General features: G+C 73.0%; 103 protein-coding genes and 2 pseudogenes (1 of these 105 cut by a window edge). 46 read left to right on the top strand and 59 right to left on the bottom strand.

Features of this window, described 5'->3' with window-relative positions; translation table 11 throughout:
* Nucleotides 1-943, top strand: partial view of an ABC transporter permease gene (locus tag AB0E14_RS04230; RefSeq protein WP_362411878.1) — the 3' portion only. It extends 242 nt beyond the left edge of the window; only the last 943 of its 1,185 coding nucleotides appear in the window; its start codon lies off the left edge, out of view; its stop codon occupies nt 941-943.
* Nucleotides 944-1,131: 188 nt separating this feature from the next.
* Here the strand turns inward: AB0E14_RS04230 and AB0E14_RS04225 are convergent, their stop codons facing one another.
* From AB0E14_RS04225 to AB0E14_RS04210, 4 genes are all read right to left on the bottom strand, one after another.
* Nucleotides 1,132-2,490, bottom strand: coding sequence for a PAS domain-containing protein (locus AB0E14_RS04225; protein ID WP_362411655.1), 1,359 nt, complete (start codon nt 2,488-2,490; stop codon nt 1,132-1,134).
* A 450-nt stretch (nt 2,491-2,940) separates the two neighbouring features.
* Entirely contained in the window at nt 2,941-3,954 is a 1,014-nt protein-coding gene (locus AB0E14_RS04220) for an ABC transporter permease (RefSeq protein ID WP_362411652.1), read from the bottom strand.
* Nucleotides 3,951-4,934, bottom strand: a complete 984-nt coding sequence (locus AB0E14_RS04215) for an ABC transporter ATP-binding protein (protein ID WP_362411649.1) — start codon at nt 4,932-4,934, stop codon at nt 3,951-3,953. Before AB0E14_RS04215 ends, AB0E14_RS04220 begins: the two co-directional genes overlap by 4 nt.
* 1 nt (nt 4,935) lies before the next feature.
* Nucleotides 4,936-5,739, bottom strand: a complete 804-nt coding sequence (locus AB0E14_RS04210) for an ABC transporter permease (RefSeq protein WP_362411646.1) — start codon at nt 5,737-5,739, stop codon at nt 4,936-4,938.
* A 143-nt stretch (nt 5,740-5,882) separates the two neighbouring features.
* Here AB0E14_RS04210 and AB0E14_RS04205 point away from each other — a divergent pair, with 143 nt between their 5' ends.
* Nucleotides 5,883-6,761, top strand: coding sequence for a winged helix-turn-helix transcriptional regulator (locus tag AB0E14_RS04205; protein WP_362411643.1), 879 nt, complete (start codon nt 5,883-5,885; stop codon nt 6,759-6,761).
* Here the strand turns inward: AB0E14_RS04205 and pdxH are convergent.
* The gene (gene pdxH / locus AB0E14_RS04200) at nt 6,753-7,400 is read right to left on the bottom strand and encodes a pyridoxamine 5'-phosphate oxidase (RefSeq protein WP_362411875.1); all 648 of its coding nucleotides are present in this window, start codon (nt 7,398-7,400) and stop codon (nt 6,753-6,755) included. The two genes, AB0E14_RS04205 and pdxH, sit on opposite strands and share 9 nt — an antisense overlap.
* A gap of 244 nt (nt 7,401-7,644) precedes the next feature.
* Between pdxH and AB0E14_RS04195 the strand changes: the two genes are divergently transcribed.
* Nucleotides 7,645-8,754: a citrate synthase 2 gene (locus AB0E14_RS04195; protein WP_362411640.1), complete on the top strand. Its 1,110-nt coding sequence runs from the start codon at nt 7,645-7,647 to the stop codon at nt 8,752-8,754.
* Between the two features lie 137 nt (nt 8,755-8,891).
* Here the strand turns inward: AB0E14_RS04195 and AB0E14_RS04190 are convergent, their stop codons facing one another.
* The gene (locus AB0E14_RS04190) at nt 8,892-9,932 is read right to left on the bottom strand and encodes a 2-oxoglutarate and iron-dependent oxygenase domain-containing protein (RefSeq protein WP_362411637.1); all 1,041 of its coding nucleotides are present in this window, start codon (nt 9,930-9,932) and stop codon (nt 8,892-8,894) included.
* Between the two features lie 277 nt (nt 9,933-10,209).
* Here AB0E14_RS04190 and AB0E14_RS04185 point away from each other — a divergent pair, with 277 nt between their 5' ends.
* Nucleotides 10,210-11,874, top strand: coding sequence for an FAD-dependent monooxygenase (locus AB0E14_RS04185; RefSeq protein WP_362411634.1), 1,665 nt, complete (start codon nt 10,210-10,212; stop codon nt 11,872-11,874).
* Here the strand turns inward: AB0E14_RS04185 and AB0E14_RS04180 are convergent.
* The 9 genes from AB0E14_RS04180 to AB0E14_RS04140 form a co-directional block, all read right to left on the bottom strand.
* A complete protein-coding gene (locus tag AB0E14_RS04180; protein ID WP_362411872.1) occupies nt 11,835-12,395 on the bottom strand; it encodes a TetR/AcrR family transcriptional regulator in 561 nt (186 codons plus the stop codon). The genes AB0E14_RS04185 and AB0E14_RS04180 overlap by 40 nt on opposite strands.
* Before the next feature lie 455 nt (nt 12,396-12,850).
* Nucleotides 12,851-13,558 carry an enoyl-CoA hydratase family protein gene (locus tag AB0E14_RS04175; RefSeq protein WP_362411631.1) on the bottom strand — a complete coding sequence of 236 codons (708 nt, stop codon included), beginning with the start codon at nt 13,556-13,558 and terminating at the stop codon, nt 12,851-12,853.
* A gap of 95 nt (nt 13,559-13,653) precedes the next feature.
* A complete protein-coding gene (locus AB0E14_RS04170; protein ID WP_362411628.1) occupies nt 13,654-15,237 on the bottom strand; it encodes a 4-coumarate--CoA ligase family protein in 1,584 nt (527 codons plus the stop codon).
* A gap of 44 nt (nt 15,238-15,281) precedes the next feature.
* Nucleotides 15,282-16,418 (bottom strand): acyl-CoA dehydrogenase, encoded by a 1,137-nt coding sequence (locus tag AB0E14_RS04165; RefSeq protein ID WP_362411625.1) that lies wholly within the window; start codon nt 16,416-16,418, stop codon nt 15,282-15,284.
* Between the two features lie 53 nt (nt 16,419-16,471).
* Complete coding sequence (locus tag AB0E14_RS04160) at nt 16,472-18,394, bottom strand: biotin carboxylase N-terminal domain-containing protein (protein WP_362411622.1); 1,923 nt, start codon at nt 18,392-18,394, stop codon at nt 16,472-16,474.
* Between the two features lie 7 nt (nt 18,395-18,401).
* On the bottom strand, nt 18,402-20,000 hold the full coding sequence (locus AB0E14_RS04155; RefSeq protein ID WP_362411619.1) for a carboxyl transferase domain-containing protein: 1,599 nt from the start codon (nt 19,998-20,000) through the stop codon (nt 18,402-18,404).
* 31 nt (nt 20,001-20,031) lie between these two features.
* On the bottom strand, nt 20,032-21,762 hold the full coding sequence (locus AB0E14_RS04150; RefSeq protein WP_362411616.1) for an acyclic terpene utilization AtuA family protein: 1,731 nt from the start codon (nt 21,760-21,762) through the stop codon (nt 20,032-20,034).
* Nucleotides 21,759-22,550, bottom strand: a complete 792-nt coding sequence (locus AB0E14_RS04145; RefSeq protein WP_362411612.1) for a TIGR03084 family metal-binding protein — start codon at nt 22,548-22,550, stop codon at nt 21,759-21,761. The genes AB0E14_RS04150 and AB0E14_RS04145 overlap by 4 nt, the downstream gene beginning before the upstream one ends.
* A 142-nt stretch (nt 22,551-22,692) precedes the next feature.
* Nucleotides 22,693-23,700, bottom strand: coding sequence for an EamA family transporter (locus AB0E14_RS04140; protein WP_362411609.1), 1,008 nt, complete (start codon nt 23,698-23,700; stop codon nt 22,693-22,695).
* Between the two features lie 124 nt (nt 23,701-23,824).
* Between AB0E14_RS04140 and AB0E14_RS04135 the strand changes: the two genes are divergently transcribed.
* Entirely contained in the window at nt 23,825-24,700 is an 876-nt protein-coding gene (locus tag AB0E14_RS04135; protein ID WP_362411606.1) for a LysR family transcriptional regulator, read from the top strand.
* Nucleotides 24,701-24,717: 17 nt separating this feature from the next.
* Here the strand turns inward: AB0E14_RS04135 and AB0E14_RS04130 are convergent, their stop codons facing one another.
* Nucleotides 24,718-25,311: an MBL fold metallo-hydrolase gene (locus tag AB0E14_RS04130; protein WP_362411603.1), complete on the bottom strand. Its 594-nt coding sequence runs from the start codon at nt 25,309-25,311 to the stop codon at nt 24,718-24,720.
* 115 nt (nt 25,312-25,426) lie between these two features.
* On the opposite strand from AB0E14_RS04130, the gene AB0E14_RS04125 reads away from it, so the two are divergent.
* Entirely contained in the window at nt 25,427-26,407 is a 981-nt protein-coding gene (locus AB0E14_RS04125) for a helix-turn-helix domain-containing protein (protein WP_362411600.1), read from the top strand.
* A 13-nt stretch (nt 26,408-26,420) separates the two neighbouring features.
* On the opposite strand, the gene AB0E14_RS04120 is transcribed toward AB0E14_RS04125, so the two are convergent.
* From AB0E14_RS04120 to AB0E14_RS04110, 3 genes are read right to left on the bottom strand one after another with little or no spacing between them, the layout of a single operon-like run.
* The gene (locus AB0E14_RS04120; RefSeq protein WP_362411597.1) at nt 26,421-27,002 is read right to left on the bottom strand and encodes a DUF2867 domain-containing protein; all 582 of its coding nucleotides are present in this window, start codon (nt 27,000-27,002) and stop codon (nt 26,421-26,423) included.
* On the bottom strand, nt 26,941-27,696 hold the full coding sequence (locus AB0E14_RS04115) for a TetR/AcrR family transcriptional regulator (protein WP_362411594.1): 756 nt from the start codon (nt 27,694-27,696) through the stop codon (nt 26,941-26,943). The genes AB0E14_RS04120 and AB0E14_RS04115 overlap by 62 nt, the downstream gene beginning before the upstream one ends.
* Nucleotides 27,697-27,705: 9 nt before the next feature.
* The gene (locus AB0E14_RS04110; RefSeq protein WP_362411591.1) at nt 27,706-30,453 is read right to left on the bottom strand and encodes an FAD-binding and (Fe-S)-binding domain-containing protein; all 2,748 of its coding nucleotides are present in this window, start codon (nt 30,451-30,453) and stop codon (nt 27,706-27,708) included.
* A gap of 50 nt (nt 30,454-30,503) precedes the next feature.
* On the opposite strand from AB0E14_RS04110, the gene serC reads away from it, so the two are divergent.
* The gene (serC, locus tag AB0E14_RS04105) at nt 30,504-31,622 is read left to right on the top strand and encodes a phosphoserine transaminase (protein ID WP_362411586.1); all 1,119 of its coding nucleotides are present in this window, start codon (nt 30,504-30,506) and stop codon (nt 31,620-31,622) included.
* An 84-nt stretch (nt 31,623-31,706) separates the two neighbouring features.
* Here serC and AB0E14_RS04100 read toward each other — a convergent pair whose 3' ends face one another.
* The 3 genes from AB0E14_RS04100 to AB0E14_RS04090 all read right to left on the bottom strand — a co-directional run bounded on the left by AB0E14_RS04100 (nt 31,707) and on the right by AB0E14_RS04090 (nt 34,033).
* Nucleotides 31,707-32,072, bottom strand: coding sequence for a hypothetical protein (locus AB0E14_RS04100; protein WP_362411583.1), 366 nt, complete (start codon nt 32,070-32,072; stop codon nt 31,707-31,709).
* A 69-nt stretch (nt 32,073-32,141) separates the two neighbouring features.
* The gene (locus AB0E14_RS04095) at nt 32,142-32,972 is read right to left on the bottom strand and encodes an ABC transporter permease (RefSeq protein ID WP_362411580.1); all 831 of its coding nucleotides are present in this window, start codon (nt 32,970-32,972) and stop codon (nt 32,142-32,144) included.
* Nucleotides 32,969-34,033, bottom strand: a complete 1,065-nt coding sequence (locus AB0E14_RS04090; RefSeq protein WP_362411577.1) for an ATP-binding cassette domain-containing protein — start codon at nt 34,031-34,033, stop codon at nt 32,969-32,971. Before AB0E14_RS04090 ends, AB0E14_RS04095 begins: the two co-directional genes overlap by 4 nt.
* Nucleotides 34,034-34,110: 77 nt before the next feature.
* Between AB0E14_RS04090 and AB0E14_RS04085 the strand changes: the two genes are divergently transcribed.
* Nucleotides 34,111-34,905, top strand: coding sequence for a TetR/AcrR family transcriptional regulator (locus tag AB0E14_RS04085; protein ID WP_362411574.1), 795 nt, complete (start codon nt 34,111-34,113; stop codon nt 34,903-34,905).
* Here AB0E14_RS04085 and AB0E14_RS04080 read toward each other — a convergent pair.
* Nucleotides 34,871-35,854, bottom strand: a complete 984-nt coding sequence (locus AB0E14_RS04080; protein WP_362411571.1) for a WD40 repeat domain-containing protein — start codon at nt 35,852-35,854, stop codon at nt 34,871-34,873. The two genes, AB0E14_RS04085 and AB0E14_RS04080, sit on opposite strands and share 35 nt — an antisense overlap.
* 89 nt (nt 35,855-35,943) lie before the next feature.
* Between AB0E14_RS04080 and AB0E14_RS04075 the strand changes: the two genes are divergently transcribed.
* The gene (locus AB0E14_RS04075; protein WP_362411568.1) at nt 35,944-36,639 is read left to right on the top strand and encodes a GDSL-type esterase/lipase family protein; all 696 of its coding nucleotides are present in this window, start codon (nt 35,944-35,946) and stop codon (nt 36,637-36,639) included.
* A 128-nt stretch (nt 36,640-36,767) separates the two neighbouring features.
* Entirely contained in the window at nt 36,768-37,289 is a 522-nt protein-coding gene (locus AB0E14_RS04070) for a hypothetical protein (protein ID WP_362411565.1), read from the top strand.
* Between the two features lie 3 nt (nt 37,290-37,292).
* Here the strand turns inward: AB0E14_RS04070 and AB0E14_RS04065 are convergent, their stop codons facing one another.
* Complete coding sequence (locus AB0E14_RS04065; protein WP_362411562.1) at nt 37,293-37,763, bottom strand: carboxymuconolactone decarboxylase family protein; 471 nt, start codon at nt 37,761-37,763, stop codon at nt 37,293-37,295.
* 25 nt (nt 37,764-37,788) lie between these two features.
* On the opposite strand from AB0E14_RS04065, the gene AB0E14_RS04060 reads away from it, so the two are divergent.
* Nucleotides 37,789-38,367 carry a MarR family winged helix-turn-helix transcriptional regulator gene (locus AB0E14_RS04060; RefSeq protein WP_362411559.1) on the top strand — a complete coding sequence of 193 codons (579 nt, stop codon included), beginning with the start codon at nt 37,789-37,791 and terminating at the stop codon, nt 38,365-38,367.
* A gap of 7 nt (nt 38,368-38,374) precedes the next feature.
* Here the strand turns inward: AB0E14_RS04060 and AB0E14_RS04055 are convergent, their stop codons facing one another.
* From AB0E14_RS04055 to AB0E14_RS04035, 5 genes are all read right to left on the bottom strand, one after another.
* On the bottom strand, nt 38,375-38,620 hold the full coding sequence (locus AB0E14_RS04055; RefSeq protein ID WP_362411556.1) for a hypothetical protein: 246 nt from the start codon (nt 38,618-38,620) through the stop codon (nt 38,375-38,377).
* A complete protein-coding gene (locus tag AB0E14_RS04050; RefSeq protein WP_362411553.1) occupies nt 38,620-38,823 on the bottom strand; it encodes a hypothetical protein in 204 nt (67 codons plus the stop codon). The genes AB0E14_RS04055 and AB0E14_RS04050 overlap by 1 nt, the downstream gene beginning before the upstream one ends.
* Before the next feature lie 62 nt (nt 38,824-38,885).
* Nucleotides 38,886-39,605, bottom strand: a complete 720-nt coding sequence (locus AB0E14_RS04045; RefSeq protein ID WP_362411550.1) for a helix-turn-helix transcriptional regulator — start codon at nt 39,603-39,605, stop codon at nt 38,886-38,888.
* Between the two features lie 111 nt (nt 39,606-39,716).
* The gene (locus AB0E14_RS04040; RefSeq protein WP_362411547.1) at nt 39,717-40,232 is read right to left on the bottom strand and encodes a DUF6879 family protein; all 516 of its coding nucleotides are present in this window, start codon (nt 40,230-40,232) and stop codon (nt 39,717-39,719) included.
* Nucleotides 40,216-40,422, bottom strand: coding sequence for a hypothetical protein (locus tag AB0E14_RS04035; RefSeq protein ID WP_362411544.1), 207 nt, complete (start codon nt 40,420-40,422; stop codon nt 40,216-40,218). The genes AB0E14_RS04040 and AB0E14_RS04035 overlap by 17 nt, the downstream gene beginning before the upstream one ends.
* Nucleotides 40,423-40,590: 168 nt before the next feature.
* Between AB0E14_RS04035 and AB0E14_RS04030 the strand changes: the two genes are divergently transcribed.
* The gene (locus AB0E14_RS04030) at nt 40,591-41,580 is read left to right on the top strand and encodes an aldo/keto reductase (protein ID WP_362411541.1); all 990 of its coding nucleotides are present in this window, start codon (nt 40,591-40,593) and stop codon (nt 41,578-41,580) included.
* A gap of 158 nt (nt 41,581-41,738) precedes the next feature.
* On the opposite strand, the gene thpR is transcribed toward AB0E14_RS04030, so the two are convergent.
* Both thpR and AB0E14_RS04020 read right to left on the bottom strand, forming a co-directional pair.
* Nucleotides 41,739-42,320, bottom strand: coding sequence for an RNA 2',3'-cyclic phosphodiesterase (thpR, locus tag AB0E14_RS04025; RefSeq protein WP_362411538.1), 582 nt, complete (start codon nt 42,318-42,320; stop codon nt 41,739-41,741).
* A gap of 71 nt (nt 42,321-42,391) precedes the next feature.
* Nucleotides 42,392-44,641, bottom strand: a complete 2,250-nt coding sequence (locus tag AB0E14_RS04020) for a VCBS repeat-containing protein (protein WP_362411535.1) — start codon at nt 44,639-44,641, stop codon at nt 42,392-42,394.
* Between the two features lie 82 nt (nt 44,642-44,723).
* Between AB0E14_RS04020 and AB0E14_RS04015 the strand changes: the two genes are divergently transcribed.
* Nucleotides 44,724-45,236: a GNAT family N-acetyltransferase gene (locus AB0E14_RS04015; RefSeq protein ID WP_362411532.1), complete on the top strand. Its 513-nt coding sequence runs from the start codon at nt 44,724-44,726 to the stop codon at nt 45,234-45,236.
* Nucleotides 45,237-45,444: 208 nt separating this feature from the next.
* Here AB0E14_RS04015 and AB0E14_RS04010 read toward each other — a convergent pair whose 3' ends face one another.
* Complete coding sequence (locus AB0E14_RS04010) at nt 45,445-46,782, bottom strand: MFS transporter (protein ID WP_362411529.1); 1,338 nt, start codon at nt 46,780-46,782, stop codon at nt 45,445-45,447.
* A 27-nt stretch (nt 46,783-46,809) separates the two neighbouring features.
* The gene (locus AB0E14_RS04005; RefSeq protein WP_362411526.1) at nt 46,810-47,250 is read right to left on the bottom strand and encodes a MarR family transcriptional regulator; all 441 of its coding nucleotides are present in this window, start codon (nt 47,248-47,250) and stop codon (nt 46,810-46,812) included.
* 132 nt (nt 47,251-47,382) lie between these two features.
* Here AB0E14_RS04005 and AB0E14_RS04000 point away from each other — a divergent pair, with 132 nt between their 5' ends.
* Nucleotides 47,383-47,592, top strand: a complete 210-nt coding sequence (locus tag AB0E14_RS04000) for a ribbon-helix-helix protein, CopG family (protein WP_362411523.1) — start codon at nt 47,383-47,385, stop codon at nt 47,590-47,592.
* 15 nt (nt 47,593-47,607) lie between these two features.
* Here the strand turns inward: AB0E14_RS04000 and AB0E14_RS03995 are convergent, their stop codons facing one another.
* Nucleotides 47,608-49,032, bottom strand: a complete 1,425-nt coding sequence (locus AB0E14_RS03995; protein WP_362411869.1) for an NCS2 family permease — start codon at nt 49,030-49,032, stop codon at nt 47,608-47,610.
* 167 nt (nt 49,033-49,199) lie between these two features.
* Between AB0E14_RS03995 and AB0E14_RS03990 the strand changes: the two genes are divergently transcribed.
* From AB0E14_RS03990 to AB0E14_RS03980, 3 genes and pseudogenes are all read left to right on the top strand, one after another.
* Nucleotides 49,200-49,493: a DUF2530 domain-containing protein gene (locus tag AB0E14_RS03990; RefSeq protein ID WP_362411520.1), complete on the top strand. Its 294-nt coding sequence runs from the start codon at nt 49,200-49,202 to the stop codon at nt 49,491-49,493.
* Between the two features lie 256 nt (nt 49,494-49,749).
* Nucleotides 49,750-52,164 (top strand): cation-translocating P-type ATPase, encoded by a 2,415-nt coding sequence (locus AB0E14_RS03985; protein WP_362411517.1) that lies wholly within the window; start codon nt 49,750-49,752, stop codon nt 52,162-52,164.
* Between the two features lie 71 nt (nt 52,165-52,235).
* Nucleotides 52,236-53,072, top strand: a pseudogene (locus AB0E14_RS03980) (hypothetical protein); the annotation flags it as partial.
* On the opposite strand, the gene AB0E14_RS03975 reads toward AB0E14_RS03980, so the two are convergent.
* The 3 genes from AB0E14_RS03975 to AB0E14_RS03965 form a co-directional block, all read right to left on the bottom strand.
* On the bottom strand, nt 52,974-54,227 hold the full coding sequence (locus tag AB0E14_RS03975; RefSeq protein ID WP_362411866.1) for a glycosyltransferase 87 family protein: 1,254 nt from the start codon (nt 54,225-54,227) through the stop codon (nt 52,974-52,976). The pseudogene AB0E14_RS03980 and the gene AB0E14_RS03975 overlap by 99 nt on opposite strands.
* A gap of 196 nt (nt 54,228-54,423) precedes the next feature.
* Entirely contained in the window at nt 54,424-54,756 is a 333-nt protein-coding gene (locus tag AB0E14_RS03970) for a hypothetical protein (RefSeq protein WP_362411514.1), read from the bottom strand.
* A 133-nt stretch (nt 54,757-54,889) separates the two neighbouring features.
* The gene (locus AB0E14_RS03965) at nt 54,890-56,044 is read right to left on the bottom strand and encodes a transposase (RefSeq protein ID WP_362411511.1); all 1,155 of its coding nucleotides are present in this window, start codon (nt 56,042-56,044) and stop codon (nt 54,890-54,892) included.
* Nucleotides 56,045-56,070: 26 nt separating this feature from the next.
* Between AB0E14_RS03965 and tnpA the strand changes: the two genes are divergently transcribed.
* The gene (gene tnpA / locus AB0E14_RS03960) at nt 56,071-56,487 is read left to right on the top strand and encodes an IS200/IS605 family transposase (RefSeq protein WP_362411508.1); all 417 of its coding nucleotides are present in this window, start codon (nt 56,071-56,073) and stop codon (nt 56,485-56,487) included.
* A gap of 709 nt (nt 56,488-57,196) precedes the next feature.
* Nucleotides 57,197-57,769 (top strand): dihydrofolate reductase family protein, encoded by a 573-nt coding sequence (locus AB0E14_RS03955; RefSeq protein ID WP_362411505.1) that lies wholly within the window; start codon nt 57,197-57,199, stop codon nt 57,767-57,769.
* Between the two features lie 46 nt (nt 57,770-57,815).
* Here AB0E14_RS03955 and AB0E14_RS03950 read toward each other — a convergent pair whose 3' ends face one another.
* Together AB0E14_RS03950 and AB0E14_RS03945 are read right to left on the bottom strand one after the other, a co-directional pair.
* Nucleotides 57,816-60,971, bottom strand: a complete 3,156-nt coding sequence (locus tag AB0E14_RS03950; protein WP_362411502.1) for a molecular chaperone Hsp90 — start codon at nt 60,969-60,971, stop codon at nt 57,816-57,818.
* 362 nt (nt 60,972-61,333) lie between these two features.
* Nucleotides 61,334-62,245, bottom strand: a complete 912-nt coding sequence (locus tag AB0E14_RS03945; RefSeq protein ID WP_362411499.1) for a DUF3027 domain-containing protein — start codon at nt 62,243-62,245, stop codon at nt 61,334-61,336.
* Between the two features lie 327 nt (nt 62,246-62,572).
* Here AB0E14_RS03945 and AB0E14_RS03940 point away from each other — a divergent pair, with 327 nt between their 5' ends.
* From AB0E14_RS03940 to AB0E14_RS03925, 4 genes are all read left to right on the top strand, one after another.
* Complete coding sequence (locus tag AB0E14_RS03940) at nt 62,573-64,000, top strand: MFS transporter (RefSeq protein WP_362411496.1); 1,428 nt, start codon at nt 62,573-62,575, stop codon at nt 63,998-64,000.
* Between the two features lie 202 nt (nt 64,001-64,202).
* Entirely contained in the window at nt 64,203-64,685 is a 483-nt protein-coding gene (locus tag AB0E14_RS03935; RefSeq protein ID WP_362411493.1) for a DUF2771 domain-containing protein, read from the top strand.
* Nucleotides 64,686-64,692: 7 nt separating this feature from the next.
* Nucleotides 64,693-65,502, top strand: coding sequence for a futalosine hydrolase (locus AB0E14_RS03930; protein WP_362411490.1), 810 nt, complete (start codon nt 64,693-64,695; stop codon nt 65,500-65,502).
* Nucleotides 65,499-66,350 carry a 1,4-dihydroxy-6-naphthoate synthase gene (locus AB0E14_RS03925; protein WP_362411487.1) on the top strand — a complete coding sequence of 284 codons (852 nt, stop codon included), beginning with the start codon at nt 65,499-65,501 and terminating at the stop codon, nt 66,348-66,350. Before AB0E14_RS03930 ends, AB0E14_RS03925 begins: the two co-directional genes overlap by 4 nt.
* A 38-nt stretch (nt 66,351-66,388) precedes the next feature.
* On the opposite strand, the gene AB0E14_RS03920 is transcribed toward AB0E14_RS03925, so the two are convergent.
* Nucleotides 66,389-66,772: a cold-shock protein gene (locus AB0E14_RS03920; RefSeq protein WP_308354918.1), complete on the bottom strand. Its 384-nt coding sequence runs from the start codon at nt 66,770-66,772 to the stop codon at nt 66,389-66,391.
* Between the two features lie 163 nt (nt 66,773-66,935).
* Between AB0E14_RS03920 and AB0E14_RS03915 the strand changes: the two genes are divergently transcribed.
* Nucleotides 66,936-67,205, top strand: a complete 270-nt coding sequence (locus AB0E14_RS03915; protein ID WP_362411484.1) for a hypothetical protein — start codon at nt 66,936-66,938, stop codon at nt 67,203-67,205.
* Between the two features lie 31 nt (nt 67,206-67,236).
* Here the strand turns inward: AB0E14_RS03915 and AB0E14_RS03910 are convergent, their stop codons facing one another.
* Nucleotides 67,237-67,863 carry a haloacid dehalogenase-like hydrolase gene (locus tag AB0E14_RS03910; protein WP_362411481.1) on the bottom strand — a complete coding sequence of 209 codons (627 nt, stop codon included), beginning with the start codon at nt 67,861-67,863 and terminating at the stop codon, nt 67,237-67,239.
* Nucleotides 67,864-68,051: 188 nt separating this feature from the next.
* Here AB0E14_RS03910 and AB0E14_RS03905 point away from each other — a divergent pair, with 188 nt between their 5' ends.
* Genes AB0E14_RS03905 through AB0E14_RS03895 form a run of 3 tightly spaced genes read left to right on the top strand, consistent with a single transcriptional unit; the run spans nt 68,052 to nt 70,917 of the window.
* Nucleotides 68,052-69,056, top strand: coding sequence for an iron chelate uptake ABC transporter family permease subunit (locus tag AB0E14_RS03905; RefSeq protein ID WP_362411478.1), 1,005 nt, complete (start codon nt 68,052-68,054; stop codon nt 69,054-69,056).
* Nucleotides 69,053-70,105, top strand: coding sequence for an iron chelate uptake ABC transporter family permease subunit (locus AB0E14_RS03900; protein WP_362411475.1), 1,053 nt, complete (start codon nt 69,053-69,055; stop codon nt 70,103-70,105). The genes AB0E14_RS03905 and AB0E14_RS03900 overlap by 4 nt, the downstream gene beginning before the upstream one ends.
* Nucleotides 70,102-70,917, top strand: coding sequence for an ABC transporter ATP-binding protein (locus tag AB0E14_RS03895; RefSeq protein ID WP_362411472.1), 816 nt, complete (start codon nt 70,102-70,104; stop codon nt 70,915-70,917). The genes AB0E14_RS03900 and AB0E14_RS03895 overlap by 4 nt, the downstream gene beginning before the upstream one ends.
* A 112-nt stretch (nt 70,918-71,029) precedes the next feature.
* On the opposite strand, the gene AB0E14_RS03890 is transcribed toward AB0E14_RS03895, so the two are convergent.
* On the bottom strand, nt 71,030-72,079 hold the full coding sequence (locus tag AB0E14_RS03890; RefSeq protein ID WP_362411469.1) for a hypothetical protein: 1,050 nt from the start codon (nt 72,077-72,079) through the stop codon (nt 71,030-71,032).
* A 62-nt stretch (nt 72,080-72,141) separates the two neighbouring features.
* On the opposite strand from AB0E14_RS03890, the gene AB0E14_RS03885 reads away from it, so the two are divergent.
* Nucleotides 72,142-74,718 (top strand): helicase C-terminal domain-containing protein, encoded by a 2,577-nt coding sequence (locus AB0E14_RS03885; RefSeq protein ID WP_362411467.1) that lies wholly within the window; start codon nt 72,142-72,144, stop codon nt 74,716-74,718.
* Here AB0E14_RS03885 and AB0E14_RS03880 read toward each other — a convergent pair.
* Nucleotides 74,715-75,293 (bottom strand): Uma2 family endonuclease, encoded by a 579-nt coding sequence (locus AB0E14_RS03880; RefSeq protein WP_362411464.1) that lies wholly within the window; start codon nt 75,291-75,293, stop codon nt 74,715-74,717. The genes AB0E14_RS03885 and AB0E14_RS03880 overlap by 4 nt on opposite strands.
* 113 nt (nt 75,294-75,406) lie before the next feature.
* Here AB0E14_RS03880 and AB0E14_RS03875 point away from each other — a divergent pair, with 113 nt between their 5' ends.
* Nucleotides 75,407-77,050, top strand: a complete 1,644-nt coding sequence (locus AB0E14_RS03875) for a DNA repair helicase XPB (RefSeq protein WP_362411461.1) — start codon at nt 75,407-75,409, stop codon at nt 77,048-77,050.
* A 140-nt stretch (nt 77,051-77,190) separates the two neighbouring features.
* Here AB0E14_RS03875 and AB0E14_RS03870 read toward each other — a convergent pair whose 3' ends face one another.
* The gene (locus AB0E14_RS03870; protein WP_362411458.1) at nt 77,191-78,531 is read right to left on the bottom strand and encodes a hypothetical protein; all 1,341 of its coding nucleotides are present in this window, start codon (nt 78,529-78,531) and stop codon (nt 77,191-77,193) included.
* Nucleotides 78,532-78,776: 245 nt separating this feature from the next.
* On the bottom strand, nt 78,777-78,968 hold the full coding sequence (locus AB0E14_RS03865) for a hypothetical protein (protein ID WP_362411455.1): 192 nt from the start codon (nt 78,966-78,968) through the stop codon (nt 78,777-78,779).
* Between the two features lie 236 nt (nt 78,969-79,204).
* Between AB0E14_RS03865 and AB0E14_RS03860 the strand changes: the two genes are divergently transcribed.
* Entirely contained in the window at nt 79,205-81,241 is a 2,037-nt protein-coding gene (locus tag AB0E14_RS03860) for a UvrD-helicase domain-containing protein (protein ID WP_362411452.1), read from the top strand.
* Nucleotides 81,242-81,246: 5 nt separating this feature from the next.
* Here AB0E14_RS03860 and AB0E14_RS03855 read toward each other — a convergent pair whose 3' ends face one another.
* Both AB0E14_RS03855 and AB0E14_RS03850 read right to left on the bottom strand, forming a co-directional pair.
* The gene (locus AB0E14_RS03855; RefSeq protein ID WP_362411449.1) at nt 81,247-81,936 is read right to left on the bottom strand and encodes an alpha/beta fold hydrolase; all 690 of its coding nucleotides are present in this window, start codon (nt 81,934-81,936) and stop codon (nt 81,247-81,249) included.
* Nucleotides 81,937-82,117: 181 nt separating this feature from the next.
* Nucleotides 82,118-83,053, bottom strand: a complete 936-nt coding sequence (locus tag AB0E14_RS03850) for an aminoglycoside phosphotransferase family protein (protein WP_362411446.1) — start codon at nt 83,051-83,053, stop codon at nt 82,118-82,120.
* Nucleotides 83,054-83,137: 84 nt separating this feature from the next.
* Here AB0E14_RS03850 and AB0E14_RS03845 point away from each other — a divergent pair, with 84 nt between their 5' ends.
* Complete coding sequence (locus tag AB0E14_RS03845; protein ID WP_362411443.1) at nt 83,138-83,887, top strand: SDR family oxidoreductase; 750 nt, start codon at nt 83,138-83,140, stop codon at nt 83,885-83,887.
* A gap of 73 nt (nt 83,888-83,960) precedes the next feature.
* Here AB0E14_RS03845 and AB0E14_RS03840 read toward each other — a convergent pair whose 3' ends face one another.
* From AB0E14_RS03840 to AB0E14_RS03830, 3 genes are all read right to left on the bottom strand, one after another.
* A complete protein-coding gene (locus AB0E14_RS03840; RefSeq protein ID WP_362411440.1) occupies nt 83,961-84,404 on the bottom strand; it encodes a hypothetical protein in 444 nt (147 codons plus the stop codon).
* A gap of 165 nt (nt 84,405-84,569) precedes the next feature.
* Nucleotides 84,570-85,259 (bottom strand): copper homeostasis protein CutC, encoded by a 690-nt coding sequence (locus AB0E14_RS03835; RefSeq protein ID WP_362411437.1) that lies wholly within the window; start codon nt 85,257-85,259, stop codon nt 84,570-84,572.
* Between the two features lie 59 nt (nt 85,260-85,318).
* Nucleotides 85,319-86,284, bottom strand: coding sequence for a hypothetical protein (locus tag AB0E14_RS03830; RefSeq protein ID WP_362411434.1), 966 nt, complete (start codon nt 86,282-86,284; stop codon nt 85,319-85,321).
* 176 nt (nt 86,285-86,460) lie between these two features.
* Between AB0E14_RS03830 and AB0E14_RS03825 the strand changes: the two genes are divergently transcribed.
* The 3 genes from AB0E14_RS03825 (at nt 86,461) to AB0E14_RS03815 (ending at nt 89,399) form a co-directional block, all read left to right on the top strand.
* Nucleotides 86,461-86,754 carry a heavy-metal-associated domain-containing protein gene (locus AB0E14_RS03825; protein ID WP_362411431.1) on the top strand — a complete coding sequence of 98 codons (294 nt, stop codon included), beginning with the start codon at nt 86,461-86,463 and terminating at the stop codon, nt 86,752-86,754.
* 88 nt (nt 86,755-86,842) lie between these two features.
* Nucleotides 86,843-89,107 carry a heavy metal translocating P-type ATPase gene (locus AB0E14_RS03820; protein ID WP_362411428.1) on the top strand — a complete coding sequence of 755 codons (2,265 nt, stop codon included), beginning with the start codon at nt 86,843-86,845 and terminating at the stop codon, nt 89,105-89,107.
* Entirely contained in the window at nt 89,025-89,399 is a 375-nt protein-coding gene (locus AB0E14_RS03815; RefSeq protein ID WP_362411425.1) for a metal-sensitive transcriptional regulator, read from the top strand. The genes AB0E14_RS03820 and AB0E14_RS03815 overlap by 83 nt, the downstream gene beginning before the upstream one ends.
* Nucleotides 89,400-89,420: 21 nt before the next feature.
* Here AB0E14_RS03815 and AB0E14_RS03810 read toward each other — a convergent pair whose 3' ends face one another.
* Nucleotides 89,421-89,576, bottom strand: coding sequence for a hypothetical protein (locus AB0E14_RS03810; RefSeq protein ID WP_362411422.1), 156 nt, complete (start codon nt 89,574-89,576; stop codon nt 89,421-89,423).
* A gap of 93 nt (nt 89,577-89,669) precedes the next feature.
* On the opposite strand from AB0E14_RS03810, the pseudogene AB0E14_RS03805 reads away from it, so the two are divergent.
* The 7 genes and pseudogenes from AB0E14_RS03805 to AB0E14_RS03775 all read left to right on the top strand — a co-directional run.
* Nucleotides 89,670-90,029, top strand: a pseudogene (locus tag AB0E14_RS03805) (BlaI/MecI/CopY family transcriptional regulator); the annotation flags it as partial.
* Nucleotides 90,030-90,277: 248 nt separating this feature from the next.
* A complete protein-coding gene (locus AB0E14_RS03800; protein ID WP_362411419.1) occupies nt 90,278-91,189 on the top strand; it encodes a M56 family metallopeptidase in 912 nt (303 codons plus the stop codon).
* A gap of 126 nt (nt 91,190-91,315) precedes the next feature.
* Nucleotides 91,316-91,810, top strand: a complete 495-nt coding sequence (locus AB0E14_RS03795) for a GNAT family N-acetyltransferase (RefSeq protein WP_362411416.1) — start codon at nt 91,316-91,318, stop codon at nt 91,808-91,810.
* 178 nt (nt 91,811-91,988) lie between these two features.
* Nucleotides 91,989-92,894, top strand: coding sequence for a class I SAM-dependent methyltransferase (locus AB0E14_RS03790; protein WP_362411414.1), 906 nt, complete (start codon nt 91,989-91,991; stop codon nt 92,892-92,894).
* A 42-nt stretch (nt 92,895-92,936) separates the two neighbouring features.
* Nucleotides 92,937-93,365: a transcriptional repressor gene (locus AB0E14_RS03785; RefSeq protein WP_362411411.1), complete on the top strand. Its 429-nt coding sequence runs from the start codon at nt 92,937-92,939 to the stop codon at nt 93,363-93,365.
* 88 nt (nt 93,366-93,453) lie between these two features.
* A complete protein-coding gene (locus AB0E14_RS03780) occupies nt 93,454-94,578 on the top strand; it encodes a helix-turn-helix transcriptional regulator (RefSeq protein ID WP_362411408.1) in 1,125 nt (374 codons plus the stop codon).
* Nucleotides 94,579-94,698: 120 nt separating this feature from the next.
* Complete coding sequence (locus AB0E14_RS03775; protein WP_362411405.1) at nt 94,699-95,811, top strand: helix-turn-helix domain-containing protein; 1,113 nt, start codon at nt 94,699-94,701, stop codon at nt 95,809-95,811.
* A gap of 158 nt (nt 95,812-95,969) precedes the next feature.
* Here AB0E14_RS03775 and AB0E14_RS03770 read toward each other — a convergent pair whose 3' ends face one another.
* The 6 genes from AB0E14_RS03770 to asnB all read right to left on the bottom strand — a co-directional run bounded on the left by AB0E14_RS03770 (nt 95,970) and on the right by asnB (nt 103,257).
* Nucleotides 95,970-96,173 carry a hypothetical protein gene (locus AB0E14_RS03770; RefSeq protein ID WP_362411402.1) on the bottom strand — a complete coding sequence of 68 codons (204 nt, stop codon included), beginning with the start codon at nt 96,171-96,173 and terminating at the stop codon, nt 95,970-95,972.
* A gap of 236 nt (nt 96,174-96,409) precedes the next feature.
* Nucleotides 96,410-97,681, bottom strand: a complete 1,272-nt coding sequence (mshA, locus tag AB0E14_RS03765; RefSeq protein ID WP_362411863.1) for a D-inositol-3-phosphate glycosyltransferase — start codon at nt 97,679-97,681, stop codon at nt 96,410-96,412.
* A gap of 138 nt (nt 97,682-97,819) precedes the next feature.
* Complete coding sequence (locus AB0E14_RS03760) at nt 97,820-99,385, bottom strand: class I tRNA ligase family protein (RefSeq protein WP_362411399.1); 1,566 nt, start codon at nt 99,383-99,385, stop codon at nt 97,820-97,822.
* Nucleotides 99,386-99,426: 41 nt separating this feature from the next.
* Entirely contained in the window at nt 99,427-100,173 is a 747-nt protein-coding gene (locus AB0E14_RS03755; RefSeq protein WP_362411396.1) for an SDR family oxidoreductase, read from the bottom strand.
* A 92-nt stretch (nt 100,174-100,265) separates the two neighbouring features.
* Nucleotides 100,266-101,234 (bottom strand): PrpF domain-containing protein, encoded by a 969-nt coding sequence (locus AB0E14_RS03750; RefSeq protein WP_362411393.1) that lies wholly within the window; start codon nt 101,232-101,234, stop codon nt 100,266-100,268.
* A gap of 151 nt (nt 101,235-101,385) precedes the next feature.
* The gene (asnB, locus tag AB0E14_RS03745; RefSeq protein ID WP_362411390.1) at nt 101,386-103,257 is read right to left on the bottom strand and encodes an asparagine synthase (glutamine-hydrolyzing); all 1,872 of its coding nucleotides are present in this window, start codon (nt 103,255-103,257) and stop codon (nt 101,386-101,388) included.
* Between the two features lie 130 nt (nt 103,258-103,387).
* On the opposite strand from asnB, the gene AB0E14_RS03740 reads away from it, so the two are divergent.
* Nucleotides 103,388-104,113 (top strand): PIG-L deacetylase family protein, encoded by a 726-nt coding sequence (locus AB0E14_RS03740; RefSeq protein WP_362411387.1) that lies wholly within the window; start codon nt 103,388-103,390, stop codon nt 104,111-104,113.
* Nucleotides 104,114-104,139: 26 nt separating this feature from the next.
* On the opposite strand, the gene AB0E14_RS03735 is transcribed toward AB0E14_RS03740, so the two are convergent.
* Entirely contained in the window at nt 104,140-107,055 is a 2,916-nt protein-coding gene (locus AB0E14_RS03735) for a hypothetical protein (RefSeq protein ID WP_362411384.1), read from the bottom strand.
* Between the two features lie 204 nt (nt 107,056-107,259).
* Between AB0E14_RS03735 and AB0E14_RS03730 the strand changes: the two genes are divergently transcribed.
* Nucleotides 107,260-108,093, top strand: a complete 834-nt coding sequence (locus AB0E14_RS03730; protein ID WP_362411381.1) for a hypothetical protein — start codon at nt 107,260-107,262, stop codon at nt 108,091-108,093.
* Nucleotides 108,094-108,198: 105 nt separating this feature from the next.
* On the top strand, nt 108,199-108,489 hold the full coding sequence (locus AB0E14_RS03725) for a hypothetical protein (RefSeq protein ID WP_362411378.1): 291 nt from the start codon (nt 108,199-108,201) through the stop codon (nt 108,487-108,489).
* Here the strand turns inward: AB0E14_RS03725 and eno are convergent.
* Nucleotides 108,475-109,800, bottom strand: a complete 1,326-nt coding sequence (gene eno, locus AB0E14_RS03720) for a phosphopyruvate hydratase (protein WP_362411375.1) — start codon at nt 109,798-109,800, stop codon at nt 108,475-108,477. The genes AB0E14_RS03725 and eno overlap by 15 nt on opposite strands.
* A 176-nt stretch (nt 109,801-109,976) precedes the next feature.
* On the opposite strand from eno, the gene AB0E14_RS03715 reads away from it, so the two are divergent.
* Nucleotides 109,977-110,399: a MarR family transcriptional regulator gene (locus tag AB0E14_RS03715; protein WP_362411372.1), complete on the top strand. Its 423-nt coding sequence runs from the start codon at nt 109,977-109,979 to the stop codon at nt 110,397-110,399.
* Nucleotides 110,400-110,701: 302 nt separating this feature from the next.
* Entirely contained in the window at nt 110,702-111,034 is a 333-nt protein-coding gene (locus AB0E14_RS03710) for a hypothetical protein (protein ID WP_362411369.1), read from the top strand.
* The last annotated feature ends 63 nt before the right edge of the window (nt 111,035-111,097 follow it).

Below are 111,097 nucleotides of genomic sequence, written 5' to 3'. Positions count from 1 at the left end.
ACTGCCCAAGGACGCGGTCGGGATGGTCGGCCGGATCGAGGGCGTCGAGGAGGTCGGCGCGACCGCCGACCTCGACCGCACGGTACGGCGCTCCGAGAAGATCCCCGAGGGCGAGACGGGAGGGATCGCCGTCAAGGCCGCCACGGAGCGGCTGCTCGCCGCCCTGCGCGGCGGCGTGGCGTCCGGCACCTGGCTGAACACCGCCAACGGCCGTTACCCGTCCGTGGTGTTGGGCCATGTGGCGGCCGAACGACTCGGCATCACCGAGCCCGGCCGGCAGGTCTGGATCGACGACCGGTACTTCACGGTCGTCGGCATCCTCGACCCGCTGCCGCTCGCGCCCGAGATCGAGCGCGCCGCGCTGGTCGGCTGGGAGGGCGCGCAGCAGCTGCTGGGCTTCGACGGGCATCCGACGGCGGTGTACGAGCGGTCCACCGACGCGTCCGTACGGGACGTGCAGCGGCTGCTCGCGCCGACGATCGACCCGGAGAACCCGCAGAACGTGTCGGTCGGCGACCCGTCGGCGGCGCTCCAGGCGAAGGCGGCGACCGAGGGCGCCTTCTCCACGCTGCTGCTCGGCCTCGGCGGGATCGCGCTGCTCGTGGGCGGGGTGGGCGTGGCGAACACCATGATCATCTCGGTTCTGGAGCGCCGCCACGAGATCGGTCTGCGCCGCTCGTTGGGGGCGACCAGGGGCCAGATCAGGATCCAGTTCGTCACGGAGTCCCTGATGCTGTCGGGCCTCGGCGGCCTGGCGGGCGTGGCGCTCGGCGGCGCGGCGACGGGCGTGTACGCGTACACGGGCGGCCTGCCGTGGGTGGTGCCCCCGTGGGCGGTGGGCGGCGGGTTCGGCGCGACGCTGGTGATCGGCACGGTGGCGGGCCTGTACCCGGCGGTCCGGGCGTCCCGGCTGTCGCCGACGCTGGCGCTGCACGCCGCCTAGGGCCTGTCCGGTGGATCAGGGCCGGACAGGCCGCGGCGTCTGGTGCGGTGCATCGCAAGGCGCCGGAGCGTCTCGATAGCGGAGCTATCGGGGCGTTTCGGCAACGCGGCGAGGTGCCGTGCCAGGCGCCGCGGCCCCGGTCATGATCCGCCGGACAGGCCCTAGCCAGGGGCAAAAGGGGGCGGCCCTCAGCGGGACGGGGCGCCGCCGCCCTTGCCCCCCGCCAGCGCCGCCGCGAGGTCGAGCGAGGCTGCGACCCGTACGGCCACCGCCTCCGCGAAGATCGCGTCCGGGCGCTCGAAGGGGGTACGGGACGCGGAGCGCAGGAACGTCACGGCGCCCACCGTCCTGCCCCTGCTGCGCAGCGGCAGGCACAGGGCGTGGCGGGCGTCGCACGGCCAGAGCCGCTCGGTCGCCCAGTCCTCGGCGGCCTGGGAACCGGCGGCCGCGGTCGCGGACGCCCGCACCGGTCCCGTACGGGAGAGGGCCTGGAGGACGGGGTGGCCCGACGGGTAGCGCAGCGGGATGCCCCCGCCCGCGACCGGCACCACCGGCCCCGGCTCGCCGGCCGGGGTCGTCGCCATCCGCACGAGCCGCCGCTCCCCGGCCGCGACGTCGACCAGGGCGTGGTCGGCGAAGCCCGCGAGGGCGAAGTCGAGGAGGACCGTCGCCGCCTCCCTCGGGTCCTCGCACTCGGCGGCGACCGCGCCCGCGCGGTGCAGCTGGCTGTACCGGAACCGCAGCCGGTCCGCCTCCTGCTCGGCGAGCCGCTCCTCGGTGACGTCCTGGAACAGCCAGCCCACGCCCAGCGGCACCGGCTCCTCCGCGAGCGGCGACGCGAGCCGCACGAACCCGCTGCGCCAGCACCGGCGGCGCGTACCGTCCGCCGTCCGCAGGGTCACCCACACCTCGGCGGGCGCCGTCGGCGCGCCCTCCGCGAGCACGTGCTCCAGGGCGGACTCCAGCTCCTCCAGGCCCTGCTCGACGACCTCGCCGAGCGGCCGGCCGAGCAGGGTCGTCCGCCCCGCGCGCATCGCCCGGGCCGCGTACCCGTTGACGACGGCCGGGCGCAGGTCCACGTCGACGAGGACGACACCCCAGGCCGCCTCCTCGAAGAGCGCCTCGCTCAGCGCGATCGAGCGCTCCAGGTCGATCTGCGCGTGCACCTCGCTGAACGCGCAGTACACCCCGGCGGGCTTGCCGTCCGCGCCGCGCACCCCGGCCGACTGCGTCCGTACGAGGACCCGCCCGCCGTCCTTGCGCACCAGCGCGAACTCGTGGACAAGACGGCCCGGCGCGTCCATCGCGGCCATCAGCCGCCCGAGCGCCTCGGCCGCGTCGGCGGGCCGCGCCGCCCACCCGTCGAACCCGCGCCGCCCGACGGCCTCCCCGGCCGACCAGCCGAGGATCCGCTCGGCCTCCTTGTTCCAGTGCGTGACGGTCCCCAGCGCGTCGAAGGCACAGAGCGCCGCGTCCATCCCGTCGAGGAGCGCGGCGAGCAGATCCTCCCCCGGCACGGACGTGGTCCCACCCCTGGCTGCACTCATCCCGGCACCCCCTGCAGGACGGTGTACGCGCGTGCACCCGCACGCCTCCGATCATTCAACTGGAACGTGACGCAGAACACACCCGGTTCCACGAAAACGTTGCGCCCCGGAAACGAACGGGCGGGGCGAGATAAATCGCTTGAGCCTCCGCGGCGGGGTTCCTAGTGTGGAGGTACACGCGAAAGGAGGTGATCCGAAAAAATGGTTTCTTTTCGGACTCGTGAGGTGACTGCGGGCTAAGGCCTGCCGTCGCACTCTGTGCGCCCCGGCAGGTCTTCTGCCGATTTCCAAGCAGTCACCCGACCCGTGGGCCGCCGGTAAGTCCGGCCGGCTCCCGTCCGAACTCGAGCGGACGGGACCAAGGCCCACGGGTCGCCTGCGTTTCCGGGGCTTCCCGAGGCTCCCCTGGGCTTCCCGGGGCCCCTTGGCTTCCCTTGGCTTCCCGGCTCCCTACGCCAGGGACAGCTTGCCCGTGCGCTGAGCGCGGGCCTCGCCCACGCGGAGGATCACCGCCGACACGGCGAGCAGCAACGCGCTCAGGGCGCCCAGACCCAGGAGCGTCGGGGTCAGCTCCGTCAGGGTGCGGTGCTCCAGGAGCGCGCCGCGGACCGCGATCAGGCTGCCGGTGAGCGGGAAGACCGCTCCCACCAGCTGGATCGCCACCGGGAGGGCGAAGTTCGGCAGGCGGACTCCCGACACGAACCAGAGCGGCTCGTCGAGGATCGTGTACAGGAAGGCCGAGTCCCGCGAGAAGACCAGCAGGCTGTTGAGGAACGTGCCCCACGCGACCGCCGGGATCAGCAGCGCCAGGAAGACGATCCCGTACATCCACCACGCCGACACCGACAGCGCCCCGAAGCCGGTGAGCGCGGCGACGGTGAAGCAGGTGAGCAGCCAGGCGTTCTGGAGCAGGGCCCCTGCGCCGTTGGCGACCATGAGGGTCAGACGGCCCGCCGGGGAGAGGAAGAGGAGCTCCAGGGTGCCGGTGGAGCGCTCGAAGGAGAAGTGCCAGGCGCTCTGGACGAGCGAGAAGAAGAAGGCGTACGCGAGCGTCCCGGTGGCCAGGAACGCGAGGAGGCGCTCCGGGTCGGCCGCCACCGGCCAGTTCGCGGCGGCCGGGGAGGCCGTGGCGAGCGGGCGCAAGGTGTAGTAGGTGGTGGCCAGTTGCAGGACGGGCCAGACCAGCATCGAGAAGACGACGAGCGGCTGGCCGAAGAGCCGCCGGTGCTGTTTCAGGGCCTCCGCGGCGAAGACACGGACGGCGTGGGCCGACGCACGACGCGCCGCGCCGGCTGCCCGCACGGTGACCGACGTGCGGGTCGGTGTGGTGGCCGGCGTGCGGGTCGGCGTGGGGCTCGACGTACGGGCCGGCATGGGGCTCGGCATCTGGGTCTGCGTGTCGGTCGGCGTGTCGGTCGGCGTGTGGGTCTGCGTGTCGGTCGGCGTGTGGGTCCGCTTGGTCATACGAGTGCCGCCTCCCCCGTCTCCGCCAGTGCCAGGATCGCGTCCTCCAGGCTCGCCTCCGCGATCTCCAGGCCGCCGATCGAGCCGCCCGCCCCGACGATCGCGGCCGCCAACGGGCCCGCCATGTCGTCCGGGTGGCGGAGCGTCAGCAGCTCGCCGCCGTCGGGCAGGGGTTCCCGGGTCGCGCCGAAGCGCGTCGCCACCGCGGCCGTCGCCTCCCCCGGGTTCGTGACCGTCAGGCGGATCGTGCGGTGGCTGCCGGTCGCCGCCTTCAGCTCCGCCGGGCTGCCGGCGGCGAGGTGGCGGCCGGCCGAGATCACGTACACATGGCCGCACAGCTCCTCGACCTCGGCGAGGTAGTGCGAGGTGAGGAGGACGCCCGTGCCCTCCGCCGCCAGCCGGGCGACGACTCGGCGCAGGTCGCGGGCGATGGGGGCGTCCAGGCCGAGGGTGGGCTCGTCGAGGAGCAGGTACGCGGGCCGGTTGATCAGGCCCCGGGCGATGGCGAGGCGCTGGGTCATGCCGCGCGAGTACCGCTCGACGACGGTGTCCGCCGCGTCCGTCAGTCCGACCGTGCTCAGCAACTCGTCGATGCGGGTGGACAGTTCGCGCTTCGGGACGTCGTAGAGCTGGCCGAAGTACCAGAGGTTCTCCCGGCCGGTCATCCGGGTGTAGACCATGCGCTCGCCGCCCGCGATGAGGTTGATCCGGCGGCGTACGGCGCGGGCGTCGGCGACGGTGTCGAGGCCGTCGACCGTGACCGTGCCGGAGGTCGGGCGCAGCAGGGTGGCGAGGATCTTGATGGTGGTGGTCTTGCCGGCGCCGTTGAGGCCGAGGAGGCCGGTGATCCGGCCGGGCGGGATGTCGAGGTCGAGGCCGGCGACCGCCCGCTTGACGTCCCTGGCGCCGAAGATCCCCTTGGTGCGTACGGGGAAGTCCTTGTGCAGGGAGCGGACCTGGATGCCCGTCGTACCCGTCATGTCAGTAGTTCCTCTCGATCGCGCGGGCCTCGGCCCGCGGCAGGTACATCAGGCCCAGGAGCAGGTACGCGCCGCTCAGCAGCGCGCTCACCGCGAGCCGCGGCACCAGCTCGGGCAGCGAGCCGGCCCCGGTGGTCGCCGCGTGCAGGACGTCCGTCGCCGCGGTCGTCGGCAGCAGTTCGGCGAACCACTGGAGCGGCTCCGGCAGGTAGGCGCGCGGGAAGGTGAAGCCGCCGACCAGGCCGAGCACGATGAAGACGGTGTTCTGCGAGATGTGCGCCTCCCCGGCGGCGATCATCAGCCCGCCGAGCCCGACCGAGAGGGCGAAGACCGCGCCGATCAGCGCGAGGGCGCCGGCCAGCACGCCCGCCGCCGAGGCCACCGGCACGGAGATGCCGAGCAGGGCGACGACGACGCCCAGCGCGAGAAACTCCACCAGGCTGCTGAGGACCGCGAAGGCGGTGAAGCCGGCGAGGTACGGGAAGCGGCGCGCGGGGGCGATGAGGAGGGCGCCGAGGGTGCCCTGCCGCTGCTCGGTGATGAGCGCCTTCGCGGACCAGAGGATGAGCCGGACGGTGAACTGGAAGGCCGTCGCGCCGACGACGATGTAGGCGAGATAGGCGGTGGTCCCGCTGCCCTCGGTGAAGTCCTCGGCGACGGCTCCGCCGCCGATGGCGTGGTAGCCGAGGTACGCGAGCCCGATGGCGAGCGCGGCCGGCAGGACCGTACCGACGGCGTACGTCCACGGATAGGCGCGACGGGTCGTCTGCCAGGTGCGCCATGCGGTCGCCCAGGCTGTGGACATGCGGGTTCCCCCTCCCCGAGACCCCCGCGCCAACGACACGGAGTGGGTCTCTTTTGGAAACTTACAATGAGTTTCTATCGGGAACTCACTCGGTGCCGCAAGATGGACCGGGTCCGCGTCCGAAAGATCCCAAGGAGGAGCACATGGCCCGAGCCGTGCCCGAGCGGGACGCCGCCTGCGCGATCGCCCACGCCGCCGCCGTCGTCGGCGACTGGTGGAGCCTGCTGCTCGTCCGGGAGACCGCGCGCGGCCGGCACCGCTTCGACGAGCTCCAGGCCGAGCTGGGCATCTCCCGCAAGGTCCTCACCGAGCGCCTCGGCCAGCTCGTCGACAGCGGCGTGCTCGACCGCGTCCCGTACCAGGAGGGGCCGGTGCGCCACGAGTACCGGCTCAGCGCCTCGGGGCGCGCCCTGCTCCCCGTCCTGGTCGCCCTCCAGGACTGGTCCGACCGCTGGCTGCTCGGCGACGGGAGCCTCACCGCCTCCGCCGACGGCCACAGCGCCGAGGCGCTCCGCGTCCACGAGCTGCCCGGCACCCGACTGCCGCGGCTGACCCTGCCGGCGCACACCGGCACCGAGCGGGACCCGGTGGACCCGGACGCCGCCGCCACCGTGCTCTTCTGCTACCCCGCGACCGGGCGGCCCGGCCCACTGCCCGAGGGCTGGAACGACATCCCCGGCACGGTCGGCTGCACCCTGGAGAACCGGCTGTTCAGGGACGCGTACGGCGCGTTCACGGCCGCCGGGATCGCCGTCCACGGCGTCTCGACCCAGCGCCCCGACGAACAGCGGGCCTTCGCCGCCGCCGAGGAGATCCCGTTCCCGCTGCTCTCCGACATGGACGCCCGGCTCGCGGCGGCGCTCCGGCTGCCGACGTTCCGCGCGGGCCAGGCACTCCGGCTGAAGCGCGCGGTGCTCGTCCTGGACCGGGAGCGGACCGTGCGGCACGTCCAGTTCCCCGTCACGGACATCGCGCACGCCGTCGAGACGGCCCTGGCGGAAGCCTCGAAGCTGTCAGGGTGAGAGTCGCTCCACCCGCCAGACGCCCTCGTCGCCGGAGCCGTCGTCCGCGACCCGCACGTACCGCAGCCGGTCGTGCAGCCGGTTCTCGTGCCCCTGCCAGAACTCCACCGTGTCCGGGACGACCCGGAAGCCGCCCCACTCCGGCGGCACCGGCACCTGCTCGTCCGCCGGGTAGCGGGCGGCCAGCTCCTCGTAGCGGGCGAGCAGCTCCTCGCGGGAGGCGATCACGGAGGACTGGTGGCTCGCCCAGGCGCCCAGCTGGGAGCCGTGCGGGCGGGTACGGAAGTACGCCACTGTCTCGTCGCGACCGGTGCGGACCGCCCGGCCCGTGACGATGACCTGGCGGGCCAGCGGGTGCCAGGGGAAGAGCAGCGAGACGTACGGATTGGCCGCCAGCTCACCGCCCTTGCGGGAGTTGTAGTTCGTGTAGAACACGAAGCCCGCCTCGTCGTAGTGCTTCAGGAGCACCGTGCGGGAGGACGGCCGGCCGTCGGGTGTCGCGGTCGAGACGATCATGGCGTTCGGCTCATGGATCGCCGGGCTGGTGGCGACGGCCTTGAACCAGCGCGTGAACTGTTCGATCGGTTCGGGGGCGAGGTCGGCCACAGTCAGCTCCGTGGTGCGGTACTGCTCGCGCATGTCGGCGGGATCGAGAGCGTCGGTCACAGGGTTCATCCTGCCGCAGAGGCGCAGTCTGCCCGGCATCGCCGGCCGCTAACCCTTCGTCGCCGGATCGGCGCAGTGTGCCGGATGTCACGCTTCCCCGCATCATCGGAACCGTACAGACTCTTCCGCTGGATGACTGTTGCTTCCCGACCAAAGGTCCCGACCGACAGGTCCCACCCACCGCTGGATGATTGATCATCGATAGAGGAGCCGCCTGATGTCCGACTTCGTACCCGGGCTCGAGGGAGTCGTCGCGTTCGAGACGGAGATCGCCGAACCCGACAAGGAGGGCGGCGCTCTTCGGTACCGCGGCGTCGACATCGAGGACCTGGTCGGGCACGTCTCGTTCGGCAACGTCTGGGGCCTGCTGGTCGACGGCGCCTTCGACCCCGGTCTGCCGCCGGCCGAGCCGTTCCCGATCCCGGTCCACTCCGGCGACATCCGCGTCGACGTGCAGTCCGCGCTCGCCATGCTCGCCCCGGTCTGGGGCCTCAAGCCGCTCCTCGACATCGACGCCGAGCAGGCCCGCGACGACCTCGCGCGCGCCGCCGTCATGGCGCTGTCGTACGTCGCCCAGTCGGCGCGCGGCCAGGGCCTGCCGATGGTGCCGCAGAGCGAGATCGACAAGGCGCAGTCGGTCGTCGAGCGGTTCATGATCCGCTGGCGCGGCGAGCCCGACCCGAAGCACGTCAAGGCCGTCGACGCGTACTGGACCTCGGCCGCCGAGCACGGCATGAACGCCTCCACGTTCACCGCCCGCGTCATCGCCTCCACCGGCGCCGACGTGGCCGCCGCGCTCTCCGGGGCCGTGGGCGCCATGTCCGGGCCGCTGCACGGCGGCGCCCCGTCCCGCGTCCTCGGCATGATCGAGGAGATCGAGCGGACCGGCGACGCCACCGCGTACGTGAAGAAGGCCCTGGACCAGGGCGAGCGGCTGATGGGCTTCGGCCACCGCGTCTACCGCGCCGAGGACCCGCGCGCCCGCGTGCTCCGCCGTACGGCGAAGGAGCTGGCCGCGCCCCGCTTCGAGGTCGCCGAGGCGCTGGAGAAGGCGGCCCTGGAGGAGCTGCACAACCGCCGCCCCGACCGCGTCCTCGCGACGAACGTCGAGTTCTGGGCCGCGATCGTGCTGGACTTCGCCGAGGTCCCGGCGCACATGTTCACCTCGATGTTCAGCTGCGCCCGTACGGCCGGCTGGTCGGCGCACATCCTGGAGCAGAAGCGCACCGGCCGCCTGGTCCGTCCGAGCGCCCGCTACACCGGCCCGGGCCAGCGCGACCCGCGCGAGATCGCGGGCTACGCCGACCTGGCGGCGTTCGCGGGCTGACGCGGCACGTCCGGAGAGCGCGGTCGGAAGGCACGTCCGGAAAGCGCGTCCGGAAACAGAAAAAGCAAAGAGAAAAAGCACGGAGGACCCGGGGCGGCCCGCACAGCGGCCCCGGGTCCTCCGGCGTGTCGGACGGACTACGCGGCCGTGAGCGGGCGCGCGTCCGTGAGCAGCAGGTCCGCGTGGTGGCGGGCCGCGGCCAGCGGGTGGGCGCGCAGCTTGCCCTTCAGCTCGTTGCGGCCGTACTCGGCGAACAGCGGGTTCGCCGGGTCGGTCGTCACCCCGGGCGCCGTCGAGGCGTACGGGAACGTCAGCGGGGCGATCCGCGCGTCGAGCCGCGGGTTGTAGAAGAACGGCACGGAGTAGCGCTCCGTCGCCGCGGGCGGCGAGACCACCCGGTGGTTGGTGGCGAGCAGATAGCCGTCCGTGGCCACTTCGAGCAGCTCACCGAGGTTCACGACGAAGGCGCCCGGCAGCGGCGGGACGTCGTGGAAGAGACCGTCCTCGCGCTCCACCTGCAGGCCGCCGACGTGGTCCTGGAGGAGCAGCGTCAGGAAGCCGTAGTCCTTGTGGGCGCCGACGCCCTGATCGGCCCCGTCGCCCGCGCTGCCGGGGTAGCGCACCAGCTTCAGGTGCGGGTGGGCCCGGTCGCCGAACACGTCGTCGTAGAAGCCGGCGGGCGCGCCGATGGAGGCGAGCAGCTCGTGCAGCAGCCGCTCGGCGACCCCGCTCAGCCGCTCGACCCAGTTCAGCGCGGCCAGGCGCAGCTCCGGGAGGGCGGCGGGCCACTGGTTGGGGCCCTGGAGCCACCAGTACGGGGCCTCGCCCGGGCCGGGGACGCGCGCGGGGCGCTCGGCGCCGATGTCGAGCTGGTCCCGCCAGTCGCGGGAGCCGCCGGTGCGTTCGTCGCCGATGCGGGTGTAGCCGCGGAAGTGGGGCGAGTTGGTGGTGTCCAGCGCGAGCCGGTCGGCCTCCGGGAGGGCGAAGAACGCCTTCATCGCGGAGGTCAGCGCCTGGGTCTCGGCCTCGGTGACACCGTGCCCGACGAGCTGGAAGAAGCCCACGTCGTGAGCGGCGGAGTGCAGCTGGGCGTGGAGGAGGCGCCGGGCCTGGGGGCCGCGGTCGGCGGCGGAGAGGTCGACGATCGGGAGCTGCGAGGAGTACGAGCTGTGGGTCATGGTGTGCGTCCGCGGGGTGTACGGGGCCCGGGCGCGCCGCCAGGGGTGGGGCGGGGGCGCGGGTGCCTGAAGTGAGAGGGGGCTTCGAGGTCAGGCGGAGCGCCGACAGCCCATGCTCGTGACGCGGACGAAGTCCACGTGGCGGCGGCGTACGAGCGAAAGCATGCGACCAGCGTACTGCGATGCGCGCCGAACGTATGTGGCGCGCGTCACGGCGCCGGGTGACCATGGTGTCCGGGACGGTCCGGGGGCCGTTCGCGTCCACGAGGAGGCACCCGTGGCTGACACCCGTACGACCGACGTACCGACCGATGTGCTGATCGTGGGCGCCGGGCCCGTCGGGCTCAGCACGGCCGCCGAACTGCGCGGGCGGGGCGTGGGCTGCCGGCTGATCGACCGGCTGCCGGCCCGGCTGCCGTACGCGAAGGCAGTCGGCGTCCAGCCACGAACCCTGGAGATCTGGGACCGGATGGGCCTGGCCCGGGCCGTGATGGAGGCCGCGGTCCCACTGCGGGGGCAGCTGATGTACGTCAACGGTCGGGAGCGGGGGCGGATCGATCTCGAACTGCCGCCCGAAGTGCCGTACTGCTTCGCCGCGCTGCCGCAGTACGAGACCGAACGCCTCCTGGAGGAGTACGTCGCCGGCCTGGGCACGGTCGTCGAGCGCGGTACGGAACTGTCGTCGTTCGCGCAGGACGCGGACAGCGTGACCGCGCGGCTGCGGACCGCGTCCGGCGCGGAGGAGGAGCTGCGGGTCCGGTATCTGATCGGCTGCGACGGAGCGCACAGCACCGTCCGCAAGGGCCTCGGGCTGACCTTCGAGGGCGGGGCGTTCCCCGAGGAGTACATGCTCGGCGACGTCGAGACCGACTGGGACCTGCCGTACGGGTACGGCGTGCGGTCCCTGCACGTCACCGAGAACGGCTCGACCGACGACGTCCTGGTCTGCATCCCGCTCCCCGGGAACAGTCGCTACCGCATGTCGATGACCGTCCCGCCCGAGCTGACCGCGGGCAGAGCGGCGGGCGACGAGGTGGCGCACGGCATCGAGGGCGGCCGGGTGCCCGAGCTGTCGCACATCCAGGCCGTGGTCGACCGGCTCGCCCCCGTGCCCGCCCGCGTCTCCGAGCTGCGCTGGTCGTCCGTGTTCCGGATCAGCCACCGGATCGTCGACCGGTACGGCGAAGGCCGGGTGTTCGTCGCGGGCGACGCCGCGCACATCCACCCGCCGACGGGCGCCCAGGGCATGAACACCGGCATCCAGGACGCCTGCAACCTGGCCTGGAAGATCGCCCTCGTCGTGCGCGGGGAGGCCGGACCCGAACTGCTCGGCAGCTACGACGCCGAGCGCCGCCCGGTCGGCGAGGAGGTCGTGGGCCGGACCGTCCGGCACGCCACCCAGGGCATGGGGGCCGACCCCGACGACCCGGCGACCCTGATGGCACGGGAGGCCCAGCTCCTCGTCTCCTACCGGGACGGGCCGCTCGCCGGCCATCCCTACGGCCCGGAGGACGCGCCACAGGCGGGCGACCGGGCCCCGGACTGCGCCGGCCTGACGACCGCCCTGGCCACCTACCCGCTGCGGCTGCTCGACGTCCTGCGCGGCCGCACCGGGCACGTCCTGCTGCTGTACGCGGACAAGGCCGCCGAACTGGCGCGGGCGGCGGAGGCGGGCGCGGTGGTCGCCGCGGCGGTGGGCGGGGACCGGCCTTCGATCGTGGCGTTGCTCGCGCGCGAGGCCGAGGAGCCGGGAGGGCACGGGGTGGTACCCGAGTACCGGGACGCCGACGGCGAGTTCGCCCGGCTCTACCGTCCCGAAGGACCGACCGGCTTCCTGGTCCGCCCCGACGGGCAGCTCGGCGCCCGCTTCCCGCTCGCGGGCACGGCGGCCGCGCTCACCGGCTACCTCGCGGCGCTCTCCGTGCCGACGGCGCCGCTCTGAGGCCCCAGCGCGTCGTCCAGGAGGACCGACCACTGCGCCACCACCCGCGCGCGGCGGGCCGCGTCGTCCGTGAGGAGCGTCGCGAGGCCCAGGCCCCGGGCCATGTCCAGGAAGCCCTGCACGGTCTCCCGTACCCCGGGGACGGACTCGTCCGCGGCGAGCAGCGTCACCGCCATGCGGTGGGACTCGCGGCCGACCCGGGCCTCCAGCTCGGTGACGCGGTCGTGCAGCGGAGGCTCGTGGGCGGCCGCGACCCAGAGGTGGAGGGCGGCGCGGAACAGCGGCCCGGTGAACAGATCGACGAGCGCGCCGACGGCCTCGCGGCGGTCGCGGGCCGGGAGCCCGCGCAGCGCCTGCGAGCGCTCCTCGGCGACGTACTCGACGGCTGCCGTGAAGAGGTCCTCGCGGGTCGGGAAGTGGTGCTGGGCCGCGCCGCGCGAGACGCCGGCGCGCTCGGCGACCACGGAGACCGTGGAGCCCGCCCAGCCGTGCTCGGCCAGGCACGACACCGCCGCCTCCAGGAGCCGCTGCCGGGTGGCACGGCTCCTGTCCTGCTGCGGCCCCGCCTTGACACCGTGCCTGGGGCCTTGCCGGGGCCCTTGCTCGGGGCTGCCCCGCCTGGACCCTTGCTCGGGACCCTGCCCAGAGCCCGGCCCGGCACCCTGCCCAGAGCCCGGCCCGGGAGCCTGCTCAGCGCCCGGCCCGGGAGCCTGCTCGGGACCTTGCCCGGGGCCCTGCTCAGCGCCCTGCTCGGAGCCCTGCTTGGGACCTTGCTCGGGGCCCTGCTCAGCGCCCGGCCCGGGAGCCTGCTCGGGACCTTGCCCGGGAGCCTGCTCGGGACCTCGCTCGGGGTCCTGCTCAGCGCCCTGCTCGGGACCTTGCTCGGGGCCCTGCTCAGCGCCCTGCCCGGGAGCCTGCTCGGGACCTTGCTCGGGGTCCTGCCTGGAGCCAGGGCCCGGGCCCTGGCTCGGGCCGGTCACAACCGCCATTCGGGGTCCCGTCGTTCGAGGAAGGCCGTCATCCCTTCGCGTGCCTCGGCCGAGGCGAAGAGCGAGGCCGACCTCTGCACGAGGTCCTCCGCGTCCCGCTCGAAGGTCTCCAGGACTCTAGCCGTGACCAGCCGCTTCGACTCTGCCAGCCCCTGCGGGGAGCCCTGCCGCAGCCCCTCCAGGATCGCGTCGAACTCCCCGGCGGAAGCGGTCACGAGCCCCATCGCGAGCGCCTCCGCCGTGCCGAACCGCTCCCCCGTCACGTAGTACCGCGCCGCCGCCCTCGGCTCCAGCTTGGGCAGCAGCGTCAGCGAGACGACGGCGGGCGCGACGCCGATCCGCGCCTCGGTCAGCGCGAAGTCCGAGGAGTCCGAGGCGACCACGATGTCGCAGGCCCCGAGCAGCCCGAGCCCGCCGGCCCGGACGTGCCCGTCGACGGAGGCCACCACCGGCTTCGGCAGCTCAACGATCTGCCGGAGAAGGTCCACGAAGGCGTACGGACTCGGCGGCGCCTTCAGGTCCGCGCCGGCGCTGAACGTCGAGCCGGTGTGGGTGAGCACCACGGCCCGTACCGCCGGGTCCTGCCCGCACTCGGTGAGCGCCGCGGCCAACTCGGCGACCAGGGCGGCCGAGAGGGCGTTGCGGTTCTCCGGGTTGTCGAGCGTCAGCGTGGCGATGCCTCGGTCCAGCTTCAAGAGTCCACCTTCCTCAACGGTCCACCTTCAGAGCCGGTCGCGCGTCATTCCCGGTCGCGTTTCGTTCCCGGTCGCGCGTCGTTCCCGGTCGCGCTTCATCCCCTGTCCCGGTCGCGCAGCTCACGGCGGAGGATCTTCCCCGACGCGGCGCGCGGCACCCCCTCGATGAACTCCACGCTCCTGACCTTCTTGTACGGGGAGACCTTCCCCGCCACGTACGCCATCACGTCCTCGGCGGTGAGCCCCTCCGCGCCCGGCTGCCGGACCACGTACGCCTTGGGGATCTCGGCGCCGTCGGCGTCGATCACGCCGATGACGGCCGCGTCGGCGACGGACTCGTGGGTGAGCAGCAGGGCTTCGAGCTCGGCGGGGGCGACCTGGAAGCCCTTGTACTTGATGAGTTCCTTGACCCGGTCGACGACGAACAGCCAGCCGTCCTCGTCGACCCGGCCGATGTCGCCGGTGTGCACCCAGCCGTCCGCGTCGATCATCGCCGCGGTCGCGTCGGGGCGGCCGAGGTACCCCTTCATGACCTGCGGCCCCCGGATGGCGACCTCGCCCTCGGCGCCCGGTTCGGCGTCCTTCGACGGGTCGTCCAGGGACAGGATCCGCATCTCGGTCGAGGGCAGCAGCTTCCCGACCGCGCCGGGCGGCGGGCTCTGCGCGTCGAGGGGGACGACGTGCGTGCCGGGGGACAGCTCGGTCATCCCGTACGCCTGCCGGACCGGCGGCAGCTTCAGCCGCGCCGAGCACGCCTCGGCGAGCGAGGCGTCGAGCGGGGCGGCGGCGCTGACGATGTACTCCAGGGAGGACAGGTCGTACTGCGCGACCGCCGGGTGCTTGGCGAGCGCGAGGACGATGGGCGGGGCGACGTACAGGCCGTTGATGCGGTGGTTCTGGATGGCGGCGAGGAAGGTGTCGAGTTCGAAGCGGGGCAGTACGACGACGGTGGCGCCGTGCCGCAGGGGCGCGTTCATCAGCGCGGTGAGCCCGTAGATGTGGAAGAACGGCAGCACCGCGAGGATGCGGTCACCCGGCTTCATCGGGATCAGCGGGCCGAGCTGCGCCAGGTTGGTCGCGACGGACGTGTGCGTGAGCATCACGCCCTTGGGGACGCCGGTGGTGCCGGATGAGTACGGGAGCGCCGCGACGTCCTCGTCCGGGTCGATCGCGATGTCCGGCTCGGGCGCGGAGCCGCCGAGCATCGACTGCAGGGACCGGATCCCCTCACCCTCGGGCGCCTGGTCGCAGACGAAGATCTCCGCGATGCCGCCCGCGAGTTCGGCCGCCCGGCGGGCCGCCGGGAGGAGCGGGGAGACGGTGACGATCCAGCGCGCGGAGGAGTCGGCGAGCTGCTTGGCGAACTCCTCCGGCGTCGCCAGCGGATGGACGGTGGTGACGGACGCGCCGGCGCGGGTGGCCGCGTAGAACGCGACGGGGTACAGCACGGTGTTGGGGCTGTGCAGGGCGACGACGTCCCCCTTGCGGACCCCCGCCTCCGCGAGCCCGGCGGCGACCCGCCGGTGGAACGCGTCGACCTGGGCGTACGTGAGACTCAGCTCCCCGGCCCCGTCGACCAGCGCCGGCGTGTCCCCGAACTCGGCGGCCCGGCCGAGGACGGCGTCGTGGATGGGGAGGGAGAGGGCCGGAACATCCGCGTACTCGCTGTGAAACACCATGTGTGCCCCTTCGGTGTCGGACGGTGGCGCCAGGATGGACCGGATCAGTACGACTTGGGGAGACCCAGGGACTGGTGGGACACGTAGTTCAGGATCATCTCCCGGCTGACCGGGGCGATCCGGGCGACGCGGGAGGCGGCGATCAGGCGGGCCAGGCCGAACTCGCGGGTCAGGCCGTTGCCGCCGAGCGTGTGGACGGACTGGTCGACGGCCTTCACGCAGGCCTCGCCCGCCGCGTACTTCGCCATGTTGGCGGCCTCGCCCGCGCCGACGTCGTCGCCCGCGTCGTAGAGCTGGGCGGCCTTCTGCATCATCAGGCGGGCCAGCTCCAGCTCGATGTGGGCCTGCGCGAGGGGGTGGGCGATGGCCTGGTGGGCGCCGATGGGGGTCTTCCAGACCGTGCGCTCCTTCGCGTACTTCACGGCCTGGGCGAGGGCGTAGCGGCCCATGCCGATCGCGAAGGCGGCCGTCATGATGCGCTCCGGGTTGAGCCCGGCGAAGAGCTGGAGGAGCCCCGCGTCCTCGTCGCCGACGAGCGCGTCGGCCGGGAGGTGGACGTCGTCCAGGGTCAGCTCGAACTGCTTCTCGTTCGCGTCGAGTTCCATGTCGATCTGGCGCCGCTCGAAGCCGGGGGCGTCGCGGGGGACGACGAAGAGGCAGGGCTTGAGGCTGCCCGTGCGGGCGTCCGAGGTCCGGCCGACGATCAGGGTGGCGTCGGCGATGTCGACGCCCGACACGAACACCTTGCGGCCGCTCAGGACCCAGCCGTCCTCGGTCCTGGTGGCCGTGGTGGTGATCCGGTGGGAGTTGGAACCGGCGTCGGGCTCGGTGATGCCGAAGGCCATCGTGCGCGAGCCGTCCGCCAGGCCCGGCAGCCAGGCCCGCTTCTGCTCCTCCGTGCCGAAGCGGGCGATGACCGTGCCGCAGATCGCGGGCGAGACGACCATCATCAGGAGCGGTGCGCCGGCGGCCCCCGCCTCCTCCAGGACGATCGACAGCTCGGCCATGCCGCCGCCCCCGCCGCCGTACTCCTCGGGCAGGTTCACGCCCAGGTAGCCGAGCTTGCCCGCCTCCGCCCACAGCGCGGCACGGTCGAAGCCGGGGCCGTGGCGGTGACCGAGCGCCGAGACGGCGGCGCGGAGCGCGGTCAGCTCTTCGCTTTCGATCATGGTGCTGCTCATACGGACTTGTCCTCCTGCGCTTCGGAGTGCACGGACTGAGCGGGCTGCATGGACTACACGGACTGCTCGGACTGCTGTACGACGGCGAGCAGGGCGCCGACCTCGACCTGGCGGCCGGGCGCGGCGTGGAGCGCGGTGAGCGTGCCGGAGGCGGGGGCGGTGACGCGGTGCTCCATCTTCATGGCCTCCAGCCAGAGGAGCGGCTGCCCGGCGGTGACCGGGTCCCCGACCGCGAGCCCGTCCGCGACCCGGACGACCGTGCCGGGCATCGGCGCAAGCAGGGAGCCGGGCTCCCGCTGGTCGGCCGGGTCGGGGAAGCGGGGCACGGCGGTGAGGCGGTGCGGGCCGACGTGGACGACGTCGTCGCCGTAGCCTGCGACCTCGAAGTGCCGTACGACACCGTCCACTTCGAGACGGACCGCGTCGGGCGCGGCCGCCACGACCCGGATGCCCTCCGGCGCCGTGACCGTGTAGCCGCCGTCGCGCGTGGGCCGGTAGCGGACCTCGTGGTCGCCGTACGCCTTGACCTGGTCCTGCGAGGCCAGGTTCCGCCAGCCGCCCCCGAACCGTCCCCGCGGCCCCCGGCGCCCCTCCGCGTCCGCGAGCGCCGCGGCGACGGCCGCGTGCGCCGCGCCGGGCGGCGCCTGGGTGAGCGCGTCGAGGTTGCGGTCGTAGAAGCCGGTGTCGAGCCGCTCCGGGTCGCCGAACTCGGGGTGCCGGAGGGAGGCGACGAGCAGCTCCCGGTTGGTCACGGGGCCGTGCACGCGGGCCGTCTCCAGGGCGCGCCCGAGCGTGCGGACGGCCTCGGGGCGGGTGGGCGCGTGGACGACGACCTTGGCGAGCATGGCGTCGTAGTGGACGCCGACGGTGTCGCCCGAGGCGTATCCGGTGTCGACGCGGACGTGCGAGGGGAAGGCGAGGGCGTGCAGAGTGCCCGCCTGGGGCGTCCACGCCGATGCCGGGTCCTCGGCGTAGAGGCGGGCCTCGATGGCGTGACCGGACGCCTCCGGGGGCTCCGGCGGGAGCGGGGCGCCCTCCGCGACGGCGATCTGGAGCGCGACCAGGTCGACCCCGTACACCGCCTCCGTCACCGGATGCTCCACCTGCAGCCGGGTGTTCATCTCCAGGAAGTGCGCCGTGGGGGTCCCCCCTGCTCGAGCGGAGCCGAGAGCTTGGGGGACGTCCGCGACCAGGAACTCCACCGTCCCCGCGCCGACGTACCCGACCGCCTTCGCGGCGGCCACGGACCGCTCGTACAGGGAGTCGACCAGCTCGGGCGCGAGCCCCGGCGCCGGGGACTCCTCGATGACCTTCTGGTGGCGGCGCTGGAGCGAGCAGTCGCGGGTGCCGAGCGCCCAGACCGTGCCCAGACCGTCCGCGAGGATCTGCACCTCGACATGGCGCCCGTTCTCCACGTACGGCTCGACGAACACCTCGCCGTCCCCGAACGCGCTCGCCGCCTCCGCCGACGCCGCCTTCAACTCGCCTTCCAGGGCGTCGAGGTCGCGGACGACCCGCATGCCGCGTCCACCGCCGCCAGCCGCCGCCTTGACGAGGACCGGCAGGTCGGCCGCGGTGACATCGACGGCCGCGAGCGGGGCGATCCCGAGGAGTTCCTTCGCCCGGGTCTTCGAGGCCATCGCCTCGATCGCCTCCGGCGGCGGCCCGATCCACACCAGGCCCGCGTCGAGCACGGCCCGCGCGAACTCCGCGTTCTCGGAGAGGAAGCCGTACCCCGGGTGCACGGCGTCCGCGCCCGCCGCGAGCGCCGCCTTCACGACGAGGTCACCGCGGAGGTACGTCTCCGCGGGCGCCGCCCCCGGCAGCCGTACCGCCGCGTCCGCCTCCCGCACGTGCAGCGCGCCCGCGTCCGCGTCCGAGTACACCGCGACCGTCGCGATGCCCAGTTCGCGGCAGGTGCGGAAGACCCGGCAGGCGATCTCGCCCCGGTTGGCGACGAGCAGGGTTCCGATCATGGGTGCCTCACATCCGGAAGACGCCGAAGCCGCCGCGCGCGCCCTCGACCGGTGCCGTGTGGATCGCGGACAGGCACAGCCCGAGGACCGTGCGGGTGTCGCGGGGGTCGATGACGCCGTCGTCGTACAGCCGCCCGGACAGGAACATCGGCAGCGACTCCGACTCGATCTGCGCCTCGACCATCGCGCGCAGACCGGCGTCCGCCTCGTCGTCGTACGGCTGCCCCTTCGCCGCCGCCGAGGCGCGCGCCACGATCGACAGCACGCCGGCCAGCTGCTGCGGGCCCATGACGGCCGACTTGGCGCTCGGCCAGGCGAAGAGGAAGCGCGGGTCGTACGCCCTGCCGCACATGCCGTAGTGCCCGGCGCCGTACGAGGCGCCCATCAGCACGCTCAGATGCGGCACCCGGCTGTTCGACACCGCGTTGATCATCATGGCGCCGTGCTTGATGATGCCGCCCTGCTCGTACTCCTTGCCGACCATGTAGCCGGTGGTGTTGTGCAGGAAGACCAGCGGGATGTCGCGCTGGTTGGCGAGCTGGATGAACTGGGCCGCCTTCTGCGACTCGGCGCTGAACAGGACGCCCTGGGCGTTGGCGAGGATGCCGACGGGGTAGCCGTGCAGCTCGGCCCAGCCGGTCACCAGACTCGACCCGTACAGCGGCTTGAACTCGTCGAAGTCCGAGCCGTCGACGATCCGGGCGATCACCTCGCGCGGGTCGAAGGGGGTCTTCAGGTCCCCCGGCACGATCCCGAGCAGCTCGTCCTCGTCGTACTTCGGCGGCTCCGCGAGCGCCGGATCGGGGTGCGCCTTGCGGTGGTTGAGGCGGGCGACGATCCGCCGGGCCTGGCGCAGCGCGTCGACCTCGTCTACGGCGTAGTGGTCGGCGAGACCGGACGTACGGGCGTGCATCTCGGCGCCGCCGAGCGACTCGTCGTCGCTCTCCTCGCCCGTCGCCATCTTCACCAGCGGCGGACCGCCGAGGAAGACCTTCGACCGCTCCTTGATCATCACGGTGTGGTCGGACATGCCGGGGACGTACGCCCCGCCGGCCGTGGAGTTGCCGAAGACCACCGCGACGGTGGGGATGCCGGCGGCGGAGAGCCGGGTGAGGTCGCGGAAGAGCGCGCCGCCGGGGATGAAGATCTCCTTCTGGGACGGCAGATCGGCGCCGCCCGACTCGACGAGCGAGATGACCGGAAGCCGGTTGGCGTACGCGATCTCGTTCGCCCGCAGCGCCTTCTTCAGCGTCCACGGGTTGGAGGCTCCGCCGCGCACGGTCGGGTCGTTGGCGGTGATCAGGCACTCGACGCCCTCGACCACCCCGATGCCGGTGACGATCGACGCGCCGACCGGATAGTCGCTGCCCCAGGCGGCGAGCGGGGACAGTTCGAGGAAGGGCGTGTCGGGGTCGACGAGCAGCTCGATCCGCTCGCGCGCGAGCAGCTTGCCGCGCCCCCGGTGCCGCTGGAGGTACTTCTCGCCGCCGCCCGCGAGCGCCTTGGCGTGCTCGGTGTCGAGCGCGGCGAGCCTGTCGAGCATGGCGGCACGGTGGGCCGCGTAGTCGGGTCCGCCCGTGTCGAGGGCGGAGGCGAGGACGGTCACAGCAGTTCCTCCGGGGCGGGTGGCCGGGTCGTCACAGCAGTTCCTCCGGTACGTCGAGTTCGCGGGCGCGGAGCCACTCGCCGAGGGCCTTGGCCTGGGGGTCGAAGCGGGCCTGGGAGGCGACGCCTTCGCCGAGGATCCCGGTGACGACGAAGTTCACGGCGCGCAGCCGGGGCAGGACGTGCCGTACGACGTCGAAGTCGCGCGTCTCGGGCAGGAGGTGCCGGAGTCGCTCCACCGTGAGGCCGTGCACGAGCCATCGCCAGGCCGCGTCGTCGCGGACCCACACCCCGATGTTGGCGTCGCCGCCCTTGTCTCCGCTGCGGGCCCCGGCGACGCGCCCGAGCGGCACGCGCCGCGTCGGCCCGTCCGGCAGGGGCTCGGGCAGCGGCGGTTCGGCGACCGGCTCCAGTTCCTTCGTGCGTACGGGTACGGGGACGGCGACCCGGCTGCCGTCGGGCAGGACGGCGGTGTGCGGGACGGCGCCGGCGGGTACGTACGCGGCCTCGAAGACGCCGTAGGGGGCGCCCTTGCCGGGCGGCGCGGTGACGTGGAAGCCGGGGTAGCTGGCGAGGGCCAGCTCGATGGTGGCGCCGCTCAGGGCGCGCCCGACGGGTTCGGGGGCGGGGTCGCGGACGACGAGCCGGAGGAGCGCGCTGGCGGTCTCCTCGGTGTCGGCGTCGCTCCGGTCGGTCCGGGCCAGCTCCCACCGCACCTCGGCGGGACGGGACTTGGCGTGTGCGAAGGCGTCCTCGACCTGGTCCCGCACGAGTTGGGCCTTGGCCTCGATGTCGAGCCCGGTGAGGACGAAGACGACCTCGTTGCGGTGGCCGCCGATCCGGGTGAGCCCGGCCTTGAGGGTGGGCGGCGGCGCCTCGCCCCGCACGCCGTCGATCCGCACCCGGTCGGGGCCGTCCTGGGTGAGCCGTACGGTGTCGAGCCGGGCGGTCACGTCGGGTCCTGCGTAGCGGGCGCCGCCCGTCTCGTACAGGAGCTGGGCGGTCACCGTCCCGACGTCGACGACGCCGCCGGTGCCGGGGTGCTTGGTGATGACGGCGGTGCCGTCGGCGTGGATCTCGGCGAGCGGGAACCCGGGCCTGCGGACGTCGTGCTCGCGGAAGAAGGCGTAGTTGCCGCCGGTGGCCTGGGTGCCGCACTCCAGGACGTGCCCGGCGACGACCGCGCCGGCCAGCGCGTCGTACTCCTCGGGCCCCCAGCCGAACCGCCACTGCGCGGGCCCCGTGACGAGGGCGGCGTCGGTGACGCGGCCGGTGACGACGACGTCGGCGCCCGCGGTCAGGCAGGCGGCGATCCCGGCGCCGCCGAGATAGGCGTTGGCGGTCAGGATGCCCTCGCGGGGCGGGAGCCTGTCCCCCTCGACGTACGCGATCCGGGTGGGCAGGCCGAGCCGGTCGGCGAGCGCGGTGAGGGCCTCGGCGAGCCCGGCGGGGTTGAGGCCGCCGGCGTTGGTGACGATGCGGACGCCGCGCTCGTGGGCGAGTCCGAGGCCCTCCTCCATCTGGCGCAGGAACGTCTTGGCGTAGCCGCCCCTGGGGTCCTTGAGGAGGTCGCGGCCGAGGATGAGCATGGTGAGCTCGGCGAGGTAGTCGCCGGTGAGGACGTCGAGGGCGCCGGGTTCGCCGCCTTCGCCCGCCCCGCCCACCCCGCCCGCGTCGCCTCCGGTGAGCATCTCGCGGACGGCGTCGAAGCGGTCGCCGTAGAAGCCGGAGGCGTTGCCGATGCGGAGGGTGCGGAGGGTCACGACGGCTCCTTCGCTGCCCGTCCGCCGCCGGGCGGACCGGCGAAGGCCTGGGCGATGGTGAGCCAGTGCGCGGCTTCGTCGCCCTCCGCCACGAGGGCGGTGTCGTCGCGGTGGACGCGCTGGGTGACGAGGAGGCAGAAGTCGAGGGCGGGTCCGGTGATCCGCTGGGCGGAGTCCTCGGGCCCGTACGCCCACACGTCGCCGTCCGGCCCGACGATCTCGACCCGGAAGGGCTCGGCGGGCGGGTCGATGCCCCGGACGAGATAGGCGTAGTCGCGGGCGCGGAGGCCGATCCAGGCGACATGGCGCAGGCGGGCGGTGGGCTCCCGGAGGACTCCGAGGGCGTCGGCGATGTCCTGGCCGTGCGCCCAGGTCTCCATGAGGCGGGCGGTCGCCATCGAGGCGGCGCTCATGGGCGGCCCGTACCAGGGGAAGCGGGCGCCGGGCGGGGCGGTGGCCAGGGCCGTCCAGAGCCGCTCACGGCCGACGCGCCAGCGCCCCAGGAGTTCGCCGGGGGCGAGCGCGGCGCCCTCGGCCGCGCCGTCGTCGACGAACGACTCGGGTGCGGCGAGCGCCTTCTCGGCCTCGGCGCGGAACCCTTCGGCGTCGGTGACGGCGAGCAGCGCGGCGCGGTCGGTCCAGGCGAGGTGGGCGACCTGATGGGCGACGGTCCAGCCGGCCGCGGGGGTGGGCGCGGCCCATCTCGCCTCGCTCGACTCGGCGACGAGCTGGTCGACTTCCTCGCTCTCACGGCGCAGATCGTCGAGGACGACGGCGGGGTCGGACACGGTGCGCTCCCCTCGGGACACGGGCGTGTGCGGAGGAGCATGGCAGCGGGGACAGAAACAATCAAGCGTGCTTGCTTGTACTGACGCGAAAAGTTCGCCGCGGGGACGGACCCCCGCGGCGACGGACGTTCAGCCTCGGCCTCTACGCCTCCGGGACCGCCTGGACACGCTTGGACTGGGTGCGGACCGCGCCCATGCTCGCCGCGATGACGAGGGCGATGGCGAGGGCGTCGAGGAGGGAGAGGCCCTGGCTCAGGACCAGGAAGCCCGCGGTCGCCGCGATGGCCGGTTCGAGGCTCATCAGGATGGCGAAGGTGGGGGCGGGGAGGCGGCGCAGGGCCAGGAGTTCGAGGGTGTACGGGAGGACCGAGGACATCAGGGCGACGGCGAGGCCGAGGGCGATCGTGGAGGGGACGAGGAGCTTGTCGCCCGCCTCGACGATGCCGAAGGGCAGGCTCAGGACCGCGCCGAAGGCCATCGCGAGCGCGAGGCCGTCCGCCTGCGGGAAGCGCCGTCCGGTGCGGGCGCTGAAGACGATGTACGTCGCCCACATCGCGCCCGCCGCGAGGGCGAAGCCGGCGCCGACCGGGTCGAGGCGGGTGAAGCCGCCACCGGTGAGCATGCCGCTCAGCAGGAGGACACCGCCGAGCGCGAGCCCGGCCCACAGGAGGTTCGAGAGGCGGCGGGAGGCGATGACCGAGAGCAGCAGCGGGCCGAGGACCTCCAGGGTCACGGCGGCGCCGAGCGGGATCCGGTCCACGGCCTGGTAGATGAAGATGTTCATCCCGGCCATCGCGGTGCCGAAGGCGACGACCGTGCCCCAGTCGGCCCGGCTGTAGCCGCGGACCTTGGGGCGGCAGACGATCAGCAGCACGGCGGCGGCGAGGACGAGCCGCAGCGTGACCACGCCGAGCGCGCCGGCGCGCGGCATGAGCAGGACGGCGACGGCCGAACCGAACTGGACCGAGAGCCCGCCCGCGACGACGAGCGCGACCGGACCCAGGCGGGCGCCACCGCGCGCGGCGCGAGCCGTCGCCGCGCCCGTCGACGCCGTCGCCGTCCCCGCCGTGACGTTCGCCTTCGCCGTCGACCGCGTACCGGCCGCGGTGTCCTTCACCGGGCTGTCCACCGGCTCACTCCCCTGCACCATGGTTCATCAGACTGGACTTGCAAGTCCAGGATAGTGGACCCGTCAAGAGGGCTCCGAGACTCACGCTAGGCCGTCCCGCGCGGCGCGTGAAATGCCGATTGGGCTGCGGTTATGCTCCGGGCGCATGAGTCAAGGGAGTCGCTCGGGCATCGAGTTCCGTCACCTTCGCTGCTTTCTCGCCATCGCGGAGGAGGGCAACGTGACCCGCGCCGCCGCCCGGCTCCACCTCACCCAGCCCGCGATGTCCCGCACCCTCGCCGCCCTGGAGAAACACCTCGGCGTCCGGCTCGTGGACCGCTCCACGCACCACCTCGCGCTCACCGCCGAGGGCCGCGCCTTCCACGACCGCGCGGCGGCGGCCGTCGCCGCGTTCGACGCGGCCCTCGACCCGGCGCGGCTGCGCCACCGGCCGCTGCGGCTCGGGCACGCGTGGTCGGCGTTCGGCCCCTTCACGACCCCGCTGCTCCGCCGCTGGCAGCGCGAGCACCCCGAGACCCCGCTGGAACTCCTCCGCATCGACGACCGCACAGCCGGCCTGGTCCGCGGCGAGGTGGACGCGGCCCTGCTCAGGGGCCCGGTGGACGCGCCCGGCCTGGCCACCGAGGAGCTGGCAAGCGAGGACCGGGTGGCCGCCGTGGCCACGGACAGCGCGCTGGCGTCCCGTACGTCCCTCACCCTGGCGGACCTCGCGAGCGAGACGATCGTCCTCAACACCGTCTCCGGCACCACGACCCCGTCCCTCTGGCCCCCGCAGCTGCGCCCGGCCACGACCCTGACGGTCGGCAACACCGACGACTGGCTCACCGCGATCGCGGCGGGCCGGGGCGTCGGCGTCTCCTCGGCCTCCACGGCGGCCATGCACCCCCACCCGGGCGTCACCTACCGCCCCCTGCCCGACGCCCCCCAGATCCCGGTCCTGCTGGCCTGGCGCGACACGTCCCCCCACCCGGCGACGGACCTCCTGGTGACCCTGGCGAAGGAGATCGCCGGGGGCGCGTGACGCCGGCCGGCCGCGCACTACAGCGGCGCCTCCTCGCCCGCGGGGAACGGCCCCCCGTGGCCGGGGACGATCACGTCGGACGTCTCCAGGACCCGCAGGCGGGAGGTGCGGAGCTGGTCGCGGTCGGGGGCCACCGGGTCCTCTGCCGGGCCGTCCGGGCGCCACCAGAGGTCGCCGACGAAGGCGACGACGCCGTCCGCCGTGCCGGCGAGGAGCGTGATGTCCTCGGGGCTGTGCCCCGGGGTGCGGATCAGGCGCAGGGACGGGGTCAGTTCGTGGCCCTCGGCGTCCCGGTCGGTCCACTGGTCGTTCAGGTACTCGGCCTTGTGGTCGTGGACGCGGGCCCGGCCGAACAGGCCGACGTTCATGGTGTTGTCGGGGTGGTGGTGGCTGAGCACGACGTCGGTGATGTCGTCGGGACCGAGGCCCAGTTCGGCCAGCGGCCCGAGGATGCGCTCGCGGCTCGCCACCATGCCGGGGTCGACGATCACGTGACGGTCGCCGTCGGTCACGTACGAGACGGTGGCGGCGACGCCCGGTCCCGTGGAGAGGGTGTAACCGGTGGTCAGGACGGTGTAGGTGGCGGTGTTTCCGCGCGGCTTGTCGCTCATGCGCCCAGCTTCGCCGGACGGACGATCACCGACGAGTGGCTGCCTTGCCACCCATCGCGGGTTTCCTGCCAACGCCTTCGGCGCGGCTGTCACCGACCGTGCCACACTCCCCCGCATGCCGTTCTTGAGCGTCGCCGTCTACGCCCCGCCGCGCGTCGGCATGCTCGCCGTCGGGCTCGTCTCCGAGGTGTTCGCCGCGCCACCCGCGGGGCTTCCGCGGTTCGACTTCGCGGTCTGTTCGGACCGGCCGGGCCAGGTCCCCACCGACCTCGGCGTGCCGCTCACCGTCACCCACGGGCTCGACCGGCTCGCCTCCGCCGATCTCGTACTCGCCCTGCCCTGGGCCGACTTCCGCACCCCGCCGGCCGCCCCCGTGCTCGCCGCGCTCCGCGCCGCCCACGCGCGCGGCGCGCTCGTCGGGTCGCACTGCGTCGGCGCGTTCGCGCTCGCCGCGGCGGGGCTGCTCGACGGGCTGCGGGCCACCACCCACTGGCGGTTCGCCGACCTGCTCGCGCGACGGCACCCGGCCGTCACCGTCGAGCCGGACGCCCTGTACGTCGACGAGGGCCGGATCCTGACGGGCGCGGGCGCCGCCGCCGGGTTCGACCTCTGCCTGCATCTGCTGCGCCGCGAGTACGGGGCCGCCGCCGCGAACGCCGTCGCCCGGGACCTCGTCCTGCCGCCGCACCGCGACGGCGGGCAGGCGCAGTTCGTCACCGCGCCCGTACCCGAGGACTGCGAGGACGAACGGCTCGCCGGTGTCCTGGCCTGGGCCCGCGAGCACCTCCACGAGCCGCTGCCCGTGGCCGAACTGGCCCGCCGCGCCCTGATGAGCCACCGCTCGTTCGCCCGCCGCTTCGCCGCCGCGACCGGGACCACTCCGCACGCCTGGGTCCTCGGCCAGCGGCTCGGCCGGGCGGAGGAACTCCTGGAGACGACCGACCTCCCGGTCGAGGAGATCGCCCGCCTCGTCGGCTACGGCAGCGCGGCGGTCCTGCGCGAACAGTTCGTCCGCCGCCGCGGTGTCCCGCCGCGCACCTACCGCCGTACGTTCACGAGGACGGCCGCGGCGGCCCCGCGAGGGGACCACCCCTGACGGGCCACCGGCCCTAACGCGCCGCCGCGCGCCACTCGCGGCCGATGTCGCGCATCAGCGGCGGGTACACGACCAGGTGACGGAACGGGGCGATCGCGGCCATGTAGGCCTTGCCGAAGAGGCCGTTGGGCTTCACCAGGACCGCCATCTGGCCCCGGTGTCCGCCCGAGCCGTCCGGGACCCAGCTCAGGTGCATCACCCCGTGCATGGTCCGGTTCGCCATCTCCGCCGCCCACTCGTCGTCCCCGAGGTAGACGGACGTGAAGGGCAGCCGCTCGAACTCCGGGCCGGCCGGGCCGTCGCGGAGATCCTGCGGCAGCCGGTCGCGCAGGGTCGGCACCCGGGAGCCGAGGCCCTTGTCCTTGTCGTCCCAGCCGAGCACCTTGCCGAGCTTCCAGCGGATCGCGAAGAGCTGCCGCGCGATCCAGGAGGAGTTGTCGTCCGTGTCGCCGCCCGCGAAGTTCCGCACCAGGCGCGGGAAGTCGTCGGGGCCGCCGGGCGTCGGCAGTGCCCAGACGTCGTAGAGCCGGAAGTCAGGCGTCAGCTCGTGTATCCGCCACGGGCGGGACGTGTGCGCGGACTTGGGAAGTTCCATCGTGTACCTCCTGCGGTTCGTGCCGTACAGAGGAGTGCGCGGTGGTGTGCGCGGTGGTGCGGGGGTCGAGGCCGAGGGCCCCCGAGACGGCGGCGACGACGAGCGACGCGTCGTCGGGCACCCGGCCCGCGAGGGCGATCGAGGTGCCTTCGAGCGCGCCCACGTAGGCGAGGGCGGTGTCCCCTGCGGGCGGGCCGGCGGGGATCGTCCCTGCCGTGCGCCCGGCCTCGACGTAGCCGGTGCAGAGGGCGAGAAGGGCCTGGTAGCCCGCCTCCACCTGTAGGCCGATGGGATGGTCGCGTCCGGAGAACTCCAGGCGCAGCGCCACCGCCACGCGGGCGATGTCCCGTCGGCAGAAGGCGGTGTGGGCGCGGGCGAGCGTGAGCAGCGCCGCGAGCGGTTCCGTCTCCCGCTCGACGTGGTGCCCGACCTCCCGGTCCCAGGCCTCGAAGACCCACTCGGTCACGGCGAGGGCCAGCTCCTGCTTGTCCTTGAACTGGTGGTAGAGCGCGCCGCGCGTGTAGCCGGCGTCCCTGGCCACCTGCTCCAGGACGAGGTTGCCGTAGCCGTGCCGGGACAGCCCGCGGGCGGCGGACTCCACCAGCGCGACCCGTGTGCGCTCCCGCCGCTCGGCCTGGGTGGACCGGCGGGGCGCCGGGGAGCCGGGGACGGCTCCGCCCTCACGTACATTCATGTATGTATGTTACTGCGGCTCGATCGCCTCCGCCAGGACCTCCGCGATATGACGGGCCCTGCGGCCCGCGAGGTCGTCCAGCTGGGTGCGGCAGGAGAAACCGTCGGCCAGCAGCACCGCGTTGTCGTCCGCCGCCCGCACCGCCGGCAGCAGCTGGTCCTCCGCGCAGGCCACCGAGACCTCGTGATGCCCCGGCTCGAAGCCGAAGTTGCCCGCGAGACCGCAGCAGCCCCCGCTCAACTCGCCGGCCAGGCCCATCCGTTCCCGCAGCCGCCGGTCAGGGCCGTCGCCCAGGACGGCGTGCTGGTGGCAGTGGGTCTGGCCGACCACCGGGTGGTCCAGACGCGGCGGCTCCCACGTCGGCGCGAACTCCTCCAAGGCCTGGGCGAAGGTCCGTACCGAGGCGGCCAGTTCGCGTGCCCGAGGGTCGTCGGGGAGGAGTTCCGGCAGGTCCGTCCGCAGGGTCGCCGCACAGGAGGGTTCGAGGACGACCACGGGATGCCCGAGCTGCGGCTCCATCACGTCGAGCGTCCCGCGCATCGCCTCCCGGGCCCGGTCCAGCTGCCCCGTCGACACGTACGTCAGCCCGCAGCACACCCGGCCCGGCGGCAGCCCCACCCGTACGCCCGCCGCCTCCAGGACCCGTACCGCCGAGCGGCCGACCTGCGGCGAGAGATGGTTGGTGAAGGTGTCCGGCCACAGCCACACGTCCGACGCCGTCTCCAGCCGCGTGCCGAACCACGACACGAACGTCCGCGACGCCACCTTCGGCAGCTCCCGCTCCGGAGCCACGCCCGCGAGCCGGGCCGCGAGCCGGGGCGGCAGCATCCGCGCCAGGTTCAGCGCGGGACCGAACATCCGCAGCCACTCCGGCAGCCGGCCCATCGTCACGTGCGACCACGGCCGCCGCCGCCCCGCATAGTGCCGGTCCAGGAAACGCGCCTTGTACGCGGCCATGTCCACGCCCACGGGACAGTCGCTCCGGCACCCCTTGCACGACAGGCACAGGTCGAGCGCCTCCCGCACCTCCTCCGAGCGCCAGCCGTCCGTGATCACCTCACCCAGCGCCATCTCGTGCAGCAGCCGCGCCCGGCCCCGCGTCGAGTGCATCTCCTCCCCCGTCGCCCGGTACGAAGGACACATCACCCCCGGCCCCGACGTCGGCCCCTCGACCCGGCACTTGGCCACCCCCACGCACCGCGCGACCTCCCGCGCCTCCACCGGCAGCCCCTTGAACCGCAGCCCCTCGTCGAGGCGTCCCGGCCGCACCAGCATCCCCGGGTTCAGGCCGCCCGCCGGATCCCACACGTCCTTCACCGCGCCGAAGAGCCCGACCAGCTCGGGGCCGTACATCCGCGGCAGCAGCTCCGCCCGCGCCCGCCCGTCCCCGTGCTCCCCCGACAGCGAGCCCCCGTGCGCCACCACCAAGTCCGCCACCGCCTCCGAGAACTCCCGGAACCGGCCCACCCCCGCCGCCGAGTACAGATCGAAGTCGATCCGGACATGGACGCAGCCGTCGCCGAAGTGTCCGTACGGCGTCCCCCGCAGGCCGTACTCCGTCAACAGCGCGCGGAACTCCCGCAGGTACGCGCCGAGCCGGGCCGGCGGCACCGCGCAGTCCTCCCAACCCGGCCAGGCGTCGCCTCCGTCGGGCGTCCGCGTCGCCGTCCCCGCCGCGTCCTCCCTGATCCGCCACAGCGCCCGCTGCCCGGCCGGGTCCGCCACGACGGCCGCGTCCAGCGCGTCCGCCGCCCCCACCAGCGCCCGCGCCGCCGCCTCCCCGTCCACCTCGACGAACAGCCACGCGCCCCCGCGCGGCAGCCCGGAAGCGCCCCGCACCAGGTCGGCCGCCATCCCCTCCACCGTCAGCGGGCCCAGCGGCAGCAGCCCCGCCGCCGCGTCGGCCGCCGCGCTCTCGTCCGCGTAGCCGAGGACCGCCAGGACCGGCGCGGCCGGCGGCTGCACCAGCCGTACCGTCGCCTCCGTCACCACCCCCAGCGTCCCCTCGCTGCCGCAGAGCAGCCGGGCCACGTCCCCGCCCCGCTCCGGCAGCAGCGCGTCGAGCGCGTAACCGGAGATCCGGCGCGGCAGCCCCGCCGGAAACCCGGTCCGCAGCAGCGCCAGGTTGGCGTCCACCAGCTCCCGCAGCCCCGCCGGCGCGCCCCGCCAGTCACGGCCGGGGCTCAGGGACGACCCGTCGTACGTACGCACGTCAAGACCGAGGACGTTGTCGGCCGTCGTCCCCCAGGCCACCGAGTGCGCGCCGCACGCGTTGTTGCCGATCATGCCGCCGAGCGTGCAGCGGCTGTGCGTGGACGGGTCGGGGCCGAAGGTCAGCCCGTACGGGCGCACCGCGTCCCGCAGCCGGTCCAGGACGAGCCCCGGCTGGACGACCGCCGTCCGCGCCTCGTGGTCCACGGAGACGACGGCGCGCATGTGCCGGGTGAAGTCGAGGACCACGCCCGTCCCCGTCGCCTGGCCCGCGATCGACGTGCCGCCGCCCCGCGCCACCACCGGCACCGCGCGCTCCCGGCAGACCGCGAGCGCCGCCGCCACGTCGTCGGCGTCCCGGGGCGCGACGACGCCGAGCGGCACCCGGCGGTAGTTGGACGCGTCCATCGTCGTCAGGGCCCGCGCCGTGGCGCCGAAGTCCACGTCTCCCGCCACGGCCGCGCGCAGCGCCGCCTCGAGTTCTGACCGCTCCTGGTGCCCGTGGTGTTTTCGCACAAGGTCAGGATGTCTCACCTGGCGTCTCATCCGGCGGACATCGTCTGCCGTGCGCGGTGCGACCCGATACGCTCCGCCTCGTGGCTGAGATCCAGATTCCCGCTGACATCAAGCCCGCCGACGGCCGTTTCGGCGCGGGCCCCTCCAAGGTGCGTACGGAGGCGCTGGACGCCCTGGCCGCCACCGGCACTTCCCTGCTCGGCACGTCCCACCGCCAGGCTCCGGTCAAGAACCTGGTCGGCGAGGTACGGGCCGGCGTGCGCGACCTCTTCTCGCTGCCCGAGGGCTACGAGGTGATCCTGGGCAACGGCGGCTCCACCGCCTTCTGGGACATCGCGACCCACGGGCTCATCGAGTCGAAGTCGCAGCACCTCACCTTCGGCGAGTTCTCCTCCAAGTTCGCGAAGGCCGCGAAGCTGGCCCCGTGGCTGGCCGAGCCGACCGTGATCTCCGCCGACCCGGGCACCCACCCGGAGCCGGTGGCCGAGGCGGGCGTCGACGTGTACGCGTACACCCACAACGAGACCTCCACGGGTGTCGCGGCCCCGGTCAAGCGGGTCGCGGGCGCCGACGAGGGCGCGCTCGTCCTGGTCGACGCGACCTCCGGCGCGGGCGGCCTGCCGGTCGACATCGCCGAGTCGGACGTCTACTACTTCGCCCCGCAGAAGTCCTTCGCCGCCGACGGCGGCCTGTGGCTGGCGGCCTTCTCCCCGGCCGCCCTGGAGCGCGCCCAGCGGATCCACGCGTCCGGCCGGCACATCCCGGAGTTCTTCTCCCTGCCGACGGCGATCGACAACTCGCTGAAGAACCAGACGTACAACACCCCGGCCCTCTCCACCGTCTTCCTGCTCAACGAGCAGCTGAAGTGGATCAACGGCCAGGGCGGTCTCGACTGGGCCGTGGCCCGGACGAAGGAGTCCTCCCAGGCGCTGTACACCTGGGCCGAGGAGTCCAAGCACGCGACGCCGTTCGTCACCGACCCGGCCAAGCGCTCGCAGGTGATCGGCACGATCGACTTCTCCGACGACATCGACGCGGCGGCCGTCGCCAAGGTGCTGCGCGCCAACGGCATCGTGGACACCGAGCCGTACCGCAAGCTGGGCCGCAACCAGCTGCGGATCGCGATGTTCCCGGCGATCGACCCGGCGGACGTGCGGGCCCTGACGGCCTGCATCGACTACGTGATCGAGAAGCTGTAACCCCTGGCCGTACGGAAGGGCCCGGCGTCGACCTCGGTCGGCGACCGGGCTCTTCCGCGTACCGCCGGGACCTGTCCGGGCGGTTCAGCCCATCTGCGCCTTGATGTGGTCGACGACCTCGTTGAACTCGACGGTCGGCGAGAACTCCACGACCTCGACGTCCTCCAGGGCCTCGGGGGCGTGGCCGGGTTCCCAGTAGTACGCCTGACCCGCCTCGTAGATCTCCTCCCCCGACGCGGTCCGCATCCTGATCCGGCCCTTGAGCAGGTACCCCCAGTGGGGGCACTGGCACATGTCGTCCTTCAGGCCCTTGAACGCCGGAGCCATGTCCATGCCCTTCGGGAGGCTGACGAACCCGAGCGTCATGCCGCCGCCGACGTCCTTCAGCCGGACCTCCACGCCATCGCCCTCCATGGCGACGGGGGTGTTCTCGCGAGTGAATGCCGTCATGGTTCCTCCACGCGTTTTCCGGTCCCCTTCCAGTCTCGGCCCGGCGGCTTCCGCGGTCGAGACGGGGACTCAGCGGCTCAGGCGCTGGAAGCGGCGCACCGCGAGCGGGAGGAAGACCGCCGTGATCGCGAGGGGCCAGACGAAGGCCATGAGGACGGCGTTCTGTTCCACCCAGCTGCCGCCGCTCGCCCCGGGGTTGCCGAACAGCTCGCGGGTGGCGGCGACCGTGGACGAGATCGGGTTCCAGGCGGCGACGGGCGCCAGCCAGCCGGGCATCAGCGAGGGCGCCACGAACACGCTGGAGATCATCGTGACCGGGAAGATCACCGCGTAGAGCGCGCCGGCCGTCTCCGTGTTCGGCACGATCAGGCCGCACCACACGCCGACCCAGATCAGGCTGAAGCGCAGGAGCAGCAGCAGGCCGAAGGCGAGGGCCGTGCCGGCGAGACCGCCGTCGGAGGTCCAGCCGATGGCGAGGGCGGTCGCGGCGAGGATGGCCAGTTCGGCGGCGGCGACCAGGAGGTCGGACAGACCGCGCCCGGTGACGACGGCGGACGGGGCCATCGGCATGGAGCGGAAGCGGTCCATGACCCCCTTGCCGGAGTCGGAGACGACGGAGGTCGCCGTGTTCATCAGGCCGAACGTCATCGTCATGACGAACATGCCGGGCATCAGGAAGTCCTTGTAGTCCCCGCCGCCCGGCACCCGCATCGCGCTGCCGAAGACGAAGCCGTACAGCAGGACGGAGACGATCGGGAAGCCGAGCTGCCAGACGATGGCGACCGGCTGGCGCCGGTAGTTGAGCAGGGTGCGGCGGACCAGGGTGAGGCCGTCGGCCACGGCCCAGTACGCCGGCCCGCGCCCGCGCGAGGCGGCCGGGGTGAGGTCGACGGCGGTCATGCGGCGGTCACTCCTTCGTGAGTGGTCGGGGCGGTGGGGGCAGTCGGAGCCGCCGGGGCGGCGGAGTCCGCCGGGGCGGCCGAGTCCGCCTCAGCGGTCGGGGCGGTCGGCGCGGTGGTGCCCGTCAGGCTCAGGAAGACGTCGTCCAGGCTGGGGCGGCGCAGGCCGATGTCCTGGACGGGGATCCGTTCGTCCTGCAGGGCGCGGGCGACCTCGGTCAGCGCGGCGACGCGGTCCGCGACCGGCGCGTGGACGCGGCGCTCGGTCTCGTCCACGCCCGGCTCCCCCGCGGCGACCCGGGCGACGATCGCGCGGGCGGCGGCGAGGTCGGCCGGCTCGGTGACCACGACCTCGACCCGGTCGCCGCCGATGCGGTTCTTGAGCCCCTCGGGGGTGTCGTCCGCGATGGCCCGGCCCCGCTCCATGACGGTGATCCGGGAGGCGAGCCGGTCGGCCTCGTCGAGGTACTGGGTGGTGAGCAGCACCGTCGTACCGCCGGCCACCAGGGAGCGGACGGTCTCCCAGACCTCGCCCCGGCTGCGCGGGTCGAGCCCGGTGGTGGGCTCGTCGAGGAAGAGGACGTCGGGCGCGAGGATCATCGAGGCGGCAAGGTCGAGCCTGCGGCGCATGCCGCCGCTGTAGTCGCCCGCGCCCTTGTCGGCGGCGTCGGCGAGGTCGAACCGGTCGAGGAGTTCGGCGGCGCGGGCGCGGGCGCGCCGGGCGTCCAAGTGGAAGAGCCGACCGAAGAGTTCGAGGTTCTGACGGCCGGTGAGGCCCTCGTCGACGGCCGCGTACTGGCCGGCGAGGCCGATCCGGGCCCGGACGGCCCGCGGGGAGCGGGCCACGTCGATCCCGGCGACCGAGGCCCGGCCGCCGTCCGCCTTGAGCAGCGTGGCCAGGACGCGTACGGCCGTGGTCTTGCCCGCGCCGTTGGGGCCGAGCAGGCCGTGCACGGTGCCGGGGCGGACGGCGAGATCGAAACCGTCGAGGGCGTACGCGGTGGTGCCACGGCCGCCGTACTTCTTGCGCAGGCCCTCGGCGAGGACGGCGTGTTCATGCATGGGAGCCTCCACTCAGCGAAACTGAGTACACCGTACCCCATATCGAGTACACCGTACTCAGTTTTAGGGTGAGGGCCATGAAGGACACGACGACCAGCAGCCTCGATCTCCTCTGGGGCACGGGCGAGCGCCCCAGCCGGGGCCCCAAGCCGGGCCTCACCCTCGACCGGATCGTCCGGGCAGCGGTCGCCCTCGCGGACGCGGAGGGTCTTGACGCCGTGTCGATGCGCCGGGTCTCGGCGGAGCTCGGCGTCGGAACGATGTCGCTGTACCGGTACGTGCCCGGCAAGACCGAGCTGCTCGACCTGATGCTCGACCGGGTGCAGGGCGAGTCCCTGGAGGGCGAGCCGCTGGAAGCGGGGGAGCCGGAGCCGCCCGTGAGCTGGCGGGACACGGTCGAGGGGCTGGCCCGCGGCCACCTGGCCCTCTACCGGGCGCACCCCTGGCTGCTCAAGGTCAACGAGGCCCGCTCGCTGCTCGGCCCGAACACCCTGCGCAGCTTCGAGCTGTGCCTGGCCGGGCTGACCGGGCCGCGCGGGATGGGCCTGAGCGACCAGGAGACCGTCTCTGTGATCGTCACCGTCCAGGGCTTCGTCGCCGGGATCGCCCGCATGGAGCTGCAGGCCGTCGAGGCCGCGAAGGAGACCGGGGTCAGCGACGAGGACTTCTGGGCGGCGCAGGCGCCGTTCCTCGAACGGGCCATGGCCACGGGCCGGTTCCCGGCCGTCGCGGGGCTCGCGGAGGACACCTTCTCGCGCGAGGTCGACCAGTTCGCCTTCGGGCTCGCCCGGCTGATGGACGGCTTCGAGACGCTCGTGAGCCGCAGGGGCAAGGACGTCAGCGGCGGCGAAGGAGCCGCTTCCCGCCGATGACCAGGGCGGTCGCGACCCCGAGGACGATCACGCCGACGGTGAAGTTGCCGCGCTCCTCGGGGGTGTCGGGCACGCCGGCCGATTCCTTCGGCGGCGCCGCGCCGGGCGTCTTCCCGGTGGGGGCCGGGGCCTCGGGCCGGTCCACCCGGACGACACCGCTGTTCTCGCCCTCCGAGCCGAACATCAGCGCCGAGCCGTCGGTCGTGTACGTCGCCGACTCCGCCTGGCCCTGGAACGGCGCCCCGACGCTCGTGCCGTCGTCACCGAGGCGGCCGTCCTTCCAGGCGTACTCCTTGGCGCTGAAGTAGCCGCGCAGCAGCAGCCGGTCGCCCTCCGGCGAGAACGCGCCGTCGGTCACCCACGGCACGTCGTCGACGCGCCGGAAGACGTTCGTACCGGAGGCCGAGAGCCGCTCCGGGCCCGCGTAGAGGCCGCCGGTGTTCTCGTTCTTGCTGGCGATGTAGACCCGGCCGGTCTTCGGGTGGACCATCAGCGCCTCGGCGTTGCGCGGGCCGTCGGCGTACTTCACGACGTACTGCTTCGCCGTGACCGTCTGGTTCTTGAGCTGCTCGGGCTCGGGGAAGCGGTAGATCCAGACGTGGTCCCAGGTGCCGTCCTTGTTGTCGCCGATGTCGCCGACGTAGATGTCGCCGTCCGGACCGATGGAGATCGCCTCCATGTCGCGGGGCGTGCCGACGCCCTTCATGGTGAGCGTCGCGACGGTCTCGCCGGTGCGGGAGTCGACGCCGTAGATCAGCGGGGCGTCCTGGTCGTTGTGCGTCCAGTAGACGCCCGGGTGCGCGCGGCTTGCGGCGATGCCGCTGGACTCCTTGATCCGGGGGTCCTTGATCGTGAAGTCCTGGTCCGCCCCCTCGGCGGCCCCGGCGGGGGCGGCCGCCAGGGCCAGGACCAGCGCCGCGCCGCCGACAACACCCAGGAAAGATCGCATGCCCACCAGCCTGCCACGCCGCCGCCCCGCACGCGGAGGTGGCCGGGATCACGTCGCAGCGGCCCGACGGCCTCCGCGATGATGTGACCATGCGTTTCATGTTCGTCGGCGACAGCTGCACCATAGGACGGGCCGGCGACCACACCTGGCGCTACCGGATGTGGCAGCACCTCGAAGCCACCCTGCCCGGGCGGTACGAGATCGTCGGCCCGCGCACCGAGCTGTACGACGCCGGCGCCGACGCCGCCGTCTCGCACGACTACGCCGACCCGGCCTTCCCCGTGGCCGCCCGCCGCCATCTGGCGGGCTGGGGCGAGGGGTGGCTACACATGGCGCCACTGATCGGCGAGACGGTCACCGCGACCGGGGCGGACCTGCTCCTGGTCTCCCTCGGCCTGATAGACCTCGGCTTCTACACCAACAGCGCCCAGACCGCCGACAACGTACGCGCCTTCGTCGCCGCCGCCCGCGCCGCGAACCCGCGCGTCAGGGCCGTCGTCATGCCGGTCGTCCCGAACGTCCGCGCCGGCTACGACGCGCCCTTCGCCGCCGAGTGCGAGCGCTTCAACGAGCTGCTCGCGAAGGCCGTCGCCGACCTGGACACGGCCGCGTCGCCGCTGCTGCTCGCGACGCCACCGGAGTCGTACGACCTCGCCACCGACACGTACGACGGCACCCACCCCGGCCCTTCCGGCGAGCACAAACTGGCGACCGCGTTCGCCGCGGCGATGCACCAGGCGTGGGGGCTCGGGGCGCCGTACGAGGCGCGTACGGACGCCCACTGACAGGGCGCCAGGTGAGCTGACAGCCCGCGCGCGGGGCTGTCAGGGAACGGTCCGCGGGATGTCAGCCCAGCTCGGCATCGTCTTCCTCGTCAGGAACGACGACACCGAATCCCAGGAGACGAACCCCGATGAACGCCACCCTCGCCGCTGTCATGCAGATCCTCATCGCCCTCGCCTTCGTCAGCATCCCGATCGTCCGGGCCCGCTTCGGCCCGGCGGCCACGACCGCCGCGGAGACCGAACTCGCCCGCCAGGACGTGCGGCCCGGCGTCCTCGCCGAGAACGGCCTCAGGTTCGACGCCGGCGGCCACGAGACCTGGGCCCCGGTCGCCGTCGCCACCGTCATGACCACGCTCGCCGTCCTCAACTTCGCGGGCAGCGAGTGGGGGCAGACGCTCACCTGGATCTTCCAGTCGCTCGTCATCGTCATGAACGGCCTGATCCTCTACAGCAACCTGACGGCCGTCTCCTCCGTCCGCGCCGCCTTCGCCCGCAAGGGCGACCCCGAGCTGGCCCGCATCGACGTCCCCGCCTTCCTCAAGGCCGCCGAGAACGCCTTCCCCGGCTGGGTCCGGATCCAGCAGAACATCCGCCACGCGATCGTCTTCGGCGGCTCGGCCCTCGCCCTCGCCGCGATCGCCCTGACGTGAGGCTCACGCCGAGCGGGTCAGCCGGTTCGCGAAGGTCGACAGTGTGTACGCACCGATGCCGAGGACGACCTCCAGGGCGTTCCGGCGGGTGTAACCCCAACGGAAGAACTCCTCCAGATCCTCGTCGCCGACAGCTCCGGCAGCGGCGAGGATCTGGTGCGTGAACCGCCGTATCGCCTCCAGCCGTTCGGGCTCGGGGTCCGGCCCCAGCGCGGCGAGCTTCGCCTCGTGCAGCCGGATGCAGAGGTGGCACTGGTTCCGCACGGCGACCGTGAGGATCACCGTCTCGCGCGCGCGGGCGTCGAGCGTCGTGTCCTCGAACATCGCGCTCAGCCGCAGGAAGCCGTCCAGCGCGTGCGGGGACTCGGCCATCCGGGCCACGGCCTGCGGCAGACGACCCCAGGCACCGGCGACCCGCTCCATGGAGGGGCGGGAGGCGGCGGGGGCGGAATCCAGGGTGTGATCGACGAACAAGGCGACTCCCGAGGAAAGCTCTAGAATGGACAACATGGTTGACCAAGCGGACGTGAGAAACGTAAACCAGGTTGTCGATACCGGCAAGGGAGTTCACCGCGAGGAGAGCACGGCGGAAACCCCGACCGACGCGACACCGGGCTTCGAACTCCCCCTGCTCCTCTTCGCCGGCTTCCGCACCCTCATCGACCGGCTGCACGCCGAACTCGCCCACCAGGGCCACCCCGACCTCCGCCCCGCGCACGGCTTCGCTCTCCAGGCCATCGCCGCCGGCGGGCCCCGGGGCGCCACCGCCAGCGACATCGGCCGCCATCTCGGCGTCTCCAAGCAGGCCGCCGGGAAGACCGTCGACCGCCTCCTCGCCGTCGGCTACGCCGAACGCGCCGACGACCCCACCGACGCCCGCCGCAAACTCGTCCACCTGACCCCGCACGGCCTCGACGCGCTCGCCCGCTCGGCCGCGATCTTCGACGACCTGCGCACGGAATGGACGAAGACCCTCGGCGCCGCCCGCGTACGGGACATGGAGACCGCCCTCCGCCAGGTCGTCCCCCCGGAGACCACCTACCGCCTCGACGCCCCGAGCTGGCTCGGCGGCCCGTGACCCGCCCTCAGCGGGACGGGGGGCGCCCTTCCCCGCCCGCCCGCACGACCACGGCGAAGGAGGTGCACACCCGCCGGAACCCACCGTGCCCGCTCAGGCCGGTGTGACTCATGCACTCCACGTCCACCGCCGCGCCGTCGGTCGACGGCTCCGCCACCCAGCCGCACCGCAGACACTCCGCCTCGAAGGTCACGTCCGTGTCCGGGTGCCGCGTGATCCGGTGCTCGACGTACCGCAGGACCGTGCCCGCCATCAGTACCCCTCGTGCGAATGCCGCAGGTGCGCCCGCAGCGCCACGTTCGCGTCGGAGACCTTCGAGTAGTCCCCCACCGACCACGCGTTGGCCCGCTTCACCGCGAGCCCCAGACACTCACGACATCCCGGAACCGCGCCGGGCTGCTCCGCGGGGAGGGACACCTGCACCGGTCCCGCCGGCGTCGTCTTCGGATTGCTCATGCCCTTGATGCTTCCGCGGAACGGGTACCCGCCCGCGCTTCAGTCGCGTTGTGGGGTAAAGATCAAGAACGGCAGGCCGCCGCCCATGCGGAGAGTTTCTCCCTGGCGTCATCGCCCCAGAGGGCACGGCCCTCGTAGCCGGTGAACTCCTCGAGGTATCCGCGAATGTCGCGGTCGTCCCGCAGAACGAGACTTCCGGAGGTCGTCTCGATGGTGACGAGCGACGCGTCATAGATGGTGAAGGTGTTCAGGGGGACTCTGGGGGTCGGCAGCCCGACCGGGATGAGTCCGATGCGCACATTCGGCAAGTACGACAGAGATGCCAGCCGGTCCATCTGCTCGGCCAACGCGAGCGGGGCCACGACGGGCCAGCGCACTGCCTGCTCGGCAAGGATGAACGTGAACCGCTTCGAAGCGTCGTACAGGATTGCTTGCCGCTCCGACTTCCCCGCCACGGCCTTGCTCGTATCCGCCGGCGAGTGGGCCAGGCTGGCGCGCACGTATTCCGGAGTGGCGAGCAGACCGGTGACCATCGAGAGCAGGAAGTACCGCATGTGCGTGGAGGACGCTTCGAGTGCCTTCAACTCGGCCTGTCGCGTGCCGAGTCCCTTGCGACGCAGATCTCGAAGGTTGCGCCACTCCGTGTTGGCCAATCTGGCCAGGGAGGAGACTTCGGAGACGACGTTCGGAGGTGCGTCGAGGGCTCTGAGGATCTGCTCGACGTCCACGAGGGACGGGCGGACCTTACGGTTCTCGATGCGGCTGATCTTGGACTGGGACATGTTGCAGCGCGCAGGCGAGCCGGGCCCCTGAGAGCCCGGCTCGCCTGCGCAGAGCCCGGAGCACCGAGGCCAGTTCGCTTCCGGACCGGCCCAGTTGCTCAGCCTCGAACGTCACTCGCTCATGTACTCCGAGAACGGCACGGACTCCGCCACCGCGATCCGCTGGTACTCGATGAACGGTGCCGGATCACCGTCGTAGAGTTCGCGGCCGATCTGAGTGCCGTCCTCCTCGTAGTGCATGAGCACGACCGTCGTCCGGTCGAACATCCAGAAGTCCTGCACTCCCGGCAGCGGGTTCTCCCGGTCCGTCACATCGAGAATGCGCACCTCCTCGCCGGCCAGCACATGCGGCGCGTAGTACCGGGAGAACTCGAAAAGCAGGTACTCGGAGAGCGGTCGGGTCAGGACGTGCACCCTTCCCTTGCTCCTTCCCTCGTTCCTCAGCTGCTTCAGATCCTCGGCGTACGCAGACACGTAGGTGTGCGGATCGATCCGCTTCCCGGACCGGAAAGCGTCGAGCTCTTCCCTCTCCTGCGGTACGAGGTACTGGGGCAGGGTCTCCAACCGCCATGCCTCCGACCGGAATTCCCGGAACATGGCCCGCCATTCGTCACCATCCAAGAGCACGGAACGCCTCCCGAAGCACGCTCTCCGGAATCTCGACCAGGCCCTCTCCCTGCGGCGGGGTGAACACCGCGGACAGTTCTCCCTGAACCACGAAAGACCCCGACTCCGTGCGGTAGACGTTCGGGCAGTCGTCCTCTCCGCACTGACCGTTCCCGTTCCCCGTGAGCCGGGTCAGTTCTTCACGCGCCATGCGAAACCCCCTCGCTCGCAGCCACCTTCAAAGCCGTCATGGACGACCGTACGGAGAGCCGTCACCCGCCGTCCATGCAGGGACGCGACTATGCGCGTTGTCGCATAAAGAGGCTCCCCGAGGAACCCTCTTGCCTGGAGCGGGCTCCAAGGGATTGGCTTGGGGACCATGAAGTACACGCAGCTCGGACGCACCGGACTCAAGGTCAGCCGACTCGTCCTCGGCACGATGAACTTCGGCCCGCAGACGGACGAGGCCGACAGCCACGCGATCATGGACGCCGCGCTCGCCGCGGGCATCAACTTCTTCGACACGGCCAACGTCTACGGCTGGGGTGAGAACAAGGGCCGCACCGAGGAGATCATCGGCAGCTGGTTCGCCCAGGGCGGCGGACGGCGGGAGAAGACGGTCCTCGCCACCAAGGTCTACGGCTCGATGTCCCGCGAGGCCGACACCTGGCCCAACGAGGACAAGCTCTCCGCCCTGAACATCCGCCGCGCCGTCGACGCCTCGCTCAAGCGGCTCGGCACCGACTACATCGATGTCTACCAGTTCCACCACATCGACCGCCTGACCCCCTTCGAGGAGATCTGGCAGGCGATCGACGTCCTGATCCAGCAGGGCAAGATCCTCTACGCCGCCTCCTCCAACTTCCCCGGCTACAAGATCGCCCAGGCGAACGAGGCCGCCGCCCGGCGCGGCATGGTCGGTCTCGTCAGCGAGCAGTGCCTGTACAACCTGTACGAGCGGCGCGCCGAGATGGAGGTGCTGCCGGCAGCGCAGGAGTACGGCCTGGGCGTCATCCCCTGGTCCCCGCTGCACGGCGGGCTGCTGGGCGGCGTCATCAAGAAGCAGGAGCAGGGCGGCCGGCGCGCGAGCGGGCGGGCCGCGGAGGTCCTCGCCGACCCGGCCGCGCGCGGCCGGATCCAGGCGTACGAGGACCTGCTCGACAAGCACGGTCTCGTACCCGGTGAAGTGGGGCTCGCCTGGCTGCTCACCCGGCCCCAGGTCACCGGTCCCATCGTCGGACCGCGCACGGCGGAGCAGCTGGAGGGCGCGTTGCGCGCGGTCGAGCTGGAACTCTCGGCCGAGGTGCTGGCCGGGCTCGACGAGGTCTTCCCCGGGCCTGGGCCCTCGCCGGAGGCCTTCGCCTGGTAGGCGGCGGTCGTCGGTGCTCGGCCGAGGCCGAGGCCTGGTCGAGGCCGAGGCCTGGTCGGCTACTGGCCGAGCACCGACGACACCGCGACGATCGCGAACATCAGCACGAGCACACCGGCCATGATCCGGTTACGAGTCTTCGGGTCCACGTATCGAGGTTAACCCGGAGGGTCGACCGCCCCGCCCAGGGGCCAGGTGCCGACCGTCTCGTAGCGGGGCTGCTCGCCCGGTACGCCGCCGGTCGGGAGGTTGCTGCGGACCAGGGCCAGCTCGGAGACCTGCCAGCGGGTGCCCTCGAACGCGGCCATCGCGTCGACGAACGGGCGCAGGTCGATGCCGTCGCGGGAGCGGGCGACGGTCAGGTGGGCCTGGTAGCGGCGGTGCTCGTCCATGGGGACGCCCGCGCGGCGGGCCGCGGCGTCGGCGCGCTCGGCGAGCAGCCGCATCCCGTCCAGGTCCCCGGCGGCGCCCGTCCACAGCACCGCCCGGCCGAAGTGCCCGCCGCCGTGCAGCCGCAGGCCGAACGGTTCCGTGCGGTGCGCGGCGCGGGCGAGCCGCGTGTGGAGGTCGGGGAGCAGCTCCTCGTCGACCTCGCCCATGAACGCGAGCGTGAAGTGCCAGCCGGGCCGGGAGGTCCAGCGCAGCGCTTCGGTCCCGGGCAGACGGTCCAGCCGGTCCAGGACCCTGGAGAGTTCGGTCAGCTGTTCCTCGGGCGGCAGAACGGCCGCGAAAAGCCTCATGCGCGAAGTCTGGCAGGCCGGGGCGGACGTCGGAGGGCGGTGACCGCCGTTCGCCCCGGGCCCACCGGGTGTCAGAACACCTTGTTGTACGTCAGGCCGGCCTCGGGCACGCCGACCGTCGTCGCGGCCCGGGGTGCGAAGGGCGCCCGCCAGCTGCCCGTACCTGCGTAGAAGTACGCCTTGCCCGACGTGCTCCGCGTGTACAGGTCGGGGCGGCCGTCCTTGTTCGCGTCGCCGATCCCGACGATGTCCCGGTACTCGTTCCAGCCTCCGCCGATCTTGACGCGGGGCGCGTACGTGCCGTCGCCCTTGCCCAGGTACAGCCAGAGGACCCCGGACGTGTCCCGGGCGATGAGGTCACCGGCCGGGGCGCCGGCGACGTTGCCCACGGCGACCAGCTCGTTGTAGACGCCCCACCCGAAACCGATCTTCTTGCGCGGCTTGAACGGCGCGGACGCGGTCCCGGTCCCCTCGTACAGGTACAGGTCACCCGCCTTCTCCACGGCGACCAGGTCCGCCCGCCCGTCACCGGTCAGATCGCTGCCGCCCGCGAGGTGCTGGTAGACACCCCAGCCGCCGCCGATCCGCCGGGGCGCGCTGCCCGACCGGACGTTCTCGCCCTCGTACAGCCAGAGGACTCCGGCCTTGTCGCGGGCGACGATGTCGAGGACCTGGTCGCCGGCGACGTCACCGGTGGTCTCGACGCGGTCGTAGGCGTTCCAGTCGGTGCTCCACACCACGTAGCCGTGCTTCTGACCGGTGACGAGCCGCCCCGTGGCGTCGTCCCACCGCGTGTCGAACACGTCGAGTTCGCCGTCGGCCCGGCGCGCGAACACGTCCGACGAGCCGTTGGCGGTGTAGTCGTGCGCATGCGGCGAACGCTTCACCTCGAAGGTTCCGGTGGCCTTGACGGGCGGCATTCCGTTCCAGGGCCTCGCGGTCACGGTCCAGTCGTACGTGCCGTTGGGAGCCGACTTCAGTCCCTCGCCGAAGTACCCGACCTCCCCTGCCCAGTCGATGCCCAGGGAGCCGTCGGGGAGGACGCCCGTGCCGGTGGTGCGGGGGCGGAGGTTCGTGACGAACGACTCCGCGCCTTCTCCCAGCTCGGGCCGGTAGTCGAACTCGATCTTGAGGTCGACCTTGCTGGTGGAGAACTTCCAGCTCAGAGGGGTCTTGGCGATACCGTCGAGGTTGAGGGTGGCCGGGACGGACGCGCTCACGAAGCTGACCGGAGTCGTGGGCGCCGGGGGCTCGCCGGTGGAGGCGATCAGCTCGGCGGCCGGCTTCCCGTCCGCTCCGAGGGCGACCCGGTAGACGCCCGGCCCGCGGTCGGCGGTGGTCCCTAGGGCCAGCAGAGAGCCGTCGCCCGACTTCCGGACGCTCTCGGCGTGGTCCAGGAGCCGGACGGGGGCGCCTCCGGCGAGCGGGTGGACGGTGAGCCCACCCGAGGCCCCGCCGTCGGCGTTCGACACGAGCCAGTCCCCGAGGAGGCCGCCGTTGACCGGCGCGATGCCGGCGTCGGACAGCGGCTCGCGCGTGACCTCGGTCGAGCCGCGTTCGGCGGTGGCGAGGACGGACTTCCCGTCCTTCCGCTCCACCCACACGACGCGGTCCGGCGTGATCGAGGCGCCCCACACGGAGGCTTTCGGGGTCGTGAGGTACCTCTCGCTGACGCGGGCGCCGGCGATGTCGACGACGACCAGGTCCGCGCTGTCCGAGCTCTCGAGCAGACGGATCGCGAGAGCGGCCCCCGGCAGGCTGTCGGCGACGTACAAGGAGGAGGAGACGTGGTTCGGCTTCTCAAGCCCGGCCACGGGGCGGCCCCCCGCCGGGGTGACGAGGTGGATGCCGCCGTCCATGTCCTCCTCGAAGAGCGCGGTGCCCACCGCGTTCGTGGCCTGCCCCGCGAACCCGCCGAACGTGACAGGGGCCGCGCCGGTCTCCATGTCGTACGCCGTCGCCGACTCGGTGCCGTAGCGGCCGAACCTGGCCTTGGTGAGGAGCACGACGTCCGAGGCCGAACCGATGACGCCGAACTCCGCGGAGCCGACGACCTTCGACACGCCGTCCGCGTACCGCGTCCACCGCTCGACATGGTCCGCGTCCCGGGTGAGGAACCCGGTCTTCCCGGCACCGATCACCTGTCCGCCCGACGCCAGGAAGGGGACGTTGATCGGAGCGGTGGCGGTCGTGGCAGCCGGGACGGCCGTGACGGTGGTGGTGGCGGCCGTGGCGGTGGCGGGCACCGAGAGGAGCGGGGCCGCGACCGCGAGGACGACGCCCACCGAAACCGAGACACGACGCGACAGAGCTGAACGCAAGGTGGATTCCTCCCCAACGACATGGATTCCCCCTTCCAGACAGCCGGTTCGCCCGAAGGGTTGTACGACTACGCTCGGCCGGATGGAGATCACCATCAGGAAGGGCGGGGCGGAGGACGTCCCCGCGATACTCGCGCTGCTCGACAGCGCGGTCGTCTGGCTGAACGGCAAGGAGATCACCGACCAGTGGGGCACCCGGCCGTGGTCCGGCAGCGAGAAGTCGGTGCGGCGGGTCGAGGAGATCGTGGCCGAGGGCACCCCGTGGATCGCGGAGATCGACGGCGTCCCGGCGGGCACGCTCACCCTGACCCCGCACCCGGCGCCGTACGTCGCGCCGGCCGACGAGCCCGAGGTGTACGTCCACATCCTGGCGACCGACGAGAAGTTCCACGGCCGCGGCGTGGGCGCGGCGCTGCTCGCGCACGCCGTGGAGGAGACCCGCCGCCAGGGCCTCTCGCTGCTGCGCGTGGACTGCTTCGCGGGCAGCGAGGGGCGCCTGGTGGCGTACTACGAGAGCCAGGGCTTCACCCGCACGGAGTCCTTCACGGTGGGCGACGACGCCTGGCCGGGGCAGGTGCTGGAACAGCGGGTCTGAGGGGTGGGGTGAGGTGGGGGTGAGGGTGGGGCGGGGCGGGCGGCGCCCGAGCCGGACGGGCGGTGCCTGACCGGACGGGAGCCGGTGGCCGGGGCGGGAGCCCTTGGCCGGGGCGGGAGCCCTTGGCCGGGGCGCGGGAAGACCCCCGCACCCCGCGCCCGGGAGAACCCCGCCCCGCCCCTACCCGGCCCCGCCGCCCGCCCGAGGGCTACGCCGCCGTCGCCAGCCGCTCTCGCGGTACGAAGCGGACGCGCGGGTGGCCGTGGTGCCAGCCCAGGTCCATCCGCAGGCCGCCGACCCTGGCCAGGATCAGGCCGATCGTGCCGGCCGCCACGAGGGAGACCAGGCCGCCCGTCGCGAAGCCGACTCTCGGGCCGTAGGTGTCCGTGATCCAGCCGAGCAGCGGCGCGCCGATCGGCGTACCGCCCGCGAAGACCATCATGTAGAGGCTCATGACGCGGCCCCGCATCGCCGGGTCGGTGGCGAGCTGGACGGCCGAGTTGGCGGTGATGTTGACCGTGAGGCCGAACATGCCGATCGGCACGAGCAGCAGCGCGAACAGCCAGAAGGCGGGCGACAGCGCCGCCGCGATCTCCAGGACGGCGAAGACGACCGCCGCGACCACCAGCGTCCGCAGCCGGGTGGAGCCGCGCCGGGCGGCGTAGAGCGCGCCCGCGAGGGAGCCGGCCGCCAGGAGCGTGTTCAGGAAGCCGTACGTGCCCGCGCCGACGTGGAAGATCTCCTCGGAGAAGGCCGTGAGCCAGATCGGGAAGTTGAAGCCGAAGGTGCCGATGAAGCCCACGAGGACGATCGGCCAGATCAGCTCCGGTCTCCCGGCGACGTAGCGGAGCCCCTCTCTCAGCTGGCCCTTGCCTCTCGGCGCGCGCTCCACCTTGTGGAACTCCGCCGGACGCATCATCAGCAGGCCGGTGAGCGGGGCGAGGAAGAACAGTCCGTTGAGGAGGAAGGCCCAGCCGCTGCCGACCGTGGCGATCAGCAGACCGGCGACGGCGGGGCCGACGAGCCGGGCGGACTGGAAGTTCGCGGAGTTCAGCGAGACGGCGTTGCGCAGCTGGTCGGGGCCGACCATCTCGGAGACGAAGGACTGCCGGGTCGGGTTGTCGACGACGGTGACCATGCCGAGCAGGAACGCGACCAGGTAGACGTGCCAGACGTGGATGTGGCCGGAGAGCGTCAGGACGGCGAGCGTGAGTCCGCAGAGGCCGAGGGCGGCCTGGCTGACGAGGAGGATGCGCCGCTTCGGGTAGCGGTCGGCGATGACGCCGCCGTAGAGGCCGAAGAGCAGCATCGGCAGGAACTGCAGCGCCGTCGTGATGCCGACGGCGGCGGCGGAGCCGGTGAGGCTCAGGACCAGCCAGTCCTGGGTGATGCGGGCCATCCAGGTGCCGGTGTTGGAGACGATGGCACCGGTGAAGAACAGCCGGTAGTTGCGGATACGGAGCGAGGAGAAGGTTTCCCCCCGACCGCGGGTGGTGGTTGCGGGTTTATGGACGGGTGCGGAGTCTGCTCCGGGTCCCGTACTCAAAGTGCGTCGCCTCCTCGGCGTCGAGGGTCAGAGGTGTGCGAGCTTCTCCAGGACGGGGGCGGCCGCGCGCAGCTTGGCCCATTCGTCCTCGTCCAGGCCCTCGGCGAGGGAGGCCAGCCAGGCGTTCCGCTTGCGGCGGGACTCTTCGAGCATGGCTTCGGCCTGCTCGGTCTGGCTGACGACCTTCTGCCTGCGGTCGTCGGGGTGAGGCTCAAGCCTGACCAGTCCCTTGGCTTCGAGCAGCGCGACGATGCGGGTCATCGACGGCGGCTGGACGTGCTCCTTGCGGGCCAGCTCACCGGGGGTGGCGGATCCGCAGAGGGCCAGGGTGCCGAGCACCGACATCTCGGTGGGGCTCAGCGACTCGTCGACGCGCTGGTGCTTGAGTCGTCGGCTGAGGCGCATGACGGCGGAGCGGAGCGCGTTCACGGCGGCGTCGTCGGCGGTGCCGTGGGACAGGTCAGGCATAGTCCTTAGCGTAACTCATTAGACGCTCTAAATACCATTCGGAAGGGTGGCGACCGAATCTGTCACCCAAACGAGTGAGATGTATTCGGAAAGTGACGCACCGGAGATGTCCGTGCCGCGACCCTGACGGGCATGGGATCGACCGTGCTCAGCCTGCGCATCGACGGTGAGCTGCTCGACCGTCTCAAGGGACACGCCGCCAAACGCGGAATGAGCGTCCAGGACTATGTGGTCCGGACGCTCATCCGCGATGACTTCGACGAACGGTTCAAGTCGGCCGTCGACGAGACGGAGAAGTTCTACGGGCTGGAGAAGCCCGCGGACACCGCTCCGACGACATGACCGCTCGCGTGAGGGCTACGTGAGGCCGAGCGCCGGCATCGCGTAGTAGAAGACGAAGACCGCCGACACCACGTACATCGCCACCGGGACCTCGCGGCCCCGGCCGGTCGCGAGCCGCAGCACGCTGAACGCGATGAAGCCGATGCCGATGCCGTTGGTGATGGAGTACGTGAACGGCATCATCACCATCGCCAGGAACGCCGGCACCGCGATGGTGAAGTCGCTCCAGTCGATCTCCTTGATCGAACCGGCCAGGATCAGGAAGCCGACCGCGAGCAGCGCGGGCGTCGCCGCCTGGGACGGGACCATCGTGGCGAGCGGCGTGAGGAACAGCGCCACCGAGAACAGCGCGCCGGTGACCACCGAGGCGAGGCCGGTACGGGCTCCCTCGCCGACGCCCGCCGTGGACTCCACGAAGCAGGTGGTGGCGGAGGACGAGGTCGCGCCGCCGGAGGCGACCGCCAGGCCGTCGACGAGCAGGACCTTGTTGATGCCGGGGAAGTCGCCGTCCTTGTCGATCAGCTTCGCCTCGTCGCCGACACCGAGGATGGTGCCCATCGCGTCGAAGAAGCAGGACAGCAGCACGGTGAAGACGAACAGGACGCCGGTGAGCATCCCGACCTTCTCGAAGCCGCCGAAGAGGCTCACCTGACCGACGAGCCCGAAGTCGGGCGAGGCCACCGGGTTGCCGGGCCAGGTCGGGGTGGTCAGGCCCCAGGACGGGATGTCCGCCACGGCGTTGATCACCATCGCCACGATCGTCATCACGACGATCGAGATGAGGATGGCGCCCGGCACCTTGCGGATGATCAGCGCGAGCGTGAGCAGCGTGCCGAGGATGAAGACCAGGACCGGCCAGCCGTTGAGGTGGCCGTCGGCGCCCAGCTGGAGCGGGACGGTGGTGTGCGCGGCGTCGGGGATACGGGAGACGAAGCCCGAGTCGACGAGGCCGATGAGCATGATGAAGAGGCCGATGCCGATCGCGATGCCCTTGCGCAGGCCGACCGGGACGGCGTTCATCACGCGCTCGCGCAGACCGGTCGCGACGAGCAGCATCACGACGAGGCCGGCGAGGACGACCATGCCCATGGCGTCCGGCCAGGACATCCGGGGCGCGAGCTGCAGCGCGACGACCGTGTTGACGCCGAGGCCGGCGGCCAGGGCGATCGGGACGTTGCCGATGACGCCCATGAGGAGCGTGGTGAAGGCCGCGGTGAGCACGGTCGCGGTGACCAGCTGGCCGCTGTCGAGCTGGTGCCCGTACATGTCCTTGGCGCTGCCGAGGATGATCGGGTTCAGCACGATGATGTAGGCCATCGCGAAGAAGGTGGCGAAACCGCCGCGGACCTCGCGGGCGACGGTGGAGCCGCGCTCGGAGATCTTGAAGAAGCGGTCGAGTCCACCGGAGGGGGGAGTGCCGTCCTCCGGGGCGGGGGGCATGGCCTTGGCGGTGGCCGTGGTGCTCATGGGGTTCCTCGTGGGGGTCGTGATTGGCGGTTCATACGAAGGAAACCCGCCAGAAGCAAACCGTTTCAGTATGAACACATGAACGAGCGAGCGTCCATCTCCGCGCGTAGACCCTCGGAATCGGCGCCTAGACTGACCGCATGGCGAAGTGGACCCCCAAGCACGAGGCGCCCGAGCCCCTGGAGGGGCCGGTCGTCGGCACCATCACGGGCGGCACGATCCTCTGGTTCGTGCTCTTCCTCGTCCAGGTCCCCTTCTACGGCTGGTTCGACGACCGGGACCTGACCTGGTGGGTCTGGACGTGCCTGGCCGGTGGCGGCCTCGGGCTGATCGGCATCTGGTACGTACGGAAGCGGGACGCGGCGATCAAGCGCGCGGAGGCGGCGAAGGCGGCGGACCCGGAGTCGACCGACGCGGAGCCGTCCCAGCCGTAGGACCCGGCGGCCCGACCACGAAGCCCGGGGAGCCGGCCACGGAGCCCGGCGGCCCGACCACGAAGCCCGGGGACCCGGCCACGGAGCCCGGCGGCCCGACCACGAAGCCCGGGGACCCGGCCACGGAGCCCGGCGGCCCGACCACGAAGCCCGGGGACCCGGCCGTAGTACCCCGGGACGATTTCGGTCCTCCCGCGGTCTGATGTTCACCCTGCCCGGCAGGTGAACGCTCGCTTCCGGTCGTACCGTCGGAACCATGACTCAGCGGGCGAAGATCGACACCGGCGGCGGCGAGCACACCGCGGACGAACCACCCGTCCCCGTCGTCCACCGGGCCGCCGGACTGACCTCCGCCGAAGTCGCCGAACGCGTCGCGCGCGGCGAGGTCAACGACGTCCCCGTCCGCAGCTCGCGCTCCACCGTCGACATCGTCCGCGGCAACGTCTTCACCCGCTTCAACGCGATCATCGGCGTGCTCTGGGTGATCATGCTCTTCGTCGCACCGATCCAGGACAGCCTCTTCGGCTTCGTGATCATCGCCAACACCGGCATCGGCATCATCCAGGAACTGCGCGCCAAGAAGACCCTCGACGGCCTCGCCGTCATCGGCGAGGCCAAACCCACCGTCCGCCGCGACGGAGCCGCCACCGAGGTCTCCACCTCCGAGATCGTCCTCGGCGACCTCATCGAGCTCGGCCCCGGCGACAAGGTCGTCGTCGACGGCGAGGTGGCCGAGGTCGACAACCTGGAGGTCGACGAGTCGCTGCTCACCGGCGAGGCCGACCCGGTGGTGAAGAAGCCCGGCGACACGATGATGTCGGGCTCCTTCGTGGTCGCGGGCGGCGGCGCGTTCACCGCCACCAAGGTCGGGCGCGAGGCGTACGCCGCCCAGCTCGCCGAGGAGGCCTCCCGCTTCACCCTCGTCCACTCCGAGCTGCGCTCCGGCATCTCCACGATCCTCAAGTACGTGACGTGGATGATGGTCCCGACCGCGATCGGCCTCATCATCAGCCAGCTCGTCGTCAAGGACACCGACTTCAAGGAGTCCGTGGCCAGGACCGTCGGCGGCATCGTGCCGATGATCCCCGAGGGGCTCGTCCTCCTCACCTCCGTCGCCTTCGCGATCGGCGTGATCCGGCTCGGCCGCAAGCAGTGCCTCGTGCAGGAACTGCCGGCCATCGAAGGGCTCGCGCGCGTCGACGTCGTCTGCCTCGACAAGACGGGCACCCTCACCGAGGGCGGCATGGACGTCACCGAACTGCGCGCGCTGAACGGCAGCGACGAGACGTACGTACGGAAGGTCCTCGGCGCCCTCGGCGAGTCCGACCCGCGCCCCAACGCCTCCCTCCAGGCCATCATCGACGCCTACCCGGACGCGGAGGAGTGGCGCTGCACCGAGTCGCTGCCGTTCTCCTCCGCCCGCAAGTACAGCGGCGCCGCCTTCAGCGAGGGCAACGGCGACTCCTCGACCTGGCTGCTCGGCGCCCCCGACGTGCTCCTGAAGGCCAGCGACCCGACCCTCGACGAGATCGACCACCTCAACGAGCAGGGGCTCCGCGTCCTGCTCCTCGCCCGCACCGCGCGCGAGCTCGACTCCCCCGAGGTCGCCTCCGACGCGCACCCGACGGCCCTCGTCGTCCTCGAACAGCGGCTGCGCCCCGACGCGGCGGACACGCTCGCCTACTTCGCCGACCAGAACGTCGCCGCCAAGGTCATCTCCGGCGACAACGCGGTCTCGGTCGGGGCGGTCGCGGGCAAGCTCGGCCTGCCCGGCGCCGAACACACGGTGGACGCCCGCCGGCTGCCCACCGAGCAGGCCGCGATGGCCGACGAACTCGACCGCAACACCGTCTTCGGCCGGGTCTCCCCGCAGCAGAAGCGGGACATGGTCGGCGCGCTCCAGTCCCACGGCCACACGGTGGCCATGACCGGCGACGGCGTCAACGACGTGCTCGCGCTCAAGGACGCCGACATCGGCGTCTCGATGGGCTCGGGCTCGGAGGCGACGCGCGCGGTCGCCCAGATCGTCCTGTTGAACAACTCCTTCGCGACGCTGCCCTCGGTGGTCGCGGAGGGCCGCCGGGTCATCGGCAACATCACCCGGGTCGCGACCCTCTTCCTGACGAAGACGGTCTACTCCGTCCTCCTCGCCGTCCTGGTGGTCTGCAGCCAGGTCGAGTACCCGTTCCTGCCGAGGCACCTGACGCTGCTGTCCACCCTCACGATCGGCGTCCCGGCCTTCTTCCTCGCGCTCGCCCCCAACAAGGAGCGCGCGAAGCCGCACTTCGTGAAACGGGTGATGCGGTACGCGATCCCCGGCGGCATCGTCGCGGCGGCGGCAACCTTCGCCACGTACCTGGTGGCCCGCTCGTACTACAGCGGCCCCGGCGCCCTGGACGCCGAGACGAGCGCGGCGACGCTGACCCTCTTCCTGGTCTCCATGTGGGTCCTGGCGATCATCGCCCGCCCCTACACCTGGTGGCGCATCGCCCTGGTCGCCACCATGGGCGGCGCGTTCCTCCTCGTCCTCGTCGTGCCCTGGCTCCAGGACTTCTTCGCCCTGAAGCTGGTGGGCGTGACGATGCCGTGGACGGCGGTCGCGATCGCGGCGGCGGGCGCGGCGCTCATCGAGTTCACCTTCCGCTGGGTGGACCACAGGTTCCCGGCCTGACGGGACCCGACCGGAGCTGACGGGACGTACAACCTTTCCAAGATCGGCCGGGTCTCCCTCCCACAGGTGTCATGGGACGCCTGTGGGAGGGAACCCCGATGAGACTCCGCCCGGCCGCCACCGTGGCAGCGACCGCCGCCGCCCTTCTCCTCGTCGCCCCCGCCGCCCACGCGGCGGAGCCCCCGGCCGAGCTGCCCTCCTGCACGGACGTCTCGACCGCGTTCGGGGACTACGAGCAGGACGCGCTCACCGCGAAGGTCGACGTGATCCCGGAGTCCCTTGTCGCGGGCAGCGGCTGGCACCCGGTCAAGGGCTCGGTGACCAACGTCTCCGCCGAGGACCTGCCCGGCGTGCGGGTGAACGCCTACCCGTGGAACCAGGTCGAGTTCCCCGAGTACGACCTGCGCGACTATGTGAAGGCGCAGGTGAAGGCGGCCGACGGCAGCTGGCGCGACCTGGGGTCGGGCCCGACGAACGTCGACGAGGTCGCGCTCCTGGAGGCGGGGACGACCCGGACGTACGAGCTGCGCGTCCAGGCACTCGCCGAACTCCCCGCCGACCTCACCTTCGCGGAGTTCGCCCTCTCGGGCGCGTTCGCGGACGTCTACCGCTTCCCGGACACGGGCAAGCATGTCGACTGCCGCGGCTACGCCCATGCCAACGACGTCTTCCGCATCACGCACGCCTCGACACCCCCGACGAAGACACCCACGCCGGCGCCGACACCCACGCCCACCACGTCGCAGAGGCCTGCACCGACGCCCACGCCGACCACCACCGCGCCGACGACTCCCCCGGCCACCACGGCGTCACCGACCCCCGCGCCCACCCCCGCCCCCGCCGGCGGTGAACTGGCCGACACCGGCACGGCGGGCGCGACCACGCTCGCCGTCATCGGCGGCTCGGTCATCGCCCTGGGCGCCGCCGCGGTTCTCTTCGGTCGCCGCAGGCGCTGACGTACCCCGCTCGGTCGTCGCCGTCCACAGTCGTCGGCAGGACACCACCGCCGCCACCAGCAGCAGCCCGTTGCGCAGGACCATCAGCGTGTTCCCCAGGGCGGAACCCTGCATGACCTCCAGGTAGTACGTCGGGAAGGCGAGCGCCGTCATGGCCGTCGCGGCGAGCAGGAGGCAGGCCACCGGGCGCTGCGTGGTGCGGCGGGAGGTGAGGCAGACGGCGGCCAGGCCCAGGAGCCAGACCATGTACTGGGGGCTGATCACGCGGCTGGTGACGGTGAAGAGCAGGACCGCCGTGAGCGCCGCGTCGAAGGGGGTCGCGTCCGTCCGGCGTGAGGCCCGGCCCCGCCAGAGCATCAGCCAGCCGAAGGCCGCCGCCGTCAGCATCAGCGACAGCTGCGCCACGCTCGCCACGTGCTCGCCGGCGAACTCCAGGGCGCCGTACCGCGTCTCGACCCAGATGGGCAGCCCCGACGCCCGCATCAGCGACAGCACGGTGCCGCCCAGCGACTCGATCTGGACGCCCCGGGCGCCCTGCTGCTGCAGGAAGTCGAAGCTGTGCCGGAAGGCGAGGGCCAGGACGGTCAGGAGGGCCGCGGCGGTCGCGGCGGCCGAGACCCAGGCGTCCTTGGTCGCACGGCCCCGTTCGAGCCCGATCAGGGTGAGCAGCGGCCACACCTTGATCAGCGCGCCGACCGCGGCGAACGCCCCGCCGAGGCGCGGGCTGCGGCGTCCGGCGAGCAGCGCGAGGACGGCGAGGGCGGTCACCTGGATGTCGAACCGGCCGTGCGGAAGGTTCAGGAGCAGCGGCAGCCCGGCGGTCCACAGCCAGGCGCCCGCGAGCCCGCGGCCGGGGCGGGCCAGCGCGACCGCGACGACCACGTCGGCGAGGAGCGTGAGTGCCAGGAACGCGGCGAAGTAGTCGAGGAAGGGCAGGAGCGAGGGCGACAGGAACAGCAGCCCCGCGCCCGGCGGGTACTGCCAGGTGACGTCACCGACCGGGTAGGAGCCGTCCGCGAGCTGCTGCGACCAGCGGGGGTAGAGGAACTCCACCTCGGAGGAGACGTTGCTGACCCCGATGTCGTCCTGGACGAGCAGGTACACCATGACGATCCGGGTCAGCGCCCAGACCGCCGCGAGCGCGGTGCGCGAGTGCCACGGCCGCGGGGCCCGGGACCGGGCGGATCCGGTGGCCGGGTTCGCGTCCGGGGCGGGCGCCGCGCCGTCCAGGAGGCCGGCCTTCTGCTGCGTCATGGACCCGGAATGTAGGCCCGTGCGGCTCCCGGCTCCACGGACGCACCGCTCACGCCCGCCCGCGTCCCCCGTCGGGCGGGCACCCACAGGGCCAGGTGGCCGCCGTCGGCGGCGCGAGTTCGTCGAGGACGTCCAGGAAGGGGGCGAGCAGCGGGTTGCGGCCCGCCGTGGGCCACATCGGTCCGTAGTCGACGGTCGAGGCGTCCCGTAACGGGACGAAGGTCACGCCGGGGCGGGCGTGGAACCGCTCCGCGCGGGCGGCGACGGCGCTGACGCCCGCGCCGGCGGCGACGTACACGGGGATCTCGGGCCAGTAGTGCGCCGCGGGCCCCTGCGGGACGGGGCGGCCTGCCGGGGTACGGCGGGGGAAGTGACGGTCCATCCATTGACGCTCGTCCCGCCTCAAGGCGGGAGATTCCCACCGTGCCGCCGCTGTTTCCAGCACGTGCGTAGTGGTTCCTGTTTCATCGTCCGCTGCCCGGCGTGCCGGGTCTTACGTGGGCTCCGCAGGCGTTTTACGTGTCCGGGCGTCCCTCGGCCACGATGCGCCGTCCTTCACGGCGGAGGTTGAGTTCGGCGTTCTCGTCCCGGTCGTGGACGGCTCCGCAGGAGCACACCCAGTTGCGGACCTTGAGTCCTTCCAGTCCCTTCGGTCCCTCGATCGACCCGCAGGCCGAGCACAGTTGTGTGCTGGGGAACCAGCGGGAGACCTTGGCGAAGGTGCGCCCGTACCGTGCGCATTTGTTTTCGAGGGTGCGGGCGAACATGCCGAGGGACTGGTCGTGGACGGACTTGCCGCGCTTGCCCTTGGCGGTGCCCATGCCCTTCACGTTCAGGTCCTCCAGGTACACGGCTTGGCTCTCGCGCGTGATCTTGGTGGTTTCCTGCTCGATGAAGTCGCGTCGCTGGTCGGCGATGCGGGCATGGACTTTCGCTACGGCGAGTTTGGCCTTGCGCCGGTTGTTCGATCCCTCCTTGGCGCGGGACAGCTTGCGCTGTGCCCGCTTGAGCTTCTTGGCCTGGCGGCGGAAGAACCTCGGAGAGGTGATCTTCCTGCCGCGCAGGACCGCGTAGGTGGACAGGCCCAGGTCGATGCCGGTCTCGGCGTCGTCCAGGTCCAGATCCGGCAGCGGATGGTCCTCGGTCTCCACCACGAAGCTCGCGAAGTACCTTCCGGCCGCGTCCTTGATCACGGTCACGGACGAAGGTGCGGAGGGGAGTTCCCGGGACCAGCGGACCTTGACGTCGCCGATCTTCGGCAGCCGGAGACGGCCGTCCTCGGCGATCGAGAAGCGGGCGTTGGTGGTGAACCGGATCGCCTGGCGGCTGGTCTTCTTCTTGAACTTCGGCGGCTTGATCTTCGTGCCCTTGCGGGTGCCGTTCTTCGAGGCGAAGAAGTTGGCGTATGCGGTCTCCAGGTCCCGAAGGGACTGCTGGAGGACCACGGCCGATACCTCGGACAGCCAGGCCCGTTCCTCGGTCTTCTTCGCCTCGGTGACCAACCTCTTCGACAGCTCGGCCGCCTTCGGCCGTTCGGTGCCCTGCTTGTAGGCGTCCTGCCGCAGGCGCAGCCCGTCGTTCCAGACCACGCGGGCGCACCCGAACGCCTTCGCCAACGCTGTGCGCTGGAGGGCGTCCGGGTACACGCGGAAGGAGTACCTGAGCTGCATACCAATGACCGTACTGCAGTTGATTTATGGCTGAGTGTCAGAACATCTGCACTGGCAGGCATTGCGCGTTCGTCATGCACGCGCACTTGGTTTTCGTGACGAAGTACCGGCACAACGTCTTCACCAACACCCACTTGAAGCGCATGGAGGAGATCATGCGAAGCGTCTGCGGGGACTTCGAGACCGAGCTGGTCGAGTTCAACGGCATGAACAACCACGTCCACCTGCTTGTGAACTTCCCGCCGAAGGTCGCCATCTCGACGCTGGTCAACAGCCTCAAGGGCGTCAGCTCGCGCAGGCTCCGCCAGGAGTATCCGGAGCTGGTCCGGCACTACTGGCGGGCGCACCGGCTATGGTCCGGCTCGTACTTCGCCGACTCGGTCGGCGGGGCTCCGCTGTCGGTCGTCCGCCAGTACGTCGAGCAACAGAATCGTCCGCTGTGACCTGCGGGTCAGAGCAGCGCTGAAAATCGCTTCGCCTCCCCCCGTAAACGGGGGAGCACTGCGATCAGCCTCGGTAGCGGGGGCGTCGGCGAGGGTGACGAGCACCGTGTCCGCGAGGCTCTCCAGGGAAACGGACTTCTTCCTCGTCGTGTAGCCACGCTCAACACGGCGCGCTCGCTTCCGTTCTTGTCGGCCGGTTCACGCGCCTCGATGCTGGGGTGACCCTCCTCCACCCTGACCGGGGGCGCGTGGGGCCCGACCACCGTCCTGCCCCGGGTCGGGGCCGTCGAGGCGCTCGCCGAGCTCAAGGAGTGGCCGGGCGGCGACATCCTCATGTACGGCTTCGGCCCCGTCGCCAAGACCCTTGTGGGCACATGGCCTCCTGGACGAGATCCAACTCTGGGTGCCCCCCCGTGATCGCGGGCGGCGGAACCCTCGCCACCGACCGCTTCCGGGGCCGCCTGAAGCACCTGCGCACCGAGGTCCTCGACACGGGCGTCGTGGTGCTCGTCCACGCACCCGCGCCCCCAGTTGAGCGAAACGAGACGTTTCGTCTCACATGGTGTGTCACCATGCAGTCGTCCGGCATCCAGAGTCAAGCGCGGGCCGCCGATGAGTTTCGCGCGGGCCGACAGTCATTCAGACAGACAGTTCGCACAGCCAGTTCACACGTCACGACAGCCAGCCACCAGACCCCGAGGAACCCACCATGCGCACCCTGATCACCTCCGCCTTCATCTCCCTCGACGGTGTCGTGGAGGGCCCCGGCGGCGAGCCCGGCTACCGCAACTCCGGATGGACGTTCAAGGACATCGACTTCGTCCCCGAGGCGTACGCCATCAAGGGCGACGAGCAGAAGGAGGCCACCGCGATCCTCCTCGGCCGGACCAGCTACGAGGCCTTCAGCGGAGTGTGGCCCGACATGGCGGAGTTCGCCGACTACAAGGTGATGCCGAAGTACGTCGTCTCCACCACCCTCACCGACGACGACCTCGTCACCAACTGGAGCGAGACCACCATCCTGCGCTCGCTCGACGAGGTCGCCGCCCTGAAGGAGACCGAGGGCGGCCCGATCATCGTCCACGGCAGCGCGACCCTCAACCAGGCCCTCTCGGACGCCGGCCTCGTCGACCGCTACCACCTGCTCGTCTTCCCGCTCCTGCTCGGCGCGGGCAAGCGCCTCTTCAGCACCACCGACAAGGACACCCAGCAGCTGAAGCTCGTCGAGCACGAGGTCTACGCGAACGGCCTGCAGAAGCAGATCTTCGACGTCGTCCGCTGAACGGCCCGACGGGCCTGACGGGCCTGACGGACCCGACGGACGGGCCCTAGTCGAACCACCGGTCCCTCGCCAGCTCCGCCGTCCTCGACGGGTCCTCCAGGAGGGCCGCCACCTCGAAGCGGCGGGGCCACTGGCCCGCCGCCCAGGCGAGGCCCGCGGCGACGCCCTCCAGGGTGGCGGCGTGGATCGTGCCGTCGGGGGTGCGGCGCCAGTCCAGTTCGACGCCCGCCGCACGGAGCTCCTCGTGCTCGACGTACGCGTCCGGGGTCGACGGGCCGAGGAGGGCGTGGACCGAGGCCGGGACCTCGTGCTCCTCGCCGACCGTCGTCACCTCCGCCTCGACGGACTCGCTCAGCCGCCGGACCTGGAACAGCTCCGCGAGCTCCGCCGCGCGCGACGGGGCGACCGGGAGCAGGGGCAGGCCGCCCGCCAGCGGCAGCAGGTCGGGGGCGTCGGCGACCAGGGCCTCGGCCGCGTCGACCACGACGAGTTCGCCGTCCACGACCGCGCGCAGCTCGTCGGGGAGGGTGACCTGCTCGGGGTCCAGGTCGGCGAGGGCCGTGTACAGGGCGTGGAGCTGGGCGCCCGACACCTCCCGGTCCGGGTCCGCCAGACGGCCGAGCAGCTCGGCGGCGCCGCCCGGCTCGTCGAGGAGCGCCGGGACCGAGGTGCGCACGCCCAGGGCCCGCAGGACCTGCTCGTCCTCGAAGCCGGTCGCGTCGGCGGAGTCGTACAGGCCGATGAGGAGCGGGTCAGTGCCCGCGGCCCGCAGGCCGGCCGGGCGGCGGCCGTCGAGGACCGGATGGTCGCGGAGCCACCAGGCGGTGTACGACCGCACGGTCTCGGTCGTGCCGTCCGGCATCAGGACCCGTACGGGCTGGGTGAGCGCGTCCCGCAGCGGCGGCTGGGCGAGCAGCGCGAGCGCCTGCGGCCAGGCGTCGTCGTCCACCAGGTCCAGATCCCGTACGGCGACGATCTCGGTCGCCACCGGCGGCACCGGCGTCTCCGCGAGGCGGTCGAGGACGTCCTCGCACCAGACGTCGACGGCGTCCAGCAGCCCGGCGTCGTCGGGCTCGGCGAAGTCCCCGTCGCGGGGCTCCAGCTCGTCCGGGTCGAGGACCAGGTCGGTCGCCCGGACCAGGGCGAAGCCGGCCAGCACCCCGCAGGCGGCGAGCGGCTGCTCGCCCCAGCGCTCGGCCAGCTCGGCGTCACAGAGGGCGAGTTCGTCCTCGCGCATCACGGCGGCGAAGGGGCTGCCGGGCAGGACCAGTTCGCCGGCGGGCGCCAGTTCCCCGTCCTCGTCCGGGAGGGCGAGCGCCCCGAGCCACGGCTCGTCGCCCGGTTCGAGCTCCGCGTCCCGGACGAGCGCGAGCACCGTCTCGGCCAGCTCGTCGGCGTCCGGCGCGTCCGCGTCCTCGTCCCAGATCTCCCCCGCGTCGAGCGAACCGGCGACCGCCGCCCGCACCTGGGGCGTCGTCAGGACCGCGCGGGGCGTGGCCGGGAGCGCGCCCAGCTTCTCCAGGAGAGGGTGGGCGGCGTCCGGGTGGGCGACCTTGAGGCCGAGGCGGGTGAGGTCGGCGGAGGTGCCCTCCTGGGGCAGCAGGACGTGCCGGGGGCCGATGGTCGTACGGACCCTGGCGTCCTCGGGGGCGTCGGCGGGGACGGCCAGGGGGACGGGCAGTCCGGTGAGCCGGTCGGGGTCCACCCCGGCCAGCGAGTCGTACAGACGCCACCACCACGACGGCGCCCGGTCCACCCCGGCGAGCCGGTCGATCGCCTCGGTCAGCGGGACCCGGCCGACGCCGAGCGTGCGCAGCTCCACCCGCCGCTCAAGACCGGCGGGCAGCAGGGTCGGGAAGACCTCCGCGAGGACGGCGACGGTCTCGTGTCCGGCGCCCTCCACCACCTCCGCCTCGACCGCCCGCAGCGCGGGCACCTCCTCCGAGGGCGCCTCGGGCGCCAGGAACGCGACGCGCGGCAGCCGCTGGAGGATCGCCTCGCGCAGCGCCCCGTCGAGGGTGCCCTTGCCGAGCGGGCCGGGCACGAGGTCGATGGTGGCGGTCGCCACCGGCTGCCAGTCGGCGAGGAGTTCGGCGTACGCCTCGGCGGCGCGCCCGACCAGGAAGTCGGTGAGCGGGCCGGGGGCCGGGTGGCGCCTGGCGGTGTCGAGCGGGAGGGAGGCGATGAGGAGGGCGGGCAGCCCGAGGGGCTCGTCGGTGGGCGTGGGGGCGTGCACGACGGGCGCGGTACGGGGGAACAGCGGGGCGCCCTCGGCGTCCACGGGCGCGGCCCAGGTCACCGACCAGTGCGGACGCAGCCGCTCCTCGACCGGCCGGTCCTTCAGGAGCGCGGGGTCGAGGGGGCCGCCGTGGGTGACGGTCCGCCAGCGGTGGGTGCCGGTCGCGGAGTCGTCGATGTGGACGTAGCCGTCCGCCTCCGAGCGGCGTAGCGTCCGGACGCCCTCCGGGGTGTCGACGACGATCTCGGCGAGACCGGGGAGGGTGAGCAGCAGGGCGTCGTCGATGGAGGCGAGGAGCCGGGCGGCGAGGCCGACGGCGGCGGAGTCCCGGAGCGGGAGGACGACGACGGTGTCGTAGCCGTCGGGGGCGGTGCCCTCGGCGGGCAGCGGGAGGCGCAGCAGCGGTACGTGGCCGTCACGGCGGCGCAGTTCGTCCCCGAGGCCGGGGCTGTGCCGGGCGACGTCGGCGGCCAGTTCGCGGGCCTCGGCGAGGGACCAGCGGACGCCGCCGTGCCGGCCGAGGACGGCGGGCTCGTCGGAGACGGCGAGGACGGCGGCGAAGCCGACGCCGAAGCGGCCGACGGCGTTGGTGTCGTACTCGCTCCGCTTGGCGGAGGCGCGGAGGGTGGAGAGCGACTCGACGCCGGTCGCGTCGAGCGGGGCGCCGGTGTTGGCGGCGGCGAGGACGGCGGGCGCGTCGGGGCCCGCGTCGTGGAGCGTGAGCCGCAGCCGTCCGGTGACGCCCGCGCGGTGGGCGGCGTCGGCGGCGTTCTGGGCGAGCTCGACGACGAGGCGGTCGCGGTAGCCGCCGAGGGCGAGGTCCTCCTCGGCGTTGGCGTCCTCGCGGAACCGGGCCGGCCCGGCCCCCCAGGCATCGAGCACGCCTCTCCGCAGCCGGGCGGTGCCGAAGGGGTCGGCTCCGTCGGTCGACGTCCTGACGCTGACGCTCACGTCTGACTCCACTCTGCGGGCGGGATGATGCCGGGGCCCGAAGGTACCGCGCGCCCGGGTGCCGACGCGCCGCGCCTCCCTGTGGGCCCGCCCACGTGGACATGACCCTCGGCCATGGCGCCTTCCCACCCCAGCTGTCCGTAATCGCCCCAGGTGAGCGGTGTCTCACACGGGCGCCGACAGTGAGTGGCGCCCGCGGGGGCATCGCTGGGCGGCGCCCGAGGAGGCGTCCCCGGCGGCGCCCCGGAGAGTCAGGGGACGGCGCCCACGGAGGCATCACCTGACGGCGCCCTCGGAGTCGTCACCGGACGGCGCCCAGGGAGGAGTCCCTGGGCAGCGCCCGGGGAGAAGTCCCTGGGCGGCGCCCCCGGAGGCTACGAGTGGCCGAGGTCCTCGGACGTGCCGTCCGGTTCCGTCGTCGAGCCGGAGTCCTTCGCCGGGCGGAGCGGGAACGCGTCCGCGCCCATCGAGTCCAGCACCGGCGGGGCCGGACGCGGGGGCTTCGGCATGATCGCCGCCTCCGAGTGACCGCCGCAGCCGTACGAGAGCGAGACCACGCGCCCGTCGGCGGGCGAGAACTCGTTCGCGCAGACACCGAACGCCTGCTTCAGCGACCCCGCCAGCGGCACCAGGAACGCGCAGGAGTCACAGGACGCGGGCGCGGCCTGCGCCATCGGGGTCTTCGCCCCGAACGCCTCGTCCCAGCGGTCCGCCGCCACGTGCAGCCCGTACCGCGAAAGGACCCGCGCGCGCCGCATGCCGAGTTCCTCGGCGACCGACGAGATCGCGCCACGGGACGGCGTACGGGAGGTGATCTCGGCGTCCTCGACGTCGAGGTGGTCCACCATCTCGTCCGAGACCGGGGAGTTCGGCGGCGGAGCGTCCTCGCCCGAGTACCCGGGTTCGAGCCGCAGGTCGTCCTGCTCCGTCGGCAGCAGGTCCCCCGGGCCCATGTCGCCCGGCCTCAGCCGCTCGCTCCACGGCACCCACTCGGGGGCCAGGAGCGCGTCGGAGCCGGGCAGCAGGACGGTTTCGTCAAGGGTGACGTTCTTCGCCCGGGAGGCCCGGGTGACCGTCACGGCCCAGCGCCAGCCCCGGTAGCCGGGCTCCTTGCACTCGAAGAAGTGCGTGACGACCCGGTCGCCCTCGGCGACGGTCTCCACATGGGCGCCGACGATGCCGGGTGCGGCGGCCTCTTCGGCGGCCTCCCTCGCCAGGTCTACCGCCTCGGCGCACAGGCGGTCGGGGGTACGCGGGGTACGGCTTCGCGTCGTCGCAGCACTCACAGGTCTCGCTTCTCTCCTACGCCGTCTCACGGGTGCGCCGGCCGAGGAGCGGGAGCGAAGAGCCCCGGGCGGCGGGCGGAGCGGACCAGAGGGCCGCATCGACGTCCGCGCCCGACCTCGTCTCGCGTCTCTCGGGCACACCTATCGTCATCCATTCTGCGGGATGCCGAAGAGGCGCGCGGCCGAGATCTTCCGCCGGTGGCGCGCTACGCACGCTACCCCCTCCGCCGCCCGCCGCCCACCTGCCCGCCCCAAGTGGCCCGGATCGTGGACCGCCGACCGCCGTGCCACGGTTCACAAGTCAGGGGCGTGGGGCACTATGACGGAGTGGCAGCCGCACGGTCGTCCGCACGATCCCACGATCTTGCCGGGCCGCTCCGCCGAGTGGGCCGGACGGTCGGGCGCGCCCTTCATCTGCCGTTCACCGGCACGGCGCGCGGGATCCGCAAGGCGACCCACGCGCACGGCGCGGGCGAGTCGGGGCTCGGGAAACTGATCGAGCTGCACGCCGTGAACGGGGCCGGCGATGTCATGATCACGGTCGCGCTGGCCTCCACGGTCTTCTTCTCCGTGCCGACGGACGAGGCCCGCGGCCGGGTCGCGCTGTACCTGGGCATCACGATGCTCCCGTTCACCCTGCTGGCCCCGGTGGTCGGCCCGATCCTGGACCGGCTGCCGCACGGGCGGCGCGCCGCGATGGCGGCGGCGATGTGGACCCGGGCCGTCCTCGCGATCACCATGTCGGGCGCGGTGGCCACGGGCGGCCTGGAGCTGTACCCGGCGGCCCTCGGCGTCCTGGTGGCGTCGAAGGCGTACGGAGTGGTCCGCAGCGCGGTCGTGCCACGGCTCCTGCCGCACGGGTTCTCGCTGGTCAAGGCGAATTCCCGGGTCACCCTCGCGGGTCTGCTCGCGACCGGGATCGCGGCGCCGATCGGCGCGGGGCTGCAGCAGATCGGGCCCCCGTACCCGCTGTACGGGGCGTGCGCGCTGTTCCTCCTCGGCGGCTACTGGGCGTTCCGGATGCCGCACAAGGTCGACTCGGCCAAGGGCGAGCGGCGGGCGCACCTGCTGACCCACGGCGAGAAGAAACCGAGCCTGCGGACGGTGGGCCCCTCGGTGCTGCACGGGCTCCAGGCGAACGCGGCGCAGCGGATGCTCTCCGGGTTCCTGATCTTCTTCCTGGCATTCCTGCTGCGCGAGCACCCGCTCTCCGGGCAGAGCGCGGCGGTGTCGCTCGCGATGGTGGCCGTGGCGGCGGGGGTCGGCAACGCGTGCGGGACGGCGGTCGGCTCGCTCCTGAAGGAGCGCGGACACGCGCCGGAGGTGATCATCGCCACGATGATCATGACCGTGTGCGGAGCGGCGATCCTCGCGGCGGTCTTCTTCAGCGGCCTGATGGTCGCCGTGCTCGGCGCGGTGGCCGGCCTGACCCAGGCCCTGTCGAAGCTGTCCCTCGACGCGCTGATCCAGCGGGACGTGCCGGAGGTGGTGCGGACCTCGGCGTTCGCCCGTTCGGAGACGCTGCTGCAGATGTCGTGGGTGGTGGGCGGCGCGATCGGCATCTCGCTGCCGCTGAGCGGCCCCGTGGGCATGTCGGTGGCCGCGGGCATCCTGGGCCTGGGCGCGCTGCTCGCGGTCCGCGGCCTCGTGACGGCGGCGCGCACGGAGACCCGGAAGAAGGCGGAGGCGGGGGCAGGGGCGAGCCCCGAGACGGAAGCGGGGCCGCCGGGCACCGGGCCGGGCGCGGACGCGTGAGGCGACGCCCAGGCGTGCGCCCGCGACCGTGCACCCGGCCACCCGGCCGCGCCCAGGACTGCGCCCCGCGGCGGCGTCGGGCACCGGCCCCCGGACGGCGGGGGCGGCCGGGGGGGCGTACGGCGCCGTCCCTTGGGGCGGAAAACGCGGCGCGCCGCACCCCCGCGTGGCGGAGTTCGGTGGGCCCGATAGCCTTCGGGCCATGACCGTAGCGTTCTTCACCGGCTCGCGCCGCCGGGCCGCCGCCGCCCTCGGGGCCGTCTCCGTCGGGCTCCTCACCCTCACCGCCTGCGGCGAAAAGCCGACTCCGCTCGCGACGCTGACGGTGGGGACCAAGTCGATCCACTCCGAGGCCGCCTGCTACAACGACGGCGACGCCATCAAGGAGTCGCAGATCCAGGAGTGCCTCAACCGCAAGGCCGAGAAGTCCATCACGGTCGCCACGGACGACAAGGTCCGCTTCGGCGTCGACCCGTCGATCGCCGAGAACGGCTGGACCATCTTCCTCGGCGGCCAGAACGCCGAGCCGGAGCCGTACAAGAAGACGTACCGGACCATCCCGGCCAGCGCCTTCTTCTCCTCCCAGACCGGCGAGGCGACCGACCAGACCCAGGTCACCATCGTCGAGAACGACGGCAAGAAGCTGACCGGCATCTGGCACTTCGAGCTGAAGAAGGACTCCTGATCCTCCGGTGACCCTCCGGACCCTGATCGTGACGGCCGTGGCGGCGGAGGCGGACTCCGTCGTACGCGGCCTTGCCTTCGGCGGTCCGGAATCCGGGCCGCACCCGGAATCCGGACCGGTTCCCGGGCCACGGCCCGGACCCGGACCGCTCGACCCGGCGCTCCCCGGCGGGTACGCGCTCCGCCGTCGGCGCCACCCCGCGGGCGCCGTCGTCGACGTCCTCGTCGGCGGTGTCGGGCCCGCCTCGGTCGCCGCCGCCACCGCCACCGCGCTCGCGACAGCGGCGGGCACGGGAGAGCCGTACGGGCTCGTCGTCTCCGCCGGGATCGCCGGCGGGTTCGAGCCGCGCGCGCCGATCGGCTCCGTCGTCGTCTCCGACGCGATCGTCGCCGCCGACCTGGGCGCGCGGACCCCCGACGGCTATCTGACCGTCGAGGAACTCGGCTTCGGACGGTCCTCCCACCCGGTCCCCGAGGCCCTCACCCGGCGCGTCTCCGAAGCCCTCGCGCACGACGAGCCGGGCCGGCCGGCGCACACCGTCGCCCCGGTCCTGACCGTCTCCACCGTCACCGGCACCGCCGAGCGCGCCGCCGAACTGGCCGCCCAGTACCCCGGCGCCGCCGCCGAGGCGATGGAGGGCTTCGGCGTCGCCGAGGCCGCCGCCGCCCACGGCGTGCCCGTCATCGAGATCCGGGCGGTCTCCAACGCCGTCGGCCCCCGCGACCGCGCCGCCTGGCGCATCGGCGAGGCCCTGGAGGCGCTGCGGTGCACGTTCCAGCTGCTCAGCCACTCCGTCCTCGTGGAGCCCCTCCGATGACCCCCAAGCTGAAGATCGCCTACTCGCCCTGCCCGAACGACACCTTCGTCTTCGACGCCTGGGCCCACGGCCGTGTCCCCGGCGCGCCGCGCCTCGACGTGACCTTCGCCGACATCGACCTCACCAACGGCTGGGCGGAGCGCGGCACGGGCGACTACGACGTCCTGAAGGTCTCGTACGCCGTCCTGCCCTGGGTCCTCGACGAGTACGCCCTGCTGCCCTGCGGCGGCGCCCTCGGGCGCGGCTGCGGCCCGCTGGTGCTGACCCGGGAGCCGGGCGTGGACCTCACGGGGAAGACGGTCGCGGTGCCGAGCGAGCGCTCGACCGCGTACCTGCTGTTCCGGCTGTGGGCCGCGGACGTCGTGCCGGGCGGGGTCGGCGACGTCGTCGTCCTGCCGTTCCACGAGATCATGCCCGCCGTGCGGGACGGGAAGGTCGACGCGGGGCTCGTCATCCACGAGGCCCGGTTCACATACCAGAACTACGGTCTGCACGCCCTCGCCGACATGGGCGCGCACTGGGAGGACACCACCGGCCTCCCGATCCCGCTCGGCGCGATCATCGCCCGCCGCTCGCTCGGCCCCGACGTGCTGCGGAGCCTCGCCGACGCGGCCCGTACATCGGTCCGGATGGCCTGGGACGACCCGGACGTCTCGCGGCCGTACGTACGCGAGCACGCGCAGGAGATGGACCCGAAGGTGGCCGATCAGCACATCGGCCTCTACGTCAACGAGTTCACGGCCGATCTCGGCGAGGCCGGCTACGCGGCCGTGCGCGGGCTGCTCACGCGCGCGGCGGCCGAGGGGCTGGTGCCGCCCCTCGGCCCGGACGCGCTGGCGTTCCCGTAGGAACCGGGAACGCGGCGCTCGTGCGTCGAACCGGTGCGCTACACGTCGAGCTGGTCCGCGACCGCGCGCAGCAGGCCCGCGATCTTCGCGCCCTGCGCCTTGTCGGGGTAGCGGCCCCGCTCCAGCATGGGCGTGATGTTCTCCAGGAGCGTCGTCAGGTCCTGCACGATGGACGCCAGTTCGTCGGGCTTACGGCGCTGCGCCGCGGCGACGGAAGGGGTCGGGTCGAGGACCGTCACGGAGAGCGCCTGGTCGCCGCGCTGACCCGCGACCACCCCGAACTCCACACGCTGCCCCGGCTTGAGGGCGTCGACTCCGGCAGGGAGCACCGACGAGTGGACGAAGACGTCGCCGCCGTCGTCCCGGGAGAGAAAGCCGAAGCCCTTCTCGCTGTTGAACCATTTGACCTTGCCGGTAGGCACGTCTGTCCTCGTCCTCGTACTCGATGGGAATGCGCCGGGAATCCGGCTCTGAGATAGCAGTACGGCGGGTCTGCGGACCCGCCGGGACCAAGGCTAATGGGCTTCCGGCTGGTGACAAGACGTCGCCGGTTTGTTCATACGGCCTGGGAACTACCCTGGCCGAATGCGTAGTGAAACCCCCGCGGCCTCCTCGGACGACCGCGCGCCCGGTGACGGTCTCGTCCGCGCCGGTGCGATCGTCTTCATCATCGGTGCGGTGGCCACCCTGGTCACGGTCGCGCCGCTCTTCCTCGGCACCGACCCGTTCCCGCCGATCGCGTACGGCGTGTGCATGCTGATGGGCGTCGGATTCCTCGTGGCGGGCGCCGGCGTGCTGCGCTCGATCGCCGCCCAGCGACGCCAGGCGAAGGCGGCGGGGGCGACCGGCCACTAGCCCGTGGGCCGGGTCCCCCCGCCCGCTCGGGTCAGCTCCGGTACGCCTCCCACCAGGCACGGAACTCCGTCAGATCGGTCAGGACGACGTCCGCGCCGGCCGCACGCAGCTCGGTCGCGTCACACGGTCCGGTGGCCACGGCCACCGAAAGGGCGCCCGCGTGCGCGGCGCCGCGCACGTCGCCGGTGTGGTCGCCGACGTACACCCCCGCGCCGAACTCGCGCAGGGCCTCGGCCTTCCCCTCGGCCCAGAGGCCGCCGATGACGGCGTCGGGGTCGATGCCGAGGTGGGAGAGGTGCAGCTTGGCGTGCGGCTCGTTCTTGGCGGTGACGACGACGGCCCGGCCGCCCGCCTCACGAACGGCTTGAATCGCATCCCTGGCACCGGGCAGCGCGAGCGAGGGCTCGATCGCGTACGTCGGGTAGAGCGCGCGGTACTGGGTGACCCGCTCCGGGATCTCCGCCGCCGGGAACCAGTGCGCCAGCTCGTGCTCCAGCGGCGGGCCGAGCCGGGAGACGGCGAGGTCGGCGTCGATCGCCACCCCGACCTGCGCGGAGAAGGCCTGGTAGGTGGCCTTGATGCCGGGGCGGGAGTCGATCAGGGTCATGTCGAGGTCGAAGCCGACGGTGGGGATGCCAGGGGTAGCCATGGAGGACATTGTGCCCACATGTTCGAATCGGGCTTCGGGCTGCTGCTTAGACTGAGCCGCTGAACTGCTGAACTGCTGAACTGCTGAGCTGGTGAACTGCTGAGCTGCTCGACCACCGCTGAACCACTGAAGCCGTACCCTCCCCCGGCAGGGCTCGCGCCTCGTACCTCGTACCTCGCACCTCCTGATGGGCCTCGATGACCGCCGCCTTCCGCTCCCGACGGGTTCTGGCCGTCGCCGTCGCCTTCGCCGCCCTCCTCGCCGCCGTCCTGCTGAGCCTCGCCGTGGGCGCCCGGCCCATCGCGCCGTCCACGGTGCTCGACGCGCTGCTGCACGGCGGGACGAGCCCCGACGCCGAGGTCGTACGGCAGATGCGGGTGCCCCGCACGCTCATCGGGCTCATGGTCGGCGCCGCGCTCGCGCTGGCCGGCACGGCCCTGCAGGGCATCACCCGCAACCCGATCGCCGACCCCGGCATCCTCGGCATCAGCCAGGGCGCCTCGGTGGGCGTGGTCCTCGCGATCGCCTTCGCGGGCGTGCACTCGCTCTCCGGGTACGTGGGCTTCGCCTTCGTCGGCGCCGCGCTCGCCTCGGTCGCGGTGTACGCGATCGCCTCCAGCGGGCGCGGCGGGGCGACCCCGGTGAAGCTCGCGCTCGGCGGCGCCGCGATCAACGCGCTGCTGCTGTCCGTGACGACCGGGGTGCTGACCACCCGGGCCTCGGCGCTCGACGAGTTCCGGTTCTGGCAGATCGGCTCGCTCGACGGGCGCGACGCCGAGGTCGTCGGCCAGGTCTGGCCCTTCCTGCTGCTCGGCGCGGTGCTCGTGGTCTGCGTCGCCCGCGGCCTGGACGCGCTCGCGCTCGGCGAGGACGTGGCCAAGGGGCTCGGCCAGCGGGTCGCGACGGTACGGATCGTGGGCGGTGTCGGGGCGACGGTGCTGACCGGCGCGGCGGTCGCGGCGGCCGGACCGATCGCGTTCGTCGGGCTCGCGGTCCCGCACATCGCCCGCGCGATCGTGGGCGGCGACCACCGCTGGGTGCTGCCGATGGCGGCGCTCGTGGGGCCCGTGATGCTGCTGGTGGCGGATGTGATCGGCCGGGTGCTCTTCCCGCCGGGCGAGGTGCCCGCGGGGGTGATGACGGCGCTCATCGGGGTGCCGTTCCTGGTGACGCTCGTACGCAGGAAGGCGGTGCCGGCATGACGGCGGTGGTTCCTTCGGGATACCGAGTCGCGCGCGCCGGGCGGGGCTCGTTCCTGCTGCACCGGCGCTCGGCGGCCGTCGCCGTCGCCCTGGTGATGCTCCTGGCGGCCGTCTCGGTCGCGTACCTCTGCGTCGGCGAGAAGTTCGTGGCGCCGGGCGAGGTCCTGAAGGTGGTCTTCGGGCAGGACTCCCGATCCTCGTTCGTCGTCGAGGAGCTGCGGATGCCGCGGCTCGCGGTCGGGCTGATGGTCGGCGCCGCGTTCGGGATCGCGGGCGCCCTCATCCAGACCGTCGCCCGCAACCCGCTCGCCAGCCCCGACATCATCGGCATCAGCCAGGGCGCGGGCGCGCTGACCGTCGGCGCGATGACCTTCGGCCTCACCTCGTACACCGTCCTGCCCTACCTCTCGATCGCCGGCGGGATCGCGGCCGCCGCGCTCGTGTACGTCGTCGCCTGGCGCGGCGGACTGCACGCGACGCGGTTCGTGCTCATCGGGATCGGCTTCGCCATCGCGCTGCGGTCGCTGATCACCCTGTTCATGACCAAGGGCGACTACCTGGTCGCCCAGCAGGCCCAGGTCTGGATGACCGGCTCGCTCAACGGGCGCGGCTGGGACGAGGCGGCACCGATCCGCTGGACGCTGCTCCTGCTGCTTCCCGCGATCCTGTGGGCGGCGCGGGCGCAGCGCACCGTGGCCCTGGACGACGACACGGCGACGGCGCTGGGCGTCTCGCTGGGGCGGGTCCGGCTGGGCCTGGTCGCGGTGGGCGTCGTCCTCGCGTCGGTGGCGACGGGGGTGGCGGGGCCGGTGGACTTCGTGGCGCTGCTCGCGCCGCAGATCGCCCGGCGGATGACGCGTACCGCCCAGATCCCGCTGCTGTCCTCGGCGCTGACGGGCGCGTTCGTGGTGGTCCTCGCGGACCTGCTCGGGCGGCGCCTGTTCGCACCGGTGGAACTGCCCGTGGGCGTCCTCACGGCGGCGGTGGGCGCTCCGTATCTGATCTGGCTCATCGTCCGGAGCCGAAGCGTAGGAGGAACGACATCGTGAGCCTGGGCCCCAGCCGGCTGACCGCGCGTGAGCTGACGCTCGCGTACGAGGACCGCACGGTCGTGAAGGACCTGGACCTCGCCGTACCGGACGGCAAGGTGACCGTGATCGTCGGCCCGAACGCGTGCGGGAAGTCGACGACGCTGCGGGCGCTCGGGCGGCTGCTCAAGCCGGCGGGCGGGGCGGTGCTGCTCGACGGGGAGTCGCTCGCGAAGCTGCCGACGAAGCGGATCGCGCAGTCGATCGGCCTGCTGCCGCAGACGCCGGTCGCACCGGAGGCGATCACGGTCGCCGACCTGGTGTCGCGGGGGCGGCAGCCGCACCAGGCGTGGTGGAAGCAGTGGTCGGAGGCGGACGAGCGGGCGGTCGTGGAGGCGATGACCTCGACGGACGTCGCCGCTCTGGCCGACCGTTCCGTGGACGAGCTGTCGGGCGGTCAGCGGCAGCGGGTCTGGATCGCGATGGCCCTCGCGCAGGAGACGGACCTGCTGCTGCTCGACGAGCCGACGACGTACCTGGACATCGCCCACCAGGTCGAGGTCCTCGACCTGGTGCGCCGTCTCAACGTGACCCGCGGCCGGACGGTCGTCGTCGTCCTGCACGACCTGAACCAGGCGGCCCGCTACGCCGACCACCTGGTCGCGATGAAGTCGGGCGCGGTCGTGGCGGAGGGCCCGCCGTCGGAGATCGTCACGGCGGACCTGGTCCGCGACGTCTTCGGCCTCGACTCGGTCGTCGTCCCGGACCCGGTGACGGGCTCACCCCTGGTGGTGCCGGGGGCGCCGTGGGCGGCGGTGACGGAGCGGGTGTGACGGAGGCGGGTGTGACGGAGCGGGTGTGACCGAGGCGGGGCGCCGGGCGTAGCCCCGGGACGGGGGCCCGCCACCGCCTCCGTGGGAGGGCGGGGCTGAGCCCCCGGCCGGGTCAGTGGCGGCGCGCTCGCCAGAGGACGTACGCGGCCGAGGCGATCGCCGCGGCCTTGAGGGTCCAGGGCCAGGTTTCCGAGATTGCCGCGCCCATCGCCTCGCCGCCTTCGGCGACCGGGGTGCCCCAGCGGCCTTCCACGCGGCCCCAGAGCCAGACCACGCCGGCCGCCGCCGCCAGGCCCGGGAGGATGACGACCGCCCACTGGCTCTCCGTACGGGAGAGGCGGCGTGAGGCGTAGGCCAGAAGCCAGCCGAGGGCGAGGGCGATCAGGTTGCCGAAGATCGCGCCGCCGAGGAGGAGCAGCGCGGCCAGGATCAGGCCCGGGCTGCCGGGACGGAAGCCGGCGGGCGCGTCCGTCGACGTCTCGCGTCGTCGCGAGCGGAGGATCCTGCGCCACAGGGGCCTTCTGGGCTCCTCCCCCTCCGTCTCGACGACATCGTCCTCGTCGTGCTCGTCGTCCTCACCCGGCGGCGGCTTCAGCAGGTCCGGGATCTCCACCCCGCCGCGGAACCCGGGGACCAGGTCGTCCCCCGGCAGCGGCTCCTCGGCGTCGAGGTCGTCCAGGCGCCACCAGTCCGGGTCCGTGGCCGTGTCCGCCGTACCGACCTCGTCCATGCCCGCCAGGTGCGGAGGCGTCGGCCAGGCCTCGCGGCCGCGCTCGGGATCCGGCTCGGGTCGCGGCTTCGGGACCGGTGGTCTGCGCTTCCGCAGGCGGCGGGCGGTGGCCGCCCCGGCCCCTTCCCGAGCCCCTTCCCCGGCCCCGTCACGGGCTCCTTCCCCGGCCCCTTCGCCGGCCCCTTCCCCGGCCTGCCGCGTCGGCAGGCCCGCCGCCCGGTCCACGACCTCGTCCGGTGAGCCCAGGTCGTCGAGGAGGCTTCGTATCGCCGCCGGACTCTCCTGGCCGAAGGTGGCACGCCGGCGGTCGATCTCGCCCCGCAGCGACGAGACGAGCCTCATCCGGTCCCCCGACGGCAGCTGACGCCGCTGCGCCAGATCACCCACCCGGCTCAGATAGTCGAAGACCAACTGGTCGCTCTCGATCCCCACAGTCCCCTCCACAGCCGGTACGCCCCGACGTTAGCGCCCGCGCAGGGGCTAACGTGGTCCGGATGGGGATCGGTGAGCTCGATCGGGAGGCGCACGTGCCCGGAGGAAATGACGCCGCCGCCGCGCCGCGCACGCTCGCGGAGGCGCTGCGCGCGCGGGGCGACGAGGGGCTCGCCGCGCTGCTGCGCGCCCGCCCGGATCTGCTCTCCCCGGTGCCGAACGACCTGACCCAGCTCGCCACCCGGGCCGGCACCCGCGGTTCCGTGGTCCGCGCGCTCGAACGACTCGACCGGTTCACCCTGCAGGCCGCCGAGGCGCTCGCCGTCGCCCCGGACCCCGCTCCGTACGACGTGCTCCTCGCCCTGCTCTCCGGCGACGACGGCGACCCGGCCGTCGAGAAGGCCCTGCCGCGTGCGGTGCGGGTGCTGCGGGACCAGGCCCTGGTCTGGGGTGAGGACGACCGGCTGCGGCTCGTACGGACCGCCCGCGAGCTGCTCGCGCCCTCCGCGCAGCACCCGTCGCCGACCGGTCTCGGGCCGACCGTCTCGGAGGCGACGGCCGGGATGTCACCGGGCCGGATCCAGGAGATCATCGCCGCCGCCGGGCTGCCCGCGACGCACGACCCGGTCTCGGCGGTGGCGGCGCTCACCGGCCTGTTCACCGACCGGGACCGGATGGGCGCGCTGCTCGACACCGCGCCGCCCGAGGCGCTCGCCGTGCTCGACCGGCTGGTGTGGGGTCCGCCGTACGGCGAGGTGACGGCGAACCCGGCGCCGCCCGTGCGGTGGCTGCGCGATCGGGGTCTGCTGCTGCCCGCCTCACCGCGGACGGTCGTGCTGCCCCGCGAGGCGGCGCTCCATCTGCGCGGTGGCCGGGCGCACCGCGCGCCGGAGCCGGACGCGCCCGAGCTCACGGTCCTGCGCGAATACCGTCCCCAGGTTGTGGACAACGCGGCGGCCGGGCAGGCGTACGCGGCGCTGTCGACGGTCGAGGAGCTGCTGAAGAGCTGGGACCAGGGCGGCCCTGCCGTGCTCCGCGCGGGCGGGATGTCCGTACGGGACCTCAAGCGGACCGCCGTCGCGCTCGACGTGTCCGAGCCGGTCGCGGCGTTCTGGATGGAGCTCGGCTACGCGGCGGGGCTGCTCGCCCCGGACGGCGAGGCGGACGAGCGGTACGCGCCGACGCCCGCGTACGACGACTGGCTCGACCTGCCGCCCGCCGAGCGCTGGGCCCGGCTCGCCACGGCCTGGCTCATGGGGACGAGGACGGCGGGCCTGGTCGGCGGCCAGGACGCGAAGGGCCGCACGCTCTCGGCGCTCGGCCCGGACCTCGACCGGGGCGCCGCGCCCGAGGTGCGGCGCCGGGTCCTCACCCTGCAGGCGACGCTGCCGCCGGGCGCGGCGGCGGACCCGGAGGCCCTGCTGACCCGGCTGCGGTGGGAGCGCCCACTGCGCGGCGCGGCGGGAGCCACCGCTCCTTCGAACGCCACCGGCTCCACCGGCTCGACCGGCGACCTGCGCTCCCGTATCGCGCACTGGACCCTCACCGAGGCCGAGATGCTCGGGATCACCGGGCGCGGGGCGCTCGCCTCGCCCGCGCGGGCCCTGCTCAACCTGCCCCTCGCGGAGGCCGCGCCCGAGCCGGTTGCCGAGCACGGGGTCGAGCTGTCCGTCGCCGCCGCGCGGGCCGCGACGCTGCTGGCCCCGCTGCTGCCCGAGGCCGTCGACCACGTCCTCCTGCAGGCCGACCTCACCGCGGTGGCGCCGGGCCCGCTGCGGCGCCCGCTCGCCGACACGCTCTCCGTGCTCGCGGACGTCGAGTCGAAGGGCGGCGCGACGGTCTACCGGTTCACGCCCGGCTCGGTGCGGCGCGCGCTCGACGCCGGACGCGGCGCGTCCGACCTGCACGACTTCCTGACCGCCCACTCCCGTACGCCGGTGCCGCAGCCGCTCTCGTACCTGATCGACGACGTGGCGCGCAGGCACGGCCACCTCCGGATCGGCGCCGCGTCCGCGTACGTGCGGTGCGACGACGACACGGTCCTCGGCGAGATCCTCGCCGACAAGCGCTCCGCGTCCCTGCGGCTGCGCCGCCTCGCTCCGACCGTGCTCGCCGCGCAGACGGACCCGGCGGCGCTGCTCGACGGGCTGCGGTCGATGGGGTACGCCCCGGCCGCCGAGTCCGCCGCCGGCGACGTCCTGATCACCCGCGCCGACGCGTACCGCACCGGCGCCCGCACCGCCCCCGTGCCCGTCCCGGACGGCCCGCCGTCCCCCGACGCGACCCTGCTCGGCGCGGCGGTCCGGGCGATCCGCGCGGGCGACCTGGCCGCGACGGCCGTCCGCAAGGAACGCCCGGGAGCCCCCGGCCCGGCCGGAACCCCGACCCGCGCGCCCGGCGAACTGCCCCGCACCTCCCCCGCCGAGACCCTGGCCACGGTCCAGGCCGCCGCGCTGACGGGCACGGCCGTCTGGATCGGCTACGTCAACGCCGAGGGCGCCGCCAGCCAGCGCGTGATCGCCCCCGTCCGCGTCGAGGGCGGCTTCGTGACGGGCTACGACCACACGGCGGACGAGGTCCGCACGTACCCCCTGCACCGCATCACGGGCGTCGCGGAACTGGCGGAGGACCAGGTCTAGGCCCGGGGCGCGACGAGAGCCGCCGGATCGACCTCCAGCGGGAACGGCTTGTCGATCGGCGTCGCCCGCCCCGCCTCGGCGACGGTCCGCTCGACGTAACGGCCGTCCTGCAGCTCGCACACGACCAGCGTCGGCACCGGCTCCAGTTCGAGCCGCCAGAGGTGCTCGATGCCCGCCTCCGCGTAGTACGGCGGCTTCAGCAGCCGGTCGGTACGGCGCCCGGACGACGAGGGCGAGACGATCTCGACGACGAGGAGGACGTCGTCCGCGTTGTACGTGATCGGGTCGGCCGCCGCGGCAGCCGCCTCGACCACCACGATGTCCGGGATGAAGAGTCCGTCGGGCAGGATGAGATTGACCGCTTCCAGGACTTCGGCGGGCACGCCCTCCTCCTGGACGGAGCGGTCCAGCAAGCTCCAGAGGCGCGACGACGCCCGCTGATGCTTGGTTCCCGGAGCCGGTGACATCACGAGCGCTTCCCCCATCAGTTCACGACGCTGACCACGGTCCTCCGGCAATGCCAGAACTTCCTCTATGGTCCAGGGCCCGTAGTGCGGATCGTGCGCGACGCTCATCTCGCCACCTCCCTCTCGTGGAACCGGTCGCCTTCAGTGTGGCAGGCCCCACCGACAACCGTCGGGCGTCAGGCACACTGGATGTTTGGCCGCGCGGAAGGGGATGCACGTACGTGAACGGTCCACTCATCGTCCAGAGCGACAAGACGCTCCTGCTGGAGGTCGACCACGAGCAGGCCGATGCCTGTCGGCGGGCCATCGCGCCGTTCGCGGAGCTGGAGCGGGCGCCCGAGCACATCCACACGTACCGCGTCACCCCGCTCGGGCTGTGGAACGCGCGGGCGGCCGGGCACGACGCCGAGCAGGTCGTCGACGCGCTCGTGGAGTTCTCGCGGTACCCCGTGCCGCACGCGCTGCTCGTGGACGTCGCCGAGACGATGGCCCGGTACGGGCGGCTCACGCTCTCCAAGCACCCCACGCACGGGCTCGTCCTGACCAGCACCGATCGGCCCGTCCTGGAGGAGATCCTCCGGTCCAAGAAGGTGCAGCCGCTCGTCGGCGCGCGCATCGACGACGACACCGTCGTCGTGCACCCCTCCGAGCGCGGGCAGATCAAGCAGACCCTGCTGAAGCTGGGCTGGCCGGCCGAGGACCTCGCCGGGTACGTCGACGGCGAGGCCCACCGGATCGACCTCGCCGAGGACGGCTGGGCCCTGCGCCCGTACCAGAAGCAGGCCGTCGAGGGCTTCTGGCACGGCGGCTCCGGGGTCGTCGTGCTGCCCTGCGGCGCCGGGAAGACTCTGGTCGGGGCCGGGGCCATGGCCCAGGCGAAGGCCACCACGCTCATCCTCGTCACCAACACCGTCTCCGCGCGGCAGTGGAAGCACGAGCTGGTCAAGCGGACCTCGCTCACCGAGGACGAGATCGGCGAGTACTCCGGTACGAAGAAGGAAATCCGGCCGGTCACCATCGCCACGTACCAGGTGCTGACGACGAAGCGGAAGGGCATCTATCCGCACCTCGAGCTCTTCGACTCGCGCGACTGGGGCCTCATCGTCTACGACGAGGTGCACCTGCTGCCCGCGCCCGTCTTCAAGTTCACCGCCGACCTGCAGGCGCGGCGGCGGCTCGGGCTCACCGCGACGCTCGTGCGCGAGGACGGACGCGAGTCGGACGTGTTCTCGCTCATCGGACCCAAGCGCTTCGACGCGCCCTGGAAGGAGATCGAGGCGCAGGGCTACATCGCGCCCGCCGACTGCGTCGAGGTCCGCGTCAACCTCACGGACTCCGAGCGGCTCGCCTACGCGACCGCCGAGCAGGAGGAGAAGTACCGCTTCTGCGCCACCACGGCCACCAAGCGGAAGGTGACCGAGGCGCTGGTGCGGAAGTTCGCCGGGCAGCAGATCCTCGTCATCGGCCAGTACATCGACCAGCTCGACGAGCTCGGCGAGCACCTGGGCGCCCCCGTCATCAAGGGCGAGACACCGAACGCGCAGCGCGAGAAGCTCTTCGACGCCTTCCGGGAGGGCGAGATCAGCGTCCTCGTCGTCTCGAAGGTCGCCAACTTCTCGATCGACCTGCCCGAGGCCACCGTCGCCATCCAGGTGTCCGGCACCTTCGGGTCCCGGCAGGAGGAGGCGCAGCGGCTCGGGCGGGTGCTGCGCCCGAAGGCCGACGGCCACCAGGCGCACTTCTACTCGGTCGTCGCGCGCGACACGATCGACCAGGACTTCGCGGCGCACCGCCAGCGCTTCCTGGCCGAGCAGGGGTACGCGTACCGGATCGTCGACGCGGACGAGTTGCTCGCGGGCGGCTGAGAACGCGGTCGGCCGAGAACGAAGCGGGGCCCCGTCCGACGTGGACGGGGCCCCTTCGGCGTGTGCCGGACCGCCGGGTTTCAGACGGCCAGGCTTCAGACCGCCGGGCTTCAGACCGCTGGGTTTCAGACCGCCGGGTTTCAGACCGCCGGGTTGAGGACCAGCTTCGCCTGGTTGTTCCGCACGTTCGGGTCGAACGGCAGCGGGCCGTCACCGTACGGCGGCTTGAGCGTGATCGCGCCCTTGGCGCCCGTGATCACCGTGTCGATCCGCAGCTGGAACGGGAAGGTCACCACCTGCTTCTCGGCCACCCAGATCGGCAGGTTGCAGACGTAGCGCGGGGCGCCGGTCCGGGTCTCGCTCTCCCACCAGCCGCCGTCCGCCGTGCGGGGCTCGCAGGCCTCCGGTACGGAGGTGACGGTGGCGCCCCTGGGCACGGTCAGGTCGACCGCGCCGACGGGGTCGCCTGAGCCCAGGTTGGCGACCCAGGCCGGGCCGCGGTTGCGGAAGGTCAGCGCGGCGGGCACCGTCTCGCCCGCGGCGGCGCTCGCCCGGACGCCGGCGACGGCGAAGTCAGCCGTGTTGGTGACGCCGATCGAGGCCACCTCACCGTTGTTCTCGGGCGTCAGGTCCTCGGCTCCACCGCGGGCCGTGACGCCGATGTCCACCCGCTCGGCGAGGGCGTACCGGGCTGCCTTCGCGCGCAGCGGGGCCGGCAGGGTGAAGGAGCCGCCGGGCTCGACGACGTCGTCGAAGAGGCAGTCCACCTTGGTGACCGGCGCCGGCAGGCTCTCGCCCACGGGCGTGCTCGTGCACTGCGGGGCGACGGCGCCGATGTCGAGGCCGCGCGTGGTGTACAGGGTGACCTGGACGCCGTTCGCGGCCTCGTTGCCGTTGTTGACCACGGAGAACGGCACGGCCACGGTGGAGCCGGGGGCGACGCCCGTGACGGCGGGGATCCGGCTCAGGACGAGGTCGGGGCCGGAGGCGACCCGGACGGTGCTCCAGTTCTCGGCTCTGAGGGTGCCCTCCGCGGAGGTCGTCGTGGCCGTCGCGCCGAAGGTGATCCGGCCGCTGACGCCGGTCTCGGCGCCGGTGGCCGCGCGCAGCTTCAGCTGCACCGGGGACTCGCCCGTGAGCGGCACCTCGGGGATCGAGCAGACGGCGGTGACGCCGGTCGGCGCGCAGTTCTCGGGCCAGGTGATCTCGGCGATGCCGGTCAGCTCGGAGGCGTCGACGGTGAGCCGGCCGTCGGTCACGCGGTAGTCGGCGTTGTCGTGGTAGAGGCCGAGGGCGACGGTCGCGACCGGCGCCTGCCCGCCCGCGACGGCCTTGGGCAGCGCCACTTCCCACGGCGCCACGATCCAGAGCTGGTCGCTGTCGGCGGCGGCCGGGGTGGCGGTCAGGCCGACCGTGACCAGACCGGCGGCGGTGAGGCACGCACCGAGCCGCGCGACGCGGCCGGCGAAAGGCATTCCCATGATCTCCTCTGTTCCTCTGCTCCGTGGGGAGACGGCGGTGCGATGAGGAGACCTGCGGGCGCGGGGAAGGGTTGTGGCGCGCGGGCCGGGAAGATCGTCGGAGTCGGATCGGTCGGGGGTGCCCCTGTGGGCTGTGCTCCGGAGGGCGGTGTCCCGGAGGGCGGTGTCCCGGAGGGCGGTGCCCCGGAGGGACGTGCCTGTGTCGGGTGTCTCAGTCCCTGCGGGCGGTGCCTGCGTCGGGTGTCTCAGTCCTGCGGTCGGCCGACGAAGCGCGGTCGGGGGTCGCGGACGCCCGTGCGCTCTCCGTACGGGCCGTGGTCGCCGAGGACGACGACGCCGACGGCCGCCGAGCCGTAGGCGCGTATCGCCCGCAGCGCGAGGCCGAGGCGGCGGGAGCGGGGGATCGTGCGGTCCGGGGTGAAGGTCGCTGTGGTCATGCCTCCATGATGGAATCCGGACATTCCGAACACATCAGGCTGGGGATGGAACCCTCGTCCCCCTCAGGTCGGACACCACCCCTACGGGCCCCCGCCCCCGGAATATTCGGTCGCTCCGCCCGCCCCACGGAGCTACAATCTCCGACTTCCCCGCCTCCCTCCGTGGAGCGCGCTGCCAGCCGGTCGGAAACCGGCGGCCGCCCCAGTCACGCTCACGCACACCCGGAGGCTTCCGCATGTCCACGCCCGCGCCCGCCGACCCGCTCGCGCGCGAGCGCGCCCACCTCGCCGACTCGCGCGCCGCGCTGCGCGCGATGCGCGAGGACGTCGAGGCGCTCGACATCAAGGACGTCACCGCGAACTGGGTCAACGCCGTCGTCCTCGGCCGCCAGATCGAGGACCGGATCAAGGCGCTCGCCGACCTGACCCACACCCCGCTCTTCTTCGGGCGGCTCGACTACCTCCACACCACGCAGGAGGGACAGCGCTTCTACATCGGCCGCCGGCACGTCCACGACGCCGACGGGGACCCGATGGTGATCGACTGGCGCGCGCCGGTCTCCCAGCCGTTCTACCGGGCGTCGAAGAAGGACCCGCAGGACGTCGGGCTCCGCCGCCGGTTCGGCTACACGGGCGGCGACCTCACCGCGTACGAGGACGAGCACCTCTCCGACCCGGCAGAGCTGGATCGGACCAGCAAGCTGCTCCAGGCGGAGATCGAGCGGCCCCGCGTCGGCCCCATGCGGGACATCGTCGCCACCATCCAGCCCGAGCAGGACGAGATCGTCCGGTCCGGGCTCTCCGGCACCGTCTGCGTCCAGGGCGGTCCCGGCACCGGAAAGACCGCCGTGGGCCTGCACCGGGTCGCGTACCTGCTCTACGCGCACCGGGAGCGGCTCGCCCGCACCGGCACCCTCGTCATCGGGCCGAACCGCTCCTTCCTCCACTACATCGAGCAGGTCCTGCCCGCTCTCGGCGAGCTGGAGGTGCAGCAGGCGACCGTCGACGACCTCGTCGCGCACGTCGAGGTCCGGGGCGCCGACGAGGCGGCGACGGCCGTGGTCAAGGGCGACGCGAGGATGGCGGAGGTGCTGCGGCGGGCGGTGCGCTCGCACGTCACGCTGCCCACGGAGCCGCTGGTCGTGGTGCGCGGCTCCCGCCGCTGGCGGGTCCCGGCGTACGAACTGGAGGAGATCGTCCGCGAGTTGCTCGACCGCGACATCCGCTACGGCGCCGCCCGCGAGGCCCTGCCGCAGCGCATCGCCCACACGGTCCTGGTGCGCATGGAGCAGGCGGGCGAGGCGCCCGACGACCGGGTGCAGGACGCGGTGGCCCGCAACACGGCCGTGAAGGCGGCGGTGAAGACCCTCTGGCCGCCGGTCGATCCGGCGAAGCTGGTGCTGCGCCTGCTGAGCGACGCCGCGTTCCTCGCCGAGCACGCGGGCGGCGTCCTCACCGACGACGAGCAGAAGCTGCTGCTGTGGGCGAAGCCGGGCCGCTCGGTGAAGTCGGCGAAGTGGTCGGCGGCCGACGCGGTCCTGATCGACGAGGCGACGGACCTGGTGGAGCGGACGCACTCGCTCGGGCACGTGGTCCTGGACGAGGCGCAGGACCTGTCCCCGATGCAGTACCGGGCCGTCGGCCGCCGCTGCACGACCGGTTCGGCGACCGTCCTGGGCGACCTGGCGCAGGGCACCACACCCTGGGCGACCGGGAGTTGGGAGCAGGCCCTCGGCCACCTGGGCAAGCCGGAGGCCGTGGTGGAGGAGCTGACCGCCGGTTTCCGCGTGCCGCGCGAGGTCATCGCGTACGCGTCGCGGCTGCTGCCCCACATGTCGCCGGGGCTCGCGGCCGTGGAGTCCGTACGGGAGAACCCCGGGTCGCTCTCGATCCGGGAGGCCGCCGCCCCCGAGGCCCTGGACGCGGCGGTCGTCGCGGCCTGCGCGGAGGCGCTGGAGCACGAGGGGTCCATCGGCCTGATCGCCGCCGACGCCCGGATCGCCCCGCTCGCCGAGGCGCTGACCGCCGCCGGTCACGCCTACCTCTCGCCCGGCGAGGAGACGACGGCCGAGTCCCGCCTGACCCTCGTCCCCGCCTCGCTCGCCAAGGGCCTCGAGTACGACTACGTGGTCCTGGACGACCCGGCGGCCGTCGTGGACGGCGAACCGGACGAGCGGACGGGGCTGCGGCGGCTGTACGTGGCGCTGACGCGCGCGGTGTCCGGCCTGACCGTCCTTCACTCCTCGCCGCTGCCGCAGCAGTTGGCCGGGTAGCGGACCTACGACGCGAGGAACGCTCTGACGCCCTGGGACACGCCGTCGTCGCCGAGCAGCGCGTTGTGGTCGAGGCAGCCGGCGGCGTTGTTGGTGGCGCCGGTCAGCGGGACGCTGTTGTCGGGGTTGATGACCTCGTCGCAGTTCGACCACCACGTGGCGTAGCGCACGGCGCCCGGGGTCTCGTCGCCCTCCGCGAGCTTCTTCTGGACGTACGAGCCCGGGGTCATGTCGCGGCACGCCTGGTCCCACAGGGCGCAGGCCCAGGCGGTGCTGGTGCCGTGGTTGGGGCCGGCGAGGGAGACCCAGTGGGCGACGGACGACTGGCCCGCGGCGTCGAACTTCACGTACCAGCGCGTGACGAGGCTGCCGAAGGAGTGCGCGACGAGGTCGACCCGGCTCGCGCCGGTGCGCCGCTTGACGTCGGCGACGTACGCGGCGAGTTCACCGGCGATGACCTCGTTGACGGACCGGTGCGTGTCGTAGCCGAAGGAGAAGAGCTCGGCGTCGGTGTACCCGTCCGCCTTGAGGTCCTCGCGCAGGCCGCCCCAGACGCCGGGGTCGGCGTTGTAGCCGTGGACGAAGACGACGGGGGTACGGGACGCGGCCGCAGCCGGGGAGGCCTGGCCGGCCTGGGGGACGAAGACGGACGCCATCAGGGCCAGCAGCGCCACGAAGCTGATACGGAGTCTCAACACGCTTCTCCCTACGGGGTGTTACGCACGAGTAGTGAAGAGCATGGTGAGGCCGGGGGGCCGGGATGAACAGCCCCGTGACGGCTAGGACTTCATGACCGCGGGGCGGCCGGCAGGAAGCGCTTGCTCCCTGCCCCACCGCTTGCGCCACGCCGTGGCGCCCCTTCAGGCGCGGTACCGCTTACTCCCCGCGCTCCCCGTACTCCCCGTACTCCCCGCGCTCTCCGTACTCCCCGCGCTCCCCGCGCTCCCCGTACTCCCCGTACTCCGCCAGCGCCTGCGACCACGCGCGGCGCGCGACCGTCGCCAGGACCGGGTTCCTACCGGCGTACTCGGCCTCCGTCACCACGCCCCAGCACAGCGCCCAGCCGCGTCCCCGCGCCCACGTCGCGTCGTCGACCCGCGCCGCCGCCCGGAACAGCGGGCGGGTCTCGGGGGTGAGGAGCGTCCAGGCGGCCATCATGTCGCAGGCGGGATCGCCCGTACCGACCCCGCCGAAGTCGATGACCGCGCTCAGCCGGCCGTCCCTGGCCAGCAGGTTGCCGGGCAGCAGATCGCCGTGGACCCAGCGGGGCGGGCCGTCCCACGGGCGCAGTCGCAGGACCGACTCCCAGGCCGCCGCCACCCGGTCCGCGTCGAGGACCCCCCGCGCGCCGAGGCTGCGGATCGCGCCCTCCATGGCCCCCTGCTCCCACGCGCGCACCGGGCCGCCCCGGAAGGATCTCGGGCCCTCCGCCGCGTCCACGCGGCGCAGCGCGGCGCCGAATCTCCCCAACTCGACCGCCGCGTGCGCGAGATCGGTGATCGGCTCGTCGTAGGCGTTGGCGCCGTCGAGCCAGTCGTACACCGACCAGGGCAGAGCGAAGCCCTCCCCCGGCACACCGTGCGCCACGGGCACGGGTACCGGCAGCGGCAGGTGCGGGGCGAGGAGCGGCAGCCAGCGCTGCTCCTTGACGATGGATCCGGCGTTCTCCGCGGCCTTGGGCAGCCGGACCGCCAGGCGGTCGCCGAGGCGGTACATGTCGTTGTCCGTGCCGGCCGACGCGACGCGCCTGACCGGCAGCTCCGCCCACTGCGGGAACTGGGCGGCGACGAGGGCGCGTACGAGGTCGGTCATGGCCGGGAGGGTAGCCAGCGGCCGACCGGCCCGGCCAGCGCTTTACGGTGGGGGCGGCGCGACCGAGAGAAGGGTGGACCGACGATGGCCGAGGCACGGCAGCACGTCACCGTCGTCACGGGCGGCAGCCGCGGGATCGGCGCCGCGACCTGCGTACGGCTGGCGGCCGAGGGACACGATCTGGCGCTCGGGTACGTACGGGACCGGGCCGCCGCCGAGGAGACGGCGGCGGCCGTCCGGGCGGCGGGCGCGCGGTGCGTGGTCGTCCGGGTGGACACGTCGGTGGAGGCCGACGTGGAGCGGCTCTTCGACACGGCGGAGGCGGAACTCGGCCCGGTGACCGGTCTGGTGAACAACGCGGGTGTGACCGGGCCCCTGGGGCGCCTCGCGGACGCCACGACGGCGGACCTGCGCCGCGTGGTGGACGTCAACCTCTACGGCTACCTGCTCTGTTGCCGCCGCGCCGCCCGCGACATGGCCGCCCGGGGCGGCGGGGCGATCGTGAACGTCTCCTCGGCCGCCGCGACGCTCGGCAGCCCCGGCGACTACGTCCATTACGCGGCGACGAAGGCGGCGACCGACGCGCTGACCGTGGGCCTCTCCAAGGAGCTGGGCCCGGACGGCATCCGGGTCAACGCCGTGGCGCCCGGCATCGTCGAGACCGGCATGCACGCGGCGATGGGCGACCCGGACCGGCCCGCGAAGGCGGCCGCGACGATCCCGCTGGGCCGCCCCGGCCGGCCGGACGAGATCGCCGCGGCGGTGGCGTGGCTGCTGTCCGCCGACGCCTCGTACGCGACGGGGACGGTCCTGCGGATCGCGGGCGGGCGCTGAGGCTCCCGCTCCGGGCTCTCCACAGCCGCGGGGGTCAGCCACGCGGGTCAGCCACGCGAGTCAGCCGAGCGGGTCAGCCGAGCGGGCGGGCGCGGCGGGCGGTGAAGGCGCCGGTCACGGCGCGGGTCAGGGCCCAGAGGGCGGTGGCGTTGGCCAGCGCGCAGGCCAGGATCAGGCCGTAGAAGCCGAAGCCCAGCCAGTCGCCCACGAGGTCGGCGCCGGGCACGTCGGACACGTCCTGCAGCTCCGCGGCGGTCGGCGGCGGCCCGACGGGCGGCCCTGTCTCGGTTCCGGTCTCGGGCGCCGGAGCCGGGAGGGGCGTGGGCGGTGTGGGGCCCGTGTGGGCGGGCGGCGCGGCCTCCAGCGCCGCGAGCGACTCGGGAGAGGGGGTGAACAGAGACAGGGCCAGCATGCTGAGCGGCGCGGTGGCGAGGATCGCCCAGACGCCGGCGAAGGACCCGTCCCCGGTGCGGACGAGCACGTCCGCCCAGACCAGCAGTCCGACCACAATGGCCACGTACCCTGCCGGAACCCACACTTCGAGCCTCGACCGACGCTGTCCCAGTCCCATGACTTCTCCCGTTCGCATGGGAGTCAGTATCGAAACGGTGCCCTTCGGCGCGCTTGAGTACGGCTACTCAAGCGCGCGTGCGCACGTGCCTCGCGGATCGCGTCGTCCGACCTACGCGTCCAGCGCCTCGCGCCAGACCCGGACCGCGTCCGGGGAGACCGGGGCCGTCCAGCCGTGGGGGCGGGCCGCGCCGCCGATGTGGAAGGCGTCGAGGCCGGCGGCGCGCAGGCGGGGGAGGTGGTCGAGGCGGAGGCCGCCGCCGACCAGGATCTGGGGCTCGTAGCCGGGCTCGCCCGCGCGGGCCGCCTCCGCGAGGAGGACGGGGAGTCCGTCGTCGACGCCGGTGGGCGAGCCCGCCGTGAGGTAGGTGTCGAGGCCCGGCAGGTCCGCGAGCTGCTTGCGCAGGGCGTCGCGGTCGGGCGTGCGGTCGATCGCGCGGTGGAAGGTCCACCGGCAGCCGTCCAGGACGGTGACCAGCCGCTCGACGGCCACCAGGTCCGCGTCGCCGTCGGGCGTCAGGAAGCCCAGCACGAACTGGTCCGCGCCCGCGTCCCGTAGGTCGGCGGCGCGGGCCACCAGCCGGTCGATGTCGCCCGCGGCGAAGCCGTCCGTCAGTCTGAGCATCACGCGCAGCGGGATGTCCACGGCGGCGCGGATCGCGGCGAAGCCGGTCCGTGACGGGGTCAGCCCGTCGGCCGCCATGTCGGTGACCAGCTCGAGGCGGTCCGCCCCACCGGCCTGGGCGGCGACCGCGTCCTCCTCGTCGAGGGCGATCACCTCAAGGACTGCACGCTTGCTCATCGAGCCCATTCCTCCATGAATGACGGCTACAGGTCTACAGGTCTAGTCCAATGACCACCCTAGCCGTGCTCGTGGCCTCCCGCATCGTGCGGCGCCTCATCCGACGAAGCGGATGTCGGAGCCGATGCCGGAGCGGACACCGGAGCCCCGCCCGGTCCCGCCTGCACCGTGAAGGCCGCGGTGCGGACCTTCCCGCCGTGCTGGAAGTCGAGGAAGAGGCGGTACGAGCCCGCGCTCGGCGCCGTCGCCGTGAAGGAGACCACCGGTCCTGGACCGCCCTCGTTGGGGTGGACGTGGAGGTAGGCCAGGTCTCCGTCGCGCAGGGCGACGAGGTGGCCGTACGCCCCGAGGTACGGCTCCAGGTCCGTGACGGGCTTCCCGTCCTTGCTGACCGTGAGCTTCAGCTCACCCGCCCGGCCCGGGACGAGGGTGCCGCCCAGCGCGACCTCGTAGCCGTCGACGGTCGCGGTGGGCGTGGCGGCCGGCAGCGGCCGGGGGGCGTACGCGCCGGGGACGGCGAGGTCGGCGCCGAGCGTGATCCCCTTCGCCCCCTTCGCCGCGGGCTTGAAGTCGGCGAAGGCCTTGTAGCCACCGGCGGCGGGCAGGTCGACCGGGGTCGACCAGGTGCCGTCGGCCGCGCGCACGGGGTGCAGGTGCCGGAAGACGGTCAGGTCGCGCGAGGCCACGATGAAGTGCAGCTCCTTGCCGTGCTCGGTGGTGTACGCGGTGACGTTCTTGCCGCCCGCGTCCTTGACCGAGAACTTCAGGACGCTCCGCCCCTGCGCCGGGGTCGGTGTCTCCAGGTCCAGCGTGTAGCCGCCGTCGGAGACCTGCAGGCCCCCGGCCGCGGACGCGGCCCCCGCCGGCGCCGTCCCCGGCTCCGCGGGAGCGCTCGCATGCTCCCCGTGCGCGGCCTTCGCGGGCGGTTCGCCCACCGGGCCGATGCCCTTGCCGACGCCGTACGCCGTCCCGAACGTCGCGGCGACCGCGGCGGCGAAGGCGGTGATCCTCACTCCGGTGTTCATGGCTGCTCTCCCGTACGCGTTGATGGCGCGGATTGACGTCCGATGCACTTCACCATACCCCTGGGGGGTATCAAGTCAAGTCGGATCCGCCCTTGCGCCGGATACCACTGGGGGGTATACATTGGACTCAGTTCCGGATACCCCCACAGGGTATCGCCACCATCGAGGAGGAACCCATGTCTTCCTGCTGTACTCCTGACGGCAGCTGCTCCACCGCCGCCGAGGCCGGCACGGCCACCGCCACGGCCGTCGCCGAGAGCACCGCCACCGTCTACACCGTGTCCGGCATGACCTGCGGACACTGCAAGACCGCGATCACCACCTCCGTCTCCGCGCTCGACGGCGTCATCTCCGTGGACGTCGACGTGGCCGGCGGCCTGGTGACCGTCACCACCGGCGGCGCCCCCGACGACGCGGCGATCACCGCCGCCGTCGACGACGCCGGCTACGAGCTGACCGGCCGCGCCTGACGGCAGCGGCCCACGCCCCCTTCCGGCCGCCGGGGCCCGTCCACCCATGGGCCCCGGCCCCCGCACCCGCTGTACCGAGGAGCAGGAAATGACCACCACCACCCCAGGCGCCGCCCAGGTCGAGCTCGCCATCGGCGGCATGACCTGCGCCTCGTGCGCCGCCCGGATCGAGAAGAAGCTCAACCGCATGGACGGGGTCGAGGCCACCGTCAACTACGCCACCGAGAAGGCGAAGGTCACCTTCGACACCGACATCTCCGTCGCCGACCTCATCGCCACCGTCGAGGCCACCGGCTACACCGCCGAGGAGCCCACTCCCCCGCGGGCGGAGTCCGGCGCCGACGGCCCCACCGACGAGGAGAAGGCCGACGAGGAGCTGCGCCCCCTCAAGCAGCGGCTGATCACCGCCGTCGCGCTCGCCGTCCCCGTGATCGCGATGGCGATGGTCCCGGCGCTCCAGATCGAGTACTGGCAGTGGCTCAGCCTCACCCTCGCCGCGCCGGTCGTCGTCTACGCCGCCTGGCCCTTCCACAAGGCCGCCTGGACCAACGCCAAGCACGGCGCGGCCACCATGGACACGCTGATCTCGGTCGGCACGCTGGCGGCGTTCCTCTGGTCCCTGTGGGCGCTGTTCTTCGGCACCGCCGGGACCCCGGGCATGACCCACCCCTTCGAGTTCACGATCGCCCGCACCGACGGCGCCGGGAACATCTACCTGGAGGCCGCGGCGGGCGTCACCGCCTTCATCCTGGCCGGCCGCTACTTCGAGGCCCGCTCCAAGCGCAAGGCGGGCGCCGCGCTCAAGGCGCTCATGCAGCTCGGTGCCAAGGAGGTCACGGTCCTCCGCGACGGCCGCGAGGTGACCGTTCCCACCGCCGAACTCCAGGTCGGCGACCGCTTCCTGGTCCGCCCGGGCGAGAAGATCGCCACCGACGGCACCGTCGTCGAGGGCTCCTCCGCCGTCGACGCCTCCATGCTCACCGGCGAGTCCGTACCGGTCGAGGTCGGCGTCGGCGACGCCGTCACCGGCGCCACCCTGAACGCCGGCGGCCGGCTCGTCGTCGAGGCCACCCGCGTCGGCGCCGACACTCAACTGGCCCGGATGGCCAAGCTCGTGGAGGACGCCCAGAACGGCAAGGCGGCGGCCCAGCGGCTTGCCGACCGGATCTCCGCCGTCTTCGTCCCCGTCGTCATCGCGCTCGCGCTCGGCACGCTCGGCTTCTGGCTCGGCACCGGCGCCGGGCTCACGGCCGCCTTCACCGCCGCCGTCGCCGTACTGATCATCGCCTGCCCCTGCGCCCTGGGCCTGGCCACGCCGACCGCGCTCATGGTCGGCACCGGACGCGGCGCGCAGCTCGGCATCCTGATCAAGGGTCCCGAGGTCCTGGAGACCACCCGCAAGGTCGACACGATCGTCCTCGACAAGACCGGTACGGTCACCACCGGCCGGATGACCCTCATCAAGGTCCACACCGCCGCCGGTACGGACGAGACGGACGTGCTGCGCCTCGCGGGCGCCCTGGAACACGCCTCCGAGCACCCCATCGCGCAGGCCGTCGCCACCGGCGCCGCCGCCAGGGTCGGCACGCTGCCCACCCCCGAGGACTTCGCCAACCTCCCCGGTCTCGGCGTCCAGGGCATCGTCGAGGGCCACGCGGTCCTCGTCGGCCGGGAGAAGCTGCTCACCGAGTGGGCGATGGAGCTGCCCGCCTCGCTGAAGTCCGCCAAGGAGGCGGCCGAGACGGCGGGCAGGACCGCGATCGCGGTGGCCTGGGACGGCGAGGCCCGCGCGGTCCTTGAGGTCGCCGACGCCGTCAAGGAGACCAGCCCCGAGGCGATCCGCCGGCTGCGCGGCCTCGGCCTCACCCCGATCCTGCTCACCGGCGACAACGAGGCGGTCGCCCGCTCCGTCGCCGCCGAGGTCGGCATCGACGAGGTCATCGCGGAGGTCATGCCGCAGGACAAGGTCGACGTCGTCAAGCGGCTGCAGGCGGAGGGGCGTTCGGTCGCCATGGTCGGCGACGGCGTCAACGACGCCGCCGCGCTCGCCCAGGCCGACCTGGGCCTGGCGATGGGCACCGGCACGGACGCCGCGATCGAGGCGGGCGACCTGACGCTCGTACGGGGGGACCTGCGGGCCGCGGCCGACGCGATCCGGCTCTCCCGGCGCACGCTCGGCACGATCCGGTCGAACCTCTTCTGGGCCTTCGCCTACAACGTGGCCGCCCTGCCGCTCGCCGCGGCCGGTCTGCTCAACCCGATGATCGCGGGTGCCGCGATGGCCTTCTCCTCGGTCTTCGTCGTCGGCAACAGCCTGCGCCTGCGCGGCTTCCAGGCCGCCGACAAGGCATGAGGAGTCTGCCGTGGCCGGGTACGGACAGCACAAGGAAGACATCATCAGACGCCTGAGGCGCATCGAGGGACAGGTCAGGGGGGTGCAGCGGATGGTCGACGAGGACGTGTACTGCATCGACGTCCTGACCCAGGTCTCCGCGATCAACGCGGCCCTGCAGTCCTGCGCCGTGGCCCTCCTGGACGAGCACCTCAGCTGCTGTGTGACCGAGGCGATCGCCCAGGGCGGGGACCAGGCGAAGGAGAAGGTGGGCGAGGCCTCGAAGGCGATCGCCCGGCTGATCAGGACGTAGCCCCGAGGGGCTCGGCGGGACTCAACCGCCCTTGCGTGAAGGGCAGTCGGCGGAAAGACGGACGCTCAGGCGGAGACAGAGCCCGAGCACCTGCCGGAGGAGCGTCAGCTCCACCGAACCGGGCAGTCCGGGGCCGCAGACCTTCGCGCAGGGGCGGTTCGCTGTGAGGGTCGACATCCGGTCATCCTACCCCTGGGGGGTATACGTGAACCGGGCTGACGGCCCGTACGATGGGCCGCCCGCGAGGGGACGCGAGGGGAGGGGATGCGCGTGCGCCGACTGGGAGAGCTGGAGGCCGAGATCATGGACCGGCTGTGGGCCTGGCAGCGGCCCGCCACGGTCCGCGAGATCGTCGACGACATCAACCTGGGGCGCAGGGTCGCGTACACGACGGTGATGACGGTGGCGGACATCCTCCACCGCAAGGGCTGGCTGCGCCGCGAGAAGGCCGGCCGGGCCTGGCTGTACGAACCGGTCCGCGGCCGCGAGGAGTACACCGCGGCCCTCATGCAGGACGCCCTCGGCGACAGCGCCGACCGCCCGGCCGCGCTCCTGCGCTTCGTGGAGACCATCTCCCCCGAGGACATGCGCGCCCTGGACGCGGCGCTGCGCACGGCGCGCGGCGACGACCGGGCGGGCGCGGCGGACGACGACCGCCCGGCCCCGAACCCCCCACGCGCCGACGGCCCGCACGCGGACGGCGGACGCGGCGGCGGCCACGGCGACGGGCGACCCGGCGTCGGCGCCCTTGGCGCCATCGGCCCCGGCGATCGGCCCGGCGATGGCCGCCTTGGGGCCATCGGGCCCGGCGACCGGCCCGGCGATGGCGGCCCCGGCGCCGGCGGCGGGACCCGGCGCGGCGGCCCCGGCGGTGGCGCGTGAGTCATCACGTGTTGCTGCCGCTCGGGCTCGCGCTCGTCTCCGGGGTGCTGGTCCCCTGGCTCCTCGTGCGGGCCCGCTGGGCACAGCAGGTGCCCCGGCTCGGGCTCGCCGTCTGGGCGGCCGTCGGCGCCGTCTTCGCCGGATCGGCCGCGCTGCTGCCCGCGCAGCTCGTCCTCGACGGGGACAGCAGCCACCGGCTGACCGACCGGGTCATCACCCTCGACCTCCCCTCCCCCGCGACGCTCCTGGACCTGACGGCCCGCCAGTACACGGCAGGCGCCCTGGCCCTCGCCGTCCTCGCGCTGCCCGCCGCCGGTTTCGTCCGGGAGCTGCTGCGCGCCCGGCGCTCCCGGCTGCGGCACGCGGGCGTCCTGCGCCTGGTCGGCCGGTACGACCCGGACCTGCGGGCGACCGTGCTCGACCACGCCCGCCCCGCCGTCTACTGCCTCCCCGGCCGCTCCCGTCGCGTCGTCGTCTCCTCCGGAGCCCTGGACGCCCTCACCGCACCCCAGTTGGCGGCGGCCCTCGCGCACGAGCGCGCGCACATCGCGGGACGGCACCACCTCCTCGTCGCGGCGGCGGAGGCCTTCGGCCTCGCCTTCCGCCGCCTCCCCCTCGCCCGCCACGGCGCGACGGCCGTACCGCTGCTGCTCGAAATGGCCGCCGACGACCGGGCGTTGCGCCGCTGCTCGCGCGACGCCCTGGCGACGGCGCTCTACGCGCTCGCCGCGGGACAGGCGCCGCGCGAGGCGTTCGCGGCGGGCGGCCCCTCGGCCGCGCTGCGGATGCGGCGCATTCTCACTCCGCACAGCGCGGGGCATCCCGTGCTGCGCGGTCTGCTCGCGATCTCGACGGCCGCGGGGGCGATGGCTCCGCTCATCGTGGCGTGTTGTTCCGTACCGGGATAAGCGACTGGTTTCAGCGGCCCATTACTAAGCGAATTCGTAGATTTCACATCGGTCACGCGGCCCTGAATTCCCGGCTAGTGTGGGTATGTTGGCACAGGGGCTCGGCACGTCGAAGGGTACGGACCAATGCAGCTGGCTGACGTGCGAGCGGCGGCTGCCGCCGACGCGGCGACGATATCCCGGCTGCTGGCGGACGCCATTCGGGGCAGTTACCACGAAATCCTCGGCGAAATCCCGGTGCACCGACTGGTGTCCCATCAATGCGCACTTCCGCGCATCCGCGCGGAAATTGAAATTCCGGGTGGCGCTCCCGGCTGGCTGGGCTGGCTGGTGGCCACCGGCGAGGACGGCACGATCGTCGGCGCGGCGGCCGGCGGGGTCCCCGTGCCGGGCGAGGGCGAGCTGTACGCGCTGGCCGTGGCGGAGTCCTCGCGCCGACGCGGCGTCGGCTCGGCGCTCCTGGGGGCGACGACGGAGCGGATGCGCGGATTCGGGGCCGTCGCCCAGCGCGTGTCGCTCCCCTCGGACACGGACCGGGACCCCTCGCTCCCCTTCTACGCGAGCCAGGGCTTCGCCCCGCTGAACCCGACCCGCCTCGGCCGCCCGCTGCGACTCCCGTAACGCCCCTTGCTCCTCCCCTCCACGGCCTGGCAGATGAACGCCATCGCGTGTTCACGCCGTCGCCGGACCTGGAAGCGGCGCTCCCTCCCCCGGCACCATGGACGCGCGACACGGTCGCCCGGCGGCACGGGGGCCCGTCTCGCGGACGGCACGGACCGAGCGAGCACCTGGAGGAGCGATGCAGACACCGAGCGGCGCCGCGCTCGCGCCGGTCCTGCCGTCCCGATACGACCCCCACACCGACGCGCTGCCCGGCCTCGAGTCCGTGGCCCCGTGGGGTGAGGAAGCGGGCTGGCTGTTCGACGCCCTCCTCGGTCCGCACAGCGCCGACATCGTCCGCTACCTCGACCTCGCCCGCGCGGGCGAAGGCGGCGGCCGCGAAAGCAGCGGCCGCGCCGGCGAAGCCCGGGGCCCCGTCCTCGATCTCGGCTCGGGCGCCGGGCGGCTGGCCGTCCCGTTCGCCCGGCACGGCTTCGCCGTCGAGGCCGTCGACCGCGACCCCGCCGCCCTCGCCCGGCTCGACGCCTGGGCACGGCGCATCGGCCCCCAGGTCGCCCGGCTCGTCCTCACCACCCGCGCCGACCTCACCGACCTGCGCCTGCAACGCAGTTACCGCCTCGCGCTCCTGGCCGGCTCCATGGTCTCCGCCGTACCGCCGCGTTCCCGGCCCGCCCTGCTCCGCGAGATCGCCACCCATCTGGACACCGGCGGGGCCCTCGCCCTCGACTACACCTCCCACCTGCGCCACGGCCTCGTCGCCGAGCCACGGCGGACCTGGGCGTTCCAGGTCCCCCGCTTCGACGGGATCGACGAGTGGGTGGTCGCCCGGCAGGTCTTCGACCTGCCCACCATGAGCGAGCGGATCACCTACTACGCGGCCAGGACCGGCAAGCTCGCAGCCGAGCGGGCCGTCCTCACCACCGACAAATGGATCGTCGACCCCGAGCGGCTCGCGGCCGAACTGCGCTCGGCGGGCCTGCGCATCGAGGGCAGGCGGCGGCTCCGCATCGACGAGCGGACAGAGAGCGTGCTCCTCATCTGCCGTGCCGGGGGGCCAAGAGGTACGATGCCCGCAAAAGTTTGAGCCGACCAGATCGAATCTGATCGACCGTGCCGGGCGGAGAAGATGGCAGTCGTGGAAGAACTCTCGGACCGCGAGGCGGTGATCCAGCGCCTGCGCGACGTCGGGCTCCGGGTCACGGGCCCCCGCCTCGAGGTGCTCACGGTGCTCGCCTCCGCCGGCCATCTCGACGTGGAGGCGATCGCCGCCGCCGCCCGTGAGCGCCTCGGCACGCTCACCAGCCAGGCCGTCTACGAGATGCTGCGGCACTTCCAGGAGACCGGCCTGGTCACCAAGTTCGACCGGCCCGGTCTTCCGGCCGTCTTCGAGGTGTCGGGGACACCGCACCAGCACGCCCTCTGCGTCCGGTGCGGTCGCGTCGAGAACGTCGAGGCACCGGCCCCCAAGCCCCCGCGCGGCGCCCTGCCGGGCTGGCGGACCAGCGACGCCGAGATCGTCTTCAAGGGGCTGTGCCCCGACTGCGCGGCCGGTTGAACCCCGTGCGTGGCGTTCGAATGTGTGGCAGGGTCGAGCGGGGCGATTCAACGGGACCGTTACGGGTCCGAGGGGAGTCTGCTGCTCAGTGTCCAAAAACGCCACCGGGACGCGTACGGGAAGCGAACAGGCTCTCGCGGTCTACCTGGGACTCCGTGCCCGGCCCACCGCCGACTTCGACGACGTGGCGGACGGCCTCGGGCTCTCCGCCGCCGACCGGCAGCGCTGCCACGCCGAACTCACCGCGCTCGGCCTGATCGAACCCGCGCCACCCGCGCCGCCCGCGAACCCCTCCCCGCCCGAGCCGCGCACCGACGCCGCGCCGCCCGCGCACCCCGCGCCGCTCATGCCGCCCGCGCCCCCCGCGGACGACGGCCGCCCGCACGCCCCGCAGTGCGTCGTCGAACCGGACGTCGCCCTCGTCCGGCTCCTCCAGCGCGAGCGCGACCGGCTCGAACACCGGCTCGCCGAGACCAGTCGCGCCCAGGCCACCCTCGCGACGCTGGCAGGACCGTTCCTGCGGGCCGGCGCCGCGCCCCGCTCCGCCGCCGACGTCGAGATCGTCACCGACCCCGCACGCGTCCGCCGGGAACTGGCCGCGCTCGGCGACACCGTCCGCGCCTCGGTGCACTCGATGCACACCGGATCGGTACGGCGCGCGGACATGGCCGCCGAGCTGACCAGGGACCGGGCCCTGCGTGAGCGCGGGGTGCGCGTCCACGCGATGTACAGCCGCCGGATCAGCGCGGTGCCGGACATGGCGCAGCACCTGCAGGAGCGGGCGGCGCTCGGTGTCGAGATCCGGCTCTCCCCCGTCGTGCCGATGAACATGGTGCTCGCCGACGAGAACTTCGCGCTGCTGCCCACCGATCCGCACGACCCGGCCTCCGCCAGCCTCCTGGCGCGCGGTCCTGGCCTGGTCCGCTCGTACCTCGCCCTGTACGCGTACTGCTGGCAGGCCGCCGGCCGGTACGGCGAGGAGGAGAAGCCCGAGCGCGGCGGCGACGGGCTCTCCGAGCAGCAGCGGGCGGCCCTGCGGATGCTGGCCGCGGGCATCAAGGACGAGCAGATCGCGAAGAACCTGGGGGTGTCGCTGCGGACGGTCAGCCGGCTGCTCTCCGAGGTCATGCACGAACTGGGCGCCGCGAGCCGGTTCGAGGCCGGGGTGAAGGCGGCCAGGCTCGGTCTGCTCGACGGCGAGGGCGATCCGTAGCACCCGGAGATGACGCACGGCACATCCACGATCGGCATCTCGGATCGCCGCCGGGCCCTGTGACAGGGTGAGGCGGGGCGGCGACACGGACGAACAGGACGAAGAGGGGGTCACTTCGCCATGGTCACGGACGCGGGCATCGGCACGGGCACGGTGGACGACGGAGACGGCGACCCCGCGCGTGATCCCACACGCGATCCCTTACGTGATCCCGCACGTGATCCCGTCCTGAGGCTCTATCAGGAACTGCGTAGACGCGGGGTGTCCGGCTTCGGCGAGGTGTTCGCGCACTTACGGCTCGCGCCCGAGGAGTACGAGCGATGTCGTGACACCCTCGTCTCCCTGGGCCTGATCGTCCCGACCGGCGCCGCGCACGCCACCGTCACCGCAGTCCAGGACGGCAGCTGGCGCTCCGACACGGACGTCGTCGCCGCGGTGGACCCCGAGATCGCGCTGCTGCGGCTCCTGGAACGGGAGCGGGAGCGGCTGCGCGAGCACCTGACCGAGGCGGACCGGGCGTACAGCACGCTGGAGACCCTGGCCGGCACCTTTCTGCGGGCCGACGCGCTGACCCGGGCGGAGGCGGAGGTCGAGGCGCTCACCGACTACCGCCGCATCCAGCAGGCGATCGAGGACATCACCGATGTCATGCAGGAGAGTTCGGCCTCGCTGCACCCCGGGACGCCCGGGCGCCAGAACCCTGAGCGGATGCTCGACCGCGACCGCCGGCAGATCGGCAACGGGGTGCGGGTCCGCGCGATCTACGGGCGGCAGGAGGCGGCCCTGCCGGAGATGGCGGAGTTCCTCGGCCGGCGCGCCGAGCTGGGGGTGGAGATCCGGCTCGCCCCGTCCGTGCCGCTGAACCTGATCATCGCCGACCGGCAGTTCGCCCTGGTGCCCATCCGCCCGGAGGACCCGGGCGAGGGCGCGATCCTGGCCCGGGGCAGTGCGCTCGTACGGCCGTACCTGAGCCTGTACGAGCACTGCTGGCACACGGCCACGCCGTACGGCGACGACGTGGCGCCCGAGCGGGGCGGGGACGGGCTCTCGGAACAGCAGCGGGCGGCGCTGCACATGCTCGCCTCGGGAATGAAGGACGAGAAGATCGCCCGCACTCTCGGCGTTTCGCTGCGGACGGTGAGCCGGATGATCTCCGAACTCATGCAGGAACTCGGGGCGTCGAGCCGATTCGAGGCGGGGGCGCGCGCGGTGCGGCTCGGCTGGCTGGACTGAGCGGCCGCACGAAGGGGCCTGACCGAGCGGCCGCACGAAGGGGCCTACGGGAATTCCCGGTCCGGCCATGGGCGGACACGGGTCGGGCCCCGCGAGCGCCCGTGGCGGTCGCGGGGCCCGATTCGACTCCCCGGTAAAGCAATTCCCTCGGCAGAAGGTCAGTCGACGATCGGCGCCGGGGACGGCGGCGGGACGGGCCAGCCGTTGTCCTGCCCGTCGGCCACCATGCGCGGGCCCACGGGCGCGGTGTCGTCGGGGGCCGCGACCAGCGCCGCACCACCGGCGACGGCCGTACAGGCCACGATCGCGACGGCGAACTGGCGGACGGTCTTCCGAATATCTGCGATACGCGCAGCGGACATGATTCCTCCAGGAGTTGGAAGGTGAATTCCGACTTCGGGGGCCCGTGCCGCCGGGCGCTCCCTGAAGACATCTCCATGGTGGCCCGCGCCGGGAAAGGGATCCAGAGTTTCTCCATGCGTGGATCTGCCATGGCGTGGATGCGTCATTCCGTGCGGCTGCACGGCAATACGCCCGCGTCATATCGGAATTGAGCGATCCGGAGCTTCTCGCACCTTTGGTCCAACCAAAAGAAATGCTAGACTCGTGCGACGGCCTTCTCGTTCCTCCAGGAGAGAGGGGCCGCCGGGGCAGGGGCGTGCCGCCGCCCCTGCCCCACCGCCGCCTCGTACACCTCGACCGTCCGCGCCGCGGCGGCCCGCCAGCTCATCCCCCGCGCGTGCGCGACCGCCGCCGCTCCCATCGTGGCCCCCGCCCGGGGATGCGCCGCCAGCCACCGCAGCCGGCGGGCGTACTCCACCGGGTCGTGACCTCGCACGAGCAGGCCCGTCACCCCGTCCCACACCGCCGTCGGCAGCCCGCCCACGGCCGCAGCGAGCACCGGCGTCCCGCACGCCTGCGCCTCCAGGGCCACCAGACCGAAGGACTCGCTGCGCGAGGGCACCACGAGCACGTCGGCCGCCCGGTACCAGTCCGCGAGCCGCTCCTGCGGCACGGGAGGGCTGGGCCGCAGGACATCGGCGACCCCGAGCTCCCGCGCGAGCCGCCAGGCCGAACCCTCCCGGGACGCCCCCGAGTGGCCCCCGACCACCGGCACCAGGAGCCTCCGGCGCAGCTCGGGGGCGAGCAGCAGCAGCTCCGCCACGGCCCGCACGAGCACGTCCGGGCCCTTCAGGGGCTGGATGCGGCCGGCGTAGAGCGGGACGAAGGCGTCGGCGGGCAGGCCGAGCCGGGCCCGGGCGGCGGCCCTGCCGCCCGGGCGGGGGCCGAAGGTGCGCAGGTCGACGCCGGGCCGCACGACCTCCGTGCGCGGGCCCGCCGCCCCGTACAGCGAGGCGAGGGCCGCCGCCTCGTCGGCCGTGTTGGCGATCAGCCGGTCCGCGGACTCCACCACCTGGTGCTCACCGCGGATCCGGAGCTCCGGTTCGGGGGTGTCGCCCGCCGCGAGCGCCGCGTTCTTCACCCGGGCCAGGGTGTGCGCGGTGTGCACCAGGGGGATCCGCCAGCCGGCCGAGGCGATCCGGCCCGCCTGCCCGGAGAGCCAGTAGTGGGAGTGGACCAGGTCGTAGCGGGCGCTCTCCTTCAGCAGGGCGAGCGAGAACGGCACGACGAGGGCGGGCATGGCCTCCTTCGGGAGCGCCGTGCGCGGCCCGGCGTGCAGATGCCGGACCCGGACCCCCGGGGCGAGCTCGACCAGCGGGGGCCGGCCCTCGCCCCGGCAGCGGGTGAACAGGTCGACCCGGGCGCCCTGTTCGGCGAGGGCCCGGGAGAGTTCGACCATGTAGACGTTCATGCCACCGGCGTCCCCGGTGCCCGGCTGGTGCAGCGGGGAGGTGTGGACGCTGAGCATGGCGACGCGCAGGGACACGTGGGGCTCCTGTGAGGGCGGGCCACGTGCCCCCGCGCGTCGCGCGCGCTCGGTCCACGCGGCAGGGATGGGTGGGACGGCGCGCTGGGGTGGGGGCGCTTACGGAAGGGAGATCAGCGGTCAGAAGCCGAAGACCGGTCCCGACGGCGGGGCGAGGCGGGTGCCGGGGACGGGCGGGGTGAGCGCCGTCGCGTCGATCGGGCCCCCGGGCTCGGTCTTGAGCGCGGCGGCCAGCCGGTCCGCGCCCTCGGGCATCACCGGGCGCGCCCAGGCCGAGAGCGCCGAGGCGACCGCCAACTGGGCGGCGAGGGCGGGCAGGTGCGGGCAGGCCGTGGTGGGCCGGCAGCGTTCGTGGGCGTTGACGTGGCCGAAGTCGGCCACCGAGCGGACCATCTCGTCGAGGACGGCGACCGCGCGGCGCGGGTCGAAGGCGTCGGGGCCGTACGCCTCGCGCAGGTCCTCCACGGCCCGGCGCAGCCGCCGTTCAAGGACCTCCCAGCCGGTGCCGCCGGGCAGCGCCTGCGGGGTGAGGCCGGCGCACTCCTCGCGCACGGCGGTGAAGAGCCGGGCGAGCCAGCTGTTCCAGCTCTCGTCCAGCTCGTGGCGGGCGGCGGCGAGCCGGTCCCGCCGGAAGACCGTACGGCGGCCCAGCGGGCGGGCCTGCAGGACGTGCCGGCGCAGGGTGTCGGCGCCGTACTCGGTGAGCAGGTCGAGCGCCCAGACGTTGCCTTCCTGGACGCCCTCCTCGACGACGTACGACTCGTTGACGCAGAAGTCCTGGGGCAGCTTGATGTCCTGGGCGAGCAGCAGCACCGGCAGCAGCACGGCGTGGCAGAAGGCGTGCCCGAAACCGCAGAAGTGGATGGCCCGGCGCGGCAGCGGCCCCTTGGGGTCGTAGCCGAACAGGTGCATGGCGGCGGCCTCGAAGCAGCCGTCGATCCGGTGCTCGGGGAAGCCCTCGACGGGCACCTGGAGCCCCCACTCGGCCGGGTGGCCGACGGCGATGTCCGGCAGCCCGTCCTCCACGAGCGACTCGCACAGCGCGGCGAGCCGGGGCGGGAGGCCGGCGGTGGCCCAGTAGTCGGCGAGCGCCTCGCGGAAGGGTTCGAGGGGGACGTAGAGCCTGCGGCAGCGGCGCGGGAGCGCGGGGGTCGCGCAGAGCGAGCAGCGGGCCTCGATCAGGTCGCCGCCGTCGTTGGGGCGCGCGCACTCGTGGCACATCCCGCCGCCGCTGACCGCGCCGCAGTGCGGGCAGACGCCGGTGACGTGGGCGCCGTACAGCCAGCGCTCGCACGGCTCGCAGTAGGGCAGCAGGCGCGTCCGGGGCGCGATCACGCCCTGCGCGTACAGCCGGCTGAAGAGGTCCCGCACCCAGCGGCCGTAGCCGCGGTCGCGGCGCGGGCGCACGATGTGGTCGAACTCCACGCCGGAGCGCAGCCAGTCGGCGGTGATCGCGGCGCGGTAGCCCTCGGCGACCTCCTCGGGCTTGCGGTGCAGCCGCAGCGCCCGGACCTCGACGGAGCTGGCGTGGTCGGCGGTGCCGGTGGTGAACCGTACGGCCTCGCCCTCGGCGCGCAGGAACCGGGTGAGGACGTCGGCGGCGACGTACGGGCCCGCGAGATGACCGATGTGCAGTTCGCCGTGGGTGGCCGGCGGGGTCGCGGTGATCCAGACGGGGGTGCTCATGGGACCTCCTTGACGCGGTGGTGCGGTGAACTCGGGTGCACTCAGCGGGGCTCGAAATGGAAGGAGCGGATGAAACAGTCGCGGGGCTGTTCGACGGCGTAGACGACGCATTCGAAAAGGGCCTGGGTGGTGAGCTTCTCGTCGGGGCCAGTGCCGTCCGCGGAATTCACGCCCTCCCATTCCGCGAACCTCGGGTCCGAGGTGGAGAAGTCGGGCGGATAGAGGGAGAAGACCCGGACTCCGGAGGGCCGCAGGCGGCGCGCGAGGATGTCGGCGAATCCCGCCTGGGCGCTCTTCGCCGCCCAGAACGCCTCGTGGGCGCCGCCGGTGGCGGCGGAGGGTCCCTCGGCGTCGCGGACGGCCACCATGTTGACGATGTCGGGCCGGTGCGAGCCGCGCAGCAGCAGCAGGAAGTGCTTGACCATCAGGACCGTGCCGCCCGCCGTCGACTCGATCGTCTCGACGATCTCCTCGTCTCCGGCCGCCTCCAGGTCCATGGCGTCGAGCCAGCGGGCGCCGTTGTTGACGAGCAGGTCGACACGGTCGGTGCGCTCGCCGACCTGGGCGGCGAAGGCGCGGATGTCGGCGGGCCGGCTCAGGTCGCAGCCGAAGGCGTGGATGCGGTCGCGGGCGGAGCCCATGACGTCCGTACGGGTGCGCTCGGCGGCTTCGACGGTTCGGGCCGACACATAGACCTCGGCGCCGAGATGGGCGAATCCGACGGCGAGGGCGCGGCCGAAATAGCGGGACGCTCCGGTCACGACGACACGCAGATTCTCGAATTTCATTCTGGTCCGCTCTCCCCATGAATACCGTTTTCCGGTCGTCATTCAGCGTGGCAGAGGAAAGTCGGCGGAGGCCCGGTGAGAGGGGTGCGCGTTCACGCCGTTGCGTGGATACGCCACGGCAGTGCGAACCGGTCGAGCACGGTGGCGCGCTTGTGCCGTACGGCGATGTGGTCGGCGCCCGCACGGACGCTGACGGTCCGCCCGCCGGGAGTTCGCACGGGCCGTCCGGCGAGGCCGGGCACGACGGTCCCGGGCAGCGCACCGGCGGCCGCGAGGGCGGCGGCGCCGGTGAGCGCGAGGCGCGGGTGCCAGCCGCCGACGGTGAGCGCGCGGACCGCGATCCCGGCCGGGTGCGCGGTGAACGCGGCGGCCTTCGGCAGGGCGGAGCGCTCGTCGAGCCCGAGGAGCCGGGCGGCGTCGGCGCGCAGCGCGAGCAGGGCGCGCCGGACGTCGTCCCCGGCCCGCAGGAGCGCCCGCTCGGTCGGGACGCCTAGGTGCCGGCCGGCCACGAAGACGTACGGGTTCCCGTACCGGACGACGGTCACGGGCAGGCCGCGCAGGACGTCGACCGGGCGGCCCGTGGGGAGGGTGCCGGGGGCGGTGGGGGCGCGGAGAAAGCGGAGGGTGTGCGCGCCGGTCCCCCGGCCCGGGGCGCCCTCGGGTGTGCAGCGGACCAGGTCGCCGGTGGTCAGGGCGCGGACCGTGACGGGGCCGGGGCGGGCGGCGGCCACCACGCAGGCGAGCAGGGAGTGGCCGCACCCGGTACGGAAGTCGAAGGCGCCGCCCGGCAGCGCCTGGACGAAGCGGTAGTCGAGGTCGGCGCCCGGGTTGGCCGACGGGCCGTACAGCGCGATCTTGTTCAGCCGCGCGTAGGGCGTGCGGGCGAGGGCCGCCCGCAGCGCGGCCAGCTCCGGGGCCGCCGCCAGCGCGCCCGGCGGCAGCCCGCCACCTCGACGACGAGCGTCGGCCCCGGCGCGTCCTCGGCGCGCACGACGGCGACCTCGACACCGCCGGTGACGCCACGCCCGGCGACGGCCGTGGCAACGCGCTCGACGCCGCACGTGCCCCCGCCCTCGACGCCGTACGTGACAACGCCCTCGACGCCGTACGTGACGCCACCCTCGACGCCGTACGTGGCAACGCCCTCGACGCCGCACGTGGCCCCGCCCTCGACGCCGTACGTGGCGGAACCGCCTGCCCGGAGCGCACCGTTCACGCCACGCAGCCCACCGGGATCCGCATGCCCTGCACGACGTCCGTCCACAGCTCGTGGACGGCGAGGGCCCACAGCGCCTGGGCGTCCCGCTGGTTGGGGCGTTCCAGCTGGCGGGTGAGGAGTCCGCGCACACGGTCGGCGCGGAGCTTCCCGCCGAGGACGAGCCGGGCCGGCGAGAGGAGTTCGCGGACGGTCTCCAGGAGCGGGCTGCCCGGGGTCAGCATCGCCGCGACGGGGAGCGTGAAGGGCTGCTTGGGCCGGGCGAGCACGGAAGGCGGCAGGAGCTCGCGCCCCGCCTCGTACAGCGCCCGCTTGCCGCGCAGCGCCGCCGGGGGCAGTGCGCGCGCGTGCGCGACGACCGCCGGCTGGCAGAACGGCAGCCGGGTCTCCACCGCCCAGGCCATCGACAGGTGGTCGACACGGCGCAGGTGGTACGCGGGCAGCCGCCAGCGCGTCTCGAAGGCGGTCAGTGCCGCGGCCCGGTCGGGCCCGCAGGCCCGCAGCTCCTGCTCGATCCGGTCGGCGGCGGAGCCCTGTTCGGCGATGTAGGCGCGGTACGCGGGCGTGTAGAGGTGTTCGCGCAGCAGCCGGGGCGCGGCGGAGAGGGAGTCGACGTAGGCCGCGACCCACGCGCCCTCGGGGGCGTCGAGCGCCGCCCGCATCCGCGCGTACCCGCCGAACAGCTCGTCCGCTCCGTCCCCGGTGAGCGCGACCGTGAAGCCGGCCTCCCGTACGGCGCGGAAGAGGGCGTACGTGGAGAGGGCGATCGGGTCGGCGTTGGGCTGCCCGAGATGGCGGACCGTACGGGTCAGGAGGGAGCCGAACTCGTCCGGATCGACGGCGACTTCGTGGTGGACCGTACGCGCCCGGCGGGCGACGGAGCGGGCGTGGACGGCCTCCGAGTCGGGCCAGCGGCCGCGGTAGCCGAGGTGGAAGGTGTGGAGCGGCGGCGCGTCGCTCTCCCGGGCGTACTCGGCGGCGAGGGCCGTGACGAGCCCCGAGTCGAGGCCGCCGCTCGTGATCGCGCAGACCGGCAGCTCGGACTCGGCGAGCCTGCGGACCTCGTGCCGCAGCACGTCCTGGGTGCGGGGCTCCGCCGTCGTGGAGCCCGGGTGCGGGGTCCGGCGCCGTACGAGCGGGCGGCAGCCGGGCCGGACGACGGCGGTGGCGCCGGGGGCGAGGACCTCGATGCCGTCGAGGGCCGTGCGGGAGGAGAAGGAGGTGCGGGTGGCGAGGACCGTGTCGAGGGAGTCCTCGCGCGGGGAGATCGTCACGCCCTCGAAGGCGAGCAGGGCCGGGATCTCGGAGGCGAACCGGGTGGAGCCGTCCGCCGGGTCGTGGTGCCAGTGCACCGGCTTCATGCCCATGTCGTCGACGGCGAGGACGAGTTGGGTCCGGCCGGGCCTGAGGTCGAGGACGGCGACGGCGAACATGCCCTCCAGGTGCTCGGCGAACGCGGTGCCGTACTCGGCGTAGAGCGCGGGCAGCACCGTGCCGTCGCAGCGGTCGGGGAAGCGGTGGCCCCGGGCGGCGAGGTGCAGCCGCAGCTCGGTGTGGTTGTAGATCTCGCCGTTGAGGACGGCGAGGATGCCGGGCAGGTGCGCGAGGCGGTACGGCTGCTGTCCGCCGCAGGGCTCGGTGACCGCGAGCCGGTCGCAGCCGAGCGACCAGCCGGCGCCGCTGAGCACCTGGTGCTCGTCGGGGCCGCCGTGCCGCTGGCGTGCGGAGACGGCGGCGAGTTCGGCCGCGTCGGGCCGGGCGGCACGGGGCGCCCCCGCGCCGGGGGCGAGGTTGCCGAAGATCCTGCACATGACGGTCGCCTCCGCGTCCTTGCGTCGTTGCGTCCTTGCGTCGTTGCGTCCTTGCATCCCTGTCACACCACTGACCTGAACACTTATTTGAACGTACCAAGTTTTTGAATGGCGCGTAAGTGCCATGTCCAGTTCACGCCACGATCTGGCCTTGCGACGCCCCCGTCCCCGCCAACACGCTGGCCCCATGGAGGACTTCAACCGCACACCCCCCGAGTCCCTGCTGGTGGTCGCCGCGCACCCGGACGACATCGAGTTCTGCGTCAGCGGCACGGTCATGCGGTGGATCGAGCGCGGCACCCGCGTCACGTACTGCATCGTCACGGACGGCGACGCGGGCGGTTACGACCCACGGCTCCCGCGCCAGGCGATGGCGGACCTGCGCCGCGCCGAGCAGCTCCACTCCGCGAAACTCAGCGGTGTCGCGGACGTCCGCTTCCTCGGCTACCCCGACAGCTTCGTGGAGCCGAGCGTGGAGCTCCGCCGCGACCTGTGCCGGATCATCCGCGAGGTCCGCCCGCAGCGGGCGATCATCCCCTCCCCCGAGATCAACTGGGCCCGCGCGGCCGACCTCCACCCCGACCACCGCGCGGTCGGCGACGCCGGCCTCCGCGCGCTCTACCCCGAGGCCCGCAACCCCTTCGCGCACCCCTCCCTCCTCAAGGAGGAGGGCCTGGAGCCGTGGACCGTCCACGAACTGTGGCTGATGACGGGCCCGACGCCCAATCAGTACGTGGACGTCACCACGGTCTTCGACCGCAAGGTGGAGGCCCTGCGCCTGCACACCTCGCAGACCGCCCACTTCGACGACCTGGCCGGCCTGCTGCGCACCTGGCTCGGCGAGCACGCGAGGGCGGGAGGCCTGCCGCCGGGCCGGATGGCGGAGGCCTTCCAGATCGTCCACATCGACTGAGGACGCCAACAAGAGCCCTTGGGGCCTCAGTACACCTCGATCACGTTGGTGTTGATGCCGAGCAGGACGTGGACGATGTTCCGGTGGCGTGGCGGGTCCGTCGCGTCCGCCGGCAGCGCCAGGGTCTCCTGCGCGTAGAGGGCCGCGGCCCGTACGGTGCCGAGCACCGGGTCGTGGGCCGGCTTCGGGCTGATGACCGTGCCGGCGTTGATCCGCCGTCCGGCCAGGTTGAGGTAGGTGGCCAGGAGCTGCTTCCTCAGCTCGCTCCCACGCGGCATGTCCTCCGCGAACACCGCCCGGATCTCGGCGACCGACAGGGCGCCGTCCCGGTCGGCGTCGTAGCGCTGGTCGGTGGCCTGGATCCGCGCGAGCAGTTCGGCGGTCCACATCGTCGGGTGGGCCTGCCAGAACTCGTACGGCAACGGGTTCCGGGTCGGCGGCTCGACCGTGACCGTGGTCCGGGCGGAGGCCGTGACCGGGCTGAAGGCGCAGGACCCGCCGGCGTTCCCGTAGCTGACGGACACCGTGTCCGTGTAGGCCGTGCCCGAGAGGGCGAGGAGCGAGGACCGGGCGCTGAAGACGATCTTCTGGGCACCGGAACGGCCGGGCAGATCACCCACGTTCCAGACGAGCGTGCGGGAGCCGTCGGCGTTGACCACGACCGCGCTCGGCCTCGGCCCGGTGCCGCCGTCGAGCTCCGGGCTGTAGTGGAGACCGGCCGGCAGCGTGTCGGTCACGGTCACCCCGGACGCGGCTGCGCTGCCGGTGTTCTCGTACGTGACGGTGTACGTGATCGCCTCACCGGCCGCCGCCTTCGCGGGGCCCGCCTTGTCCACGGTCAGCACGGGGGCGCGCACGGTGGTCGTGGCCCGCGCGGTGTTGTCGTCGGTGTACGGGTCGGGCACACCTTCGGTGTCGGTCCCGGTGACGGTGACGCGGTTGGCGAGGACCGTGCCGTCCTTGGTGTCGCAGGGCACGCGGTAGGTGAAGGCCGGCGTGACGGTGGCGCTCGCGCCATTGGCCAGGTCGGGCAGCGCCCGCCGCTGGGTGGTGCCGTCGGGCAGCGTGTCGGTGACGTGGACGGCGGTGGCGGTGCCGGGGCCCAGGTCGGTGACGGTCGTGGTGTAGGTGATGGTGTCCCCGCCGACCGCTTCCGTCCGGTCGGGCGACTTGGCGATCTTCAGGTCGGCCTGCTGCGACATGGCCAGGACCTGCGTCAGGGTCAGCTCCTCCGGCAGCGCCCCGCGGTCGCCGTCCCCGAAGAAGTGGACGTTGCGCCGGGGGTTGTACTGGATGTGCGCCCAGTCGTCGAAGCCGTCCAGGAGCTCGCCGGGGCTGGTGTCGGGGCAGGAGGGCGAGATGTGGTTGATGTCGGCGGCGACCCCGGTCTCCCTGTCGCCACCGGTTCCGTTCCAGTCGAGGGGGCCGTTCGTGGCGGGGGCGACCCGGAACTTGCCGTTGACGCCGTAGACGGTGTTGCGAGCGGGCGCGGGGGTCCCGCGGACGCCGGTGTTCTCGTCGAGGCCGGACTCGTCGAGTCGGGTTCCCGGGGTGAGGCCGAGGGCGGTGCCCCGGGCCACGCTGGTGTAGTCCAGGGGCCTCGACCGGTCCTTGTTGGCGAACTGGAGGTTGTAGTTCATCACGCTGAGGTAGTTGGGCTTGCAGTTGGTGGTGTCGTCGCCACCGTGGCCCAGGCTCAGCACGTGCCCGAGTTCGTGCATGAACGTGCCCGCCTCGGCGTTGCGCCGACCGCCCGCGTTCCTGATGCCGTTGGCGCTCCAGTCGCCGAGCGTCACCATGAAGTCGTTGCCGCCCTCGGGCCCGTCGCCGGTCCACTCGGCGATGCCGGACGAGCCGGGGTTCTCGGCGTAGCCGTCGCCGAAGATCATGTAGCGGAACAGCAGCCGCTTGGCGTTGAGGATGTCCACGCAGTTCGGGGCGGCCCGGTCGGCCGCCGTCCCGAAGTGCCCGGAGCAGGCGCCGGGCCGCTGGACGACCGGGTTCCCGTTCTTCAGGTCGTTGAAGTCGTCCTGGGTGCCGGGGCCGTTGGTCTCGAACAGGATGCCCGCCACCGTCGGCACGGCTTCGTCCTCCATCGCGTGGAGGTTGATCCCCCGGTACAGCGTCCGCGCGGGGTTGCCCGGGTCGGGATACGGGTCGACGGGCGCGTTCGCGAACGCCTCGACCACGTCGCCGAGGGCGCCCGGCTGCGGCCGGTCACCAGCCATGTGGTCGGCCTCGACGAACAGGTCCTTGCGGTAGGGGAGCGCGCCGTACGGAGCGTCGCCGAGCGGGAGGTCGACCCGGCCGTCGCCGTTGTGGTCGAACCCTCGGCCAGGGGTCTCCCAGGCGTCCGTGATGCTGTCGCCGTCCATGTCGTTCTGGCCGGTCCGGGCGAGACAGGAGGGCGTGGTGATGGAGAAGTACCCGCGGGCGGAGTCCTCGCCGCTCGTCTCGCTCTCCCCCGCGAGGGTCGGGACTCCGGCGCCCTGCCGGGTGGTCAGACCGCCGCCGGTGAAGACGCAGGTGTTCAGGTCGAACTTCAGGTCCAGGTCGTCCTCGCCCCGGACCCAGTTGATGATGTCGTCGCCGCTGCCGTCGTCCTGGTCCCACAGCTCGATGTGGATGTCGACGGGACCGCGCGACGCGTCCACGGTCTTCTTGTGCACCCAGTTGGTCCGGATGTCGCCGCCGTGGGCGCAGCAGTAGTCGTCCTTGCCGTCGTACAGGCCCTGGTGGTCGATCTCGAACTTCGGGTAGTAGTCGTTCCCGCACGCCTCGCCGGGTCCTTCGTCGCAGGACAGTTCGACGACGCGGTACAGACTGACGGTGATCTCCTCGGTCGCGGCCTGGGCCGGGGTCACCCCGAGGGCCGTCACTCCCGCCAGCATCAGCAGGAGGGCGACGAGGGAGCCGACGCACCGACGGATTCTTGGCGACATGCGGCGGCCTCCTGGGGGCTGACCGGACATCAAGTTCGAAATATGACAAACACATATTCACGAGACGACTTCCTCGCCTGGCCCCGACACGCCAGGCCCCGGCCGACCCGACCCGTTCGGACGCGGCGCGGCGCGGTGACGGCGGGCGGGTAGGGTGCTGGCTGTTGTTTTTCGGGGAGACACGGAACCGCGGGGGGATGTCACGTGAGCGGGTCGCGGGAGATATCGGGCGGTCGACGGACGGTCGGCGGCGCGCTGCGGGCGTTCCTCACGGGCTCGGCGGGGTACTCCGGCGACCAGTTCGGCCTGGCGCGCGTCGACGACGGGCTGATGAGCCGGATCCAGCTCGCGCGGACGGTGCTCGGTCTCGTCGCAGCCGTCGGGCTGTTCGTCGCCTACCCCCTGAGCGACGGCGGGCAGGAGTACGTGCTCGGCAAGCTCCTCGAACTGGGGCTCTCCTGCGCGGTCCTGCTGGCCGGAACGGTCATCGGCATAGCGGTGTTCCTCGCCGCGAGCACCCGGGACCGGCGGCGCCACTTCGCGGCACGCCTGCACACCCCGATCCTCGCGGCCCTCGCGCTCGCCCTCGGCCCCTTCACGCTCTGGGTGTCCTTCCTGACCCTGAAGGGCGAGACGATCAACGGTGAGGACCTGAAGGGCTTCTTCGACTCGATCACCGGCCCCGGGTGGATCTCCTCGATCCTGTCGTTCCTGGTCCTGGTCATCGGCGCGCTCGTGGCGTTCGCCGTGCTGATCCTCTCGATCCCGTACACGGTCGTCGTCGCCTACGGCTGCGTCGCCACCTGCTTCCGCGCCTCCGACGTGCACCAGCTGCTGCCGGCGCTGCTCGCGCCGCTGCTCGTCTGGGCGCTCTTCGCCTTCCAGCTCTTCAACGGCCCCGATCTCGCCGCCCCGCCGGAGGTGCTGTACACGTTCATGGTCGGCGGGCCGCTGTCGGTGACGGCGCTGTCGGTCTGGGAGGTACGGCGGCTGCGCACCCATCACGGGATAACGCTGCGGGTCGCGCTCGGCCGCTGAAACGAGCCGCCTCAGCCGCTGAAGCGGGACGGCGCAGCCGCTGAAGCAGGCCAGGCTCGGCCGCCACGAGACGCCTCCCGCCCGGTTCGCGCCTACGATCGGAGCATGACTGCCGCGCTCTCCCTCTGGTCCCGGGACTCCGTGCTCTCCATCGGCTCGGTGGGGTCCGTGCTCTCGATCGGCTCCGTCGGCTCGGTGCTCTCCGTCGGCTCCATCGGCTCGGCCGCGTCCGTGGCCTCGGTCGGCTCCTGGCTCAGCTCCGGATCGCTGCTGTCCGCCCGGTCCTGCTGGTCGGTCATGTCCTGGCGCTCCCGGGGCGGCGTCATGGCGGCGGGGGCCCTCGTCGCGGCCGTCGGCCTCGCCACCGCCATGACGGCGCGGTCAGCGCGCCGCTGAGGGCGCCTCGCGACGCAGCGCCGAGCGGCCCGCGTAGCGCGCCGCGGCGCCCAGTTCCTCCTCGATCCGGATGAGCTGGTTGTACTTCGCGGTGCGGTCGGAGCGGGAGAGCGAGCCGGTCTTGATCTGGCCGCAGCCGGTCGCCACCGCCAGGTCCGCGATGGTGGTGTCCTCGGTCTCGCCCGAGCGGTGCGACATCACGGCGGTCCAGCCCGCCGCGTGGGCGGTGGCCACCGCGCCGAGCGCCTCGGTCAGGGTGCCGATCTGATTGACCTTCACCAGGATCGAGTTGCCGACGCCGGTACGGATGCCCTCGCGCAGCAGCGTCTCGTCGGTGCAGAACACGTCGTCGCCGGTGAGCTGGCAGCGGTCGCCGACGCGGGCGGTCAGCTCGCGCCAGCCGTCCAGGTCGTCCTCCGCCATCGGGTCCTCGATGGAGACGATCGGATACGCGTCGATGAGCTTGGCCAGGTACTCGACGTTCTCGGCGGGTGTACGGCGCACCCCCTCGCCCGCGTAGTCGTACACCCCGTCGCGGAAGAACTCCGAGGACGCCGGGTCCATGATCAGCGCGATGTCCGCGCCGGGCCGGTAGCCGGTGCGCTCGATGGCGGCGGTCACGAAGTCGAGCGCCTCCTCGGCGGTACGCAGGGCGGGTGCGAAGCCGCCCTCGTCGCCGACGCCCGTGGAGTGGCCGGCGGCCAGCAGGTCACGGCGCAGGGTGTGGAAGACCTCGCTGCCCATGCGGACGGCCTCGGCGAAGGTGTCGGCGCCCACCGGGGCGATCATGAACTCCTGGAAGTCCAGTGGATTGTCCGCGTGGGCACCGCCGTTGACGATGTTCATCATCGGCAGCGGCAGGAGGTGGGCCTCGGCCCCGCCGAGGTAGCGGTAGAGGGGCCTGCGGTGGGCGGCCGCGGCGGCCTTGGCGGTGGCGAGGGAGACGCCGAGGACCGCGTTGGCGCCGAGCCGGGACTTCGTGGCGGTGCCGTCGAGGGCGATCAGCGCGGCGTCGAGCCCCGCCTGGTCGGCGGCGTCCCGGCCGCGCACGGCCGCCGCGATCTCCCCGTTGACGTGGGCCACCGCGCGGTCGACGCCCTTGCCGTGCCAGCGCGCGGGGTCCCCGTCGCGCAGCTCCAGGGCCTCCCGGGCACCGGTGGAGGCGCCCGAGGGGACGGCCGCGCGGCCCAGGGAGCCGTCCGTCAGGACGACGTCGACCTCGACCGTGGGGTTGCCCCGGCTGTCGATGATCCGGCGGGCGGTGACGGCCTCGATGACGGCGTCGACGGCTCCGACTGCCTGCGTGGACATGGGAGTTCCTTCCCGTTGTCGAATGCCGGGGCCCTGGCTGCGACAGCGCTGGCGCCGGCCCCGACAGAACAAACCCTACAGCAATGCTGTGCAGTTTAACTGCACAGTTTGGCTGTACAGCTCGGCTGCACAGCTCGGCTGCCGGGCTTGCGCAGGTCAGCGGGGTAGGGTGCCCTATGCCCACCCCGGAAGCCGCCGCCATCGCCGCCGAACTGCGCACCGCCATGGGCAAGCTCACCCGACGCGTCAAGGACGAGGACCGCATCCCCCTCGGCCAGGCCGCCGTGCTCGGCGCCCTGGACCGCAACGGCGCCATGACCACCAGCGACCTCGCCGCCGACCAGCGCGTACGCCCCCAGTCGATGGCCCGGGCGGTCGGGCTCCTGATGGAGCAGCACCTCGTCACCCGTCGTGCGCACCCGACGGACGGCCGCAAGTCGCTGGTCGAGCTGTCGGACGCGGGCCGGGCCGCGCTCGAGGCGGAACGCGGCCGCAGGGCCGGCTGGCTCGCCCAGGCCATCGAGTCCGAACTCACGCCCGAGGAGCAGGCGTTGCTGGCCCGTACCGCCGCCCTGCTCGACCGCCTCGCGACCCGCTAGCGCCGCCGGCGTCCCGGTCCGCAGGACGTGCCGAGTGGGCGGCGGCGACGTAACGTGGAAAGAAGCGGGAGTCCCGCAGTTCATGCCAGGAACACAGGCTGCTCGGGGCGCGTCGGCGTACAGCGTCCGGCGCGGGCAGGCCCCGACTGGCGGCGCCCGAGCCGGAACGGCGCGACCCTTTGCGGAACGGCCCCTCACCCGTCCCGTGTCGCGCCCGTGATTCCGGCGGAGCAGTCGGGAGCCAGGGCAGCTTCAGGCGTCGGTCGCTTTTTCCAGCAGACCGCTCAGGAGGGAAACGGATCATGTCCGTCTCCGCCCCCTTCCCTGTCGCGTTCAACGGACCCATCGACCGCTTCGTCGTCACGATGGGCAACCGCATCATCGTCACCACGCAGAGCGGTGGCGTGTTCGGCCACGACATCAACGGCAGCAAGGTAGGCCCCGGCTTCGCCTTCGGCGGATCCAAGGTCGCCTTCAACGGGCCCATCGACCGCTTCGTGGTCACCATGGGCAACCGCATCATCGTCACCACGCAGAACGGCGGCGTGTTCGGCCACGACATCAACGGCAACACCGTCGGCCAAGGCTTCGCCTTCGCCGGATGGGACCTGTCCCCGAGTGGTGGACACCTCTGAGCCCGGTCCCGGTAGGGGCCGGGTAGGAGGCATCTTTTATGGTGATGAAGGTCTACTCGCCCG

The organism is Streptomyces sp. NPDC047981 (assembly GCF_040653315.1).
Classification (GTDB): Bacteria; Actinomycetota; Actinomycetes; order Streptomycetales; family Streptomycetaceae; genus Streptomyces.
The sequence above is the reverse complement of the archived record's forward strand: the minus strand, read 5'-3'. Positions and strand labels throughout refer to the sequence as shown.

What these genes read in the sequence shown, in the direction of transcription:
- AB0E14_RS04225 (WP_362411655.1), bottom strand. Translation starts at nt 2,490, where the DNA reads ATGAGTGCAGCCAGGGGTGGGACCACGTCCGTGCCGGGGGAGGATCTG.
- AB0E14_RS04220 (WP_362411652.1), bottom strand. Translation starts at nt 3,954, where the DNA reads ATGACCAAGCGGACCCACACGCCGACCGACACGCAGACCCACACGCCG.
- AB0E14_RS04215 (WP_362411649.1), bottom strand. Translation starts at nt 4,934, where the DNA reads ATGACGGGTACGACGGGCATCCAGGTCCGCTCCCTGCACAAGGACTTC.
- AB0E14_RS04210 (WP_362411646.1), bottom strand. Translation starts at nt 5,739, where the DNA reads ATGTCCACAGCCTGGGCGACCGCATGGCGCACCTGGCAGACGACCCGT.
- AB0E14_RS04205 (WP_362411643.1), top strand. Translation starts at nt 5,883, where the DNA reads ATGGCCCGAGCCGTGCCCGAGCGGGACGCCGCCTGCGCGATCGCCCAC.
- pdxH (WP_362411875.1), bottom strand. Translation starts at nt 7,400, where the DNA reads ATGCGCGAGCAGTACCGCACCACGGAGCTGACTGTGGCCGACCTCGCC.
- AB0E14_RS04195 (WP_362411640.1), top strand. Translation starts at nt 7,645, where the DNA reads ATGTCCGACTTCGTACCCGGGCTCGAGGGAGTCGTCGCGTTCGAGACG.
- AB0E14_RS04190 (WP_362411637.1), bottom strand. Translation starts at nt 9,932, where the DNA reads ATGACCCACAGCTCGTACTCCTCGCAGCTCCCGATCGTCGACCTCTCC.
- AB0E14_RS04170 (WP_362411628.1), bottom strand. Translation starts at nt 15,237, where the DNA reads ATGGTGTTTCACAGCGAGTACGCGGATGTTCCGGCCCTCTCCCTCCCC.
- AB0E14_RS04165 (WP_362411625.1), bottom strand. Translation starts at nt 16,418, where the DNA reads ATGAGCAGCACCATGATCGAAAGCGAAGAGCTGACCGCGCTCCGCGCC.
- AB0E14_RS04160 (WP_362411622.1), bottom strand. Translation starts at nt 18,394, where the DNA reads ATGATCGGAACCCTGCTCGTCGCCAACCGGGGCGAGATCGCCTGCCGG.
- AB0E14_RS04140 (WP_362411609.1), bottom strand. Translation starts at nt 23,700, where the DNA reads ATGGTGCAGGGGAGTGAGCCGGTGGACAGCCCGGTGAAGGACACCGCG.
- AB0E14_RS04135 (WP_362411606.1), top strand. Translation starts at nt 23,825, where the DNA reads ATGAGTCAAGGGAGTCGCTCGGGCATCGAGTTCCGTCACCTTCGCTGC.
- AB0E14_RS04130 (WP_362411603.1), bottom strand. Translation starts at nt 25,311, where the DNA reads ATGAGCGACAAGCCGCGCGGAAACACCGCCACCTACACCGTCCTGACC.
- AB0E14_RS04125 (WP_362411600.1), top strand. Translation starts at nt 25,427, where the DNA reads ATGCCGTTCTTGAGCGTCGCCGTCTACGCCCCGCCGCGCGTCGGCATG.
- AB0E14_RS04120 (WP_362411597.1), bottom strand. Translation starts at nt 27,002, where the DNA reads ATGGAACTTCCCAAGTCCGCGCACACGTCCCGCCCGTGGCGGATACAC.
- AB0E14_RS04115 (WP_362411594.1), bottom strand. Translation starts at nt 27,696, where the DNA reads ATGAATGTACGTGAGGGCGGAGCCGTCCCCGGCTCCCCGGCGCCCCGC.
- AB0E14_RS04110 (WP_362411591.1), bottom strand. Translation starts at nt 30,453, where the DNA reads ATGAGACGCCAGGTGAGACATCCTGACCTTGTGCGAAAACACCACGGG.
- AB0E14_RS04100 (WP_362411583.1), bottom strand. Translation starts at nt 32,072, where the DNA reads ATGACGGCATTCACTCGCGAGAACACCCCCGTCGCCATGGAGGGCGAT.
- AB0E14_RS04095 (WP_362411580.1), bottom strand. Translation starts at nt 32,972, where the DNA reads ATGACCGCCGTCGACCTCACCCCGGCCGCCTCGCGCGGGCGCGGGCCG.
- AB0E14_RS04090 (WP_362411577.1), bottom strand. Translation starts at nt 34,033, where the DNA reads ATGCATGAACACGCCGTCCTCGCCGAGGGCCTGCGCAAGAAGTACGGC.
- AB0E14_RS04085 (WP_362411574.1), top strand. Translation starts at nt 34,111, where the DNA reads ATGAAGGACACGACGACCAGCAGCCTCGATCTCCTCTGGGGCACGGGC.
- AB0E14_RS04080 (WP_362411571.1), bottom strand. Translation starts at nt 35,854, where the DNA reads ATGCGATCTTTCCTGGGTGTTGTCGGCGGCGCGGCGCTGGTCCTGGCC.
- AB0E14_RS04075 (WP_362411568.1), top strand. Translation starts at nt 35,944, where the DNA reads ATGCGTTTCATGTTCGTCGGCGACAGCTGCACCATAGGACGGGCCGGC.
- AB0E14_RS04070 (WP_362411565.1), top strand. Translation starts at nt 36,768, where the DNA reads ATGAACGCCACCCTCGCCGCTGTCATGCAGATCCTCATCGCCCTCGCC.
- AB0E14_RS04060 (WP_362411559.1), top strand. Translation starts at nt 37,789, where the DNA reads ATGGACAACATGGTTGACCAAGCGGACGTGAGAAACGTAAACCAGGTT.
- AB0E14_RS04055 (WP_362411556.1), bottom strand. Translation starts at nt 38,620, where the DNA reads ATGGCGGGCACGGTCCTGCGGTACGTCGAGCACCGGATCACGCGGCAC.
- AB0E14_RS04050 (WP_362411553.1), bottom strand. Translation starts at nt 38,823, where the DNA reads ATGAGCAATCCGAAGACGACGCCGGCGGGACCGGTGCAGGTGTCCCTC.
- AB0E14_RS04045 (WP_362411550.1), bottom strand. Translation starts at nt 39,605, where the DNA reads ATGTCCCAGTCCAAGATCAGCCGCATCGAGAACCGTAAGGTCCGCCCG.
- AB0E14_RS04035 (WP_362411544.1), bottom strand. Translation starts at nt 40,422, where the DNA reads ATGGCGCGTGAAGAACTGACCCGGCTCACGGGGAACGGGAACGGTCAG.
- AB0E14_RS04030 (WP_362411541.1), top strand. Translation starts at nt 40,591, where the DNA reads ATGAAGTACACGCAGCTCGGACGCACCGGACTCAAGGTCAGCCGACTC.
- thpR (WP_362411538.1), bottom strand. Translation starts at nt 42,320, where the DNA reads ATGAGGCTTTTCGCGGCCGTTCTGCCGCCCGAGGAACAGCTGACCGAA.
- AB0E14_RS04015 (WP_362411532.1), top strand. Translation starts at nt 44,724, where the DNA reads ATGGAGATCACCATCAGGAAGGGCGGGGCGGAGGACGTCCCCGCGATA.
- AB0E14_RS04005 (WP_362411526.1), bottom strand. Translation starts at nt 47,250, where the DNA reads ATGCCTGACCTGTCCCACGGCACCGCCGACGACGCCGCCGTGAACGCG.
- AB0E14_RS04000 (WP_362411523.1), top strand. Translation starts at nt 47,383, where the DNA reads ATGGGATCGACCGTGCTCAGCCTGCGCATCGACGGTGAGCTGCTCGAC.
- AB0E14_RS03995 (WP_362411869.1), bottom strand. Translation starts at nt 49,032, where the DNA reads ATGCCCCCCGCCCCGGAGGACGGCACTCCCCCCTCCGGTGGACTCGAC.
- AB0E14_RS03990 (WP_362411520.1), top strand. Translation starts at nt 49,200, where the DNA reads ATGGCGAAGTGGACCCCCAAGCACGAGGCGCCCGAGCCCCTGGAGGGG.
- AB0E14_RS03985 (WP_362411517.1), top strand. Translation starts at nt 49,750, where the DNA reads ATGACTCAGCGGGCGAAGATCGACACCGGCGGCGGCGAGCACACCGCG.
- AB0E14_RS03975 (WP_362411866.1), bottom strand. Translation starts at nt 54,227, where the DNA reads ATGGTGTACCTGCTCGTCCAGGACGACATCGGGGTCAGCAACGTCTCC.
- AB0E14_RS03970 (WP_362411514.1), bottom strand. Translation starts at nt 54,756, where the DNA reads ATGGACCGTCACTTCCCCCGCCGTACCCCGGCAGGCCGCCCCGTCCCG.
- AB0E14_RS03965 (WP_362411511.1), bottom strand. Translation starts at nt 56,044, where the DNA reads ATGCAGCTCAGGTACTCCTTCCGCGTGTACCCGGACGCCCTCCAGCGC.
- tnpA (WP_362411508.1), top strand. Translation starts at nt 56,071, where the DNA reads ATGGCTGAGTGTCAGAACATCTGCACTGGCAGGCATTGCGCGTTCGTC.
- AB0E14_RS03955 (WP_362411505.1), top strand. Translation starts at nt 57,197, where the DNA reads ATGCGCACCCTGATCACCTCCGCCTTCATCTCCCTCGACGGTGTCGTG.
- AB0E14_RS03935 (WP_362411493.1), top strand. Translation starts at nt 64,203, where the DNA reads ATGACCGTAGCGTTCTTCACCGGCTCGCGCCGCCGGGCCGCCGCCGCC.
- AB0E14_RS03925 (WP_362411487.1), top strand. Translation starts at nt 65,499, where the DNA reads ATGACCCCCAAGCTGAAGATCGCCTACTCGCCCTGCCCGAACGACACC.
- AB0E14_RS03915 (WP_362411484.1), top strand. Translation starts at nt 66,936, where the DNA reads ATGCGTAGTGAAACCCCCGCGGCCTCCTCGGACGACCGCGCGCCCGGT.
- AB0E14_RS03910 (WP_362411481.1), bottom strand. Translation starts at nt 67,863, where the DNA reads ATGTCCTCCATGGCTACCCCTGGCATCCCCACCGTCGGCTTCGACCTC.
- AB0E14_RS03905 (WP_362411478.1), top strand. Translation starts at nt 68,052, where the DNA reads ATGACCGCCGCCTTCCGCTCCCGACGGGTTCTGGCCGTCGCCGTCGCC.
- AB0E14_RS03900 (WP_362411475.1), top strand. Translation starts at nt 69,053, where the DNA reads ATGACGGCGGTGGTTCCTTCGGGATACCGAGTCGCGCGCGCCGGGCGG.
- AB0E14_RS03885 (WP_362411467.1), top strand. Translation starts at nt 72,142, where the DNA reads ATGGGGATCGGTGAGCTCGATCGGGAGGCGCACGTGCCCGGAGGAAAT.
- AB0E14_RS03880 (WP_362411464.1), bottom strand. Translation starts at nt 75,293, where the DNA reads ATGAGCGTCGCGCACGATCCGCACTACGGGCCCTGGACCATAGAGGAA.
- AB0E14_RS03870 (WP_362411458.1), bottom strand. Translation starts at nt 78,531, where the DNA reads ATGGGAATGCCTTTCGCCGGCCGCGTCGCGCGGCTCGGTGCGTGCCTC.
- AB0E14_RS03865 (WP_362411455.1), bottom strand. Translation starts at nt 78,968, where the DNA reads ATGACCACAGCGACCTTCACCCCGGACCGCACGATCCCCCGCTCCCGC.
- AB0E14_RS03860 (WP_362411452.1), top strand. Translation starts at nt 79,205, where the DNA reads ATGTCCACGCCCGCGCCCGCCGACCCGCTCGCGCGCGAGCGCGCCCAC.
- AB0E14_RS03850 (WP_362411446.1), bottom strand. Translation starts at nt 83,053, where the DNA reads ATGACCGACCTCGTACGCGCCCTCGTCGCCGCCCAGTTCCCGCAGTGG.
- AB0E14_RS03845 (WP_362411443.1), top strand. Translation starts at nt 83,138, where the DNA reads ATGGCCGAGGCACGGCAGCACGTCACCGTCGTCACGGGCGGCAGCCGC.
- AB0E14_RS03835 (WP_362411437.1), bottom strand. Translation starts at nt 85,259, where the DNA reads ATGAGCAAGCGTGCAGTCCTTGAGGTGATCGCCCTCGACGAGGAGGAC.
- AB0E14_RS03830 (WP_362411434.1), bottom strand. Translation starts at nt 86,284, where the DNA reads ATGAACACCGGAGTGAGGATCACCGCCTTCGCCGCCGCGGTCGCCGCG.
- AB0E14_RS03825 (WP_362411431.1), top strand. Translation starts at nt 86,461, where the DNA reads ATGTCTTCCTGCTGTACTCCTGACGGCAGCTGCTCCACCGCCGCCGAG.
- AB0E14_RS03820 (WP_362411428.1), top strand. Translation starts at nt 86,843, where the DNA reads ATGACCACCACCACCCCAGGCGCCGCCCAGGTCGAGCTCGCCATCGGC.
- AB0E14_RS03810 (WP_362411422.1), bottom strand. Translation starts at nt 89,576, where the DNA reads ATGTCGACCCTCACAGCGAACCGCCCCTGCGCGAAGGTCTGCGGCCCC.
- AB0E14_RS03795 (WP_362411416.1), top strand. Translation starts at nt 91,316, where the DNA reads ATGCAGCTGGCTGACGTGCGAGCGGCGGCTGCCGCCGACGCGGCGACG.
- AB0E14_RS03790 (WP_362411414.1), top strand. Translation starts at nt 91,989, where the DNA reads ATGCAGACACCGAGCGGCGCCGCGCTCGCGCCGGTCCTGCCGTCCCGA.
- AB0E14_RS03785 (WP_362411411.1), top strand. Translation starts at nt 92,937, where the DNA reads ATGGCAGTCGTGGAAGAACTCTCGGACCGCGAGGCGGTGATCCAGCGC.
- AB0E14_RS03775 (WP_362411405.1), top strand. Translation starts at nt 94,699, where the DNA reads ATGGTCACGGACGCGGGCATCGGCACGGGCACGGTGGACGACGGAGAC.
- AB0E14_RS03770 (WP_362411402.1), bottom strand. Translation starts at nt 96,173, where the DNA reads ATGTCCGCTGCGCGTATCGCAGATATTCGGAAGACCGTCCGCCAGTTC.
- mshA (WP_362411863.1), bottom strand. Translation starts at nt 97,681, where the DNA reads ATGCTCAGCGTCCACACCTCCCCGCTGCACCAGCCGGGCACCGGGGAC.
- AB0E14_RS03760 (WP_362411399.1), bottom strand. Translation starts at nt 99,385, where the DNA reads ATGAGCACCCCCGTCTGGATCACCGCGACCCCGCCGGCCACCCACGGC.
- AB0E14_RS03755 (WP_362411396.1), bottom strand. Translation starts at nt 100,173, where the DNA reads ATGAAATTCGAGAATCTGCGTGTCGTCGTGACCGGAGCGTCCCGCTAT.
- asnB (WP_362411390.1), bottom strand. Translation starts at nt 103,257, where the DNA reads ATGCAAGGACGCAACGACGCAAGGACGCAACGACGCAAGGACGCGGAG.
- AB0E14_RS03740 (WP_362411387.1), top strand. Translation starts at nt 103,388, where the DNA reads ATGGAGGACTTCAACCGCACACCCCCCGAGTCCCTGCTGGTGGTCGCC.
- AB0E14_RS03735 (WP_362411384.1), bottom strand. Translation starts at nt 107,055, where the DNA reads ATGTCGCCAAGAATCCGTCGGTGCGTCGGCTCCCTCGTCGCCCTCCTG.
- AB0E14_RS03725 (WP_362411378.1), top strand. Translation starts at nt 108,199, where the DNA reads ATGACTGCCGCGCTCTCCCTCTGGTCCCGGGACTCCGTGCTCTCCATC.
- eno (WP_362411375.1), bottom strand. Translation starts at nt 109,800, where the DNA reads ATGTCCACGCAGGCAGTCGGAGCCGTCGACGCCGTCATCGAGGCCGTC.
- AB0E14_RS03715 (WP_362411372.1), top strand. Translation starts at nt 109,977, where the DNA reads ATGCCCACCCCGGAAGCCGCCGCCATCGCCGCCGAACTGCGCACCGCC.
- AB0E14_RS03710 (WP_362411369.1), top strand. Translation starts at nt 110,702, where the DNA reads ATGTCCGTCTCCGCCCCCTTCCCTGTCGCGTTCAACGGACCCATCGAC.